The organism is Oceanobacter sp. 4_MG-2023 (assembly GCF_030689165.1).
GTDB lineage: Bacteria > Pseudomonadota > Gammaproteobacteria > Pseudomonadales > Oceanobacteraceae > Oceanobacter.
Genome location: NZ_JAUYVV010000002.1, coordinates 230686 through 326479 on the forward strand (window position 1 = coordinate 230686; position 95794 = coordinate 326479).

The following is a 95794-nucleotide window of genomic DNA, read 5'->3' on the forward strand; positions in this document are numbered from 1 at the left end:
GGATGGCGCCTTTGATGTGGGTTTCTGTGGCCAAAATACATTTTGGAATGGCAGAGATGAAGCATCGTCACACAATGGCAATTATTGGTGATTCTGAATGGCCAGAGGGTTGTGGTTTTATGGTTGGATCTCTCTTATATTTCCGATAATTGATATTATCGGAAGTTTAGGAATAACCCGATCCGGTACCCGAAAACCCCGACATCCGGCTGCTTTCTCTGGTTACCTTGCTTGTATTCCGGCTAACTGGGCCTCCAGTTGGCGAATCTGACCAAGGCTGATCGCTTTGGCTTCTGCCAGTTGGCGGTTTTCCTCGGCCAGTCTGTCGCACTCCGTCCGGTTGTCAGTCGCTGCCTGTGTTGCATTGTCGAGTAACAGGCTCAAGCGTTGTTGTTCATGCTGGCTTGTGGTCAGCTGCTGATTATTGGCGGTGAGTGATGCTTGCAGCGTGTCGTTCTGTTGCTGCAAGTCCGCGATGGCTGTGCGGCTGTGCTCAAGGTGAATGTCAGCTTCCCGCTGCGCTCGGCTGGCTTCTGCCAGTGCTTGTTTTAATCGGCTCATTGCCAGGGATTGCTGCTCCAGCTGCTGAGCCTGGCTGATATTGAGCGTGTCCAGCTGGTTGTTTTTGGTGCTGGCAGCGTTCAGCTGTTGCTGCAAATCCTGCTGTCGGTCTTCCAGCTGCTGTAATGAAAACCGGAATTGCTCGCGCTCTTGCTGGCGATCGCTGGCCATTTGCTGCTGGTAGTGTTCAAAATGGTCGCGAATATCGCGATTTTCCTGGCGTAATTCGGCGATGGTTGCCCGGCATTCGACCAGCTGCTGGCGAGTTTCATCCAGTGTCGCATCGCTTTTCACCAGCTTCAGGGTTTGCTGCTCCAGGGTTTGCGAGAGCTGTTTGCGCTCAGCCTTGAGTCTTTCTATCTGTTCCTGCTGCTGGGTGTTTTCAAGGCTGGTCTGTTGTTGTAGCGCAACAGCCTGGGCCAGTTCTTCCTGCATGGTTTGCAGCTGCTGCTGGGTGTCGGCTTCAATCTGTTCAATCTTTTGCCCTGCCAGCGCCTGAGCCTGGGCATACACCAGCTTGAGTGCCTGGAGTAATTCGGCTGGCAATCCGTCGCTGTTGCTGTGTTCGTCACGCTGCTGACGCCAACGCTTGAGTAATGGCGCGATAGTGCTCTTGCTACCGGTGCCCAGATGCTCCCGCACCCGATCCACTGTCGGCTCGGTGCCTGCCTGGGTAATGGCGGCCGCGGCCTGGTCAACATCCTGATATGTCACCCCTGTTCTGCCCACTGTTTTTTATCCCCGATATGTTGGTGCGATTGATTTCGTTGGCTACCGCCTTTGCTGCTGGACGGCCTGCCGATCCTTTGCGTGGCTGGATCTCTGACTTTTTCGGCAGCTGGCTGAAGTACTTGCTTCAGGCGGCGTATTCCAGCTTCTGTCGTGTTATTTTAAAGTGTATTACGTAACACGTAATATTACATAATTTATCTGGAAATATAAAAATAAAAATTCAAAAATATAACCAGCGATAATAAATGTTATCGTTGGTTATAGTAGTATAGGTACCCTGTCAGCCCTGTACCGGCGGTACAACCCCCAACAGGCCAGTTACATCACGGGAGAAACCATATGAGCAAAACCCCCATCAGCCATCCTCTCCCCACAACCGGGGATGCCAACAAAACGCCGCCTCTGGTCCCAACACCTCCGCTTCCAGCGTCTCAAGCCGCGGCACAGCATTATTTGTCCCAGGCAACTTCCGACAACACCCGGCAAGCGTATCGATCGGCCATCCGGCAATTCGAAAAATGGGGCGGTCGGCTGCCTTGCGATCACGACACCCTGGTGCGCTACCTCCTGGCAAAAGCGGTGGTACTTAACCCCAGAACCCTGGATTTACACCTGACGGCTATCAGTCAGTGGCACCACTATCAGGGCATGACCGACCCGGTACGAGATCCACTGGTGCGGAAAATCATGGAGGGGATTCGCCGCACCCACGGTCGCCCCAAACAGAAGGCCAAGGCATTACGGCTGGAGCACCTTGCACAGATGGTGTCCTATTTGAGAGGCTTACCGGATAGTCCGAGGCAGCGGCGGGATATCGCCATTGTCCTGACCGGCTTCTTTGGTGCTTTCCGGCGCAGCGAACTGGTTGCCATCCAGGCTGAAGATCTGACCTGGGAGCCAGAGGGGTTACTGATTCACTTGCCGCGTTCAAAAACCGACCAGCAAGCAACCGGACTGGTACGGGCCTTGCCGTTTGGAGATGCCAGCTGCTGCCCGGCCAGCGCCATCAAAATATGGATGGACGTGGCCGGTATTACCAGCGGGCCGCTGTTTCGTCCAATCAACCGCTGGGATCAGATTCAACCCCGGCAGCTGAATCCGGGGGCAATCAATACGCTGTTGAAGTCACTGGCGCAGGCGTGCCAGTTTGATTTTGCTCCCGACCTCAGTAGTCATAGCTTTCGCCGTGGCCTGTCGACATCCGCGGCACGGGAACGGATAGACTTCGAACTGATCAAGAAACAGGGCGGCTGGCGGAACGATGCCACCGTGTGGGAGTACATAGAGGAAGGCCAGCAATTCAGTGATAATGCGTCACAGATTCTGATGGATAAAGTCACCAGCCTGATGAATCAAGCAGGCTCAAACCGTTCATAACACCAGACGGATATCAGCTCAGGGAAATATATGACCATAGAAGTGATTTACCAATACATATTCGGGGCAGCTGCCCTTGCCTTGCTGTGCGTTGTCGCCAGTGTGTTTACCCGACGTATTGGTGCTCCGGTGTTATTGGTGTTTCTTGGTCTGGGCATGCTGGCCGGCGAAGATGGCCCCGGAGGCATCAAGTTTGATGACTTCAGCCTGGCTTTTCTGTTTGGTAACGTCGCTCTGGCAATTATTATTTTTGATGGCGGCCTTGGCACCCGCAAGGACACCTTCCGTGTCAGCCTGAAACCCGCACTGTCACTCGCCACCATTGGCGTTATCGCGACCGCATCCATAACGGGCTTTGCCGCTCATATGATTCTTGGCCTGCCATGGCAAGAAGGTTTGCTGATTGGAGCCATTGTGGGCTCTACCGATGCTGCGGCCGTATTTGGCTTGCTGCGCGGTGCTGGTCTGGAGCTCAAGGAACGTACCGGCGCCACGCTTGAAATAGAGTCCGGGTCAAATGACCCGATGGCCATCTTCCTGACCATCACTCTGGTACACCTCATACAACTCAGCGGCAGTGGCAATCAGATCTGGACCATTCTCAGTGAGTTATTCCGCCAGATGGGGCTGGGGCTGGCCATCGGTTTTGCTGGCGGTTATTTACTGGTACAAATGCTGCGGCGCTTGCCGCTCTCTTCGTCCTTGTATCCCCTGCTGGCACTGGCGGGCGGCATTAGTCTGTTCGGCCTTACAACCCACTGGGGAGGCAGCGGTTTTCTGGCTATCTTTATCGCCGGAGCCATGATTGGCAATACCCCTCTTCCCTACAGCAATGACATTCATCGCTTTCACGATGGTATTGCCTGGCTCAGTCAGATCGGCATGTTTTTAATGCTCGGGTTGCTGATCACGCCCAGCAACCTGGTACCGATTATTTTCCCGGCCGTGGCCATTGCCTTTGTCCTGATCTTTATTGCAAGGCCGCTGGCCGTCGCGGCGTCATTACTGCCCTTTCATTTTCCATGGCGGGAACAGGTTTTTATTGGCTGGTGTGGCTTGCGCGGCGCGGTACCGATTATTCTGGCACTGTTCCCCTCGCTCGCAGGCCTGGAACACACCCAGACCTACTTTGAACTGGTCTTTTTTGTTGTGTTGATTTCTTTGGTTCTGCAAGGATGGACCATTGCGCCGATGGCCAGATGGCTACAGATAGAACTGCCTCCAACCGCAAAAGATCCGGAGCATTTACACCTGACCATCAAGCACGAACAGGACAAGGAATTGCTGATTTATCCGGTGTTGGCTGGCAGTCGTGCCGTCGGCCTGAACGTTCGGCGTTTGCCAGCAACAGAAGGCAGCCAGGTCGCAGGCGTGATTCGTCAGGGCATACTGATAAAGGATACCGACCAGCAAAAGCTGCTATGTGATGATCAGGTAATGATCCTGGCGACCAGCAGCGCCAAATCAGAACTAGGCCGTGTTTTTGCACCGGCCGCACAGTCTTCACTGCTTGAATCGGCTCGTTTCTTTGGTGAGTTTGTCTTGCATTCCGAGGCCCGGTTGTCCGATGTTGCCCTGGCTTACGGCTTTGAGGTTGATCCTCTTGATGCTGCCCTGACCGTCGAGCAATATATTGTCCATCAGTTTCATGGTAAACCCGTTGTTGGAGACCATGTGGTACTGGGACGCGTCAAACTGATCGTCAAGGAAATTGAGGGCGACCATATTGTATCGGTTGGTTTGAAGTTGGGAATACCGCAGAAGTAGCCGCCAGAAAAACATTCACACAGCGCCAAAGCAGGCGCAGACAACAAACAAGACACAGGAGTCAGAAATATGGATGTTTTTGCGATCATCGCTCGATCATCTTTTACAGAGATTGCAGCGCTGCTTGTACTGGCTGCGCTGATGGGGTTCGTTGGCCTGTTAATGAGGCAACCGCTGATTGTCAGTTTTATTGCCGTTGGCCTGGTGGCCGGGCCATCCGTACTGGATATTGTTCACTCCACCGCTCATATCACTCTGTTGTCCGAGCTTGGCATCGCGATCCTGTTGTTTCTCGTTGGCATCAAGCTGGATGTAAAACTGATCCGCTCCATTGGTGGTGTGTCGGTTATGACAGGGCTGGGCCAGGTCGCCTTTACCTCGATCATTGGGTATCTCATTGGTTTGGCCATCGGGCTGGATCAAATCACCAGCCTCTATGTCGCCGTTGCCCTGACCTTCTCGTCCACAATCATTATTGTGAAATTGCTGTCAGATAAACGGGAAATCGACTCGCTACACGGCAAAATTGCACTGGGCTTCCTGATTGTTCAGGATCTGGTCGTGGTCCTCGCCATGATTGTACTGGCGACCATTGGCATCGGCGCCAATCATGATGGTGCCAGCACAACGTCCATCTGGAATGTCGCTATTTCAGGCACCGGACTGGTGTTACTGGTGGTGATATTTGTTCGCTATATCGCTAACCCCTTGACTGAGAAACTGGCCCAGGCTCCCGAATTGCTGGTGATCTATGCCATTGCTCAAGCAGCGTTATTCGCAGCGATTGGCGATCTGATCGGGCTGGGCATGGAGGTGGGCGGCCTCTTGGCCGGGGTCGCTCTGGCCTCAACACCGTATCGGGAAAGCATTGCCGCGCGGCTTGCGCCATTACGTGATTTCTTACTGCTGTTTTTCTTTATTGCTCTGGGCTCCACTCTGGACCTGTCACTGCTCGGCTCTCATATTACCGGCGCCATTATATTCTCGCTGTTCGTCTTGATTGGTAATCCGCTGATTGTTCTGGTGATCATGGGAGCCATGGGCTATCGCAAAAGAACCGGGTTTCTGGCTGGCCTGACCGTTGCTCAGATCAGTGAGTTTTCTCTTATCTTTATTACCATGGGAATCAGCCTGGGACATGTGCAAGCGGATATCCTCGGGCTGGTCACACTTGTGGGGATCGTCACCATTGCAACCTCAACCTATATGATCACCTATTCTCACCAGCTTTACGCATTGTTCGAGCCAGTGATCGGGCTGTTTGAGCGCGCCGGTGCTCCCCGCGAGCAGCTGATAGAGCAACACACCAATGCCAAGCATGCGGTGATTATTTTTGGCCTGGGCCGGTTGGGAACAGCCATTGCGGTACGACTGCAGAATCAGGGAATCAAGGTGCTTGGGCTAGACTTCAACCCGACAGCCATCAAGCGCTGGAATCATTTAGGGCTGGATACCGAATACGGCGATGTGACCGATGCAGAATTTATAACCGAGCTGCCGCTCGGGCAAGCCCACTGGGTGGTGTCAACGATTCCGCATCACCATGTCGGGGTTTCCTCCGAAGATACCCGTAAAACCATTATTCAATTAACCCGCGCCGCAGGGTTTGCAGGCAAGCTGGCTACGGTATCGCAAAGCAAGGCAGAAACAGAAGAGCTGAATATGCTGGGTGTTGATCTTGTTCTGGAGCCTTTCCAGGATGCCGCCGACCGCGCCTCTGAATTGTTACTCGAAGGGCTTGACCAAGCACATCCCGGTTAATCCGGGCTTCAAACGGTTGGCATATACGGTGTTGCATATGCCAACCACTAACCGTCAGTAACGGTAATCTTCCCTGCCTGCCTTCCCCGCCTATCAGCAATCAGCAATCAGCAATCGCCCCGGCTCGACGACAATACGCTGATGCCGCTGCCGGGGTGATTCACAGCCGTCAGGACTCAGCGGCCGTTCTCATACGCCGAAGCGCAAGTCGAATCTGCTTTTCAACTTCAATAATAGTAAACAGCGCCACGCCGACTCCGAAGATCAGCACACATTCCAGTAGCGGAATCGCTTCGGTTTCAAAGATAGCTTGCAGTGGTGACCAGTACGTCATACTGAGTTGCGCCACCATAATAACCAGCACCACAGCCCAGACCACCCTGGTTCCTCGAACGGCCTTCCAGGTCAACGACGTGCTGTAGATGTTGCGAATAAAGAACAAATGGAAGATTTCCATCACCACCAGGGTATTCAGGGAAATGGTCCGGGCGAGTTCGACCGAATGACCCTGCCCGATGGCATAGTGATGGATACCAAAAACGCCGCATAGAAACAGAAAGGAAACCAGCAAGACATGCCAGACCAGCTCGCCACCCAGCAACGGCTCATTGCGAGCACGTGGCGGTCGACGCATGGTATTGTCTTCTGTTGGCTCAAAGGCCAAGGCAATACCAAGCGTAATCGCGGTAATCAAGTTAACCCATAATAATTGAATGGGGGTAACCGGCAGTGTCATTCCCCAGAGCAAGGCCACCACAATGGTCATCGCCTCCCCGGCGTTGGTGGGCAAGGTCCAGCTGATGACTTTTTTGAAGTTATCATAAACCGTACGCCCTTCGCGCACGGCCGAGACAATGGAGGCAAAGTTATCGTCCGCCAACACCAGCTCCGCAGCTTCCTTGGCCGCTTCGCTACCTTTTTGCCCCATCGCGATACCGGCGTCTGCACGTTTCAGTGCAGGCGCATCGTTTACTCCGTCACCCGTCATGGCCACGCGCATACCGATGGTTTGTAATGCCATTACCAAACGTAATTTATGTTCCGGGCTTGTTCGGGCAAAAATATCGCAGTCCAGCACCTCCTGACTCAGAGCGGCATCATTCAAATCATCCAGATCTGCCCCTGTCAGTACCTTGTCTGCATTGTGCAAACCGATCTGTTTGGCGATGGCGGCGGCGGTTTTGGTGTGATCCCCGGTAATCATTTTTACCCGAATCCCCGCGCTGTGGCATTCCGCAATGGCGGTTATTGCTTCCGCGCGAGGCGGATCCATCATCCCGACCATACCCAACAAGGTCAGGGAGTCCGCCACATCATCATATTCCAGCACGGTGTGCTCCGCGGTAACCGGCCTGACCGCCAAAGCCAGCACCCGCTGGCCAAGGGCCGCAATGGATTCGGCTTGTGCATTCCAGTAGCCCAGGTCCAGAGGTTCTGTTGCACCTTCGGTACAGCGTTGATTGGTGCACATCGACAAGATTTGTTCGGGCGCACCTTTAACAAAAATAAACGCCTGATGCTCATGATCGTGATTCAGCGTCGCCATAAAGCGGTGGCGGGCATCAAAAGGGATAGCATCGGTACGCGTCCAGAGTGCCTGCTCCTGGGGAGGGTTCAGCTGCATCTTGCCAGCAAACGCCAGCAAGGCCCCTTCCATCGGGTCGCCTTCCACAATCCAGGCGGCATCATGCTCACGCAGGGCAGCATCGTTACAAAGCACAGAGGCCCGGGCGAGCTCTTCAAGCATGGTGTGCCTGGCAGGATGCACCTCATCAGCCCCCGACTTGAGCACGCCGCTTGGCTCATAACCGTTGCCATCAAGAGAAAACAGGTGCTGATGCGTCAGTACCGAGGCCACCATCATCTCATTACGCGTCAGCGTGCCGGTCTTGTCGGTACAGATAACAGAAACAGATCCCAGTGTTTCGATGGCGGGCAAGCGCCGCACAATCGCATTACGCCGGGCCATGGCTTGAACCCCAATCGCCAGGGTAATGGTCAACACTGCGGGCAGCCCTGCCGGAATCGCCGCCACCGACAGCCCCACTACAGCCATAAACATATCGGTAAAATTGTAATGCGCTACAAAATGGCCAAATACAAGCAAGACAGTAGCCACCACCAGAATAAAAATAGTCAGCCATTTGGCAAAGACATCCATCTGGGCAACCAGTGGTGTGGTCAGAGTCTGAACCCCGGACAACAACCGACTGATGCGGCCTATTTCGGTGTCCGGGCCAGTGGCAACCACTACCCCTCTGCACTGGCCACTGGCGACCAGGGTGCCGGAAAACGCCATGCAAGCCCGGTCGCCCAATGATGCCTCTTCAGCCACCGCCTGGGTGTCTTTTTCCACCGGCACCGATTCACCGGTTAAAATGGCTTCCTGTATCGAGGCACCATGGGCGGTCAACAGGCGCAAATCCGCAGGTACTTTATCGCCGGCTTCCAGCAACACAATATCGCCCGGTACCAACTGCTCACCATCAACCGTGATACGCTCACCATTACGAATCACATTGGCACGAGGGGCCAGCATATGCCGAATGGCATCCATGGCCTGCTCGGCCTTGCCTTCCTGAATAAATTCAATAATGGCATTAACCACGACCACTGCCAGAATAACGCCAGTGTCGACCCAGTGGCCCAGCAGCGCAGTAATCACTGCAGAAGCAATCAGTACATAAATCAGAACATTGTGGAAATGCTGCAGAAAACGCAGCAACACATGACGCCGTGGTGCTTGCGGCAAGCGGTTAGGGCCATGAGCCGCCAAACGCGTAGTGGCATCTGTCGGGTTTAAACCGCTGGCAGAGGTTTCGAACGCCTCAAGCGCTGCCTCTGTTGTGGTGTTGTGCCATCGACTCGTAGGGGGGGTGTCTTCGGAATGCTGCATGCCTGCCTCCTTGCTACATAAAATTCGGTCTTACTCTATCCAACCACCCAATAGCGACACCAACCTATATCAATAAATAGTTGGAAAATCTGGGTTTTTGGTCATCGTATAATCAGTCCGTTTGTTGTAAAGGCTGCTGCCCGGTACAGCGGCATGCTGACTACCCTGCGCCTTCAAGGGCTGCTATAAATACTCCCTGTATTTCCGATAATCCCAAAGGTGTTCATTTTCCATGTCCACGGCCCCTCCCATTGCTTTTATCGACAATCTGAATTACCTCAGCAGCCCATTAACAGATGCCCGCCAAGTCCTGTTACGCCAGCCATCCCTGAGAGAGATCGAAGGCAGCTTTGACGATCTGGTGCATTCTTTTGAATTCCTGGTCAGCTTTAATGGTTCAACCGCTACCTTTAACAGCTACCGCCGTGAGATCGAACGTCTGTTGCAATGGACGTTTACTGTACGTCAATGCGCTCTTGGTGAGCTGCGGCGCGTCGACCTGGAAGACTACATCGGTTTTTGCCAGTCCCCGCCTGATTGCTGGATTGGCACCAGCCAGGTTGCACGTTTCAGCAAAACGCCTGAAGGGCGAATCCCCAACAGCAAATGGCGGCCGTTTGTGATTCAACCCGACAAGTCATCTTTGGCGGGAGCGCGCCCCGACGTCTTTGCACTATCGCAAAAAAGCCTGCAGTCGGTATTTGCGGTTTTATCCAGCTACTTTAATTATCTTATTCAGGAAGATTATCTCCAGACCAACCCCGTCGCTCTGATTCGGCAAAAAAGCAAATACCTGCAGCGTCACGCCTATGCCGAACCGATTCGCCGCATCTCCAACTTGCAGTGGGATTATATTCGGGAAACGGTCACCCAATTGGCAGACGACAACCCCCGGGAGCATGAACGCTCACTGTTTATCATGTTGTGCCTGTTTGGCATGTATCTGCGGATTTCCGAGCTGGTCGCCGATGAACGATCCACCCCGGTGATGGGTGATTTTCAATGTGATCAGGATGGTAACTGGTGGCTGCGGGTGGTCGGCAAAGGGAACAAGGCCCGTATGGTGACGGTATCCGATGATATGCTGGCGGCGCTGGTGCGTTATCGGGAATATCTCGGTTTGACGCGTTTGCCGCTACCTGGTGAGCAAACCGCCCTGATTCCCAAACTGAAAGGTCGGGGTCCGGTAACCAGCACTCGGCAAATTCGTTATCTGGTGCAATTCTGTTTTGATACGGCGCTGGAGCGAATGACTCAGGAAGGATTGGCTGATGAAGCCCAGGAGTTACGTGTTGCCACCGTACACTGGTTAAGGCATACCGGCATATCGGAAGATGTTCGCACTCGACCGAAAGAACACGTCAAGGAAGACGCAGGCCACGCCAGCATGGCAACTACCGACCGTTATATTAATACACAAATGCGCGAGCGCCATGCCAGCGCCCGCAACAAAAAACTGAAGCCCGGGTATTAACCCGGGCACTGCCCATCAGGACATATGCTGACCACCGTTGGCGGAGATATTACTGCCCGTTACAAACGCGGACGCATCTCCGGCAAGGAAGCTGATAACGTTGGCGATTTCTTCTGGCTGACCAAAACGACCAACCGGAATACCTTTCAGAATCTGGTTACGGATTTCTTCCGGTACATCCATGATCATGCTGGTGGCAATATAACCAGGAGATACCGTATTCACGGTAATACCCTTGGAAGCCACTTCCTGGGCAACGGCTTTGGTAAAACCATGCATACCGGCTTTTGCTGCTGAATAGTTGGCCTGCCCGAACTGGCCTTTCTCTGCATTAACAGAAGAAATATTAATAATCCGGCCCCATTTCTTTTCCAGCATCTCGTTGATCACCAGACGCGTCATATAAAAAACAGATGACAGGTTGGTGTTGATCACGTCATGCCACATTTCCGGGGTCATTTTTTTCAATGTGGCATCACGAGTAATTCCGCCGTTGTTGACCAGAACATCAACTGAGCCAAATTCTTCGCGAATCTTGTTGATACAGGCTTCGCAAGATTCCCAGCTGGTAATGTTGCCAAAACCAAGGGCAATATCATAACCCTCGCTTTTCAGCTTTTCTTGCCAGGCCTGGGCTTTCTCATGCGACCCTCCCGAATAGTATCCAGCGACCACCTGATAGCCATCATCATGCAGTCGCTTACAGATGGCAGTTCCTATTCCGCCAGTTCCACCGGTAACCAATGCAATACGTTTTGTCATCCTTCCACTCCTTTTGCGTTTCGGTTTACTGTTTTTCCAGCTGCTGTTGTCAGCGGCATTCCATCTTACAACTCGTCAGTGACCAGACTATTGCATCTCATCAATACTGTCTTCTAGCACCGATTCAAACGTTAACTCTGACACGTTTAGATACACCTTACATGCGTTCGGATGAATGAGACATTGAGCTGAGTTATACTTCCTGCCCTTTTTCTGCCAGTCATCGTCTTCCATGAAGTTTGTCGTCAAGTTCTTCCCTGAGATTACTATTAAATCCAAGTCAGTGCGCAAGCAAATGACAAAAATTTTGCGCGCCAACCTACGCACTCTGACGCGCAAACAAAACATTTCGGCCGATGTCCAGGACCGCTGGGATAGCCTGGTCATCGAGGTCAATCTGTCAGCCACAGAAGACATCGCCATGACGCACCGCCATATGGTGCAGATCCTGTCTCACACTCCCGGCATCGGTTATGCGCTGGAAATTGACGAACACCCGTTCGAATCACTGGACCAGGCCTATCAGCTGGTACGTGAAGCCAATCGTGATGTATTGGAAGGAAAAACCTTTTGCGTCCGCGTCAAACGGGCCGGTAATCACGACTTCACATCCCATGACGCTGAGATTTATATGGGCGGCGGTTTACTGAAGGAAACCGGTGCCATTGGTGTTTCGCTGAAAAACCCGGATGTTGTCGTACATGCCGAGCTGCGCAATGACAAGGTACAGGTCGTCAAGCGCCGTATCCCTGGCCTGGGGGGCTTTCCTCTCGGTAGCCAGGGGGATGTACTGTCATTGATCTCTGGTGGCTTTGACTCCACCGTCGCCAGCTATCTGCTCACCCGGCGCGGCCTGAAAACCCACTTCTGTTTTTTTAATCTTGGTGGCAGCGCCCACGAGATCGGCGTCAAGCAAGTGGCCCATTACCTCTGGTCTTGTTATGGCGAAAGCCACCGGGTGAAATTTGTCACTATTCCTTTTGAAGAGGTAGTCGCTGAAATTCTGACCAAGGTCGATAACGGTCATATGGGGGTAGTGCTCAAGCGTATGATGATGCGGGCCGCCTCACAGGTGGCAGACAATCTGAAACTGCACGCCCTGGCTACCGGAGAAGCCGTCGCCCAGGTATCCAGCCAGACCATCTCCAATCTGGCCATTATTGACCGTGCTGCCGAGCATATGGTTTTAAGGCCGCTGGCGGCGATGGACAAGCAGGATATTATTACCATTGCCCGTCGTATCGGAACGGAAACCTTTGCAGCCAATATGCCGGAATATTGTGGCGTCATCTCGGTCAATCCACTGACCCATGGCGAGCGCAGTAAAACGGAAGCGGCCGAACAGGCCTTTGACTTTACGGTACTGGAGCGTGCCTTGCAGCGTTCAAGCTATCAACGTATCGATCGGGTGTTAGAGGAAACGGGCAGTGGTCTGGAGGATGTTGCCTTGCTGACAACTCCCGCCCTGAGTGATGAAATTATTGATATTCGCCATCCTGACGAAGCGGCGGACGCGCCTCTGGAACTCGCCAACAACCCGGTCAGACATATTCCATTCTATGAACTGGAAAGCCGCTTGCGAGAGCTCGACACCAGTGGCCAGCAACGTTACCTGCTGTACTGCCACAAAGGCACCATGAGTAAAGTCCACGCTCACCACGTCAATCAGACACACCCGGGACTGTTCGGGGTGTTTATGGAAAAACGCTGAGTGCGCCGACCTGATGATCAGGCAGCAGAGACAAATACACCGCCAGGAGGCGGTGTATTTACAAGCAAGGCCATCTTGTATTTACAGGCGATTCAGGCCATTTAATGCCGCAACACGATAGGCTTCTGCCATGGTTGGGTAGTTAAAGGTGGTGTTGATAAAATAGTTCATGGTATTGCCTTCACCTTTCTGGTTCATGATGGCCTGACCGATATGAACAATTTCCGCTGCCTGGTCACCAAAACAGTGAATACCCAGGATTTCCAGCGTTTGGCGATGGAACAGCAATTTCAGCATACCCACCCCTTCGGCCGTAATCTGCGCCCGGGCGATGTTTTTGAAGAACGCCTGCCCCACTTCGTAAGGGATTTTTTCCTCGGTCAGCTGACGCTCGGTTTTACCGACCGAGCTGATCTCCGGAATGGTGTAGATACCGGTAGGCACAGAATCCACGTAGTGGAAGTCAGACGGGCAGGCAATAACCGATGCCGCTGCACGACCCTGGTCGTACGCTGCTGAGGCCAGCGCCGGCCAGCCAATCACATCACCAATGGCGTAGACGTTCTGTACCGCAGTGCGGTATTCCTTGTCGACTTCAATCTGCCCGCGGGAATTGGCTTCCAGTCCCAGATTCTCCAGCCCCAGGTTTTTGGTGTTGCCACTTCGACCAGCAGCCCACAAGAAAGCATCAGCTTTGACCTTTTTACCAGACGCCATGATCATGGTGACAAAACGATCATTACTCTCAACGGAGTCAAACTGCTCGTTGTGCCGGATCAATGCCCCCTTGTCACGCAAGTGATAGCTCAATGCGTCGGAGATTTCATCATCAAGGAAATTCAATAACCGGTCACCGGGGTGAATCAGATCCACCTTGACGCCAAGCCCGGAAAAGATCGAAGCATATTCACAACCAATCACACCGGCACCATAAATAATAATGGTCCGCGGCGTATGGCTCAGTGTCAGAATGGTGTCGGAGTCATAAATGCGCGGGTGATTAAAATCAATACTGCTTGGACGCCATGGGCTGGAACCGGTTGCTACCACAATCTGGTCGGCGTGCAGGCGTGTATTGCTGGTATCACCTTGATATACATCTACCGTATTGGCATCTGCAAAACGGGCTTTGCCTGTGTATACGTTAATACGGTTGCGACCGTAAAACTCGGTACGCAACTTGACCTGCTTGCCAATGACTTTTTCGGCACTTTTTAATACCTGTGGAAATGAGAACCAGCGTGGCTCACCAATCTCCCGGAACATGTTATTGGTATTAAACTGAATAATCTGTTTGACGGCGTGACGTAATGCCTTGGAGGGAATGGTCCCCCAATGAGTACAGTTACCGCCGACCATCTTCTTGTCTTCAATGACGGCCACTTTCTTGCCGTGTTTGGCAGCATTCATTGCTGCCCCTTCTCCCGCAGGGCCGGCGCCAATAATGACTACATCATAGCGGTAATCTGCCATCTAACAGTGCTCCCATATCCAGTGAGTATTCAATTCCGATCTTGGCCATATTCTAGAGCAAATGGCCAGGTAAGGTTGTTAGCGCTTGGTCGCGTCGTAAAACTCGGCGCCGACTGATTTGGCGGCTGCAATCTTGCTTTCTTTCTCGCATTTTTTCTTGTCACCGCCACACACATCGCAGGCAGATTCCATGCCGATCGCTGCCATACCACCACATGAACCGGAAATAGGTTTGCGTCCCATCAGCACACCAACAGCCATGGCAGCCACAATCAATAACATGACCGCAAAGGCCACAAGCATCATAGTCATAAGATTATCCTCGTTATTCGTTTCCCTGCATCAGACCAGGAAAACGACGTAAAAATTCATCAGAAGCCAACTCGGTAAAGCCGTCTCCAGTACGTACAATGGCATACATCGTCAACTGATAACGGTTGGCCAGTAAAACAGCCTGTTCAGGGCCAGCAACGGTCAAGGCCGTTGCCCAGGCATCTGCCAGGGCGCAGCTGGGATTCAGAATGGTCACTGACGCCAGCTGGTGAGTAATCGGATAGCCGGTGTGCGGGTCAATAGTATGAGAATAACGCACCCCCTGCTCTTCAAAATAATTGCGGTAGTCACCGGAGGTTGCCAACGCCGAGTCACCTGGCTCCAGAACCAGCTGTACCTGATGCGCCATACTATCCAGTGCAGGCCGTTCTATGGCAACCCGCCAACCACTGCCATCCGGCTTGCTACCACGCGCTCTCAGCTCACCGCCAATTTCCACCAGATAAGAGACCACCCCCTGCTGCTCCAACAAATAGCCAATCTGGTCAACTGCCCATCCCTTGGCAATGGCAGACAAATCGATATACAGCGGTTTGTCGGTTGACAGGGTCCGGTCATCAAGATGAATAGCGTCAGAACCGATACCGGCAAGCAGGCCGTTGACCTCTTCTTTCGACAACTTCTGGTCGCGGTGTTTGCCCGGCCCAAAACCCCAGGCATTAACCAAAGGGCCAACGGTAACGTCAAACCGGCCTTCACTCTGGTTATAAATCATCAGTGCTTGTGCCAATACATCGGCCAACTCTTCAGACAAGGTGACATTATCCAGCGCCAGGGTTTGCCGGTTTAATTGCGACAACTCCGAGTCAGGATCATAGGTAGACATAATGCGATTGATATCCGCCAGGCGCTGATCGATCAGATGCTGGATCAGTTCGGCGCTGTCGTTCTGGCCGATCCAGCTGACGTGATATTGCGTGCCCATGGTCGGCCCTGCGACCTTGACGACTGAATCCGGCTGGCTACACCCGGCGGCGGTGAAAATTACCAAGAGAACAACAAACAAATGTTTTAACATGACACCCCCTGAAATGGCGGCGTCAGTATACAGTGAGTTAGCCCTGGATGCCCACCGCTGGCCTGCATTCTGACACGGAGTCCGGATCGATGAAAAAAACAATCTATAGCCTGGCAGGATTTGCTGCCCTTCTGGCACTGGGATTTGCTGCCTGGGTGTACAGCAGCACCTATCATCCTGCCGCACAAGAAACCGCAGAACTGTCTTGCCCCACCACTACCCCTGAGTACGATGCCCGCCAGGGACCTTTATCGGTCATGAGCTACAACGTGCAGTTTTTTGCGGGCAAACAGTATGTTTTCTATTTCGATATGCCAGACAACCAGGGGCCAGATACCCGACCATCAAGCCAGGACATAGCTACCACCATCAGCGGCATTGCTGCCTTACTGAAAGAAACTGCACCGGATATTGTTTTTTTGCAGGAAGTTCACGATGGTGCAGCCGCCACCGACCATGGCGATCAACTGGCCGAGTTGCTGAAGCAGTTACCAGCAAACCGTTATCCCTGTATTGCCAGCACCTATTACTGGAAAGCGGATTACATTCCACACCCCCAGATCATGGGCAGTGTTGGCATGAAACTGGTGACATTGTCGCGCTATAAACTCAGTGATGCTCTGCGCCACCGTCTGCCACAACCTCCGATGGATATCGTCTCCGCACAGTTTTACCTCAAGCGGGCCATCCTGGAAGCTCGACTGCCCACCGTGGGCGGTCCGGATTGGCAACTGTTTAACACCCACTTTGACGCTTTTGCCCAAGGCAGCGATACCATGGAGCAGCAGGTGGATATCGCCGCCAGCCTGATGCAAAAGCAAGACCGCCAGGACCGGCCGTTTATTCTGGGTGGCGATCTTAACTTGCTGATGCCAGGACAACTGGCTCAGCTGCAACCCAGCCAGCGTTATCTGTACCAGGAAAATACCGAGTTACGCCGACTGCTCCAGTGGCCATCCGTTCCTTCCGTAGAGAACATCCAGAGCGAAGCCGCCACATGGTTTACCCACTACCCGAATGACCCGGATGTCTCCGGCCCGGACAGAACGCTGGATTATCTGTTCTACAGCCAACAGTTATCCGCACACAATCCAGAGGTCATTAACACCCGGACGACACAAAATCTGTCAGACCATCTGCCAGTTTGGGCTGGTTTTTCTTACCCTAATAACAAAAAAGAATAAGCTGAAATGAAAAAATTCCATCATTCATATCTTTATGCCTATATTTGAATGCTGGAACATGACGTACACTCTCCACCAAGAAGGAGAGAATCACTATGCAAGAAATTTTATCTGAAGAAATGCTGGAACTGATCGCACAGCGATTTCGTTTATTATCCGACCCCATGCGCCTGAGAATTCTGCATCAGCTGCAACCGGGAGAAAAATCCGTAGGTCAACTGGTGACCGCAACAGGAGCCTCCCAGCCCAATGTGTCGAAGCACTTGTCGACACTAAGAACCCATGGCTTGGTCCGCCGTCGCCAGGAAGGCAATATGGCGTATTTCAGTATCGGCGCACCTTTCATTTTTGATTTGTGCGGCACTGTTTGCGACAGCATGAAAGAAGAGTGGGAGCAGCGTCAGTCGTTGCTGGATAATTCGTCCAGCACTCGCAGCTAGCCAGGAATCAACAAGGGACAGGGATAAAGAACCAATGCGCCAGACTGTTCTGGCGTTCAGGGAGCGCCAACAGTACGTACCGGCGTTTCTTCGCTGGCCACCCAATAATAACGACCGGACTTTTCCGTGCGACTTGCCTGACCAAGCCGTTCCCAGGTTTCCATAATGGAGCGGAATTGGGACTTGCTTACCCGAATATCATCAACTGCATGGGCATTGGGTCGACGTCCCAACAACTGTTTTCGAACGGTCTCGGCAATAAATGCTTCCAGACAGGCACGCAGCCGATCTTCGCTGATATTACCGACAAAAGAACTGCGCAGTGCCCGGTACAGCTGATCCAGACGGGCAGGCAACACCATTTCTTCACGTGATAGATTACCCCCCTGATAGACCTTGGCCGACACCATCAGATTGATGGACTTGCGGCTCATTTCCAGCCGCTCCCGTACCGAGAGTGCCGTGCTGGCCAGATCGGAAATGGAGGCATTACTGGCCGTCGCCAGGTCGGAACTTACCGGATCGGATACCTGGTCACCCATTACATCAGCCCAGCGAACCCAACCGGAATCGGCATTCAGTTCAAGACTGCCAATGGCTGCCCGAACAAACGACAATAATTCATCCCGCAGATGCCACAATTTATAACTGACCTGCTGAGTCACCAACTGATAAAAACCCTTCAATCGCCCCTGCTCGACTGACAGTGAGCCGGCGACCGGAAGTTTTTTAAGGAATGCCAATACCGGTTTGCCTACCGTCCTGGCATGGACAAACTCTCTATGCAGATAACTGATACCGGTTGGTGCCATTGGGCCATAGTCATCCCCAACCAGAAGAATAAAAAAATCAGCCAGTTCAATCTGTCGACGCGCCAGATCCCAATCGTAACCCTCACCGTCTTCCCGACAGGAAAAACTGACATTGGTCATATCCATTCGGGCAAGCAAGCGCTCAATCTCGTAACGTTCCAGCTCAAGTCCCTGCTGATTAGATGCCAAGTAAACTAACTGGCGCTTCCCCTCTGGCATTTACACCACCGATCCCAAAATTGTCAAAAACAGCCTAAGAGCGTCACTATAGCAGCGACATTATCCGTAAAACATAGAAAATTCCGCCCATCGTCAACATAGAGCCCAAAGTGCTAACTGCAACCGCATTGGCGGTCAGCACATGATTTGCCCCCATTGCCTTGGCCATCACAAAAGCGGCTGCGGCTGTTGGGCACGCCATCATCAGGGCAACCACTCCAAGCTCGACACCACGAAAACCCATGGCAATCGCGGCGGACACAATCAAAATTGGCAAAATCACCAGCTTTAGCAAGGCCATTTGCAGCGTGGTAGAGTTGGCTTTTCTCAGCGCGCCGAAGTCCAGCGTACCACCAACGCTGATCAAGGCCAGCGGCAACGTCATCTGGCCGAGACTACTGGCCGCACTGTGCAGCGGTTTCGGCAGCTGCCAGCCAAACAGACTGAAAGGCAAAGCCAGTACAATGGCAATGATCAACGGATTTCTGGCGATCATCAACAACTGCCCAGACCAGTTAACACCTTGTCCCCGGGCCAACACCACAACGGACAACAGATTATACGCTGGCACACCGACCGCAAGCACCAGAGCGCCAATCTGCGTACCCTGGTCGCCAAAAGCATAAACCACCATCGAGATACCGATAATACCCAAGTTACCCCGAAATGCCCCTTGCACAAAGGCACTGACGTCATCTTCGTCGATACCCGCAAACCTGGCCCATACAAAACTGAACAGGCAGCTGCTCAAAATTGCCAGCGCCACAAACACTATCAGTTCAATATGAACACCGGAATCAAATCGTACTTTGGCAATGGCCAGAAACACCAATACCGGCAAGGTCAGGGTAAATACCAGCCGGGAGCTGACCGTCACAAAATGATCGTCGATCACCCGCCGCTGCCGCAGGAAAATACCGAGAACCACAAGAAGAAATACAGGAAGTATGATTTCTCCTGTAAAAACAAAGGATTGCCAATACATTTAAAAGGTAGTTCCCTATTTATGAACATGTGTTAAAGCCAACTGGCCGGACACAATAACGCGCCAGCACCAGATGTAAATACTGCGGCTCTTTGTTATTATTGGCTAATCGTTCACCACTCTTGTTGATGTAGCCAAACATGACCCGTCTGAAAAAAAACCGATCTCTCAAACGCATCCACAAGGTAAAAACCGGCAACACTGCCAAGCTCAAACGCGAAGCGGGTAATGACCGTCAAACCGGCAAACGAGTCAAAAACCGCGTTCCGTCGGTATTTGAAAAGTTTCTGGCCGACAACCCTGATGTCAAAGCGGCGCAGAACAAAGAACAACAAACAGACAAAGCAGCGGCCACCCCGAAAAAAACCGAGCGCAAGGTTGAAGCCAAAGAAGCACCACTCGCCGCCAGTCAACCCAAAACTGACGCCCCGGAACGCTCTTTGCTCGACCAACTGGAAGACAAAGATTTCAAAGATATTTATTGATGGCCTGGTGGCAAGCAACATCCTTGCAACTGGCGTGTTTTCCCGCCGTTCCGGAACAAATCGCCCGTCCTTGGGACAGCGCCGATGAATACCTGCTCGATCATCTGGATCGTGATGCTCCCACCCTGCTGTTTAATGATCGCTACGGTGCTTTGTCCTGCGCCCTGACTCAACCGGTCAGCTGGCTCGACAGCGCCTGCGCCCAACGAGCCAGCCGCGACAACCGCCAGCGTAACAGTCTTGAGCTGGCAGACGAGCACTGGATTCACGAGGCTTCACACCTGCAAAACAGCCAGGTACAACAAGTCGTTATCCGGCTACCCAAAAATTTTGAACAATTACGTTACTGGCTGCAGCTGTGTCATCAACACCTGGATCACAAAACACCCTTGTACCTGGCAGGCATGGCCAAACATATCCCGGTGCGCTGGTTAAACTGGCTGGAACAACACAGTGCCGAGTATCGGCAGATGCCGATCCAACGCAAAGCCCGGCTACTGCAAATCCGCCTCCCGGTCAGTGATCCCGGATTACGGACATGGCAAGGCTATACTGTCGGGCAGTTAAACATTCAAGCGTTGCCCGGCGTGTTTTCCCGCAGCAACCTGGATCCCGGCACCGCCTTTTTGTTACACACACTGGAAGATACAAGGCTTGCCCTGCCGACCTTTAGCGGCCGCCTTTGTGACCTCGGTTGTGGCAATGGAGTCCTGGGTTTGTGGCTCAAGCAGCGTCAGCCAGAACTGCAGCTGATCCAGACGGATGATTACCTGCCAGCCGTTATATCCTCTCAACATAACGCTGCCAACGCCGGGCTTGAGGTGTCGTGTTATCACGGCCATAGTCTCAATACCATTCGCGAGCCTCTGGACTGGGTCGTCTGTAATCCCCCTTTCCACGATGGCCACAAGCAGCTGAACAACATCGCCAACGACATGTTCCGTGATGCCGCCCGCCAATTACAGCCCGATGGCAATTTGCTGGTCGTTGCCAACCGGCATTTGAATTACCCGCCCTTGCTCAAACGCCTGTTTAGCCAGGTACAGCGCATCAGCGCGGATCAACGCTTTGTTATCTTCTGGTGCCAGACACCCAAATGCTGACACCCACTACAGGATCTCCTATGAAACCTGCACACGCCGCTGGCCGTAGCGCCTATTGCCTGATGCTGGCACGTATCAATTTGCCCCATTTGCAGATGTGGCAAGACGATCAACAACTGAATATAACTCCATTCACCAAGTTGCTCAGCAAACAAACCGCCTTCCTCAAGGGAGAACTGACTTCCCGAGCCAATCTGGAACGGTTTTTTGCCCAGTTCAGTGAATGGCGCTCCGGACTGACTGAATCCGACACCCTGGGATGGCAAATTGTCGACCTGTGCAATGCTGCCCTGTACGCCTCCAGCGAGTGCGTCTTTGACGACGCCTGCGACGACACCATATTGCTGAATCAATACGTTGCCGATATCTACCAGCAGATGACGGAACTGGGCGCTGAAACATCGGAACTGAAGCATTATTTTGCGTCGATCCAGCAGGAATTCCAGAGTCAATTCAATGAGGTGAAGCATATCCCTTTGCCAAAAGACTTTTTTGTCTGGCTATCCGATATGGATGTCAGTCTGTTCGGTGTGGCGGAATAACAGGAATACGGGCTGGATCAATGCGGCAATTTGAAACGGCGCTAGAATGACGCGTTTATTCCCATTATCCAACCCGGCACTCAGAACCAATATCATGATCATCCCCGAACTGCTTTCTCCCGCTGGCACACTCAAAAACATGGATTACGCCTTTGCCTATGGTGCCGATGCGGTTTACGCCGGCCAGCCTCGTTACAGTTTGCGTGTTCGTAATAACGATTTCACCCTGGATAACCTGAACCAAGGTATCAGCCGGGCGCACCAGCTGGGCAAGAAATTCTACGTCGCCAGCAATATTGCCCCTCACAACAGCAAGGTTGATAGCTACATGAGGGACATTGAGCCCGTCATCGCGATGCAACCCGATGCACTGATCATGTCCGATCCGGGCCTGATCATGCTGGTCAAGGATCGCTGGCCAGATACCGTCATCCACTTGTCGGTACAAGCCAACGTGGTGAACTACGCCGCGGTGGAGTTCTGGCGACGCCAAGGCGTCAGTCGCATTATCCTGTCCCGCGAGCTGTCATTAACCGAGATTGCCGAAATTCGCCAGCGCTGCCCGGAAATGGAAATTGAGGTGTTTGTCCATGGTGCGTTATGTATTGCCTACTCTGGCCGCTGCCTGCTATCCGGTTACATGAACCATCGCGACCCGAATCAGGGTACCTGTACCAACGCCTGCCGCTGGAAATATGACGCCCACGAAGCCAGGGAAACCGACTCCGGTGACGTTATTCCCGCAGGTGTGGAAGAATTTGATCCCGCCGGGCCAGTTTTTAACCCCGGGCAGCAACCCGAACCACCAACACTCGGTAGTGGCAGCACCACCGATCAGATTTTCCTGCTACAGGAAGCCGGCCGCAGCAACGAATACATGCCTGCCTTCGAAGATGAGCACGGCACCTACATCATGAACTCACGGGATTTGCGCGCCATCCAGCACATCGAAAAGCTGGTTGAGCTGGGAGTGCACTCGCTCAAGATCGAGGGCCGAACCAAATCCCACTATTACGTTGCCCGTACGGCCCAGACCTACCGTCAGGCCATTGATGACGCCGTGAGCGGCAAAACATTCAACCCAGCCCTGATGGATACCCTCGAAAACATGTCCAACCGCGGATATACCGAAGGGTTCTTCCGCCGCCATGTACATGATGAATACCAGAACTATGAACGCGGCACCTCGACCAGTACCCGCCAGCAGTTTGTCGGGGAAAGCATGGGGACAACCGCCGACGGCCTGCTGCGTATAGACGTGCGTAATCGCTTCGAGGTCGGTGACCAGCTGGAATTGATGACCCCGCAAGGAAATATTTCGTTTATGCTCGAACATATCCAGGATCGCAAGGGCATCATCCGCAACGATGCACCAGGCTCCGGCTTTGTTGTTGACATTCGTATTCCGGCTAACGTCGTCACACCCGCTGCAAAAAACGTTATGCTGGTGCGGAACTTGCCAGATATTTGCTGATAAACCAGACTGAACCTTCCAACCTACAGGATTTTCCATGTTGATTCGTTGCTATCTGACTCCGCTTATCTTGCTGATATCCCTTTCTTTTTTCACCACCAGGGCAACTGCTGATACGGACAACACCCCGGAGAGCATGGTCAAATCTGCCGTTGGCCTTGTCACCGAACATCTGATGGCCGACAAAACCTGGATAAACAACCACCCCGGCTATCTGAACCGGTTGTTATCGACCAATATCATGCCTTTGATCGATACCCGGCAAATGGGCAAAAAGGTTCTTGGCAAATACTGGCGACGAGCTTCGAGCGATCAACAGATCCTGTTTCTGGAAGCCTTCCAGCGTAAATTACTGACCACCTACGCCGGCGCCTTCCGGGCATATGACGGCCAGCCTGTCCATTTTCTCGACACGCGTTACCGAGGCAACAATCAGGCGCTGGTTGCCAGCCAGATCGAACTGGCCGGACAACCGCCACTGGCGGTCGACTACCGTCTTTATCACAGCGGCCAATGGCGAGTTGATGATGTCATTATTGCCGGCATGAGCCTGGTCAAAAGCTTCCGCGACCAGGTCCAGGCGATGATTCAGAAGCATGGATTCAGTCAGGCCATGGTTAAACTGAGCAGAGAGTACCCAGACAATCGTCCGGTCATCAAACTGGGCTCCGACAGCTGGGCACCCTACGCCGGCAAACAACTGCCAGCGGATGGAATCGCGACGGATCTGGTCACTACCGCCCTGAGTAACCTCGGGTATCTTGTCAATGTTGAATTCATGCCCTGGATGCGTGTTATGGAATCCATCAAAAGCGGTGAGATCCAAGGCGTCTTATCCACCTGGGAAGGCCAGCACGACGACCAGTGGTTATTGTCAGAGGCTTATCTGCACGGCCGGTTACGCTTCGTCAAACCCAAAGACAGTGATTTTCAGTATGTCGACCAAGCCCAGCTCAAGGCCACAGATCTCAAGCTGGGGGTCTATTCAGAAATCAACTACGGCCCATGGCTGAACAATCTCGATAGTTATTTCCAGGTCGAGGGCCGGGATTACTGCTCGCAATTATTTCGTGATGTGGCCAATAACAACCTCGACCTGGCGCTGGTGGATGAATGGGTTGCCACCTCCGAACTGAGCAATAGCCCCACCATTGCCGAACACCTGGTACTGGCTCCTGGTGATGTCGCCAAAACCAGCATTCATCTGGCCATTAACCGTCAACTCAGCAACGCTCCCGTTCTTGTGCAAGGCTTCAATCAGATGCTGCAACAGATGAAACAAGACGGCAGTTATCAGCAGATACTGGAAAATCACCAATACCCCTATCATGATTAAACAACGAATCCTTTACCAAGACAGCGAAATTGTCATTCTCAACAAACCCGGTGGATTGCTCAGTGTTCCCGGGCTATACGACAAAGACTCTGCCTTTGGTCGACTGCAAGACCTGCTGGGTGAATTACACATTGTGCATCGACTGGATCGCGACACCTCCGGCATTATTGTTTACGCCCGTAACAAACCGGCACTGACCTGCATTCAGCAACAGTTTGAAAAGCAGACAACCCGCAAGGTATACGAAGCCCTGGTAACAGGAGAGCCCAAAGGTAATGGCGGCTGTATTAATCTGCCGATCATTGTTGACTGGCCCAACCGCCCACTGCAGAAAATCAGCCATACCGACGGTCGTTATGCCCTGACCCGCTGGCGCAAGCTGGAGGTCGACACCGATGCCACAGGCCAGCGGATGACTCGGGTGGAAATGTACCCCAAAACAGGGCGATCACATCAGTTACGCCTGCATATGCAGCAGATTGGCCACCCTATCATTGGTGACCCGTTCTACAGCGCAGACTATTCAGAACAAAAAACACCTACCATGCATCTGCATGCCAGAGAATTATCCTTCCGCCATCCGACTACGGATGAGCGTATGGATATTCTCTCGCCAGCACCGTTCTGATCAGCCCTTGTCCCCTGTCTGGTGTTGCTGCCAACGAATCAGCAGCACCAGATAAAAACCGAACAGCAGCAAGCCCCCGGCGGTAATTGTGACGGCAATACCGCCAAACAAATCGGGCGCCTTCATTAACGTCGCCATCAGTGAATCCTGATAATAGAAAAACCAGGCATGATCCGGTGGGAAAATCATTTTGTGCAAATGGTAAAACACCTGTTTGGGACCAATCAGGAGCACCGACACCAGCGTCAACCCCAATAACCCACCCAGTAAAGCACCTTGTACTCCCCAGCGTGGGCGCTGCCGCCGCAACCACCAGGTGCCACCAATTGCCACCAGAGCAAACACCCCGCTAGCCAGGCGCAAGACATCAATCAGATTGGCAACATCCTGCAGGTGAACCACCTCAGGCTTTCTCAATAACACCCGGGTCTTGCCACGATAAGCAAAGGTGATGGCTTGCAGCCCCTCGCCATGGTCATGTACCGCCTCACTGATGGCATTAAACAGGCGTACATGTTCTGCTTTATCCAGACTGTCCAGACCACGGATATAGCGGTTTTGCGGGCCATATCGTTCAATATGGTTATCAATATCATAAAACTCATACCAATAATCAAAACCATAATAGGCCGCCGCCTGTCCGAACCACGACAACGACAATGCCAATAACAACGCCGACACAAGCACAAAAAACCAGCCGACCTGTTGAATATATTTCACTTGGTACGCTCCCAGAAAGCATTTAGATATCGGGCCAGAATTACCGCCCCGGCGGATTCCAGATGTAAATGATGATGGCCATCCAGATCCAGGCGCTCAGCCATTGGCAAACACTCGAACCGCGCACAGAACATGGCCTCCGGGATCATGCCGTTACTAGCCCGAACTGCCAGTGCTGGCACAGACATGGCCCGCAAGAAATCCTCGACCATGGGTTCCGTCAAACGAAAAGCAGAAGGACGCCGTAAAGCCGGGTCAGTACGCCACCACCAACGTTGATCACGCTGCTCAAGATTACGCAAAATAACAGGGGCTATCGCTGTGGGAGTGACCGCTGGCGTCGCTTTTAACCGGGCAGCAATCGCTTGTTCCGGAGTTGAATAACCTGAAAAGAGAGAACGTACAGAGGTACTGGCATAACGGCGAAAGGTACTGACTGCCTGATCAGGAGACTGGACCAACGGACCAATAGCATCCAGCAAAACGATACTGGCGAAACGCTCCGGAAACGCGCCCGCAGCCAGCGTCAGCGCAGCCGCCCCCATGGAATGACCGAGCCAATGAACGGATTGGGGGAGTTGATCAGCAACCCAGAGAATTGCTTCTGCTGGTGTCCAGATTGGATAGCCGGACGGCGACCAGGAAGACAGGCCATGGCCAGGCAAATCCAGAGCAATCAGATGGATCTCCGGCAGCTGATTCGCCAAAGCAGCAAAACTGAGCGCATTGTCCAGCCAGCCATGTACAGCGATAACCGTTAACTCACCCGGCTCACCCCATTCCAGGCCATCAATATGACCACCAGGATAATCAAACTGTATCGGTTTCAAACTTGAGCACCACTCACCTGTTGCGAGTGGGCATTATGACAACAGACTCAGACGAGTACAGCCCGTGCCACGACTCAGAGGCCGGAAAGTACCGGATACCAGACTGATTCAACGGACAAACAGCCGGGGCCAGCCACGTCACCAGACAGTAACCAGCACTCTGCCGGAGACCAGGGCTGATCAAAGACCTGCCCTTCCACCAGATAAGCCGCAAGGCGTCCAACCAGTGGCAAATGAGATACCAGAATGATATCCCGTTCTTGTGATAGCAACTCATCAACAACCGTATTGACGTCGGAGGAAGGCACCAAAAAAGCGTGCTCTTCCATATCCAGCGGCAGGGATTCAGCAATCAGTGAGGCGGTTTGTTGTGTTCGATAATAGGGGCTGACCCATAATACCGGGTCATTCCATTCCTGTTCTGCCATCCACTCTCCGGCAGCCTGAGCCTGGAACCGACCTTTTTCAGTCAATTCCCTGTGCTGGTCATCCATACTGCCGATCACTGCAGAACCATGGCGAACTATACAGATTTTCACAAAACATCAGCCTTTCTGGTCAAGGCGTCTCTTTATTGCTGGCATCAGAACTGGCCGGTTCGACGACGGCATCTGGCTCGTCTTCGGGTACAACAACGACAGGCCACTCCCGGAAAGGAAAAGGTTTGTCGTCATTGCAGCCGGTCAGGTAATACACAACCTGCTGGTAGTAAATTCCCAGCGACTGGCAGAATTTGCCCAATTCTTTTTGAGGGCGGCCTGTCAGCAGGCGTGACACCCATTGCACCAATGTTGACAACAGCAACACCAGATCAAGCATTCTGATTACAAAAATAAAGATAACGGTATAAATTGTTCGAAGCCAAAAAGCATCTGAGGTGACATTGGTTTTAAAGTTGACGTCTGACATGTAGCTAACTCCTGTTATATTTCGTGCCTGGGTAAGGCAAATTCTACATCGGACGCATGCTCACCGGTCATCAACTCTCGAGCGACCATTCCGGGATCGGCGCCATTAAACAAACATTCATAAGCACCCATCACCAGTGGCATATAGATACCTGAATCCTCCGCTTTAGCCCTGACATAGCGCAAGGTATTAACACCTTCGGCTACTTCCCCCAGCTCTTCTGTCGCCTGATCGAGGGTTTTCCCCTGCCCAATGGCATAACCAACCCGAAAGTTGCGACTGAGTGGCGACATGCAAGTAACAACCAGATCACCCACACCGGCCAGGCCGAGAAAAGTCAGTGGATTGGCCCCCATGGCGTCGGCAAAACGGCTCATTTCCGCCAGGGAGCGGGTAATGATCATGCTTTTGGTATTTTCCCCCATCCCCAAGGCTGCGACAAAACCCGACACGATAGCGTAAATATTTTTTAACGCCCCGCCCAGCTCGACGCCATACACATCATTGGATGCATAAACGCGAAAATAATTGCAGCTTAATGCCTCTTGGATATCACGACGAAGATCACTGTTTTCACTGGCAATCACGGTACCGGCCAGCTCTTTGCGGGCAATTTCCTTGGCGAGATTGGGGCCACTCAGCACCCCGACCGGGTTATCAGGAAAGACATCACGAATCACCTGGCTCATTAACAAAAAGCCATCGGGTTCAATCCCCTTGGTGGTGCTGACCAATCCCTGCTCAGGTTTGATCAGGTGCGCAAAGCCGGAAATAACCTCTCGAACCGACTTGCTGGGGACAGAGACAAAAATAACATCAGCCCCTACTACCGCTTCCTCGATGGTGGTGGTTGCCCGTAGTGATGAATTCAAGGCAATGCCGGGCAAATACTGCTCATTGACGTGTAACTGATTGATGCTTTCGGCTATTTCCGGGTTACGGAGCCACTGAATAGCCTGAATATTATTATCTGCAAGAATATTGGCTGTGACGGTGCCAAAACTGCCGCCACCAATGATGGCTGCTGTGCGGATGCCCACAAAAAATCTCCTGACGGGTGTTTATTGGGTTTGATGACATTCCAGGGTTTCAACCAACTGGCTAAAGGTATCGCGATTACTGTCGTTCAGGTCCATCAACGCCTTGTGCGCAGAAATAATCTGTACCCGAGCCGCTTCTTCATCAACAGTATCATCGACCCAGTCGCGAAACTCTGCCTCATTGGCAAACGGCTCTTCCAGAATATGGAACACATGGTCAAAACCCATGCTCATCAATATGCGTGTAATGCTGGGGTCAGGAGAAAATACTGTCGGGGTGATTTTGAACCGGTCCCGACTCACAATCGCTATTTTCGCCAGCTGACCCAGTGTTGTACTGTCGACCCCCTCTGCCGAGGATAAATCCACCAGCACGTTGGCAAACATACCATCGGAGAGCACCTGACGGATATATCGGTCAAATGCAGTACAAAGATTAAGTCGAACATCCCCGATCAAACGTACAATCTGAACCCCATGGTGCTGGGCAACCTGAATTTGACCCGATGTCATAGCTTACCTCGACCAATAGAGACCATTGCAATATCATCCGGAACTTCCAGTTCTTTCCCCAGACCCAGTACGGATGTCAGCCCGTCCAGGTCACCGTTCTGATCCTCAACCATACCGAGCAGAGCCTTTTCTTTCGCTGCCAGATTGGCTTCCGTAATAATTTCCAGCACGCCATCAGAAAACAGTAACAACCGGAAAGCAGACGGCAGCTCCAGGTGGCGAGTGGTGTACTCCGCCTCACGAAACAGGCCAACCGGCATCCCCTGGCCTTCAAGATAACGACACCCGGAAGCATCCAGCAATGCGGGCATGGGCAAATGGCCACCGACGCTGTATTCCAGCACCGACTCCCGAGTATCCAGGATGCCGTAAAAAATGGTCAGATGCTTGTCCAGCCCGGTAGCCAGCATTTCGTCATTCATGCGACTGAGCACCTGCGATGGATGCAATAAATCATCACTGGAGCCCCGGCGATAATTGCGCCGCAAACGATAGGTAAGGTTTTTCAGCAACACGGTGACAAATGCCGACGAAGAACCATGGCCGGAAACATCAGCGATATAGAACACCAGCCGATGCTCGCCCAGCTCAAAATAGTCGAGAAAATCACCACTTAACATCAGCGACGGGAAAATCCGGTGATCGCAGCACAAGCCGTTATAGTTCAGCGAATCGGGCAGCATGCGCATCTGGATTTGCCGCCCTGCCATCTGGTCGGTACGCAACTCTTCCAGACCGTGCCTTAACTCGGCATTGGTCTTTTCCAGATATTCCCGATAAGCGGTATTTTCTGTTTCCAGTTCAACCCGCTCCAGCGCCCGCTTGATGGCGTGGTGCAGCATTTCCAGATCAAGAATCGGCTTGACCAGAAAATCATCCGCCCCCATACGCAAGGCCTGGACAACATCGTCCATAACCCCGCCTCCGGACACAACAATCACAGGTAATGACGGCCAGTGCTGTTTCAGCTGCTCCAGCCATTCAATACCGCTAGTGTCGGGCATTCGCAAGTCACAGACCACAATATCTATATGATGACGATCGAGTTCTTTCCAGGCAGCCACTGCGGACGGTGCCGCTACCACCTGATAGTCGTATTCCACCAAAAATGTGGCAATACTCTCGAGCACCGAGGGGTCGTCATCAATGACCAGCACATTCGCGGCCATTCGCATCTCCTAACACCAGAAAGCATTTCGAACAAGAGGTCACGCCTCGACAGCCAGTCCAGCGACCGGGCTTAATACCAGTATAGCGGACCAGCCTGTCTTTCCTCTGACATCAGGGGCAGGCAATATGGATGCGAACACTAACGCCAAGCGAATCGCCATGCAATCCCTCTCAGCTGCTATGACCGGTGAATATCGAACTATACGGATTGGCACAGAAGAAACTGTCGACATATCACCAGCTAATGAGTGGTATAAGCGCTATTAGAGGCGTTTTTCAGTCCTATTGCCTATTATTTGGTTATATAAAAGACATTTAACCGTATTATTTGACACAACCAATAAATATCCACCCAAAAGTGACAGCAAACCGCTGATTTTTTCACCAGGATTTTTGACAATACCGACAAGATGCCTTGCGCCATACCCTGGTATTCATCGGGGCATCCGCAAAGGTTAAAGAAAAAAGAGGAATCAACCCGGTAGCGCAGCAGCACAATTCTGCCCGCCAACGGGTCAATCTTATCGAGAACAGCAGAACAGAATGCCTGCTGCGATACCACGTAGTACTGCTATTTGCTATTTAAAGTACGCCTTATCCGTCACGCTGTGATCCGTTACATCGCGCACACCCTGAACCTCAGGAATCTTGGCGATCAGACTGGCTTCAACACCGTCTTTTAATGTCATATCCACGGCGCTGCAACCCTGGCAACCACCACCAAACTTGAGAATCGCCAGCCCGTCATCAGTGAGTTCCACCAGACTGACCTCACCACCATGGGATGCCAGGCCCGGATTGATCTCGGTATAGAGCAAATAATTGATACGCTCTTCCACCGGGCTATCCTCAGTGACTTTGGGCATTTTGGCATTGGGAGCCTTGATCGTCAGCTGTCCCCCCATACGATCCTTGGCAAAGTCGATAATGGACTCTTCCAGATACGGCACACTCATCGCCTCAACGTAAACCCGGAGCAGCTCCATCTGTTGCAGCTTATCGTTTTCATTCACCTCTTCCGGGCGACAGTAAGCCAGACAGGTTTCAGCGTAACGGGTGCCCGGCTGGGTGATAAATACCCGCACAGACATATCTGGTGTTGGTTGTTTACTCAACAACTCAGCCAGGTAAGCTTCGGCATCCGGTGTAATCTTTACGTATTCGGTCATAAACACATCCTCAAAACTGATCGCCATTGTAGCGAAACCCGCCAGCCAGCGAAATACCCCACTAATATAGTTGGATAAGACAAGCTGGTGCACCTCTGATATAATCCCGGCCCTTTTTTTGTCGATCCGCAGTTCATTCGAGTGAGTCCAAGCACCATGCCCAACGCCAGCCGCCAACGTCGTATTCAGCAGTTGAAAGAGAATCTCACCCAACGCATCCATATTCTGGATGGTGGCATGGGGACCCTGATTCAGTCGCATCAACTGGAAGAAAAGGATTATCGCGGTGAGCGTTTTGCTGACCTGAACCAGGAAATCAAGGGCAACAACGACCTGCTGGTGCTGACCCAACCCGAGATTATTGCTGGCATTCATCGCCAGTACCTGGAAGCCGGGGCCGACATACTCGAAACCAACACCTTCAACAGTACCCGGGTCTCCCAGGCTGACTACCAGCTCGAAGACCTGGTGCCGGAGTTAAACCGCGAAGCAGCGGCCATTGCCCGCCGTGTCTGCGACGAAGTCGAGGCAGAGACAGGGATTCCCCGTTATGTCGCGGGCGTACTTGGCCCCACCAGCAAGACCTGCTCCATCTCTCCGGATGTCAACGACCCCGGCTACCGGGCTATCACCTTCGACCAGCTGGTCGAAGAGTACACCGAAGCCACTGCAGCCCTGATGGATGGCGGCGCCGACCTGATTCTGATTGAAACCATTTTTGACACCCTCAACGCCAAGGCCGCTGTTTTTGCCGTACAAGGCGTTTTTGAAGCCCGCGACGAAGCACTGCCCATCATGATTTCCGGCACCATCACTGATGCCTCGGGCCGTACCCTGTCCGGACAAACGGCAGAAGCCTTTTACAACTCGCTTACCCATGCCCGGCCATTAACCATCGGTCTGAACTGTGCCCTCGGTGCCGAAGAGCTGCGTCCCCATATCGAGGAATTAAGCAACAAGGCCAACTGCTTTGTTTCAGCCCACCCCAATGCTGGCCTGCCCAACGAATTTGGCGAATACGACCAGACTCCCGCAGAAATGGCCGCCATCGTTGAAGAATTTGCCGCCAGCGGTTTTCTGAATATTCTCGGTGGTTGCTGTGGTTCTACCCCGGAGCACATCCGTGCCATCGCCGACGCGGTGGCCAAACATGCCCCCCGGGTTATCCCGGAGATCAAACCGGCCTGCCGACTGGCGGGTCTGGAACCATTCAACTTTGACGAGACCAGCCTGTTCGTCAACGTTGGCGAACGTGCCAACGTCACCGGCTCGGCAGTCTTCAAGCGCCTGATTGTGGATGAAAACTACGATCAGGCCCTGACCGTCGCCCGTGAGCAGGTCGAAAACGGCGCCCAGATCATCGATATCAACATGGATGAAGGCATGCTGGATTCCAAGGCCGCGATGGTACGCTTCCTGAATCTGATTGCCGCCGAGCCGGATATTGCCCGCGTCCCCATCATGGTCGACTCGTCCAAGTGGGATATCATCGAAGCTGGCCTGAAATGTATCCAGGGCAAAGCAGTGGTGAACTCCATCTCGCTCAAGGAAGGCAAGCAGGAGTTTGTCGACAAGGCCAGACGTTGCTTGCGTTACGGTGCCGCCGTAGTGGTCATGGCGTTTGATGAACAGGGCCAGGCCGACACCGAAGCCCGCAAGAACGAAATCTGTGAAAAATCCTACCGTATTCTGGTCGATGAGGTCGGCTTTGATCCGTCTGATATTATTTTCGACCCGAACATCTTTGCCGTCGCCACCGGTATCGAAGAGCACAACAACTACGCCGTTGATTTTATCAACAGCTGCAAATTCATTACCGACAACCTGCCCCACGCCAAAATATCCGGCGGGGTCTCCAACGTATCGTTCTCGTTCCGGGGCAACAACCCGGTGCGGGAAGCCATTCACTCGGTCTTCCTCTACTACGCCATCAAAAACGGCCTTAGCATGGGGATTGTCAACGCCGGTCAGCTGGCGGTCTACGATGACCTGCCAGCAGAACTGAAAGACCTGGTAGAAGACGTGATTCTCAACCGCCGTGACGATGCCACCGACCGCCTGTTAGCCGTCGCCGAAAATTATCGTGGCGATGGTTCAGTGGCCGAAAAAGAAACCGAAGAATGGCGCACCCTGCCGATTACCGAGCGGCTGACCCACGCCCTCGTCAAGGGCATCAATACCTATGTCGAGGAAGATACCGAAGCGGCCCGCCAGCAATTTGCCCGGCCGATTGAAGTGATCGAAGGGCCATTGATGGACGGCATGAACGTCGTCGGCGACCTGTTTGGTTCCGGTAAAATGTTCCTGCCCCAGGTGGTCAAAAGCGCCCGGGTGATGAAACAGGCCGTAGCTTATCTGCTGCCTTATATCGAAGAAGAAAAAGACGGCAAGTCCGAAACCCAGGGAAAAATCCTGATGGCCACGGTCAAGGGGGATGTCCACGATATCGGTAAAAACATCGTTGGCGTGGTATTGCAGTGCAACAACTTTGAGGTGATTGACCTCGGCGTGATGGTGCCGGCGGAAAAAATTCTCAAAACCGCCAAAGAAGAAAACGTCGATATCATTGGCCTGTCCGGTCTGATTACCCCCTCACTGGATGAAATGGTTCACGTTGCCCGTGAAATGCAACGACTCAATTACCACATTCCACTGATGATTGGCGGCGCCACTACCTCCAAGGCGCACACGGCGGTCAAGATTGAACCTCAATTCAAAAACGACATTGCCATTTACGTCGCCGATGCCTCCCGTGCCGTCGGGGTCGCTCAAAAACTGGTGACACCAGCGGCCAAGCCCGCCTTTATTGAAGCCACTCGCGACGAATACATCCACGTCCGTGAACGTAATGCCAACCGCAAAGCCAAGGCCTTGCTGCCATACCCCAAAGCCGTTGCCAATGGTTTTACCTGCGACTGGGCCAACTATCAGCCCACGACACCCAAAAAACTGGGCATCCAGGTGTTTGACCATTTTGATGTCGCTCAACTGGTGGATTACATCGACTGGACGCCGTTTTTCATGTCCTGGGAACTGGCTGGAAAATACCCCCGTATTCTCACCGATGACGTTGTCGGCGAAGCGGCCACCAATCTGTTCAAGGACGCCCAGGCGATGCTGAAACGCATTGTCGATGAAAAGCTGTTCCGCGCCCGTGCTGTAATTGGCCTCTGGCCTGCGGCCAAACGGGGCAACGACGACACCGTGATCTTCAACCCGGACAACCCATCCGAAGAACTGGCCATTCTGCATCACCTGCGCCAGCAGACCGACAAACCCAACGACCAGCCCAATTACTCGCTGGCGGATTTTGTCACACCAGAAGATCAGCTCACCCATGGCAAACAGGATTACATGGGAGCGTTTGTTGTCACCGCCGGGATCGAAGCCGAGCAGCTGGCGCAGAATTACAATGCCAACCATGACGATTACAACAGCATCATGATCAAGGCACTGGCCGACCGTCTGGCCGAAGCCTTTGCAGAGCATATGCACCAAATCGTGCGCAAGGATATCTGGGGCTACGCAGCGGACGAACAACTGGATAACGAACAACTGATCAAGGAAAAGTATCAGGGGATTCGACCAGCCCCGGGCTACCCGGCCTGTCCGGATCACACCGAAAAAGCCACCTTGTTCAAACTGCTGGACGCCGAGGCCAATACCGATGTATTCCTCACCGAAAGCTTTGCCATGAGTCCGGCGGCTTCAGTCAGCGGCTGGTATTTTGGACACCCGGACGCCAAATATTTTGGCCTGGGAAAAATCGCCAAGGATCAGGTGGAAGACATCGCTGACCGCAAGGGGATGACTGTTGACACCATGGAGCGCTGGCTGGCACCCAACCTCAACTACGACCGCTGAGCCATGTCAGTTGAGCACTGGCTTGGCAAACTGCTGCGGATTGAACCGCAGCGCCTGACCCGGATTTTTGGTATTGGCCTGCCAATCATCGGTGCCATGCTGTCACAAAGCCTGATCAATCTGATTGATGCCGCCATGGTAGGCCGCCTCGGTGATGCCGCCCTGGCGGCTATTGGTATTGGTGGCTACGCCTCCTTTATGATGGTTTCCATTGTCATGGGGCTGGCCGCGGCCGTACAGGCACTGGTAGCCCGCCGTATCGGCGCGGGCAAAACCGCCACCCTGCACGAGCCGCTGATGGCTGGTTTGCTTTCTGCCATCTTGCTGGCGGTGCCGTTATCCCTGCTGTTTATTTTTCTTGCGCCATCGTTGATTCCGTCCCTGACCAACAACAGCGACGTCGCTGCCATTGCCACGCCGTATTTCCAATGGCGCACCGCTGCCCTGATCGCCGTCGCGATGAACTTCGTCTACCGTGGATTCTGGAGTGGTATTGGCGAAACCCGCTTTTATCTACAAGTCCTGCTGCTGATGCATGTGGTTAATATCTCACTCAGCTATCTGCTGGTATTCGGTATCGGTGACTGGCAAGGACTGGGCGCTGTTGGCTCTGGTATTGGTACCGCCATGGCACTGGTGTTTGGAAGTGCCCTGCTGTCCTGGCTGACATTCACCCATAAACGCCAGCGTCTGGGCCAAATCAAATTCCCTACCCGGGCAACCCTGCTGCAGCTGATCCGACTGGCCTGGCCCAATTCCGCCCAACAAACACTGTTTGCCCTCGGTATCAGCATTCTGTTCTGGATTATCGGCCAGATTGGCACCCGGGAGCAGGCCATTGGTCATATCCTGATCAGCCTGCAACTGATCCTGATTCTGCCCGCAGTCGGTATGGGTATTGCCGCCACCAGCCTGGTCAGCCATGCGCTCGGAGCAGGCCACCCCCAGGATGCTCACCGCTGGGGCTGGGATGTCGTCAGGGTCGCGACCCTGACTCTTGCGCTACTGGGCTTGCCGTTGTGTCTGTTCCCGGAATGGATTCTGGGTATATTCACCACCGAGACGAAACTGATTCAGGCCGGTATTCTCCCTCTGCAGATCACCGGTATCTTTATAGCCCTCGAAGTCACCGCCATGGTGCTGACCCAGGCACTGCTGGGGGCTGGTGCCAGTCGCCAGATCATGAAGATCAATCTGACCATGCAATGGTGTGTCTTCTTGCCGCTGGCCTATTTTATTGGCCCGGTACTGGGGTTTGGTCTGGTGGGAGTCTGGATCCTGCAGGGCGTCCAACGTACCGGACTGTCGCTGATCTATAGCCTGATCTGGCAACGACGCCAATGGGTTCATTTATCTGTCTAGCCACCGGAGGCCAGACCATGCGCACCAGCACAGTGATTGCCCATCGCGGCGCCAGTCGTCTGGCACCGGAAAACACCCTGGCCGCCTTCCGGCTCGCCCAGCAGGCTGGTGCCAGCTGGATAGAAGTGGACGTTGCCCTGAGTGCTGACGGCCAGGCCGTTATTTTCCACGACGAACAGCTCGACCGCTGCACCAATGGCCATGGCTGGCTCTTGCGCCATACCCTGATCGAATTACAGCAGCTGGATGCTGGCAGCTGGTTTGCCGATCACTTCTGCCACGAACGAATTCCCACCCTGCAGGCCTTGCTGCACTGGGCCTGCCAGCACAGCATCGGCCTTAATCTGGAAATCAAGGCGGTGGTTGGCCGTGAGGCTGAAACCGTCCAGGCGTTGGTCATGGCATATCAGGCAACACTGGCTGAAACCGGCATGGTGCCGATTTTGCTCAGCTCGTTTAACCCGTTATCGCTGCAGTACGCCCGCTCCGCCCTCCCTGAGGTGCCACGCGCCTTGCTGACGGAAGCCATTCCGGCAGATGCCGCGTTACGCCTGACCAGGCTGGGCTGCGAAGGGTTGCATTTTTGTGCCGATCTGGCCGCCCCGGAAGTGATTCGGACACTGGCCAATGCCGGCTTTAACCTGCGTGCCTATACAGTCAACAACCCGACACAGGCGGATTCATTGTTAGCCATGGGCGTCAATGCGGTATTCAGTGACATAGCCGATTTACCTGTCACAAAGGACAATCCCGCCACAACGCCTTGAAAAACAACCTGTTCGGTTTTATCGAACGATCTAAGGCACAAAAGTAATTACGATATAGATAAATAGTCGTTTTAAGAATAAAGCGGCTTTGGTAATGTTCGCCCAACTAAAAAACCACCATTGGCCATGAGCCGATGAAGAAGCAACCGAGAGATTATGTACCAATACGACGAGTACGATCAGCAGATCCTGAACGAGCGCGTTGCCCAATTCAAAAGCCAGACGGAACGCTATCTGGCCGGGGAAATCGCTGAAGATGAGTTCTTGCCACTGCGCCTGCAGAATGGCATCTACGTGCAACGCTACGCCCCCATGTTACGGGTCGCGATTCCTTATGGCGCCTTTACTGCTGAGCAAATGCGCGCTCTGGCCAAGGTCGCCCGCGACTACGATAAAGGCTATGCCCACTTCAGTACTCGCCAGAACCTGCAGTTCAACTGGCCCAAGCTGGAAGACTGCCCTCAGATTCTGGCTGATTTGGCAAAAGTGCAAATGCACGCGGTACAAACCAGTGGTAACTGTATCCGTAACACCACCACAGACGAATACGCTGGTGTGGTTGCAGAAGAACTGGTAGATCCTCGTCCGTATTGTGAAATCATCCGTCAGTGGTCAACCTTCCACCCGGAATTTGCTTTCCTGCCCCGTAAATTCAAGATTGCGGTCAACTCGGTTCCCGGTGAAGACCGGGCAGCCACCAAGGTTCACGATATTGGCGTTCATATTATCCGTAACGACGCCGGCGAACTGGGCTACCGTATTCTGGTCGGTGGTGGCCTCGGCCGCACACCGATCATTGGTGAAACCATTCGGGAATTTTTGCCAGAGCAAGACCTGCTCACTTATCTCGAAGCCGTGATTCGGGTCTATAACCAGTTTGGCCGTCGTGACAACAAGTACAAGGCCCGCATCAAGATTCTGACCAAGGCATTGGGCGTTCAGCGTCTGGGTGAACTGGTCGAGGCGGAATGGAACCGTATCAAGGATTCTGCCGCCAGGCTGACCAGCGCAGAGCTGGAGCGAGTCAAAAAACACTTTGTTGACCCCGCTTACGCCACACTGGATAACAACCCGGCCGAACTGGAAACTGCCAAAGCGGAAAACCCGGCCTTTGTTCGTTGGCTTGGCCGTAACGTCCGGGCACACAAACAGTCTGGTTACGCAGTAGTCACCCTGACCCTGAAGCAGAAAGGCACGCCACCCGGCGATGTTACCGCCGAGCAGATGGAGCAGATTGCCACCCTGGCCGATGAATTCAGCTTTGGTGAATTACGATCGACCCACCAGCAGAACCTGGTATTGGCCAACGTTGAACAGCGCCAGCTGTTTACCCTGTGGCAACAGGCCAAAGCATTGGGTTTGGCAACACCCACCCTGGGCTTGCTGACCGACATGATTTGCTGCCCGGGAGGCGACTTCTGCGCCCTGGCGAACGCCAAGTCGATCCCGATTGCCGACGATTTGCAAGTCCGCTTCGACGATCTGGATTACCTGCATGATCTGGGTGAAATCGACCTGAATATCTCCGGTTGCATGAACGCCTGCGGTCACCACCATGTCGGTAACATTGGCATCCTGGGGGTCGATAAAAAAGGTCAGGAATTTTATCAGGTGTCACTCGGCGGCAACTCCGGTGAACGTGGTACGGCCTCTCTGGGCAAGATTCTGGGGCCATCGTTCTCCCGCGAACAGCTGACCGATGTGGTCGCCAAGGTACTCGATCTGTACGTGGCCTCTCGCCATGTGGGTGAATCCTTTCTCGAAACCTACCAACGTATTGGTCATAACACATTCAAGGAGGCGGTATATGGCAAAGCTGATTAAAGACGGGGCCTTTGTTGCCGACGATGCCTGGACCCGTATCGACGACGATGCCATCGCCACGGAATACAGCCTGATTTCGCTGGACCGCTGGACACATCAACAAGCAGAATTACAACCCTTGGCATCACGGGGCAAGCTGGGGCTGTATCTGAACAGCGACCAGCTGGCTGAGATGGTGGCCGAACAGTGTCGCAATTTTGCTGTAATTGCCGTGGACTTCCCCAAGTTCAGCGATGGTCGTGGTTATTCCACCGCACGTCTGCTGCGTGACCAGTACCACTACGCCGGTGATTTACGCGCTGTGGGTGATGTCTTGATTGACCAGCTGTTTTTTATGAAACGGGTTGGCTTCAGCTCCTACGCCCTGCGTGACGACCAGAATGAAGCGCATGCACTGGCAGCCTTTTCATCTTTCAGCCAGCCATACCAGGCGGCGATGGATGACCAGCGGCCATTGTTCGCCCGGGTTTCACGCTAGCATTGCGTAACCATTGTTCTGTGTGCTGACCCTTGTGGCCAGTACCGACGCACCAGCAACAGGCTCCTTCGGGAGCCTGTTGCGTTTCTCCCGGCCAGAACCTCCCGGCCAGAAAATACCGCTCTGCCCTTGTGGACCTCAACGCAATAAATCGCTATAGGCAACAATCTGCGCCATAACAGACTGGCAGGCTCGGCGGCGCTATCGTAATCTGAAACCGGCAACAAAGGAGCAAGGCATGCAGCAAGACATTGTTTTTTCGACTTTTTTGATTTTTGCGGGTGCTTCGATACTGGCTACCTTTGCCCTTTATACCCGCCAGCCTGTCTTGATTGCCTATATTGCCCTCGGCACTCTGATCGGCCCTTTTGGGGTTGGCTGGATTGATCACCCGGAGCAATTGGAAAACATGTCGCACATCGGCATTATTTTCCTGCTATTCCTGCTCGGCCTCGATATGCAGCCCAGTTCTCTGATCGCCGTAATAAAACAGGCATCGACCATTGGCCTGGCCAGCTCGCTGGTGTTTTTCCTTGCCGGTTTCTCCATTACCTGGCTCTTTGGTTTCAGCCAGATGGACAGCATTATTATTGGCCTGGCACTGATGTTCTCCAGTACCATTATTGGCCTGAAACTCTTGCCTACCACGGTGTTGCACCATAAACATATGGGCAACCTGATGATCGGTCTGTTACTGCTGCAAGACATGCTGGCCATTTTTACACTGATTTTTCTGGGTGTAATGAAAGGCGACAGCGAGATGCCCGTCTGGCAGCCGTTTATTGCCCTGCCCCTGCTGATTGGTGTTGCCTACCTGGCAGTCAGGTTTGTCTTGCTGCCTCTGATCACCCGCTTTGACCGCTACCGTGAGTACCTGTTTATTCTTGCCATCGGCTGGTGTCTGTCACTGGCTGAAGCAGCACAGCTGGCAGGCCTGACCTATGAAATCGGTGCCTTTATTGCGGGTATTACTCTGGCCACCAGCCCCATTGCCCAGTTTATCGCCATTAGTCTCAAACCCTTGCGAGACTTTTTTCTGGTTATGTTTTTCTTTGCCCTGGGCGCGGGGCTTGACCTGACGATGCTACCGTCGGTCGCGGTCAGTGCGATCACCTTGGCGGTCGTCGTCCTGGCACTCAAACCCATTACCTTCCGGGTATTGCTGCGGGGCTTTAGCGAGCGCACCAGTCTGGCCTGGGATGTCGGCTTTCGGTTGGGGCAAATCAGTGAATTTTCGTTACTGGTCGCTTTTGTTGCCGTTGAAAGCTCCCTGCTGTCGGAGCGTGGTTCATTGCTGATACAGGCAACCGCCATTATCACTTTCGTGATATCCAGTTACATCGTGGTATTTAACTACCCCAACCCAATTGCGGTCAGTGACAAGTTAAGACGAGATTAGGCAAGAAGCTGAAAAAGGAGGCCAGGCAACAAAAGCCGACCGAGAGACACTAACCGAGAGAGGACAGTAACAGGCCGGGCCAGAAAAACTGGCCCGGCCGGTGATATCGGGCTACCGCAAAAACAATCAGGGCAGCCTGATCATTTTCAGCTTTTACTGACAGACTGCTGCTGCACCCGATTCAGCACGGTTGTTACTGCTTTACTGATGCCACCCTGAACGGCAAAACCGATTTTTTCCTGCAAGGTCTTTTTGTATTCATAACGAACACTGAATACGTCAGCATCAGCACAGGCCTTGGTTATATAGTCATCACTGGTGCCCAGCTCATCGATCAGGTCCAGCTCAACCGCTTGCTGCCCATACCAGACATCGCCATTCGCCACGGCAGCGACATCCAGCCTGGGGCGATAACGCTGGATATGCTGCTTGAACAGCACATGCGTCTCCTCAAGATCCGATTGGAACTTATCCCGGGCCTTGTCGGTGTTTTGCCCAAACATGGTGACAGTGCGCTTGTACTCTCCTGCCGTAAACAACTCATAGTCAACATCGTGTTTTGTCAGCAGTTTGTTGAAGTTGGGCAGTTGCGCCATGACCCCAATAGAACCCACCAGCGCAAAAGGGGCGGCAATAATGCGATCAGCCAGGCAGGCCATCATATAACCACCACTCGCGGCTACTTCATCCACGCAGATTGTCAGCTTGACCCCTTGATTACGAATACGCTCCAACTGCGATGCTGCCAGACCATAGGTGTGCACCATGCCCCCCGGACTTTCGAGCCGCAGTACAATTTCGTCTTCGGCCCGTGCAGAGGTCAGGATGGCGGTGATTTCATGACGTAACAAGTCCACCTCACTGGCCCGTACATCACCATTAAAATCGATAACGTACACTCTTTTTTGGGCAGGTTCTTCTTCCACTCCGCTTTTGAGCCGTTTGCGCTCTGCTTTCTCCTCGGCCTTTTCTTCCTTGTCGCGCTGTTTGTGCAGGGCTTTCAGCTCATGCTTGCCCAACACCGCCTCTTCGATCACTTCTTTATATTCATCGATATCATCATTCAGGCGTTTGATCACCAACTCACCTTCAGAACGTGGTTTGTGGCGCATCCCCATGCTGGCTACAGCCCCAAGCAACAAGATAATAGCGCCAGCGATGGTGACTGTTTTCAGTAAAAACAATCCATACTCAGCAACAAATTCCACTCACACTTCCTTAAATGTAAAACCGCTAGTCTACCTGAACCCGGTGGCGCAACAAGTTGCCAGTCAGGAATAATCCACCATATTCATACAGTCGTTTGAATCCAGGTTGACACCTGTTCATGTGCCACATAGAGTGTGGCTATGGTTAAATACCTCCTGCCATTCGTTTTAGATACGCCAATCCAGATCATCTAAAGTCAGTGCATGACACTAACAATAAAGGAACAAGCCCATGACTTCCGTCGCAGAGATTATCAATACACTGAACAAGCGCTTTGATTCAGATGCAGCCAACGACCTGAACGCCACGTTCCAATTCAGTATCGAAGATGGTGATGACTACTATATCGCTATCGCAGATGGCACCTGCACCGTTGGCGAAGGCGAAAATGATGATGCAGACGTCACTCTGGTTATGAACACTGAAACACTGGCCGGTATTGCCAGCGGTGAAACAGACGGCATGCAAGCCTTTATGTCGGGCCAATTACGAGTAGAAGGCGATATGATGTTGGCCACCAAGATTGGCGAACTGTTTCCAGCCTGAACGACAAGCATAAAAAAACGGGCAAGGTGCCCGTTTTTTTATGCTTTATCTTCTGCCCGGCTAACGGGCGTAATCACCAGTCGCCACCCAATGCTTTTTCGGCGACATCATTAACCGGTCGAGCGACCACCCCGGTGGGGGTAATATAAACGGCATACACCGCACCATTAACCAATGGCATAAATACCGCACTTCCCATCTCCGCCTGCAGCCAGAAGCCGATATCCTTGACCAGATTCCACGAATCAATCATGCCTGAACTCGATAACTCAAACAGTGTACGTTCTGCTGTACGCTCCTGTTCCAGCGATAAAAAACGCCCCGACAACCGATCCAGGCGATAAACCGGTGCGGCACTCAATGCCTGAAACGGGCCGTCCCAGGTCAGCAGCCGAACATCCAGCTGCCACTGGTCACCATTCAGGATATAGCGTTTTTCAATATCGGTTTCATCCACCAGGCTGATATCAAATACCTGGTCGCCGGTTTCATAGACACTGACCGTCAACTCCGGTACATCCGGCTGCGCTTGTTTGTAGCTCCACAAGTCCAGGGCGATATACACCAGCAGAAACCCGCCAAACAGCATCAGCATCCCGGCCGTGCCCTTTAGCCATTGGATAAACCAGGATTGCCCAAGCCACATCACGGCAACCACAACCAGAATCAGGACAATAATCGAGCCGAGCAATCCCAGCAGCGCATCATGCAGCATCATGGTCAGCTCTGCAGATGCACAAGACTCTCTTGTGCCAGTCGAATCGCTTCATCAGCACCGGCAGTCTGGCCATTAAGGGTATCGAGAAAATACTCAATAGCCGTAATAGCGTCAGCAAATGCTTCCATTTTATGTTCTTCTATCGGTTCACGGGCAGCCAACACCTGATACGTAATAAAGTTATTCAGCGCCAGCAGCACATCATGAGCCGGGCGTTTATCGAGAAACAACAGCGCACCGGCCACGTCGAGCAAGCTTTTACCGACATTTTTGATATGCAGGTGGTCGCCGTCTGATTCCAAATAACTGCCAATTGCCCGTTTGATCATCGCCAGGGCTGTCATGGATTCTGAGACCACAGCAATACGGGCTTCTCTCAGGCTGATTGGATCGACCAGGGTTTTGGTGTCCAGGCCACTGTGCGATATCGCGCGCAAGTCCTGCTCCAAACGTATGATACTGTCCGCCACACTGGCGACATTATCTTTCAGGGCATGGGTTCCACCTGCCCGCAACTGCTCAACCAGCGCCAGGGTACGACTTGCCGGTAACGCCTGATTGGTAATCATCAGGGTGTCACCGATACGCGCCAACGACGCCAGCAAGTCCTCGAAGTCTTCAGCACTGATGTCGATACGCTCAATCAGGTCGACCTGGTCCTTGATCATTTGCAGCTCTTCCTGCAACGCGGTCGCCAGTGATTCCATGGCGGCGGTATCCGGGCCTCGTAACTGGTTACGGAATTCCACCAGCTGGGCTTCTTTTACACCACGGCCAATCTGGAACTCTTCCTGTAGAGTACGAATCAGGTCGGAATCCGGCTGTGCCAGCGATATGATATGAACAAATTCCTTCAGCAACCAGTCTGGCTGCTTCTCCGCAAATGCCTTGCCTTCGGTGTCCTGAACATGTCGCACTTGCTTGTCCAGCTGCCCCATCAGAGTCAGCCGCGACGGCGTCATTTCGAAGTTTTCCTGCGCCAGCGCGTCCAGGGCACCCATCACCGTATGCCAGAACAACCAGGAAGCACCACCCCGGCTCGCCTTTTCAAAACGGCTGATGGCACGGGACATCACCATCACAGGCCCCTTCCGGCCTTGCCGACGCATCAGGCCCAGCAAGCCCAGCTGGTACATCTGGCGCGCTCGCCGATACGGGAAGCGCATCATGCCGGACTCAACCTTGGGGATCGTCACACGAGGCCGCAGGTTCACCAGAAAGAAATAGGCTTCCGGCAGGGGCGCATCGTTACGTTCTTTACGGATCTGGTTAATAGAGGGGATCAGCAAGCTGGGGGACAATGGATAACCGGCACCCAGCAAATCGACAAACCGTTTCAGGAATACAATGGCCTGGGTAAACACCGTTAATGTCTGATCCGCCAGCCGCTCACCCCGAGCAGACCGGCCAGTTTCTGCAAACTCCTCACAAATACGCTCGCCAGCACGGAAATCGAGCATCTTGAATGTGCCCCGTACTTGCTGAACCTCGGCCAAAAAGGCGCGAAACTGCTCCGGGCTGCCCGTTTCTGAATACATATCCAACTGTGCAGCGGCTTGATCCAGTGCGTTGGCCACCTCGGCTTTTACCAGGTTCAACGATACTGCAAACGTTGACTCTTCACTTCCGATCATTAGTTCTGCCATGAGTGTTTGTCGTATTTTGTGAACATTTGTTATTGCCATTCTATCGACTTCATCTACCAATCGCGAAAGTTTTGCGACGCGGAAGTCAAATGGCGATGCACTTGCCAAATAAAACCATATACAAGGCTTTTTATCTGCATTAGCACGATCTACCGCAGATAGTACACGGATAACCAACCAAGTATTGGACACAAGTTGCAAATAATTGAAAACCCATTACATTGCCCGTCTCCCAAAAGGGAGGCAACCAAGGAATAACGCATGACCGTCAACTTACTCGCTGCATTCAGGCATAACTTCTTGGGCAACGCACCCCAGTGGTACAAGCAAACCATTGTTGCCTTTCTGGTATTCAATATCATCAGCGTTTATACGCTGGGTACCTATATAACTGGCTGGATCCTGATTGTGGAGTTTATCTTCACACTGGCCATGGCATTGAAGTGTTACCCCCTTCAACCCGGTGGATTACTGGCCATAGAAGCTATCTTGCTCAATATGGCACCGGCTGACACGGTTTACGAAGAAGCGCTCCATAACTTCCCCGTCATTCTGTTACTGATGTTTATGGTCGCAGGGATCTACTTCATGAAGGACCTGCTGCTGTATGCCTTCACCAAGATTCTGCTGGGTGTAAAATCAAAAACAACCCTGTCTTTACTGTTTTGTATTGTAGCGGCCATTCTGTCGGCATTTCTGGATGCCCTGACTGTTACCGCGGTACTGATCAGTGTGGCTGTCGGCTTTTATAGTGTGTATCACCGGGTCGCCAGCGGCAATTTGTCTCAGAACCACGATCACGGTTCGGACGCACAATTAAAAGACCAGCATCGCCAGGACCTTGATACCTTCCGCGCATTTCTGCGTAGTTTATTGATGCATGGCGCCGTCGGCACCGCCCTGGGGGGTGTTTGCACCCTGGTTGGTGAGCCGCAAAACCTGTTGATTGCCAAGGTCGCTGGCTGGGAGTTTTTTGATTTTTTCACCACCATGGCCCCAGTGACCATGCCGGTACTGGCCGCAGGACTGTTAACCTGCTTCCTGCTCGAAAAAACCGCCATATTCGGTTACGGCACCCAGCTGCCTGATGATGTACGCCGTATCCTTCAGGATTACGACAACAAACAATCCTCTCGCATGACATCAAAACAAGCCGCACGACTGGTGATACAAGGCATTGTTGCCATATTACTGGTGTTTGGCCTGGCGTTTCACCTGGCTGAAGTAGGTCTTATTGGCTTGATGGTCATTATTCTGCTGACCACCTTTAACGGTATTATCGAAGAACATCAAATCGGCAAGGCATTTGAAGAAGCACTGCCATTTACCGCGTTGCTGGTGGTATTTTTCAGTATCGTGGCTGTCATTCACAGCCAGCATTTGTTTACCCCGATCATTAGCTGGATTCTCGACACCAACAATGTGTCGCCATCCGCCCAGCCTGGCATTTTCTTTCTCGCCAACGGTGTGCTGTCGATGATCAGCGATAATGTCTTTGTTGCCACTGTCTATATCACCGAGGTCAAGGAGGCACTGGATGCCGGTCATATCGACCGTGATCACTTCAACCTGCTGGCAACAGCGATCAATACCGGAACCAACCTGCCCAGCGTGGCAACGCCTAACGGCCAGGCTGCATTTCTGTTCTTGCTGACATCCAATCTGGCACCGCTGATCCGGTTGTCTTACGGCAAGATGGTCTTGATGGCGCTTCCTTATACCATCGTGATGACCGGCATCGGTTTTATTGCGGTCACCTACTGGCTCTAGCTGACAGGCCGTCTACCTGCCCAGCGACAATTACGACTTGCAATAGCTTCAGTTGGTTATTGGATTGGTCGTTTTTATCGCCTGGACGGGCAGCCAGGCCTTGAGCAACCATCACTGCCGCCAGAGTGCTCCCTCGCTTTTTTTATCGATCATATCCAGCATGCGTTCGTGCGCGGACACTTCATCGGCTGTCGCCAGGATAACAGGCAACTCCGCTTTGGCTGCCAGAGCCTGTAACATTTCCAGATCCAGTCCATCCCCTTCACCAGACCGATTGTCATCCTCTACCGATAACATCAGATCTGTCTGACCACCGGTCATCATCAGATAAACGTCGGCCAGAATCTCCGCATCCAGCAAAGCCCCGTGCAGGTCCCGGTGGCTGTTATCGATATCAAATCGCTTGCACAGTGCATCCAGTGACGCCCGGGCTCCTGGAAACATCTCCCGGGCCAGCTTGAGAGTGTCCAGTGTGGTACAGAAATCCAGTGTCGGTGACACGCCCAACAAGCGGAATTCGTAATCCATCATGCCAATATCAAACGCCGAGTTGTGAATCACCAGTTCCGCACCGGCAATAAACTCCCGGAATTCATCCACGATATCAGCAAATACCGGGCAACCCTGTTCAACCAGCCATTCCATACTGATGCCATGGACGGCTTGCGCTTCCGGGTCGATTTCCCGTTGTGGGTTGATGTAGCGATGATAATGACGACCGGTCAATTTCCGTTCGATCACCTCCACGCAACCAATTTCCAGAATCCGGTGTCCTTCACCGATACCGGTGGTTTCTGTATCCAGTACTACTTGTCTCATAACATCACCTGCTCAACACCACGATTGGCTAACTGATCGGCTTTTTCATTCCCTTCATGGCCGGCATGGCCCTTGACCCACTGCCATTCGACCTGATGCTGCTGGCAGGCCTGATCCAGTGCTTGCCACAAATCCTTGTTTTTAACCGGCTGCCGGGCGGCCGTCTTCCAGCCATTTTTTTTCCAGCCCGCCATCCATTGATTGATGCCTTGTTTCACATATTGTGAATCCGTGGTCAGCACCACATCACATGGCCGGGTTAACGCTTCAAGACCCCGAATCGCGGCCATTAACTCCATACGATTGTTGGTGGTATTTCGCTCGCCACCACACAGTTCTTTTTCTTTGTCACCAAAACGCAGCAACGCTCCCCAACCGCCGGCTCCCGGATTACCCTTGCAAGCGCCGTCCGTGAAGATTTCAACTTTCATATATGTATTCCAAATTAATCTGTTGGTAGCTGATTATTAACTGTCGGCAGTGTATCACCTGCCACCCTGGCCGCCGGTACAGCCATGCCAAACCCAGGATTCATCAACCAGCGCCGTGGTTGAATCGGCGTAACACCGGCGACGGTCTTGCGCGCCACCATGATATAGGCGTTGGCAGGCACCCAGGAATGACCGGCCAGCACCCGGTCGAAACGACGACTGGCCCCTTCAGACAGCAACCGCAATGGCCACAGATGCGCCACCGGCGTAACCGACTCCACCCGGAAGTCCAGCAACGTTAGCCAGTCACTCAACCGCGGTGCACTGACGCAGTTCACGACCCAGGGCAAACGGGACGACAGGGTAAACCCTCGTCGCAGCAGACCAAACACACTCATTGGCGAAAACCCCACCACCACCACATAACCGCTTGGCACCAGCACTCTGGCTGCCTCGCGCATCATCTGATGTGGCCGGGCCGACAAATCCAGACCATGCTGCAAAACCACCACATCAACCGATTCATCCGCCAATGGCCAGGCATCGTCTTGCATCCGCGCATCGCAGCCCGAATCCCTGGCCCAGCCCGGTGCCATACGAAAACAATGGCGTAATCGTGTTCGCTTCAAAAACCGGGGGGTATTATCGATCCCGGCGTACAATAAATGATGGCCATGAAAATCGGCCAGAGCCTCTCTTAACCAACCAGCCTCAAGGGACAACAAGCGCCTGGCGGAGCCTGACTCTATCCACTGCTGATACACTTCGGACTTGATCCGGATACCCATAACACTCCCGCTGGAATAAACCTGTCTGCAAGACATAAACCATGTCTTTGGCTGTAACCACTGCGATCCGGTTGCCAGCGTATACGGCAATCTCTAGACTGTGCCGCGACTCTATCGACATTGTATTCACATGCGCCCTCTCTCTCTACCTGCTCTACCCGTTCTGCTGGCTTCCTTTTTTCTCAGTGCTTGTGTCAGCCAGCCTGTTATTCCGGAAGATACCCGCTACCAGGCCACCGCCACCGCGGTCCCTGTTGATGACCATTGGCAGCCGCAAGCGGTCGATGACGGCGTCGACAATGTTTGGGATAGGCTGCTGGACAATTTCAGCCTGCAGCTGGACATAGACAATCCACGCCTGAAGCTGCAACGTGACTGGTTTATCAAGCACCCGACCTATATCAACCGGGTGTCCCAGCGTGCCGAGCCGTATATTTATTACATCGCCGAACAAATCGAAGTCCGCAATATGCCCGGTGAAGTAGCCTTGCTGCCAATCGTCGAAAGTGCATTTGACCCTTTCGCCTACAGCCATGGGCGAGCTTCCGGGGTGTGGCAGTTTATTCCGTCAACCGGCACCTATTTTGGTTTAAAACAAGACTGGTGGTACGACGGTCGCCGCGACATCCGCGCAGCCACCAATGCCGCCCTGGACTACCTCAGCAACCTGGCCAATCGTTTTGATGGCGACTGGCATCTGGCACTGGCGGCCTATAACTCTGGTGGTGGCACGGTAAGCCGGGCAATCCGCCGCAACAAGGAAGCCGGCAAACCCACCGATTTCTGGTCACTGGATCTGCCCAAGGAAACCAAGGCCTACGTCCCCAAGCTGCTGGCATTGGCGCAACTGCTCAAGTACCCGGAAAAATACAACATCCCGTTCACCCCCATTGACAACACTCCATTCTTTGCCGTGGTAGAAACCGGAGGTCAGATCGACCTTGCCCAGATCGCCGATATGTCGGACACCGACCTGGAGCAAATCTATCGCCTGAACCCGGGTTTCAACCGCTGGGCCACTCACCCAGACGGCCCCCACCAGATACTGGTACCGGTCGACAAGCGTCATCAACTGCAACAGGCCCTGGTCGATTTACCGCCCGCCAAACGCCTGCAATGGCATCGCTACACCGTCAAGTCCGGTGACAACCTGCAATCGATCGGCCGCACGTACCGCACCACGATCGAGGTTATCAAACAAGCCAACAACCTGACCGGTAGCACCATACGGGTTGGTCAGACGTTGCTCATTCCTGGCGCCCTGAAAAATCAGGAGGCCTATTCGCAAAGTCTCTCGCAGCGACTCGACCGTACTCGCAACCAGCGCCAACCCGGCAATACCCGCAAAATTGCCTACACCGTGCGTGCCGGTGATTCTTTCTGGAAAATTGGCCGCCAATACAATGTTACCTCTCGCGATATCGCCCACTGGAACGGTATGGCACCGGGCGACCCACTCCGGGTCGGCCAACAACTCACCGTTTGGGTGCCACAAGACAGCAAGGCCCCTTCCCGCTCCGCCCGGGAAGAGATTCGCAAGGTTACCTATCGGGTTCGCAGTGGTGACTCCCTGGCCAGCATCGCCAGTCGCTTCCGGGTCACGATTGCCGACATTCGCAAGTGGAACCCCAATGACACCCGCAACAAGTATTTGTATCCGGGGCAAAAACTGCTACTCCATGTTAACGTGGTGCACTAGGTCACCATCGAGGGAGATGCCATGTCAGACCATCTGCACAACGCCCTCAGACAACCAGTCCAGCGCCATCCCGAAGGCTACTGGCGCAACGGACTGACGCACCGCCGGGCACTGTCGGCTCTGGGCTGGCAATACTGGCGCTGCTTGCTTATTCCAGCCGTGATGGCACTGCTGAGCCTTCAGGCCAACGCCATCATTCCCGTTACCTACACTGCCGCGCCCGAACAACTGACCTGGCAAGCACCGGATATCACCGCCTGGGGTGACCCGGCAGCAGAGCCAGGTGGTGTTTTTCGCCTGTCGATTGCCGCCAAGCCAACCACATTACGCCGCTTTGGACCGCAGACGCCCAACCAGCTCAGCCCGTTATTGGCCGATCTGCAACTGCCGCTGTTGGCGCGCCACCCCGACAACGGTTCTCCGGTCCCCATGCTGGCGGCTCGCTGGGCAGTGGCCGATCATCGCATCACCTACCAGCTGCACGATGCCGCTCGCTGGTCGGATGGCATCCCGATCACCAGCCAGGACATTGCGTTCACTTTGCAATTTCTCTCCGATCCGGCCAACCAGACCCCCTGGCAAGCCCAGTCCCTGAGCCATTTTATCCGGGGCATTGAGGTCCATGACACCCAGCGTTTCAGTCTGATCACCACAACACCGGTCACCTCGCAATCCCTGCTACAGATATCCGCCCTGAAGGCCATGGCCCAACATTTCTACCAGCCCAACCTGCAATGGCCACGGCAGTATGACTGGCGACCAGAGCCAACCTCCGGCCCTTACCACCTCACCGAAGTCATTCCCTCAGAGCGACTGCTGGTCAGCCGCATCCGCCCCTGGTGGGGAGATAATCTGCCTGCATTTGGCCATCGCTTTAATGCCCAGCAGATCCGTATCCGCTTCAGCAAAAACCTGCAAGACAGCTACCTGCAACTACAGCGTGGCGATCAAGATATTCTCCCGCTTCACAACCAGCAAAACTGGAACAGTCCGCTGATCACTCAGCTACTGGGCCAACGTCCGGTTGCGCGTTATCGCCATTATTTCCAGGGCAATCCATCCCTCACCGCCCTCCTGATCAACCATCAACAACTGCAACCAGCCAGCCGCAAACCCGGCCTGACCTTGATTCACGCAGGCGTGACCAACAACAGTCCGTTATTGCAACAACAGCAGGAAGCCTTCAAAAACCAGGGGTACCAGATTCAGCGTCAAGCCCTGGATCACGACGCCTTACTGGAACGGCTAAAGACAGGAAATTTTGAACTCGCCTGGATTACTCTGGACGGACTGGAAAGTGCTGATGCCAGCGACTACCTCGCCTGGCTGACCCAGCATTACCCAGCCGCGCACCATATAGAAGTCAAACAGGATCAAACACAACCACAGGCCAGCCAATACCTGGCCTGGCAATGGGTAAAGCTGCCGTCATGGCTGGGCATGCGTTACAGCAACGATTTATTCAATCCGTTTGCCGCCACCACTGGCGGTATGTTCTGGATCGACCAGCGCCTGAAAACCAATGCCCTGGCACGCACAGCAAAATTCAGTACCAATCAGACCTTTATCAACGATACTTATCAAACCGATCCGGATATCGGCCTTGGGGATGATACCGTCAGCGCGATCAGGCCATTTCAGCCAGCCAGATTAAATGAATAATCGCCACTGGTTACCCAATAACCATCATCCCGCTCCTCAGCCCAGTCAACCAGCTGGTAATAGGTATTTCTACAGAAACGCGCCATCAAGCCAGAGCGGACCTCAACACAGGGCAGCCTTTGTCCGTCACGCTCCGACAACTGCACCGGATGCTCCAGCCCCAGCACCAAGGTATCACCGACATTGGTTACGGCGTTGATTACTCCCGCTTCGCGCTCCAGCAAAATCACCTGGAAAGGCAAATCATCCACCTGGATCGTCATCTTTTCGGCGGGTGTCACCAGCACATAATCATCACCATCCTTACGCAGAATGCTGGCAAACAATCGCACCAGCTCAGGACGCTTGATCAATCCACCTTCGTGGTACCAGTCACCCTGCGGATCGATCCGGATATCAATCTCACCACAATGCGCCGGATGCCATAATTCCACCGGCGGCCGACGGTCGCTCGACACCATACCGGCCAGTGCCGACAAATCTTGCAAGGACATACTCTTCACCTGTCTTGATACGTCTTTTATATATCGCGAGACCCATTGGCCTATACAGCAACAGGGCCGCCATAAAAAACAGCGATAACTGGAGATCGTTGGATAGAATGCTGACCACGACTTGTTTATGGAAATAACCATAGCCAGAGAAAGCAAAAGTCTCAACAAACGACGTTGGCTAAAAGCGGTGGATCAAGCAGAAATAAAGCAACAAGGATACGAACGGCATGTTTGCACATACGGTATATTTTAAAGCCTTGTGGCTGGATTTTTTGAAATATTTTGAAATGGAATTTTGTTAGTAAGCGCTACCGCTGGAAGGCCTGTATATAGTGGTGCCCGAGGCCGGAATCGAACCGGCACGACCGTAAGGTCGGGAGATTTTAAGTCTCCTGTGTCTACCGATTTCACCACCCGGGCTAACAGGTGACAGATGGACAAGCGATGTCCTGTATCTGTAAATCTTGGAGGCGCGAGCCGGAGTCGAACCGGCCTACGTGGATTTGCAATCCAGTGCATAACCGCTTTGCTATCGCGCCTGACAGTTATCTTCAAGAATAAAGAAACTGAAAAAACCAGACACCAACTCCCTTATATTCAGGCCAGCTGATTCTGACAATCTTTCTTTTGGCCATATTTCATAAGGAAAAATGGAGCGGGAAACGAGATTCGAACTCGCGACCCCGACCTTGGCAAGGTCGTGCTCTACCAACTGAGCTATTCCCGCAAAAGATGGGACGCATTATATGCAAAGCTAAAATACTGTCAATCTTTTTGTTAGATTTTAACTACTTAGCCAACAGGCAAGAGGTTACAAGCCCCCCGCTGGTGGCATACCGATACTTGTTACGACCCTCGTAACTGAGGCCAGGCGGCTTTCAAATAGATCAGCATCGACCACAAGGTCAAAACCGCGGCACCATAAAGCAAGACAATCCCCATCCATTCCAGCATTGGGTGTTCCCGGGAAGCCAGCAACATGATAATTGAGACCATCTGTAATGCTGTTTTGATCTTGCCCAAACCGGAGACGGCCACATTAGCGCGTTTACCCAGTTCGGCCATCCATTCTCGTAATGCTGAAATCACAATTTCTCGCCCGACAATAATCATGGCCGGTATCGTCATCCAGGAGACAGCGTAATCTTCTACCAGCACCATCAGCGCCGCTGCAACAATCAATTTGTCTGCGACCGGATCCAGAAATGCCCCCAGCGGGGTGGCCTGATTCAATTTGCGGGCAAGATATCCATCAAACCAGTCCGTTATCGCCGCTAGCGCAAACAGCCCTGCCGCCCAACTTTTTCCTCCCCAGCCCAGCCAGTAATAACTGACTACCATCAGAGGAATCATCGCAATCCTGCCAACAGTCAACATGTTGGGCACATTCATAAACACTACACCTGTTTCAACTTGGTACGCAGCCTTGCGTCTCCACCGACCTGCTTATCCTTCAGGCCACTACTCGCCGTGTAACTGCACAAAGATCTGATCTGCGAGCTTCTGGCTGACACCGGGTACCCGCGCAATTTCTTCGCGAGGAGCACCACGCATATTTTTCAAACTGCCAAAGTGCAATAACAAGGCACGTCGGCGCTTGGGGCCAACCCCTTGTAGATTGTCCAGCTCCGACTGGCTACGGGACTTGGCCCGTGCTTTACGGTGTCCGGTGATAGCAAACCGGTGCGACTCATCCCGCACCCACTGCAATAACCGGAAACCATCATCATGAGCGTCGGGGATTATAGGTTGAAGCGCGCCGGCTTCCCATAAAAATTCCCAACCGGACTTGCGTGTTTCTCCTTTGGATATCCCCCAGAGGGCTACTGTTGAGATTTCCAGATTACTCAACACCTGTTCAATACGTGCCACCTGGCCCTTGCCACCATCAACCATCAATACATCCGGCAGGTCACTTTGTTCTTTTAATCGTGTCAGGTGGCGTGTAATAGCCTGTTCCAGCGCGGCATAATCATCTCCTGGTGTCACACCCCGGATACTGAAGCGCCGATACCGCTGCTTGGCCAATCCTTCCCGATCAAATACCACGCACGATGCATAGGTAGCTTCACCTTGGGCATGACTGATATCAAAACATTCTATGCGCTCCGGCGGCTTGGGCAATCCCAGTAAGTCAGCCACACAGGCCAGTTTTTTATGGGCAAGCTGATGCCCGGATATACGGGTTTGTGCACCGGCACGGGCATTATCGTCTGCCATGGCGCGCCACTGCCGCAGCTCACCACGTACGCCCCGGCTGTGTCGAACGGTACGTTCAAAGCGTAATCGTACGGCTTCTTGCACCACCGCCATATCGGCAGGGTCCACATCCACGACCAGCTCGGTGGGCAGACCTTCCACAGCAAAACCAGACAGATAAAACTGCCCTATATACCCCAGTAGCAGATCCTGCGGTTGCTCTCCTGCAGGGTTGTCTGGGTAGTAGTTTTTACTGCTGACCAGTCGCCCCTGCCGAAAGACCAGGCGGTGCAGACAGACAATATCTTCTGTCTCCCACAACGCCCAGACATCGGCATCTTTATTGCCACTGTCAACCCGTTGTTTTTCCTGCACTCGCCGCAGCAACTCGATACGATCCCGGATATCCGCGGCCCGTTCAAAATCCAGTTCAGCCGATGCATCAAGCATTTGTTGCTGCAAGTTGCGCATCAGCTGCTGGTTTTCGCCATTCAAGAACAAGACGGCGTGTTGGATATCACGCTGATAGCTGGCTTCAGAGACCAGGCCAACACAAGGAGCCGAACAACGTTTGATTTCGTATTGCAAACAGGGGCGACTGCGGTGATTAAAGTAACTGTCCTCGCAAGACCGCAACAAAAACAGTCGCTGCAAGTAATTCAGCGCTTCTCGTACCGCCCCGGAATTGGGGTAAGGGCCAAAATATTGACCGCTGCGTCCGTCTCGACTCACCCGCTTGCCACGGCGGTAAGCCAACAGCGGGAAAGCATGGGCGGACAGGTGCAGATAGGGGTAGGACTTATCATCTTTCAGCAGGATGTTGTACGGTGGCCGATGCTGTTTGATCAGCGTTTGTTCCAACAACAAGGCTTCGGCTTCACTGGCCGTTACAGTCACTTCGATATGATGAATACCTGAGACCAAAGCCACGGTCTTACTGTTCAGCCCTCGCGAGCGAAAATAGCTGGCAACCCGGTTTTTCAGGTTTTTGGCTTTGCCGACATACAGCAGTTGCTGGTCGACACTGTACATCCGATAGACACCGGCCCGCTGGGTCAGTGTCTTCAGAAAGGCAGGGATATCAAATTCGGTCATCAGCTACCGCTGTTGGCATCGATCAGTCCATGACGAATAGCCAAACGTGTCAACTCCACATCGCCATCGATCCCCAGCTTTTCGAACACCCGATAACGGTAGCTGTTCACCGTTTTGGGGCTGAGGAATAATTTCTCGCCGATGGCTGCTGGTTTCTGGCAATTAACAATCATCAATGCGATTTGCATCTCTCGCTCAGATAAATCATCAAAAGGATTGTGGGAGTTTTCCTGGAAGGGTTTTAATGCCATTCGCTGGGCAATTTCTGTGCTGATATACATCTGCCCCCGGTGCACTTTCATGATCGCATCGATCATTTCTTCTGCATCAGCCCCCTTGGTAATATAACCAGAAGCGCCTGCTTGCAGCAGGCGCTGGGCAAAGGGGTTGTCATCACAGGCCGACACGGCAATCACCCGGATATCACTATCGCTGCGGGCAATTTTGCGGGTGGCCTCCATCCCTCCTATTCCGGGCATCTGAATATCCATCAGAATAACGTCCGGCTCGTGCTCTCTGGCAAATTTGATGGCTTGTTCGCCACTTTCAGCCTGCCCTACGACCTCAATTCCGTTTGCGTCAGCCAGCAATGCTGAGATCCCTGAGCGCACCAGCTCATGATCATCGACTACCAACACAGAAATCAAAGATTAACCTCACTTTTTATTAACTCACCAGCAATCATCATCGCAGGTGAAACATTATTATTGCCTGACTCTATCAGTGTTCAGGCTGGATACATACGCTTGCGCTGCCAGGCGTACTTGAGCGGGTTCAGATTTTTTGTCACTTCAACAACACCTTCCTCGTGATTATGGTGCAGCGTAAAACCAAGGCGCCGATTCAGGTTCAACATACCAGGATTATGAGGAAGTACAGTCCCAAACATCTGCAAGACGCCACGATTGGTCAGATAATCTATCATAATCTGCATCAACTGCTTACCCAAGCCTTCGCCACGGCATTGATCTCCAACAATAACCGAGTATTCTCCAGCGACATCATCCGGATCGATCCAGACACGTACAACACCTTTCAGCTGGCCATCCACACAGGCAACAAAGGCCATCTCTCTGTCATAATCAATCTGGGTGAATCGCGCAAGCTCACTATGGTCAAATTGTCGACGAGCGCCAAAAAACCTTAGTCGTAACGACTCGGCGCTCAAATCACCATAGAAGCTCTCCAGTAGTGGTTCGTCCTCGGCCCGAATAGGGCGTATCTGATACTGCACGCCGCTATTTCCCTGATACGACGACTCCAGCTCCTTCGGGTACGGCATAATGGCACTTTTTACCGGGTGCCCCACTTCGCCAGCAATACCAATTGCGATGTAATGCCCGACACGTTGACGAATGGCATTCACTTCCAGCGCCGCCAGCCAGGGGTGATTAAGCGCAATATGTGACAAGGCCACCAGCCAGCGCTCAAGCGTAACCAACTCCCGCTCAATGTTATCGGAACGTTCCTGCAGCACATCATAGAAGTGGCTGCGCTTGATCAGTTTTTCCGCCAGGTTGGCATTCAACGGTGGCAGCGCGACCTGCCGGTCAACCAGCGTATCTGCAGTAGTACCGCCACCACCAAAAAACAGGTAAGGGCCAATTTCGACATCCCGACCAATCCCGAACGAAAACTGCAGGTTATCCAGTGCACGATGCATGGTTTGTACCGTATACCCCAACACCGGACTTTTTGGAAAACGTTCAGCAATTTCACCTTCCAGTTTTTCAGCCCCTTCCATCAGTTCGTCCAGCGACTGAATATTCCGTACCACACTGCGCATCCGCTCACGCGGGTTACGGCCATAGGCAAACGGATACAGATAATCACGGTGATGAACCCGTAAAACCCAGGGGTCCGGTATTTCCGGAGCTGCTGCCAGCAACTCTGACAACGAGGTCCGGTAGCGATTATCTGCAAAGGCAAAGCCATAAGCCTTGAGCAACTTCCAGGCATAATTGGGCCACAAATAATCACCAGGGCGATGGTTATCGAGAATTTCCTTGTCGACATCCATGTAGGCATTGGAGATAGGAATTTCCAGACTTTCCGGGGTTTCTCGCAACAGCTCCTGGGTTAGCCGGTGGCGTACCATATACATGTACGACGTAATGGCATTATCCGGAGTATTGAAGGTCGGCAACCCTTGCTCATCAAAATAATCCCGTGATGATTCCACCGAAAACTCACCGATCCAGCTGGTAATCACGCTCTTGTTATAGTTTTTGGCTACTTTCACCAACGCCTGTGCATTCGCCAGCGCATCGGTGCCAATACCCGGAATATAAATAACCAGCAAGGCATCCACCTGGCGGTCGGCCAGCAAGGTATTGGTCACTGCCGCCAGCTGCTGTGGCTGTAATTCCGGGTTCAGCAACAAGGGGTTATCGGTTTTGACATACTCAGGCAACAAACCGCGCAAATGGGTGCGGGTCTCATCCGACAGGCTGGCCAGTGTGCCACCATCCTGCAGCAGACGATCCAGCGCCAGAATCGCCGGGCCTCGCCCATTAGCAACTACCGCCAAACGTGGCCCGAACGACTCACGCTGCCGCCGCAGTGCATCCACACAGTGGAACATTTCATCCGTATCGTTCACTCGTAACACACCCGCACGGGCGAGGGTTTCGTCAATCAGGGCATCGCGGCTGCTCAACCCTTTGGGGGTGCTGATTCGATTAAGCGGGTTTTCCTGAAAACGATTACTTTTTACCGCCAACACCAGCTTGTGCCGGGATGCCGCTCGCAACGACCGCACCAGTGCCTTGCCTGAGCCAATTTCATCCAGCTGCACCAGAATGGTTTTGACGTGTGGTTCCTGCACCACAAAATCGATCAAATCAGAAAAACTGACATCCTGATTACTACCCAGCGTCATCACATGGGAGAAACCAACATTACGACTAAAGGCCCAGTCCATCACACCAGAGGCCAATGTCCCTGACTGGCCAACATAAGCGATATTGCCAGCCCGGACTGGTACATGCAGCAAGCTGGCATTAAATTTCCGCCACGGCACCACCAGCCCGAGGCAATCCGGCCCAAGCACACGAATACGGGTTTGCTGGATAACCTGCTCAAGCCGGTCGGATGCCGGGCGATACTGCCAGGAGCGGGTTCTGGCGATCCCCCCGGTCAGCAGCAACGCAGCGCCTACTCCTTTGCCATGCAGCTGTTTCAACACTTTGGGCACGGTTTCCGCTGGAGTACAAATAATAGCCAGATCGGGAGTTTCTTTCAGTTGACTGATCCGGCTCAAGGCAGGCACTCCGTATACCTGACTGTAACCACGAGTATTGATCGGAATAATTGTGCCAGGAAATTCACCATTCAACAGGTTGCGAACAATCGCACCCCCGACACTGCCCGGACGCTCGGAAGCACCGATAACAGCAATCACTTTGGGCCGAAAGAACAACTCGAGGGAGCGAGTACCCATGTATTGTGATCCTTTAGTTGAGTTGGCCTGAGTGTAACGGCTAGATACACTGATAAAAACAGCAGAAGTATGTCTTATGAGCACAGGATACTACGCGTTCCACCAGCACTTTGGCCATGACACAGGTGAAGACCACCCCGAACATGCCTGTCGAATACTGGCACTTGAACAAATTCTCAAAAAATCCGGGGTCTGGGATCACCTGACCATCCACGAAGGTCAGGCTGCCCACCTGCCCGATATTCTGCGGGCGCACAGCAAGGCCTACGTCGATGAGCTGCACCTGATCCAGCCAGAACAGGGGCATATTATGGTCGACGAAGACACCACCATGTCCTCAGGCAGCCTGGAAGCCGCCTTGTACTCTGTTGGCACCACCACCCAGGCACTGGACGATCTTCTGAAGAACGTGCACCACAACGCCTTTGCTGCCATCAGACCACCGGGCCACCATGCCGAGCGCAGCAAGTCGATGGGATTTTGTTTTTTCAACAACACGGCCGTTGCCGCACTCCGGGCGGCTGATGTCCATCATCTGCAACGTATTGCCATTCTGGATTTTGATGCCCACCAGGGCAACGGCACCATCGATATCTTGCAGAATGACCAACGGTTTTTGCTGCTTTCCAGCTTCCAGCACCCGTTTTATCCCTACACCCATTTTGAACAGAACAAGTATACCAACCTGGTCAATGTTCATTTGTCCCAGGGAGCTACCGGGACAGAGTTCCGCCAGGGGATAGAAGAGCACTGGGCACCGGCCCTTAAACGCTTTGCACCGGAATTGATTCTGGTATCTGCCGGTTTTGATGCCCATAAAGATGACCCGATGGCTGAACTCAACCTTGAAGAGCAGGATTTTGCCTGGATCGGCCAATGGATTGCCCGCTATTGCCAAAGTCGCAATATTCCCTGGCTCGCAATACTGGAAGGCGGTTATGACCTCAACGCCCTGGCAAGGTCAGCCACGCTGTTTATTGCCGCCATGCTCGAGAAACAGGCTATCCAGCAGACATCAGCATAAAAAAGCAAAATAGCAGGCTAAGCCGTTGATTTCATACAAAAGTGTTGACGTATAAAAAACAGAAGGTATTATACGCGCCAGTTCGGAGGGATGGCTGAGTGGTTGAAAGCACCGGTCTTGAAAACCGGCGTAGGTTAATAGCCTACCTAGGGTTCAAATCCCTATCCCTCCGCCATTATTTATCTAATAAAATCAATGAGTCAGATGATTTTATTAGCCTGAAAAAGCTCTTTGGGAGCGTTTTTGGGAACAAGTCTGGGAATACCAGCAAAAAAAGGCAGCCAATTGGCTGCCTTTTTTGTTACTACTTTATCAGTCCAGCCAGCCATCTCTCGATGGCTGTGTATCTGATCAGCTCAGAATTTCTTCAATCGTAATGTAGTCACCCACTCGACCGGTCATCTGCTCTGCATCGGTATTGACAGGCAGAGTTTTCTTGCCTGGTCTCCAGCCTGCCGGACACACTTCACCAGTTGCTGATGCATGCTGCCAAGCTTGTACCTGACGCAGGAATTCATTGACATTACGACCAACCGAGTCTGCCTGGACTTCCTGCGCTACGCAGATGCCATCCGGGTTAAACAGAAAGCGTCCACGTAATGCCACACCCTCTTCTTCGATCAGCACACCAAAGTCCCGGCTCACTTGCTGGGTAGTATCTGCCCCCATGGTCAGCTGCAGGCCTGCCAGTACCGGTTCGGTTTCGGCAAACCGCTTATGTGAGAACTTGGAGTCCACAGACACGGGCAAGATTTCCACGCCCAGCGCCTGAAATTCATCATATTTGGCGTTCATGGCCGCAATTTCAGTCGGGCAAACAAAGGTAAAGTCGGCAGGGTAGAAACACACCACAACCCATTTGCCTTTGAAATCCTCACTCGACACCGTTGTGTAATGCCCGGTTTTGGCATTATAGGCATCCATTGTAAACTCTGGCATCTCACGACGAACCATGGTTGAACTCATAGCCTTTTTCTCCTCGGTGATAGATATTGTTTCAGCTTCCTGACCAGCCCTTGTTGGCTTGCGCGGTTTAAGCGGTGTATCACAACTCATAGTGCTCTCCTGCCTCCCCACACTCCATGGGTTATGGGATGTGGGATGTGGTATTTGTTTATCTGTTACCCATAATATAACTATATTGGAATATTTACATAAACAAATACAAATGACCTCCATACACATAATCTATCGCCCAGAAACATTGCAACCTCACCGGCGGCAAGAAAGCAATCGACAAATAACAGGTAGAGGAAAGAGAAAACGAAGAACAGCAGAAAACAGCGAGAGAGAAACAAAAACGGATGGCACCAGGCCATCCGCTTATGATTAACCGGATCGATCAGACAGTATTACTTAGCAGCTTCCAGCGCTGTTTTCACCCAGCCATCAAAGGTTTTTTGATTGGCCTCGATCCACAAGTCAGCATGACGCTCAATCGCCGCGACAGAATCATCGCCATTGGCAATCATCATGTTTTCTGCACTAACGGCATTGATGGGTAATGTCATGATAGCGAACAATTTTGCAGCAGCCGGGTTTTTCTCTGCCCAGGCTTTATTGGCAACGATACGCTCGGCGTTAATATCAAAACCATAGTCCTTGCCGTTGGCCAGCTTGGTATCAGTGCCATTCGGGTTGGCTGAGTACGGTACTTCCAGCCAGACTACGTCCTTGCCCGGAACCAGCTTGCCGGACACCCAATATGGGGTCCAGGTGTAGTACAGGACCGGCTTGCCTTCGTTGTAACGGGCGATGGTATCGGAAATGATCGCCGCGTATTGCCCTTGATTATGGCTGATGCGATCGCGCAGCTTGAACTCATCCATTTGGTACTCAATCACACCTTCGCATCCCCAACCAGCGTTACAGCCAGCCAGATCGGCTTTGCCGTCACCATTGGTATCAAACAATTTGGCGATTTTGGGGTCTTTCAAATCAGTGATTTTACTGATGCCATATTTGTCTGCTGTCTTTTTATCGATCAGATAACCCTGGGCAGCACCATTAATGTAAGTACCCTGGCGGTAGAATTTGTCGTCACCACCAGCATTTTTATACATGGTGTTGTGCAGTGGGTACCAGTTCACTGTGGTGTAGGTCAAATCACCGTTGGCAATGGCGGTATAGCCTGCACTGTAATCCACTTCCTTGATCGGTTTGATGTCATAACCCAATTTGGCCAGGGCTTTATTGACAATCACGGTCTGGAATTTTTCTTCCGAGATAGGACTATGGAATGACTGCACGCTAATGCCTTTACCCGGCAGGTCGGCAGCGCCAACAACACTGCTCAGTGTCAAAGTAACAACACCGGCAGCAATACCGGCCATCAAAGATCTGGTTTTCATAAAAGTCTCCTGATTCAGTGGTTAACTTATGGGTTCTTACTGGTCAATCGGAGCAACAGCCCGACGGGGCCGGTCTGATACCAGTGACGCACACCGCGGGCGCGGGCATCCTGCCCCAAGGCCTGGGTCAGGCGATCAAGAATAATGGCGAGAATCACAATGCCGATACCGCCGACAGCAGCCAGACCGATATCCAGTCGGCCAATGCCTCGCAGCACCATCAATCCCAACCCACCAACCGAAATCATGGAGGCAATAACCACCATCGACAGGCTCAGCATCAGGGTCTGGTTTACTCCAGCCATAATGGTAGGCATTGCCAATGGCAACTGTACCTTGAACAACATCTGACTCGGGCTGGCCCCAAAGGACTCAGACGCTTCAATCAGGTCGCCAGGAACCTGGCGAATCCCCAGATTGGTCAGCCGAATCACCGGCGGCATCGCAAAGACAATCGTCACCACGACACCAGGGACATTACCGATACCAAACAGCATCACGATCGGCACCAGATAAACAAACGCCGGCGTTGTTTGCATGGCATCCAGCGTCGGCCGCAAAATTCGATTCAGCCTGTCGTTGCGAGCCATCAGAACACCCAGCGGCAGCCCCAACAAAATGCAGAAAAAGACGGAAGTAAGCACCAGCGACAAAGTGGTCATGGCTTCACTCCAGGCACCAATGGCACCCAGCACAAACATGCCCAATGCCGTACCAATCGCCAAACGGCCACCGGCCAATTGCCAGGCCAGCAGGGCAAACAGCGCGATCATCAGCAAAGGCGGCGTACTGTTAAGCAATACATCGATGGAATTCAGCGTGGCGTCAACCGGCACCTTGACAGCCGTAAAGAAGGGGCGAAAGTTCACCACCATCCAGTCCAGCCCGTATTCTACCCAGTCTTGTAATGGCACCCAGGCTTCCGGGAAAGGGTTGGACAAGGTTGCTTCAACAGTTTCCTGAACCCTGTCGTCCTGCAACCAGCCTTCGGCCTGAAAGTTATCCTCAGACTGCTCGGCATTACCCCAGGGGTTGGTTTCTGCCATATTCTCGGTTGCAAAGGGATTATCCCCCCCCGTTTCAGCAGCTGCCGGCTCGGCAGTGGCAAACGGGTTATCCTGCAATTCGTCGTTTTGAGATATTTCCGGCTCCGTCGCGAAGGGGTTGGTATCGTTACTCATGATGGTTTATTCCCTGCGTCGTCTTCATCGTCTTCTGCTTCCCGGTCGAGGGTTTCCAGCAGGCACGTTTTGGTAATATTGCCGATATATTCGCCATCCTTGACTACCGGAACCGGGTAGTCAGACTGGGCTACCGTTGAGATCAACTCACGCACGGGAGTTTCAGCTTCAAGCGGGGTTGCCTCATCATCGGTGGAGAACACACATTGCTCCAGCATGGTGCCGGGCTTTTCTTTATCCAGCTCGCTGAGGGATGTCACACCAACCAGCTGTTGTTCACTATCCACGACATAACCATATTCCATGCCACTGTCCGTTAACTGCTGCATGGCATCCGCGACACTACCGGCGCTATCAATAGTGGATTCCGGCACGACTTCTGCCAGGTTATGTGCAGCGTAGACATTGGAAATATCCACACCCTTGAAGAATGACTTCACATATTCATTGGCCGGATTCTGCAAGATATCGTTGGGCGTACCCACCTGCACCACTTCGCCGTTTTGCATAATGGCAATACGATCACCAATACGCATGGCTTCATCGAGGTCATGGGAAATAAAGACAATGGTACGGCTATGATCAGCCTGCAGCTTGACCAGCTCGTCCTGCATCTCGGTACGAATCAGAGGGTCCAGCGCTGAAAATGCTTCGTCCATCAGCATGATGTCCGGGTCATTGGCCAGCGCCCGGGCCAAGCCGACACGCTGCTGCATACCACCCGACAATTCATCCGGATAAGAACGGCCGTGTGCTGACAAGCCGACCTGTTCCAGAGCGGCTTGCGCCTTCAGACGGCGTTCGTCAACATCAACGCCCAAAAGCTCCAGTCCGAACGCTGCGTTATCCAGCACATTGATATGGGGCATCAAGGCAAAAGACTGAAAAACCATACTGATTTTTTTACGCCGGACATCCCGTAACTGTTTCTGGTTGATTGCGGCAATATCTTCACCGTCGACCAGTACCTGTCCGCGAGTCGGTTCAATCAGCCGATTGAGCAAGCGCACCAGTGTCGATTTGCCAGAACCGGACAATCCCATAATGACGAATATTTCGCCTTCACGGATGCTCAGACTGACGTCCTTAACGCCAATCGTTTGTCCCGTGCGAGTGAATATTTCATCCTTATCGATGCCCTCATCAACCAGCGCCAACGCTTGTTGAGGACGATCGCCAAAGACTTTATAAAGGTTTTTTACTTCGAGTTTGATGGATGCCGTATCAGGTATCGCCATGATTATTTATTTATAGCTGTAAGTACTTTTACAATACAGACTTTTCCCTGCATATTCAAAACCGTCTGCCATTGTCGATATTGTTGCCATGATATAGAACAAGAAAAGTATTCCAGGCACCAATATGGCCTCAATATTAAGGATGTCGTCTATACTTCATCCCTGCTGAAGGAAAATGTCCGCCCCAAATACCTGCCAGCACAGCATTTTTCATATTTTATTTTATATATTGCTTTTAACTCTAAGCAGTCCATGCACGCTTTCTATAGCCAATGTAGCCGGAACCCGAGCCGCTAACCCCGCCGACACGACCCTTCACTTTCGTCTTTCACCCAGCCCTCAGCTGAAAATCCTCCCTCCTATTGCGTCCACGCCGGGAAAGCCGCACCATTAACGGCTACTTCATCAGCCAGAATGTCTGCTTTATGGCCAGTTTTTCTTTACTGCTTACCGCAAGCCCTTTCCTCGGTGCCAGCCACCAACAAGCCCAGGATTTTGTCCGTGCCGCCCTGGCCCAGGGCCATCAGATTCATCGGGTATTTTTCTATCAGGATGCTGTGCTCTGTGGCAGCAATCGCATTCAGTCTCCGCAAGGGCAACAGGATATCGGCGAGCAGTGGCAACAACTCGCCAACACCGGGCAATTCCCATTACAACTGTGCATCGCCAACAGTATTCGCCGCGGTCTGGTCGATCAGCAGGAAAGTGAACGGTACGATTTGCCCGGCGCAACACTCCAACCCGGCTTTGAACTGACCGGCCTGGGTGAAATGGCCGACGCCTGCGCACAATCCGACCGCATCCTGGAGTTCTGATGTCATCGACCTCATACAATCTGATTATTATCAACTCGGCACCCGTGAGCGATGCGGAACCCATCGACATGGCTTTGGCGCTGGCGGCATTTGATCAGCCCACCACCCTGCTGTTTTCAGGCCCGGGGATATACTGGCTGATCAATCATCAGGCGGCGCGCAAGGCCGGGGGCAAATCCCCTTCGCGGCTGATTGCTGCCTTGCCCATGTACGAATGCGATGCCATCTATTACTCCAGCAGTGATCGGGATGCCTTGTGTCTGGCAGCGAAGCAACTATCCAGCCTGGCAAGTGCCGCATCAGACGACACCATCAAAACCCTGATCGCCTCCAGCCACCACTGCCTGAGTTTCTGATATGACCACGCTACACACCCTGAACCAGGCCAGCCCTGCAATACTGCAACGCCTGCTGCGCTTTGCCAGCCCGCAGGATGGCCTGCTGTTAATCGGAGACGGCGTGTACTTGCTTGCACAAGACCTCGTCGCCTCAACAGCCATCCACCTTTATTATCGACACCAGGATTACGACCAGCGTGGCCTGAGCGATAACGACAGTCCGGTCAATAGTCCGGCCAATGCTACCGCCGTGGACGACAATGACTGGGTGCAACTCACCCTGACACACTCACGCACCGTGCACTGGAAATAGGAACGCGTCATGAGCAACGCTCTGTTACTGGACAAAGACGGCTTTCTGGTAAATCTGGACGATTGGAATCCGGCGGTTGCCAACCAGCTGGCGCAGACTGAAAACATCCAGCTCAACGATGCACATTGGGAGATTCTGCAGCTATTGCGGCAATTCCATAACGAGTTTGACCTGTCCCCCGCCATGCGGCCGCTGACCAAATACATCAAAACCCATCTTGGTGCCGAACAAGCCAGCAGCATTTATTTACTCAAGCTGTTTCCTGGCAGTCCCGCCAAAATAGCCGCCAAAATAGCAGGGCTACCACGCCCGGAGAATTGCCTGTGACACAGACCCCAACAACCATCAGCCACACAAACAAACACCCTCTGGCTGACCTTGTCCGTATTCTGGCCCGCGGCAAAAATGCCAGCCGCAGCATGACCTTCGATGAAGCCCGCTTTACCATGGGTGAATTGATTGCCGGGCGCTTTGAGCCAGAACAGCTCGGTGCCATTCTAATGCTGCTACGGGTCAAGGAAGAAACAGCGGAAGAACTGGCGGGGTTCGCGGCAGCCATCAACGACCAGTGGCCAGCATCCACTGCAGATTCCCCTGCCTACGATCTGGTCTGGCCCAGTTACGCAGGCAAACGCCGCCAGCCATTCTGGTGTCTGCTATCAGCACTGCTGCTGGAGCAGATGGGCTACCGTATCCTGTTCCACGGCAGTACCGCCCATACCGAAGGCCGGGTATATCTGCACGAAGTATTTGAACAGCTGGACCTGGCAACACTGGCGCATACTGACCAGATCAATCATGGCCCCAGCCTGGCCTACCTGCCTTGCGAAGCGATCAACCCATTATTCCAGCGCTGGCTGTCACTCAAGGCCATTCTTGGGGTTCGCTCCCCCATCAATACCCTGCTAAAAACCATTGCCCCCCATGGCACCGCCAGCGTGCAAGGCATATTCCACCCCAGTTACGCCGTCACTCACGCCGGTGCCGCAGCAATTAATGGCAACGACATGCTGGTGATCAAGGGCGAAGGTGGGGAGTTTGAAGTCAACCCGGAACGTAGCTGCCGGGCGTATTACCATTTGAATGGCCAATCCGGTGAACTGGTAATACCCAACCAGCACAGTCATTTTGCCGACAAACCCGCAGGTATCGACAGCAACCTGCTCGTGCAGATGTGGCAAGGTGGCCTGAACAGTGAATACGCCCACCAGGCCGTGATTCATACTGCAGCACTGGCGCTGGTGGCGATCCGCAAACAGCCGGAGCAGCTGGAGGCGATTACCGCAGAATGCCAGGCGGCCTGGCAGGCACGGGACACTGGCCGTCTCAGCAAGTAAGGCAGGTATCATCCTTATAACTGGATAGCTGGGGCAGAATCAGCCAGGCCAGAGCCTCACTGTCACATGCAGCCACACCAGCAAGCGGTCTGATGCAGCGATTTATTCGCTGCGCCAGGCCAGTTTGCCGTGCAAACCAACAACACTACCAATGATCGTCAATGTTGGCGCATGCACTTCATTTGCTGCAATAAAATCCGGCATATCCGCCAATGTACTCACATGCACCTTTTGATCGGGCAAAGTACCTTTTTCAACCAGTGCAATCGGGGTTGACGCTGCCATGCCATGTTTAACCAGCTGACGACAGATCTCGGCAATACCACTCAGTCCCATATAAACCACCAATGTCTGATGCGGATGAATCAGCTCAGACCAAGGCAGATTGCAGCTACCATCACGCAAATGCCCGGTCACAAAGCGAACACTCTGGGCATGATCCCGGTGCGTCAGCGGAATACCGGCATACGCTGCGCAACCACTGGCAGCGGTAATACCCGGCACCACCTGAAATGGCACGCCGTATTGCGCCAGCAGCTCGATTTCCTCGCCACCACGACCAAAAATAAACGGATCGCCGCCTTTCAGACGCAAAACCCGCCGCCCCTTACGCGCTTCATCTGCCAAACGCTGGCTGATTTCTTCCTGTGGTACGGCATGATTGCTTTTGGCCTTGCCAACGTACACCCGTTCGGCGTCACTGGCGATCAATGCCATGACACCTGGCCCAACCAGTCGATCATAAAAAACCACATCCGCCGACTGAATCAGCCGTAAAGCCCGAAATGTCAGCAAGTCAGGGTCTCCTGGCCCAGCACCCACCAGATACACTTCCCCCATCGTCACAGTCTGGCCAGCGAGCAGCTGGTTCGCCAGCAACTGCGCCCGCTCCGGTTGTCGGGCCAACACCAGCTCAGGCACATTACTACGCATCACCTGACGCCAGAAAGCGGCTCGCAACGGCGCAGCCAGACGTTCCTTGACCTGATCACGCATCCGTTCGAGCATCTCACCCAACTGACGGTATTCTTGCGGCAAAAAAGCGTCCAGACGCTGGCGCATATGACGCGTCAAGGCAGGAGAGGCACCACGACTGGAAATCGCCACCAACAGCGGTGACCGATCAATCACCGCCGGGAAGATAAAGTCGTTATCGTCCTGGCAATCCACCCGACAAACAAAACAACCCTGCTGACGTGCCGTTACCGCCAGCGTTGCATTCAGTGAATGGTTATCCGTTGCCAGCACGACAAAAGCACCGGCAACAAACACCTCTTGCTCCGTGGCTTCACGCGCTTCCAGCTGAATCGAACCTTGCTGTGCCAGGCGGGCGATATCCACCCCTGCCGATGGCGTAATAACCGTCACTGCCGCCCCAGCCTGAACCAGAGTGTGAACCTTGCGACCAGCGACCGCTCCGCCACCAACCACATAAAATGGCCGTATATCTCCCTTCAGTACCAGCGGCAGTGTCATCATGGCTTCAATACCTCAAGACCACCCATATAAGAACGCAACACCTCTGGCACTACCACGCTGCCATCGGCTTGTTGGTAATTTTCCAGAACCGCCACCAATGCCCGCCCCACAGCCAGACCGGAACCATTCAGGGTATGCAGCAGTTCCGGCTTGCCGGTTTCCGGGTTACGCCAGCGCGCTTGCATACGACGCGCCTGATAATCCATAAAATTACTGCAAGAAGATATTTCCCGGTACTTGTCCTGCCCTGGCAGCCAGACTTCCAGGTCGTAGGTTTTGGCTGCAGAAAAACCGAGATCACCACCACACAAAATAACTTTGCGGTACGGCAATGCCAGTTTCTGCAGAATCGCTTCGGCGTGACCAGTAAGCTCTTCCAGGGCAGCCTCAGATTGTCCGGCCTGAACAAACTGCACCAATTCCACCTTGTCGAACTGATGCTGACGGATCATACCGCGGGTATCCCGGCCATAGCTGCCGGCCTCACTGCGGAAACACGGCGTATGCGCTACTTTCTTGAGGGGTAATTCACCGTCAAAAACAGTGTCGCGCAACAGGTTGGTCACGGGTACTTCGGCGGTCGGAATCAGATAGAAGTCCTTATCCCCCTGAGCATCCGGGATGCGGAACAGATCCTCGGCAAACTTCGGCAGCTGGCCAGTCCCCTCAAGGGCACTCTTGTTCACCAGATACGGTACATAGGTTTCTTCATATCCATGCTCATCGGCGTGGGTATCAATCATAAACTGCGCCAACGCCCGGTGCAGGCGAGCGATCTTGCCACTCATGGCCACAAAACGGGAGCCGGCAAGAGCGGTACCGGCTTCAAAGTTCATGCCCAGCGGTTCACCCAGATCCACATGATCGCGGGCAGCAAAATCCAGCTTGACCGGCTGGCCCCAAGTCATGACCTCGACGTTGTCTTCTTCATCCTTGCCTGCTGGCACATCGGCATGCGGCACGTTGGGAATCGCCATCAGCCACTGATGCAATGCCTGTTCGGCTTCCTTGGCTTCGGTTTCAGCCAGCGAAATATCGGAATCGATGCCGCCCATTACCTGCTTTTTGGCTTCGTCCGGGGATACACCCTGCTTGATCAAGATACCAATTTCCCGGGATGCTTTTTTCTTCTCAGCCTGCAAGGATTGGGCGCGAGTCAGTGCGGATTTTCGACGCTCGTCCATGGATGAAAAGCTGGCCGCGTCAAATTGAACGCCTTTAATAGCCAGTGCTGCCGTTACAGATTCCAGGTTGTCGCGAATAAACTTGATGTCGAGCATGAGAATAAAGTCCGGATAATAAGAAGCGTATAAAGTGAATTCGGGGTACAGCTTTGATGTTGTCAATGTTTACGGCAAACAACGTTCACCATGCCTGATCAGCATGCGTGAGGTGATCCTTGCCATTTTGCCATTGTCAACTCATGCCACGCCGGTTCGAGAACAGGCCCGCCTGATGCACCCTTGGTAGTGAATTGTGATATTGACTACTGGTATGGCCCATACATTGCCATCATAAAGGCGCTTGCAAGCAGCCCTCAGGTCTCAGCCCTGGTTTTTCAACAAGGTACTGGCTAATGCCATGCCACTACCGGTTGCCAGCAAACAGCCAATAACAGAGATGCCTATGTAAGCCGCCGCAGCGCTATAGCGCTGCTGCTGCAACAACGACACACTTTCAAGCGAAAACGTTGAAAATGTGGTGAAGGCACCCAAAAACCCGACCATGGCCAGTTGCTTGTGGTGCTCTGCGCCCCACTGCTGCTGAACCAGAAAGACAAAGGCCATACCAATGACAAAGGAGCCTATCAGGTTCACTGACAGCGTGCCATACGGGAACGCCTTACCCATCCAACGGAATACGGAACTGGCCACCCAGTAGCGGAATAGTGCCCCAAAAGCACCACCCAGTCCGATCCACAACAGCGCCATAATCATTTTCCTTCGGGTTGCTTAGTCAGTCTGATCCGACTCATGATAAGGATACCGCGGAGTCGGCGACTGACGATTCAGTGCTTGCAAGTGTTCCAGCTTCTGACTGATCTTGCTCTCCAGCCCCCGCGCTACCGGATGATAGAAACGAGCATCCTTTAATTCTACCGGAAAATAGTTTTCACCGGCCGCAAATGCCCCCGGCTCATCATGGGCGTAACGATATTCGGCGCCATAATCGAGCTCTTTCATTAATTGGGTAGGTGCATTCCGCAAGTGTATCGGCACTTCATATCCCGGCTGGGAAGCAACCAGTGCCCGAACTTCGTTATACGCTTTGTACACTGCATTGCTTTTGGGAGCACAGGCCAGGTACACCACCGCCTGGGCCAGCGCCAGCTCTCCCTCCGGGCTGCCCAGTCGCTCCTGAGTATCCCAGGCACTCAGACACAACCCCAGCGCCCGCGGATCTGCATTACCCACATCTTCGCTGGCCATACGCACAATACGCCGGGCCAGATACAGAGGATCACAACCGCCGTCCAGCATACGCACCAACCAGTACAGCGCGGCATCCGGGTCGGAGCCACGCATCGATTTGTGCATCGCAGAAATCTGGTCATAAAAGGCTTCGCCACCTTTGTCAAAACGACGACCAGGCTGCGTCAACAATGCCTCGACCACCTCGGTAGTCAGCACCTGACCGGCCGCCAGCTGCAGAGCAAATTCATAATTATTCAGTGCCCGACGAGCATCACCGTCCGCCACCAGAGCGATACGCGCCAGCGCTTCAGGTTCGGCCTCACCAGGCAACTCTCCGGCAGCCAGCAAGCGTTGCTCTGCCTGTTGTAAAACCGTCAGGATATCGTCCTGACCCAGGCTCCGCAGCACGTAGACCTGGGCTCGGGACAGCAAGGCGTTATTCAACTCAAACGATGGATTTTCAGTGGTCGCGCCGATAAACAACAAGGTGCCGTCTTCGACATGGGGCAAAAACGCATCTTGCTGCGATTTGTTAAACCGATGCACCTCATCGATAAACAAAACGGTCTTCAGACCCCGGGCACGATACATACTGGCCTGTTCCACTGCCGCACGAATATCCTTGACCCCCGACATCACCGCACTTAAAGAAATAAAGCGGGCATCGACATACTGGGCCACCAGCCGCGCCAGGGTGGTTTTGCCCACCCCCGGCGGCCCCCAGAAAATCAGTGAGTGCAACTGCCCGGCATCCAGAGAGCGGCGCAAGGGAGCACCTGGCCCCACAACATGGGTCTGGCCAATATATTCTTGCAGACTGGTAGGGCGCATGCGGGATGCCAGCGGTTCATAACCCTCGGGCTGGCCGAACAGATCGTCTGAATCCTGCCCCATCAGAAATGGGTTCGGGCATCAATTACATCAACCCCGTCCGGCACATCAAACACAAAAGCCATCGGATCCAGGGTTTGATTACGGGCAATATCACTGAGCTGGATATCGGTCACTTGCCCGGTGGCATCCGCAATCGTCATCGACATCAGTTGATCCCCCTGATAAGCGAAATCCAGAAATTCAAACAGCTGGCTTTTATCGTGGGGAATCAGATGAAAAACACGCTGGCCATTTTTCTGAAACTGGCTCACCTCAAAATTACTGGCCACATCCTCCTGTCGCCCACCCAATAACAAGGCGGGCATGTCCTGCACTCGCAGTTCCAGATTACGAATGGTGACCTGATCCAGGTCCTGATCAAAAATCCAGACCAGTTCACCATCAGACACGACCAGCTGCTCATATGGTGGCCGGGTTTGCCAACGCAACTTGCCGGGGTTGGCAATCGCCAGGCGCCCTTCTGTCTGTTGCAGCGCCTGCCCTTGCTGGTCGCGGATAGTCTGGACAAAATCAGCTTCCAGGGTGGTGGTACCACCCAAGCGCTCAACAAAAGACGCCAGCGCAGCGTCATCTGCCATGGCCAGCAGAGGATGGAACAGGGTCGCAGCCAGTACGACAGACACCCCGACCAGCGGGCGAAAAAAATATTCAAGATACAAAAAAGACATCCTCATAATATGTTACGAATAAGCCATACGTGCCGCTCGGAGAGCATTGTATTTAAAACGGTCGCTCCGGTGCTGCCGCAGCCAACACTTCCCGACTGCCATTATGGGCTGGTGGACTCACTACCCCGGCGGCTTCCATGGCTTCGACCAGACGGGCAGCGCGGTTGTAGCCAATCCGCAATTTGCGCTGCACCCCTGAGGTGGAACATTTGCCTGACTCTGTTACAAAGGCAACGGCCTGATCAAACAGTTCATCCTGTTCGTCACCGCTTTCCCCTGTCGTCGCGGCCGTCAAGGATTCTTCCGACATCTGCGTAATCTCTTCCAGATAGTCCGGCTCACCACGCAGTTTCCATTCCGCCACAACCCGATGCACTTCGTCGTCATCCACAAAGGCCCCATGCACCCGATCCGGCAACGCCTGACCCGGTGGCATGTACAGCATATCACCGTGCCCGAGCAGCTGCTCTGCCCCGCCCTGATCAAGAATCGTACGAGAGTCGATGCGGGACGACACCTGAAATGCCATTCGGGTTGGCACGTTGGCCTTGATCAAGCCGGTAATCACGTCGACCGATGGCCGCTGTGTGGCCAGAATCATATGAATCCCTGCCGCCCGGGCTTTCTGGGCGATACGGGCAATCAGCTCTTCGACTTTTTTGCCTACCATCATCATCATGTCGGCAAATTCGTCGATCACAATCACAATATATGGCAAAGGCTCCATGATTCTGGGAGTGGTATCGTACGACTGGGATATATCCCAGAGCGGATCCAGCAACGGCTCGCCAGCCTCGATCGCTTCCCGCGCTTTCTTGTTGTAGCTCGCCAGGTTACGAACCCCCATCGAGGCCATCAACTGATAACGACGTTCCATTTCTGCCACCGACCAACGCAAACCATTAGCGGCTTCTTTCATATCGGTAATTACGGGGGTCAACAGGTGCGGAATCCCTTCATAAACCGACAGTTCGAGCATTTTCGGATCGACCATGATCAGCCGCAGCTCTTCGGGCGTCGACTTGAACAACAAACTGAGGATCATGGCATTAATACCAACGGATTTACCTGAGCCTGTGGTACCCGCTACCAGCAAATGCGGCATTTTGGCCAGATCTGTCACCATCGCGTTACCGCCAATATCATGACCCAGGGCCAGTGTCAGAGGCGATGATGCATCATCAAAATCTTTCGATGACAGCACATCAGACAAGGCAACAATCGCCCGATTCTCATTCGGCACCTCAATACCCATAACGGACTTGCCTGGAATGACTTCCACCACCCGTACACTGATCATCGCCATGGAGCGGGCCAGATCCTTGGCCAGGTTGGTAATCTTGCTGGCTTTGACGCCAGGTGCCGGCTGGATCTCAAAACGGGTAATCACCGGGCCGGGAGCTACTCCGGTTACTGTGATCTTGACGCCAAAATCAGCCAGCTTTTGTACCAGCAATCGGGACATATCCTGCAAGCGTTCATCCGAGAAGCCAAATGCCTGGTCCTTGCGGGGCGGGTCCAGCACCGCAATCGAAGGTAACGGTGACAGCTCTGGTTGAGGTTCGTTACCCGCCTGCAAATCACGCAAAGCGCGCTCGCTTACACCAGTGTCTTTCTTTTCCAGTGGCTGAATCGGAATGGCTTTTTCTGCTGCAACAGCGGCAGGGCGACCAGGGTTTTGTCTGGCTGGGCGAGCAGATGGCCGTTTTGCTGCCGAAGAACCTGACGATGCATCAGGAACAGCCCCGGACACATCAGGCACACCACCATCAGGCACACCACCATCAGGCATACCACTACCAGCCAACCTTTCAGGCTCTTGTCTTTCAGGTTTTTGTACAGGAGATATCAACGGCTTGGCAGATCGAGGGTCAGATGGCTCGGATAATACCGGAGGTGGTATGGCATCGGCGGCAGAGTCGAGCACGGGCGCATCTTCTTCTGTGGCCAGGCGATCATCATCAGTCAGCCAGGGAATATCAGCGTCATCAGCAGACAAGTCTGTTTTGTTTTGTGTCTCTTGTACTACGGTCAAAGTCGGCGCTTCCGGGTTGACGGAAAACCCTGGCTCATCCAATTCATCTTCGTGGGGCGCTGGGAACACCCCCAGCAATGATTCATCTCCCAACACAGGTTCTGATCGCTGCCGAATACTGGCTCCTGCAGTAAATTCAGCCACATCCACAATGTCGGACTGATCATCGCCATCTGTTATTCCGCTCTCGATACGAGGGTTGGACTGGCTGCCAGCCGTTGCCAGCCAGGACAAAGGTGACTCTGACTGGTTATTTTCCAGGCTTGCTTCAGAAGCCCTGAAGTTATCAAAGGCAATATCAGATGTTTCATTACCGGGTTGTTCGGCACTATTGCTGATAGCCCTTCCAGCACTGGTCTGGCCAGGCAACCACGACAAAATGATTTCACCAATACGGTCAAACAATGCCAACCATGAAAACTCCAGGAACAGCATCAACCCCAGCGCCAGCATCCCGATCAGGATCACCACCGATCCAGCAAACCCAAACAGCGGCGACAGATAGTTGAATACGCCCACACCCAGCATGCCACCAGAGCCGACTGGCAAGGACTGGCCCGGCCAGATACTCAAATGTGCCAGAGCACACAAGGCCGACAGGGTCAGCAACATGCCCACACCTCGTAACAACCAGGTAAGCCCACTGGCCCGGTGAGGTTGACGGAACAACAAGCCGAGCTTCACCAGCAGGAAAGCCGGTAAGCCATAGGCCAGATAACCAAAACCGTGCAGCAGGATATCCGCCACTACAGCCCCTACTCTGCCCACCGCGTTATGTGCAGGCCCGGAACCGCTGGCAGACCAGCCCTGATCGGCAGGAGAATAGCTCGACAAGGCCATCAACAGCAGCAAGCAGATCAGTGTCAACGACAAAAACAGGGCGTCCTGGCGTCGACTCCAGCCCGCGGTAACCTGCGCTCCGGAATTGACATCAACGGCATCGGCCATTTCCGGTGTATCCTTAGACAATTCAATATCCTGTGACATCAACAAAGACCTGAGTTTACCACGGCTAAAACATGATTGATTGGTTGGATGAATGCGCTGATCCGCAATTTCCGGATACAACAAACGCGCTCAAATACCCGGATGGACTACTGGCAGCAGGTGGAAATATAACCCCACCCTGGCTGTACTACGCCTACACCCGAGGCATCTTTCCCTGGCACGGAGAGGATGAACCTCGTCTCTGGTGGACACCCTCTCCCCGAGCAGTGATTTTGCCAGACACTTTCCGCATATCACGCACTATCCGCAAAGAGCTGAAACGCAGCCCACTGAGTTTTACCAGCAACCTGGCATTCAAACAGGTTATGACTGCCTGCGCGGAAGTCCATGCTGAGCAATCCGGCACCTGGATTCAACCAGAGATGATCGATGAGTACCATCGCCTGGCCAGTGCCGGGTTTGCTCTCAGTGTTGAATGCTGGAACGACCAGGGTGAGCTGGTGGGTGGTTTCTATGGCATTCGCATTGGCCAGGCTTTTTTTGGTGAGTCGATGTTTTCCCGTCAGTCCAACACCGCCAAGCTGGCGTTTGCCTGTGCCGCACCCCAGCTATTTGATAACGGTATAAAAATAATCGATTGCCAAATGCATACCGAGCACCTGGCCCGATTCGGTATCGTCAACCTGGATCGTCGATCATTCGAAAACCATCTGCTTCAAGCAACCAGCCACCAACCTACCCGACCATTGCTGCCAACCTGGCTTGACCATTCAGCCGCCACCAGCTCCGCCATGCCATCGGAGGTGCCACGATGACCCGCGTCATGCTACTCAAGCCACAGACCACTCACTCTTGTGGCTATTTGCCTCAACAGGAATCCGTCAGTCTGTATGTTGACCCCAACACACCGATGGACGACTTCCTGCTCAGCCAGCTGAACCTCAACGGTTTTCGGCGCAGCGGCCGCAGCCTTTATCGGCCCGATTGCCCAACCTGTAATGCCTGCACCTCGTTGCGTATTCCTGTTGACCGTTTCACCCCCAAGCGCCGCTTTCGCAAGGTGTTAAAACGCCTCCAACACTGGCAACTCCATGTCGAAAAGCCATCCATGCGCTGGTATGCGGATTACGCCCACTACATCCATCAACGCCACGCTGATGGCAGCATGTATCCACCGTCGGAAGAGCAGTTTCAGGATTTCCTGATCCAGGGTTTTGACAATCATCGTTTTTTGGTAGCGACTGAGCAGGGACAATTCAGGGCATGCCTGGTATTTGATGTGCTGATGGATGGCTTATCGTCGGTTTATTGTTTTTACGATCCGGCACTCACACGGGAGTCACCAGGAACCTTTATGATTTTGCAGCTCACGCGCCTGACAGCGGCCTTGCAACAACCTCACCATTACCTTGGTTATTGGGTGCCCGGTTGCTCCAAAATGGAATACAAAACGGACTTTCAACCATTGGAACAGTTTGTTAATGGCAATTGGTGCAGTTATTCGCCCGGATAACTTTGATTATTGGCAGGAATTAGGGCAGAATGCGCCCGCTCTGTATATTCTCTAAACAGGTGATGAATGGCGAAAGACGATCATATAGAAATGGAAGGTGAGGTGATAGACACTCTGCCTAATACCATGTTCCGCGTAAAACTTGAAAATGGTCACGTGGTTACGGCTCATATCTCTGGAAAGATGCGCAAGAACTATATCCGCATTCTGACTGGTGACAAGGTCAAGGTTGAGCTGACTCCCTACGACCTCAGTAAAGGCCGAATTACCTATCGCGCCCGCTAACCGGCTGTGATATCTGTGACCCCTACCTGACAGGTGGGGCCACAGACTACCAACTCACAGTCTGGTTACTGCCTTTTCAGGCAGAAACCTCTTCAGGTACCACAACGACCAGTTCGCCGTCCTCAACCTGAACCATCACATCCCCCCCACGTGCCAACTCCCCAAACAGAATTTTCTCTGCCAGCGGTTTTTTGACCTTTTCCTGCACCAGACGAGCCATCGGGCGAGCACCCATTTTTTCGTCATAGCCATGCTCAGCCAACCATTGACGGGCATCGTCATCGATATGCAGCATCACACGTTTGTCGTCCAGTTGTCCCTGCAACTCAACCAGGAACTTGTCGACGACATTCAGAATGGTATCTCGACCCAGGGCTGCAAACTGTACCGTAGCATCCAGGCGGTTGCGGAATTCCGGAGTAAAGAATTTTTTCAATTCCTCAGCACCGTCAACCGTATGGTCCTGATGTGTAAAGCCGATACTGGCTCGACTCATCCGCTCGGCACCGGCATTGGTAGTCATGATCAGAATCACGTTGCGGAAATCGGTCTTGCGACCGTTGTTATCCGTCAGCGTACCGTGATCCATAACCTGCAACAGAATGTTGAAGACTTCCGGATGTGCCTTTTCGATCTCATCCAGCAACAACACACAATGCGGCGTTTTATTAACGGTTTCGGTCAACAAGCCACCCTGGTCGTAACCCACATAGCCAGGAGGTGCACCAATCAAGCGGGACACGGTATGACGCTCCATGTACTCCGACATATCAAAACGAATCAGTTCCATCCCCATGACATTGGCCAACTGGCGCGACACTTCCGTTTTACCAACCCCCGTAGGGCCAGCAAACAGGAATGAACCAATGGGTTTTTGTGGTGCACTGAGTCCGGCACGAGACATCTTGATGGCCGTCGACAGAGTCTGAATGGCTTCATTTTGCCCGAACACCACCATTTCCAGCTTGTCTTCCAGCTTGAACAGCAACTCTTTGTCATCGGCAGAGACGGTTTTTGGCGGAATACGGGCAATCGCGGCAATCACCTGCTCAATTTCGGCCACATTGATCTGTTTCTTGCGCCGACTGACGGGCATCAATTGCTGTAACGCTCCCACCTCGTCGATAACATCGATGGCCTTGTCCGGCATATTACGATCGGTAATATAGCGGTCTGACAGCTCTGCCGCAGCACGCAGTGCCTTGTCGGTGTATTTGACGTTGTGATGATCTTCAAACTTGGACTTCAGCCCCTTAAGAATCTTGTAGGTATCATCAACAGACGGTGCCGCCACGTCGATTTTCTGGAAACGACGGGTTAATGCACTGTCTTTTTCAAAGATTCCACGGAATTCAGTAAAGGTGGTTGAGCCAACACAGCGAATTTCACCAGAACTCAACATCGGTTTCAGCAGGTTACTGGCATCCATAACACCACCAGAAGCCGCTCCTGCACCGATGATCGTGTGAATTTCATCGATAAACAAAATGCCATGAGGCTGGCGCTTCAGCTCGGCCAACAAAGCCTTGAGACGTTTCTCGAAGTCACCCCGATACTTGGTACCGGCCAACAATGCGCCCATATCCAGACTGTATACAACGGCATTGGCGATCACATCCGGCACTTCGCCGTCAACAATCCGCTTCGCCAGACCTTCTACAATCGCCGTTTTACCGACACCGGAATCCCCTACCAGCAATGGGTTGTTCTTGCGTCGACGCGACAGGATCTGGATCAGGCGACTGACTTCCTGATCACGGCCGATCAGTGGATCAATCTTGCCATCCCGGGCAACCTTGTTGAGATTGGTGGCGTAGCCTTCCAATGCATTACTGGCTGTTGGTTCGCCATCTTCATCGGTGACACCCGACGTACCGGTAGTACCGGATTCATCTTCCTGGCCCGACACTTTGGAAATGCCATGGGAAATGTAATTCACCACGTCAATACGGGCAATATTCTGTTGTTTGAGAAAATAAACGGCCTGGCTTTCCTGCTCGCTGAAGATGGCAACCAGTACGTTGGCACCGGTCACTTCCGCCTTGCCAGACGATTGCACATGAAATACAGCACGCTGCAGTACTCGTTGGAAGCCCAGGGTTGGCTGGGTCTCACGCTCGTCATCCGTGTCTGGAATCAGTGGTGTTGTCGCGTCCACAAAATCCGTCAACTCCTTGCGAATCCGTGGCACATCAGCACCACAGGCTCCCAATACGGCTGACGCAGCATCATTGTCGAGCAATGCCAACAACAAATGCTCTACGGTCATAAACTCATGCCGTTTTGAGCGAGCATCTTTAAAAGCCTCATTCAGAGTAAGCTCTAACTCTTTGTTCAGCATTGAATAGTCCCCCTAATCGTCAGCTGGTGCTACCTCGCACAGCAATGGATGCTGGCAATCTCTAGCGTATTGATTCACCAACTCAGCTTTAGTTTCAGCAACATCCCGAGTGTAGATGGCACATACTGCACTGCCTTTGGTATGAACTGTCAACATGATTTGTGTGGCCTGCTCCGGACTTCTGTTAAAAAACCGTTGCAGCACTTCGACCACAAATTCCATGGGCGTGTAATCGTCGTTCATCATAATCACACTGTACATAGAAGGTTTCTTGAGGGCAGGTTTGGTATTTTCAACCGCTACACCGCCTTCACGCTCATCCCCTGGCTGGTTGCTCATGTTTGATTCTAGTTGAGTTTTGGAAGTAAGGTACATAGCACTGATGATCTTGGAATTTGATTTCATGATACCTGTGCAAGCAAGGATGCTCTAGCGGCTTGACGCCCGACACGACCACCAGTACTGTATTGGCCCGCGTCGTAATAATTGTCACAGCAACATACTGACAACAAAACAAGGAGGTATTGCGATGAAGACCGGAACTGTCAAATGGTTCAACAACGCCAAGGGCTATGGATTTATCCTCACCGATGAAGACAACGAGGAGTTGTTCGCCCACTACTCCACCATCGTGATGGATGGTTATCGCACGCTCAAGGCCGGTCAGGCCGTACAATTCGACACCAAACCAAGCGATAAAGGCACTCACGCCATCAATATTCGCACTCTGGATGCCACAGCATCTCAAGCTGCCACCACAACGCCAGACACCACTCCAGGCACAATCTCTGAATCGGTTGCCACAGCGGTCTGCAGCAACGAGATGCCGGTGTCAGCCTGAGACGGCCTGGCATCAAAACAGAGACATACAGGCAAAGAGGACCATCTTCAATTTGTAATATTTAGCAAACTGAGTGTTCCATTTCAGGACAGAATAATTTCAAAACGCAGCAACCAGACATAAAAAAACCGCCTTTCGGCGGTTTTTTTATGCTCTGATCAATTACTTGGCCAGACCATCCACTATTTCGTTCAGTGTTGCACTAGGACGCATAATGGTTTTAACCAGCTCTTTGTCGACCTTGTAGTAACCACCAAGATCTACCGGTTTGCCCTGAACTGCCGCCAACTCAGCAACAATTTTGTCTTCGTTTTCAGCCATGGCGGCGTAAACCGGGGCAAAGATTTCTTTCAGCTCAGCGTCTTCATCCTGAGTGGATAACGCCTCAGCCCAGTACATGGCCAGGTAGAAATGACTACCACGGTTATCCAGACCGCCAACCTTACGAGCAGGCGACTTGTTTTCAACCAGGAATTTACCGGTTGCAGAATCCAGCGCCTTGGCCAATACATTGGCTTTAGGCAGATCAGCAAATTCAGACAGATGCTCCAGAGAGGCTGCCAGTGCCATAAATTCGCCCAGCGAATCCCAGCGCAGATAGTTCTCGTTGATCAGCTGCTCAACGTGCTTTGGTGCGGAACCACCAGCACCGGTTTCAAACAAGCCACCACCGCTCATCAGCGGCACAATGGACAACATTTTGGCAGACGTACCCAGTTCCAGAATCGGGAACAGGTCAGTCAGGTAATCACGCAGAACATTACCGGTAACAGAAATGGTGTTTTCACCTTTCTTCATGCGTTCCAGCGAGAAGTGAGTCGCTTCCACTGGAGTCATGATACGAATATCCAAACCCTCGGTGTCGTGCTGCGGCAGGTAGGCATTTACCTTCTTGATCAGCTCAGCATCGTGGGCACGCTCAGGATCCAGCCAGAAGATGGTTGGCCAGCCAGTAGCGCGAGCACGGCTAACCGCCAGCTTCACCCAATCCTGAATCGGTGCATCCTTGGCCTGACACATACGCCAGATATCACCAGACTCAACCGCATGTTCCATCAACACAGTACCCGCGGCATCAGTGACGCGTACGGTACCAGCAGCAGGGATTTCAAAGGTTTTATCGTGTGAACCGTATTCTTCTGCTTTCTGGGCCATCAGCCCCACATTCGGTACGGTACCCATGGTGCGCGGATCAAAAGCACCGTTTTCACGACAGAAATCAATCGCTTCCTGATAGACACCGGCATAACAACGGTCTGGAATCATGGCCAGGGAATCATGCAGTTTGCCATCAGCGCCCCACATTTTACCGGAAGAACGGATCATCGCCGGCATGGATGCATCCACGATCACATCGTTTGGTACGTGCAGGTTGGTGATGCCCTTGTCCGAGTTCACCATAGCCAGGTCAGCACGGGATTCATAAACAGCAGCGATATCCGCTTCAATCGCTTCACGCTCTGCATCTGGCAGGGATTTGATCTTGGCATACACATCGCCCAGACCATTTTTCACATCCACACCCAGTTTTTCGAAGGTGTCAGCGTATTTGGCAAATACGTCTTTGTAATACACTTCTACCGCGTGGCCAAACATGATCGGGTCAGATACCTTCATCATGGTGGCTTTCAGGTGCAAGGACAGCAGTACATCCTCTGCTTTCGCCTTTTCGGCTGCTTGCTCGTAGAATTCACGCAGCTTGGCAACGCTCATACTGGACCCGTCGATGACTTCATCAGCCAACAACGACAGCTTTTCTTTCAAGACAACGGTTTCGCCCGCTTCATTCACCAGCTCAATACGAACGTCGGTAGCAGCCGGCAAGGTAACGGATTTTTCACTGCCGTAAAAATCACCGTCTTCCATGAAAGCAACATTGGATTTGGATTCTTTGCTCCACTCACCCATGGAGTGTGGGTTGGCACGAGCATAAGCCTTGACAGATTCTGGAGCACGACGGTCAGAGTTACCTTCACGCAGCACCGGGTTAACTGCACTGCCTTTGACGCGGTCGTAACGGCTACGGATGTCTTTTTCTTCATCAGTCACCGGGTTAGCCGGATAGTCAGGCAGCTTGTAACCTTTGGATTGCAGTTCCTTAACGGTAGCTTCCAATTGAGGGATCGAAGCACTGATGTTCGGCAGCTTGATGATGTTGGCTTCTGGTTGTTTCGCCAACTTACCCAAAAAGGCCAATTCATCCGCCTGGCGTTGCTCTTCGGTCAGGTATTCTGGAAACTGACAAATAATACGAGCTGCGAGAGAAATATCCCGAGTCTCTACATTGATACCAGTCTGCCCTGCAAAGGCTTTAACGATTGGGAGTAAGGAATAGGTCGCGAGAGCCGGAGCCTCGTCAGTGTCGGTGTAGATGATCGTAGGATTATTAATAGACATTCTTACTCCTGTTGTGTGAGCTGAAATTGCTATAGCGCTCGGATTTCCTGATAACCACTTGTGGTAGTTATGCTGAGGTAGAAACCCGCAGACAAATGATAAAACAAGTCAAGGGATTGCCTGGACTCGCTGAAACACCACCTACTCCGGTAGCATTTCGATCGTGAAAACGGCGCATAATTTGTAGTTTTTCTACAAAAAATGCAAGCTAGACTATTTAGTTAAGTAGTTTTCCTACAGAACAATGAGCTCATATGGCCCTGCTTATCCTTGTCAACAAACCTTTTAACGTCCTCTCCCAGTTTACCGATACTGAAGGACGAAAAACCCTAGCTACTTTAGTCGACATCCCAAAAGTCTACCCCGCGGGCCGTTTGGATTATGACTCCGAAGGCCTGCTTTTGCTTACTGACAACGGTCAACTCCAGGCCAGAATTGCTCATCCGGCACAAAAAATGGAGAAGACTTATTGGGTCCAGGTTGAAGGTATTCCTGATCAAAAAGCACTCGAACAACTACGCCAGGGCGTCACATTGAAAGACGGCCCGACACGCCCTGCCCAAGTGGCCAGGATTGCCGAACCCCGGCTCTGGCCAAGGCATCCGCCCATTCGCCAGCGCGCCAACGACGTCACCAGCTGGCTCGAAATACGCATCAAGGAAGGCCGCAACCGCCAGGTGCGACGCATGACAGCCCACATTGGCCACCCAACCTTGCGACTGGTCCGAACCGCCATCGGTAACTGGACTCTGAACAACCTGGCGCCCGGAGAGTTCCGGGTTGAAACCGTGCATATGCCACAACCCCCTGAACGGCCCAAAAATAATCGCCGTACCGCTTCTGGCCGGACTTCCAGGGCGGGAAAATCCGCAGGAACACGCCGCCGATAACGATCAACCAGGAATAACTGTTTTTCCCGGACAATATTGGAAAAACAGCTACTTCCCTCCCTTCATTGGTCAGCTCAACGTCATTTTTGGGTTTTGCTGTCACTATCGTTTATTATTCTCTCTCGTTGTTATCTGGAGCCATCATGCCTAATCGCTGGACACCCCACGCTACCGTTGCCACCATTGTTGAGCAAGATCAACGTTTTCTGATGGTTGAAGAAATCAGCGCCGGAAAAACCGTGATCAACCAGCCCGCCGGGCATATTGAACAGCATGAAACCATTATCGATGCCGCCATCCGGGAAACCCTTGAAGAAAGCGGCTGGCAAGTCACCCCGACCGCACTGATTGGCCTTTACACCTACACAGCTCCGGCCAATGGCGTGACCTACCATCGCTACTGCTTCAGTGCCAAAGCCGACCGCTTTTTGCCAGACAGCCCGCTTGACGATGGCATCATTGGCCCCCGCTGGATGACCATTGAAGAATTACGCCACTGCCCCAATCTCCGTAGTGCCATGGTTCTGAGCTGCGTCGAAGACTACCTCAGTGGCAAACAATTCCCGTTAAACGCAATCGTTGAGCACCCGTAAGATGCCAAACCAGAACACCAAAGTCATCGTTGGCATGTCCGGCGGTGTTGACTCGTCCGTTTCCGCCTGGCTGTTACAGCAACAGGGGTATCAGGTCGAAGGCCTGTTTATGAAAAACTGGGACGAAGACGACGGCACCGAATACTGCACCGCCAAAGACGATCTCGCTGATGCCCAACAAGTCTGCGATGCGCTGGACATTCCCTTGCACCAGGCCAACTTTGCCGCCGAATACTGGGACAATGTCTTCGAATACTTCCTCGCGGAATACAAGGCTGGCCGCACCCCGAATCCAGACATCCTCTGCAACCGCGAAATCAAGTTCAAAGCCTTTCTGGAATACGCCAAAGTGCTGGGGGCTGACCTGATCGCCACCGGGCATTATGTTCGCCGACGCGACACTTCATCCGGCCAGACCGAGCTGCTCAAGGGGCTCGATCCCAACAAAGACCAGAGCTATTTTCTGCACGCGGTCGGCGGTGAAGAAATCGCCCAGACATTATTTCCCGTTGGCGAGCTGGAGAAACCTGAAGTCCGCAAGATTGCCGAAGCCAACGGACTGGTCACCGCCAACAAAAAAGACTCGACCGGCATCTGCTTTATCGGTGAACGGCGTTTTCGTGATTTTCTCAAACAATACCTGCCAGCCCAACCCGGCCGTATCAAAACCCCGGAAGGCGAAGACATTGGTGAGCACCAGGGGTTGATGTACCACACCCTGGGTCAACGCCAGGGACTGGGTATTGGCGGGCTGGCCAACCATCCGGACCAACCCTGGTTTGTCGCCGGCAAAGACCTGGAACATAACGTTCTGATTGCCGTACAGGGTAAAAACCACCCGCTGCTGTTTACCGACACTCTCACCACCGGTGCTATTTTCTGGGTAAATCAGGAACCGGCCAAGTTGCCCTTACACTGCACCGCCAAAGTCCGTTATCGCCAGAGTGACCAGCACTGCGTGATTGAACGACAAGACACCGTCGATGGTCAGACGGGCTACCGGGTGATTTTCGAACAGCCACAACGCGCCATCACACCGGGGCAATCGGTGGTTTTTTATCTGGATGACGTTTGCCTCGGCGGCGGCGTTATTGAAACCACCAGCAATCAACCATCCACTAATGACTCATCCGTCACAGCAGGGAACCAATATGACTGACCGCCGTCAGCAAGCCATTGCCATTGCCGCCGTCGTTCAGGCCGCCACTCTGGTAGAGCAGCTGGCTCGTACCGGAGATACCTCCATCAGCGATGCTACGCCACTCCTGGCCAGTCTGTTTGAACAGAATCCGGAGTCATTTGATGACATCTACGGCGACCCCAGCCACAGCCTGCACCTCGGCATCAACACCCTGCAAACGCTGGCATCCGGCAAGGGAGACAGCCTCAGCCCCGATATCACCCGCTACACCGTCGCCATATTGCATCTGGAAAGCAAACTGCGCCGCAACCACGATATGATCTCAGCGCTCGGCAACGGCATCCAGCAAGCATCTCGCCAGGTGGATCACTTTTCCATCAGCCACGAAAACACCATTTCCGCTCTGGCCGAGCTCTACAAGCAAACCCTCAGCAACCTCAGCTTCCGCATTCATGTCACCGGTGACCCGATGCACCTGCAAAACGAACACACCGCCAACAAGGTACGGGCGCTGCTGTTATCTGGTATCCGGGCAGCCATCCTTTGGCGCCAGGTAGGCGGACGCCGCTGGCATCTGCTACTGCGCCGTAAACAATACCTCAACGCCCTGGCGCAATTATCACGACCGGGCAACAGCGAATGAGGACACTGAATCGCCGCTTCAGCACCGCCCCGATGATGGACTGGTCCGATCGTCATTGCCGTTATTTCTGGCGCCACCTGTCCAGACAAGCACTGTTGTACACCGAGATGGTTACTACCGGCGCCCTGATTCATGGCAACCGTGAACGCTTTTTACAGTACAACGACATCGAGCACCCGATTGCCTTGCAATTGGGCGGCAGCAATCCGGACGAGCTGGCCCAATGCGCTCGTTTTGCTGAAGACTGGGGTTACGATGAAGTGAACCTGAATGTCGGCTGCCCCAGCGACCGGGTACAGAACAACATGATTGGCGCTTGCCTGATGGGTCATCCGCAACTGGTCGCCGACTGCGTCAAGGCCATGCAAGACCACTGCTCCATTCCGGTCACAGTCAAACACCGAATCGGTATCGACGATCAGGACAGCTATGACCATATGCGCGACTTTGTCGCCACCGTCGCCGAAGCAGGCTGTGAGGTGTTTATTGTGCACGCCCGCAAAGCGGTTTTGCAGGGGCTTTCCCCCAAGGAAAACCGCGAAGTGCCGCCACTGAAATACGACTATGTTTATCGCCTGAAGCAGGAATTTCCGCATCTGGATATTCTGTTAAACGGCGGTTTGAAAACCCACGATGAGTCGTTACAGAGCCTGCAACATATCGATGGTGTCATGATTGGCCGGGAGGCTTACCAGAACCCTGGCATTTTGCTGGACGTTGACCGCTTGTATTTCGACACAACACCCGACAGCATCGGCCCGATGTCAAAAGCGGACATTATTCGCAGCCTCTACCCGTATATTGAAGAGCAACTCAGCCTCGGCGCCACATTAAGCCATATCAGCCGCCACACACTGGGGCTGTTCAATGCCCAGAAAGGTGCTCGTTTATATCGCCGACATCTTAGTGAAAATGCCTACAAAAAAGGCTCTGGACCGGAAGTCATGGAGCAAGCTCTCGCCTTTGTCGAGCAGACATAAACAGGCAACCACAAAAGCCACCAACAGCTGCAGTGCAGCATTCGTCGGTGGCTTGGCAGGTCGCTTGGCAGTCGAAGGTGAATTCATTGTAAAAGACTACATGCAGCTGCCAGCCATCGACTCAAGGCTTGTCAAGCAATTCGCTCCGGTATGCCCGGGCACTGCTCAATGTCTTGATATTCTTGATATTAGTAAATCCCATACCATCCAGGGTATCGGCAGCAATACTGGCGCGACGCCCGGAACGACAGTACAGCACGACCTGATCATCTTTCTGCAGCTGCAACTGGCCTATTTTTTCGGCTATTTGCTGAAAAGGAATATGGGCAGCACCGGTGAGATGATCCTGCTGATATTCTTCATCAGTACGCACATCCACAAAAATGGTGTCCGCCATCGTCAATGTTGATCCTAATACCAACAGCACCGCCAACCAGAGTTTTTCCATGATAATTTCTGTCCCGAACAGGTCATATTTGGCTTTCGACCATAACGACAAAGCCAGAAAAAATAAAGATTGACAGGCATTTAATACCCTCTAATACCTTCAACCCAGTCACAAATAGCGTTTATGCAACACCATCAGGCGACATCGCACACGGTGATTCCTGGCAGTCATCTGGCAGAGACCACGCTGAAATCCATGCAGTCAATGGCGATTGATTCACCGGCAGAAAGCCGTTATCAGGCAAGCTGTCGCGGCAAACCCTAATTATAGAGTGCTCAACTATGATAGACTGGGGCGCTGACAGGATGCCCAACGGCCCACGGATGAGGCAAAGCAGACCGGAAAAACAACCACATCAGTAACAGCAGACATCGCAATGTTCGCATTGGTTATCCGGTGTTTAACAACCGAACCAAGGTTCATTGACAGAGCCTGGCCCCATCCAGACTGAACAGGAATCGACATGACCAAACCCAATTCTCGACTTCAGGCGCATCGTGCTCTTCGAACCCCTAGCCTGCCTGCCCCTCGTTTTGGCCCTCGCCAGCCGACCAACAAAGCAAGCTCCGTGATTCCAGCTACAACGCAGGATCAACCCAATTCCAGACCTCCTGTCACCCCTATCGATCCCCAACGCTAAGCTCTTACACAAGGCCACTCCGGATTCATCGGCAAACCGGTCAGCTTCGGCGTCATCGACAGAGCTGGTTCAGCGGACAGAACCAGCTCTCAGGGTACGAATGAGTCAACTCAAAGGACATCAGGGCAGAACCAGCTCAGGATACGGACGGAGCCGGTCGCGACACCCGGTTCAGTAACTCAATAGCCGCTTCTACTTCGACCTTGCGTACAGCAACACTTTCGATATTGCATCCCACCGGCACCCCCAGAGTATCCGCAAAAGCCTTGAGCTCGCGCCAGTTAGCTTCAGAATAATTGACTGATTGCTCAAGAATATCATGAGCGTGCAGCAGCTCATTCTCCAGCCAGCGTGGAATACTGATCCCCAGCCATTTCATGAAATTCAGCGTCTGCACAGACCCACAGGGCGTCAAGGTAAAGATTACCGGCACCAGATCGATTCCCTGGGCTTTACCAGCGTAATAATAGTCAGACAAAAAATCCTTCGATGCCTGCAAGTCGTAAACCCCCTGGGAGATAAAAAACGAACAGCCCTGGCGAATCTTTTCAAAAACACGCAGATGCTCATCACCCTTGGCCCGATGGCGCTCAGGAATCATCACACCTCCCAGCAGGACATCCGGCCGAACCTGCTGCTTTAACTGGTAAGCTTCAGACATGGTCATGGTGACCGACTGGTCTTTTGAGGCAGCACCAACAAAGACAGTCAGATTATCTGTCGCAGAGACCTGCTGGAGAAACGCACTCAATTGCTCGCCTGGATACTTGCCAGCGGCGCGATAAATGATTTTGGGTACGGTCAGCGCTGCCAGCTGTTGGCGGCTGTAGTCAAAACAATCCAGGGTTTCGATAAACGGAAAAGGCCGCTTCTCGGCGGTTCGTGATTCTTCGTCCTGAATGTCGTACAGCACCAGACCATCGATAGGCAATGACTGCATGCGCTGGATTTGCAGCTCAGCGATCTCTGCAATCCGGGCTGGCTCCGTACCTTTTTTCGGTGGCACGATGCCGTACAACACGATGCCACTTTCCCTGTTGCGGATTTTTTCGGTAAGCATAATGACAATTCCAAAATCTGTAATATTCCAACCCGCCAACACCTTCGGTGGATCGTACAAAGATGACATATTAACCCAGCTTGACTTAATCCGCTAAACCCCTGAATTAACAGTTGATTATTCAAATTTACAAGAAATCAAATCCAACGTAAAAACTCCTTCCAGATCGAATATTTATATCCGATCATGCTGGCCCGACAGACAAGCAAAATGATAATGTAGACACCTCTGAACGACAGGAAGCCTATTCATTACCTATGAACATATCCTCACTCTTGCCGAAATCACTGAACAGCTTGAACAGTTTTTTCAAGATGGAATCCGCCAGCGGTCTGTTGCTGATGTTTGCCGCACTGATGGCGATCATCTTTGCCAATACTCCACTGGAACCGTTTTACAATCTGCTACTGGACACTCCAGTAGAAGTCCATATTGGCGCGCTGCATATTGCCAAACCCCTGCTGCTTTGGATTAACGATGGCCTGATGGCTATCTTCTTCTTTATGGTAGGTCTGGAGCTGAAATACGAATGGCTCGAAGGTGAGTTACGCGACAAACGCAACGTTGTCTTGCCAGGCATCGGTGCCTTGGGCGGCATGCTCGTACCTGCGGTGATTTACATCGCGTTCAATCACAAAAATGAGTTGGATATTCAGGGTTGGGCTATCCCGGCAGCCACGGATATTGCTTTTGCTCTCGGTATTTTGATGTTATTGGGCTCTCGCGTCCCGACCAGCATCAAGATATTCCTGACATCTCTGGCCATCTTTGACGATATTGGCGCCATTATCATTATCGCCGTGTTTTATACCGACAACATTTCCCTGACGGCACTCAGCGTCATCGCCTTGTGCTTGCCGATACTATTCATGGTGAACCGGCTTCAAGTAGCCTCCAAAAGTGTCTACATGCTCTTGGGAGCCATTATGTGGGTTTCGATGCTGAAATCCGGTGTACACGCCACCCTGTCGGGCATCATGTTGGCGATGTTCGTACCAATGAAACTTGATCGCCAGCCTGGTTACTCACCGGCCCACCAACTGGAAAAAGACTTGCACCCGGTCGTTGCGTTCTTCATCTTACCCGTTTTTGCCTTTGCCAACGCGGGCCTCAACCTCACCGGCATCGGCATGGATCAACTGCTACACCCAATCCCGGTCGGGATTGCCGCAGGCCTGTTCATCGGTAAGCAACTAGGGATCTTTGCGTTCTGCTGGCTGGCCATCAAGATCGGTTGGACCAAACTGCCTAGCAACGTCTCCTGGACAACACTCTACGGCACCGCCGCATTATGTGGCGTCGGCTTTACCATGAGTTTGTTTATCGGCTCGTTGGCCTTTGAGGACGGTGGCGGTATCGAAAACACTTTCGATGAGCGCTTGGGGATTCTGATTGGCTCGATTGCTTCCGGCATCCTTGGTTATATGGTTCTGAACAAAAGCCTGGGCAAACCGGCTGAGTCAGAAGCACAAAACAAAGCCTGATAGCCTGATAGATGGTCAAAACCGGCTCGCCCATACAGGCGAGCCGGTTTTGCTTTAGATGGAGCTGACAAGAACAGGACAAAAACACCGACAGAACCAATCCCTACTCTATGCCGAGCAATTCCACTTCGAAGATCAGCAGGCTGCCCGGTTCGATCCGGCCAGCACGGCGTTTGCCATAGCCCAGCTCTGACGGGATATAAAAGATATTCTTCTGGCCAACGGTCATCAACTGCACACCTTCTGTCCAACCAGGAATCACCTGATTCAAACGAAAACTGATGGTTTCTCCACGCTCAACCGAGCTATCAAAGACAGTACCATTCAGTAAGGTACCATGATAATGCACTGTTACCTTGCTACTGGCGGCTGGGTGCTTACCACCATTACCCGGTTTTAACACCTTGTATTGCAAACCCGAGGCGGTCGAAACAACGCCGTCTTCCGCTCCGTTCTTTGCCAGAAAGGCATCTCCCAGCGCGATATTTTCATCCGCCCCTTTACTGCCAACCCCCGCACGACGCAAGGCATAACCCAGCAAACCGGCAATCACTGCAACCAGAAGTATATCCAGCATTATTCCATCCGTTTATCAATAGTGGACCCGAATCATAAGCGACTCATCAGCCACTCGGCCACAGGAATCAATAGTTCGACAATTCCTTGTCATCCCGAGTCAGTTTTTCACCAACATTTTCAACCATCTTTAATGCTTTTAATGAACTGGATAAAAACTCCCGTTCATACAGAATAAATACCACCGTTGCGGCACTGGCCAAAAACAACCAGACATTGACAAACCACAACAACAACGCCAGCGAAAAATAAAAAGCTCGCAAGCCGTTGTTATAACTGTGGCCAGCCTGATCGATCACCTTGGCAGCATAAATAGCAAAACTGCGCCGTTCGGCCGCCGTTACGGTTTTGTCATTAGGGAACGGTGCTGCCCCAATCAAGACCGAAGCAAAACCAAACTGCCGCATCGACCAGGTAAAGGTAAAGAAAGCATAAATAAATACGCCAATCATGACCCCGACCTTCAATTCCATGGCCAACAGACTGTCAGGGGTAACAAAAGAAATTTCCAGCAAGACATCCTGAATTTCGTTAACCGCCGACATAGCCGTCAACAAACCCGCCAACACCAACACACAGGAAGACGCAAAAAAGTTAACGTTCCGTTCGACGTTGGCCAGCAAGGCCGCATCCCCGACCCTTACCTCTCGCATCAGCAGCCGTCGCATCCAATTGATCCGGTGTACATGCATCACCGATGACAGAGAAGCGGTACGCTTGGCCATGTACTTGGCAAAGCGCCCATAAACAATCCAGCAGAACAAAAACCAGGCCAGCGCGGCCCAATTCAACCAACTGATGGCATCTTCAGGGATGTTATGCACAATATTTCTCGTTATTACCTGTGAGTGATACAAACAGAATATAGCGGCTGCCACCATCTTGATGTCCGACAACCACAACATTCACGCTGGCCGCGCATTCAAACAAAGTCCAGCCAAGCCATCCAGTCGGATCGGTCACGACACCGTTGCATCAGAACAAGATAACGCCTATTGGTCCTCCCTCATTACCTCACTGTACGCCAACCATCCGACTGCAAAAGTGGACACCCTGTCTCAATAACAGCAACAGAATCCATGCCAGGGCTGACAATCTGGCCACAACCTCGTATCATTCCTGCCCGATTTACACAACAAAAAATTGTAGGATTGCCCTACATAAAGGAAATTCCTTGATGCATATCATTATGGCAATTCCAGGCAGAATCAAAATCAAACAACTACGTGAAAACCGAACGGCGACAACCCCACCAATAACTAAAAAGGGCTAGTTCGTCTTTCCCACAAACGTACCCGGTAATGGAATACCCAGGTCGTGCCAAGCGCGACCAGGTCTTGGTAACCCAGGCCAATGCAACGCCAACATAACATGGCCGATTTCACCTTCCAGACTGGATACCCGTATGTCGCTTAAAACCCTGGATGCCTCCACTCAACGCAACCTAGGCAAACTGTTTTCAGCCCAAGCACTGGGCGGCTCTTCAGCACCGATCATAATTTCCATTGGTGGCCTAGTTGGCCAACGGCTGACCCCGGATCCCGCACTGGCCACACTCCCGGTCAGCCTGTATGGCATCGGCGTCGCCCTCGCCATGATTCCCGTCGCCATATTAATGAAAAATGCCGGACGCAAAGCCACCTACCTGATCGGGACCTTGGTGTGTGTAGTGGCCGCCGCACTAGCCGCCAGCGCCATTGCCAACACCTCATTCTGGCTTTTTTGTGCAGCACTTGGACTGACCGGGTTTTATGGTGCCTGCGTCCAAAACTACCGCTTTGCCGCCGCCGACCTGGTACCTGACAGCCATAAAGCCAACGCGATCTCACTGATTATGCTGGGCGGGTTAGCGGCTGCCATTATTGGCCCACAAACCGTTTATTGGACCCAAAACCTTTGGGAGTCCGCCCCTTTCGCTGCCAGCTTTATTGCCCAGGGCGTATTGGCACTCTTCGCCATTCCCATTTTGCTATCACTCCGATTACCGCCACCCCGCCGCCGCCACATCAGTGAGCACACCCGGTCCTTATGGCAAATAGCCAAAACCCCGGGATTTATCGTTGCTGCCCTGGCAGGTACAGTATCCTACTCTCTGATGTCCTTTATCATGACTGCCGCCCCGATCGCCATGGTGCACGAAGGTCATAGTAGCGGCACAGCCACCCTCGGCATTCAATGGCACATCCTCGCCATGTTTGCTCCCAGCTTTTTTACCGGCCGATTGATCAGCCGCTTCGGTGCCCGCTGGATCACCGCGCTGGGACTGATGCTGCTGTTCACCTCCGCCGCTACCGCCATGTCCGGAATGGAAGTGATGCACTTCTGGGGATCGTTAATCCTGCTTGGCTTAGGCTGGAACTTCGGCTTTATTGGCGCAACCAACCTGTTGACCAAGACCTACCGACCAGAAGAAAAATCCAAGGTGCAAGCCCTCAACGACCTGCTGGTATTTGGCACCGTCGCCCTCGCGTCCCTTGGTGCTGGCAGACAATTCAACCTCTACGGCTGGTACGAACTCAACCTGATCACCTTCCCCGTGATCGCCATTACCCTGCTGCTGCTTGTCGCCCTGCCATGGCTGCAAACCAATGAACCAAAATCTTTATCATAAAGCCATCGGTAGCCACGGCATGGGTGCCTTTGTCATCTGACGAGCAAACTGGGAGCAGAACGCAACTGCCAATACAAATTATTTGGGGTGAAGACAGAGAGATCCCGCGGAATCGCAGTCGATCCCCGGCTACGCGGGGAACGCATTCAGCAAACCCAAGAGCAAACATTGTCGAGCGGTTGATCCCCGGCTACGCGGGGAACGCTCACATTCAACAGCCGGTTTAGCCTGGCTAATCGGTTGATCCCCGGCTACGCGGGGAACGCACATTTCCCGGTGGCTGGGGTTGTTGCGCCCTCGGTTGATCCCCGGCTACGCGGGGAACGCCATGTAGCGCGCTCCTATTTTTTGGCAAATGCCGGTTGATCCCCGGCTACGCGGGGAACGCAATCGTGTGGGCGTTACAGCGATGCACAACCCCGGTTGATCCCCGGCTACGCGGGGAACGCGCAGATGCTGACGTACTGGCCGCCAATTTTGACGGTTGATCCCCGGCTACGCGGGGAACGCGATTTTATGAATAGTCTGCTCAGTCCGCCACGCGGTTGATCCCCGGCTACGCGGGGAACGCAATGTCCAAGTATAGGAATATATTTTTATCATCGGTTGATCCCCGGCTACGCGGGGAACGCCACCGAAAAATGATGATGTTTTTCAGGTTCGCCGGTTGATCCCCGGCT

The 95794-nt window shown here is 52.9% G+C and carries 85 protein-coding genes, 4 tRNA genes and 1 CRISPR repeat array; of the genes, 42 read left to right on the plus strand and 47 right to left on the minus strand.

Annotated features, from left to right (window positions below; translation table 11 throughout):
- Positions 1-222 precede the first annotated feature (222 nt).
- Positions 223-1275 carry a DNA-binding protein gene (locus Q8W24_RS02720; protein ID WP_305474318.1) on the minus strand — a complete coding sequence of 351 codons (1053 nt, stop codon included), beginning with the start codon at positions 1273-1275 and terminating at the stop codon, positions 223-225.
- Positions 1276-1632: 357 nt separating this feature from the next.
- Here Q8W24_RS02720 and Q8W24_RS02725 point away from each other — a divergent pair, with 357 nt between their 5' ends.
- From Q8W24_RS02725 to Q8W24_RS02735, 3 genes are all read left to right on the plus strand, one after another.
- Complete coding sequence (locus tag Q8W24_RS02725; protein WP_305474320.1) at positions 1633-2670, plus strand: site-specific integrase; 1038 nt, start codon at positions 1633-1635, stop codon at positions 2668-2670.
- A 30-nt stretch (positions 2671-2700) separates the two neighbouring features.
- Positions 2701-4437, plus strand: coding sequence for a potassium/proton antiporter (locus Q8W24_RS02730; RefSeq protein ID WP_305413293.1), 1737 nt, complete (start codon positions 2701-2703; stop codon positions 4435-4437).
- Positions 4438-4506: 69 nt separating this feature from the next.
- The gene (locus Q8W24_RS02735) at positions 4507-6198 is read left to right on the plus strand and encodes a cation:proton antiporter (protein WP_305474322.1); all 1692 of its coding nucleotides are present in this window, start codon (positions 4507-4509) and stop codon (positions 6196-6198) included.
- Between the two features lie 169 nt (positions 6199-6367).
- Here the strand turns inward: Q8W24_RS02735 and Q8W24_RS02740 are convergent, their stop codons facing one another.
- Complete coding sequence (locus Q8W24_RS02740) at positions 6368-9094, minus strand: cation-transporting P-type ATPase (protein WP_305474324.1); 2727 nt, start codon at positions 9092-9094, stop codon at positions 6368-6370.
- A 232-nt stretch (positions 9095-9326) separates the two neighbouring features.
- Between Q8W24_RS02740 and Q8W24_RS02745 the strand changes: the two genes are divergently transcribed.
- Positions 9327-10568 (plus strand): site-specific integrase, encoded by a 1242-nt coding sequence (locus Q8W24_RS02745; protein WP_305474325.1) that lies wholly within the window; start codon positions 9327-9329, stop codon positions 10566-10568.
- Between the two features lie 15 nt (positions 10569-10583).
- Here Q8W24_RS02745 and phbB read toward each other — a convergent pair whose 3' ends face one another.
- On the minus strand, positions 10584-11330 hold the full coding sequence (gene phbB, locus Q8W24_RS02750; RefSeq protein WP_303431592.1) for an acetoacetyl-CoA reductase: 747 nt from the start codon (positions 11328-11330) through the stop codon (positions 10584-10586).
- Positions 11331-11562: 232 nt separating this feature from the next.
- On the opposite strand from phbB, the gene thiI reads away from it, so the two are divergent.
- Positions 11563-13041 carry a tRNA uracil 4-sulfurtransferase ThiI gene (thiI, locus tag Q8W24_RS02755; protein ID WP_305474327.1) on the plus strand — a complete coding sequence of 493 codons (1479 nt, stop codon included), beginning with the start codon at positions 11563-11565 and terminating at the stop codon, positions 13039-13041.
- 81 nt (positions 13042-13122) lie between these two features.
- On the opposite strand, the gene sthA is transcribed toward thiI, so the two are convergent.
- From sthA to Q8W24_RS02770, 3 genes are all read right to left on the minus strand, one after another.
- Positions 13123-14514, minus strand: coding sequence for a Si-specific NAD(P)(+) transhydrogenase (gene sthA, locus Q8W24_RS02760; protein ID WP_303431590.1), 1392 nt, complete (start codon positions 14512-14514; stop codon positions 13123-13125).
- A gap of 78 nt (positions 14515-14592) precedes the next feature.
- A complete protein-coding gene (gene nqrM, locus Q8W24_RS02765) occupies positions 14593-14826 on the minus strand; it encodes a (Na+)-NQR maturation NqrM (protein WP_303431589.1) in 234 nt (77 codons plus the stop codon).
- Between the two features lie 13 nt (positions 14827-14839).
- Positions 14840-15865 (minus strand): FAD:protein FMN transferase, encoded by a 1026-nt coding sequence (locus Q8W24_RS02770; RefSeq protein ID WP_305474328.1) that lies wholly within the window; start codon positions 15863-15865, stop codon positions 14840-14842.
- An 89-nt stretch (positions 15866-15954) separates the two neighbouring features.
- Here Q8W24_RS02770 and Q8W24_RS02775 point away from each other — a divergent pair, with 89 nt between their 5' ends.
- Positions 15955-17049, plus strand: a complete 1095-nt coding sequence (locus Q8W24_RS02775; RefSeq protein WP_305474329.1) for an endonuclease/exonuclease/phosphatase family protein — start codon at positions 15955-15957, stop codon at positions 17047-17049.
- 95 nt (positions 17050-17144) lie between these two features.
- On the plus strand, positions 17145-17489 hold the full coding sequence (locus tag Q8W24_RS02780) for a metalloregulator ArsR/SmtB family transcription factor (RefSeq protein ID WP_303431586.1): 345 nt from the start codon (positions 17145-17147) through the stop codon (positions 17487-17489).
- Between the two features lie 56 nt (positions 17490-17545).
- Here the strand turns inward: Q8W24_RS02780 and Q8W24_RS02785 are convergent, their stop codons facing one another.
- Together Q8W24_RS02785 and Q8W24_RS02790 are read right to left on the minus strand one after the other, a co-directional pair.
- Positions 17546-18490, minus strand: a complete 945-nt coding sequence (locus Q8W24_RS02785) for a DUF4062 domain-containing protein (protein ID WP_305474331.1) — start codon at positions 18488-18490, stop codon at positions 17546-17548.
- Positions 18491-18566: 76 nt separating this feature from the next.
- The gene (locus Q8W24_RS02790) at positions 18567-19505 is read right to left on the minus strand and encodes an AEC family transporter (protein WP_303431584.1); all 939 of its coding nucleotides are present in this window, start codon (positions 19503-19505) and stop codon (positions 18567-18569) included.
- A gap of 140 nt (positions 19506-19645) precedes the next feature.
- On the opposite strand from Q8W24_RS02790, the gene Q8W24_RS02795 reads away from it, so the two are divergent.
- The 6 genes from Q8W24_RS02795 (at position 19646) to Q8W24_RS02820 (ending at position 25073) form a co-directional block, all read left to right on the plus strand.
- Positions 19646-19990 (plus strand): hypothetical protein, encoded by a 345-nt coding sequence (locus Q8W24_RS02795; protein WP_305451796.1) that lies wholly within the window; start codon positions 19646-19648, stop codon positions 19988-19990.
- A complete protein-coding gene (locus tag Q8W24_RS02800; RefSeq protein WP_305474333.1) occupies positions 19990-21093 on the plus strand; it encodes a methyltransferase in 1104 nt (367 codons plus the stop codon). The genes Q8W24_RS02795 and Q8W24_RS02800 overlap by 1 nt, the downstream gene beginning before the upstream one ends.
- 20 nt (positions 21094-21113) lie before the next feature.
- Positions 21114-21635 (plus strand): hypothetical protein, encoded by a 522-nt coding sequence (locus Q8W24_RS02805; protein WP_305474334.1) that lies wholly within the window; start codon positions 21114-21116, stop codon positions 21633-21635.
- Between the two features lie 94 nt (positions 21636-21729).
- A complete protein-coding gene (gene yegQ, locus Q8W24_RS02810; RefSeq protein WP_305413429.1) occupies positions 21730-23109 on the plus strand; it encodes a tRNA 5-hydroxyuridine modification protein YegQ in 1380 nt (459 codons plus the stop codon).
- A gap of 136 nt (positions 23110-23245) precedes the next feature.
- A complete protein-coding gene (locus Q8W24_RS02815; protein ID WP_305413312.1) occupies positions 23246-24445 on the plus strand; it encodes an ABC transporter substrate-binding protein in 1200 nt (399 codons plus the stop codon).
- Positions 24438-25073 (plus strand): RluA family pseudouridine synthase, encoded by a 636-nt coding sequence (locus Q8W24_RS02820; RefSeq protein ID WP_305474336.1) that lies wholly within the window; start codon positions 24438-24440, stop codon positions 25071-25073. Before Q8W24_RS02815 ends, Q8W24_RS02820 begins: the two co-directional genes overlap by 8 nt.
- On the opposite strand, the gene Q8W24_RS02825 is transcribed toward Q8W24_RS02820, so the two are convergent.
- The 8 genes from Q8W24_RS02825 to nfuA form a co-directional block, all read right to left on the minus strand.
- Positions 25074-25793: a DUF1461 domain-containing protein gene (locus Q8W24_RS02825; RefSeq protein ID WP_305474338.1), complete on the minus strand. Its 720-nt coding sequence runs from the start codon at positions 25791-25793 to the stop codon at positions 25074-25076.
- The gene (locus Q8W24_RS02830) at positions 25790-26623 is read right to left on the minus strand and encodes an alpha/beta fold hydrolase (protein ID WP_305474340.1); all 834 of its coding nucleotides are present in this window, start codon (positions 26621-26623) and stop codon (positions 25790-25792) included. Before Q8W24_RS02830 ends, Q8W24_RS02825 begins: the two co-directional genes overlap by 4 nt.
- Before the next feature lie 74 nt (positions 26624-26697).
- Positions 26698-27162, minus strand: a complete 465-nt coding sequence (gene sixA, locus Q8W24_RS02835; protein ID WP_305474341.1) for a phosphohistidine phosphatase SixA — start codon at positions 27160-27162, stop codon at positions 26698-26700.
- A 19-nt stretch (positions 27163-27181) separates the two neighbouring features.
- Positions 27182-27532 (minus strand): DUF4389 domain-containing protein, encoded by a 351-nt coding sequence (locus tag Q8W24_RS02840; protein ID WP_303431574.1) that lies wholly within the window; start codon positions 27530-27532, stop codon positions 27182-27184.
- A 14-nt stretch (positions 27533-27546) separates the two neighbouring features.
- The gene (locus Q8W24_RS02845) at positions 27547-28572 is read right to left on the minus strand and encodes an NAD(P)H-dependent glycerol-3-phosphate dehydrogenase (protein WP_303431572.1); all 1026 of its coding nucleotides are present in this window, start codon (positions 28570-28572) and stop codon (positions 27547-27549) included.
- Between the two features lie 21 nt (positions 28573-28593).
- Positions 28594-29085, minus strand: a complete 492-nt coding sequence (locus Q8W24_RS02850) for an STAS domain-containing protein (RefSeq protein WP_303431571.1) — start codon at positions 29083-29085, stop codon at positions 28594-28596.
- The gene (locus Q8W24_RS02855) at positions 29082-30254 is read right to left on the minus strand and encodes a response regulator (RefSeq protein ID WP_305474342.1); all 1173 of its coding nucleotides are present in this window, start codon (positions 30252-30254) and stop codon (positions 29082-29084) included. The genes Q8W24_RS02850 and Q8W24_RS02855 overlap by 4 nt, the downstream gene beginning before the upstream one ends.
- Before the next feature lie 579 nt (positions 30255-30833).
- Positions 30834-31424: a Fe-S biogenesis protein NfuA gene (nfuA, locus tag Q8W24_RS02860; RefSeq protein WP_303431568.1), complete on the minus strand. Its 591-nt coding sequence runs from the start codon at positions 31422-31424 to the stop codon at positions 30834-30836.
- A 156-nt stretch (positions 31425-31580) separates the two neighbouring features.
- Between nfuA and metH the strand changes: the two genes are divergently transcribed.
- The 6 genes from metH (at position 31581) to Q8W24_RS02890 (ending at position 41118) form a co-directional block, all read left to right on the plus strand.
- A complete protein-coding gene (gene metH, locus Q8W24_RS02865) occupies positions 31581-35288 on the plus strand; it encodes a methionine synthase (RefSeq protein ID WP_305474374.1) in 3708 nt (1235 codons plus the stop codon).
- Between the two features lie 3 nt (positions 35289-35291).
- Complete coding sequence (locus Q8W24_RS02870; RefSeq protein WP_305451793.1) at positions 35292-36650, plus strand: MATE family efflux transporter; 1359 nt, start codon at positions 35292-35294, stop codon at positions 36648-36650.
- Between the two features lie 17 nt (positions 36651-36667).
- Positions 36668-37417, plus strand: coding sequence for a glycerophosphodiester phosphodiesterase family protein (locus tag Q8W24_RS02875; RefSeq protein WP_305451792.1), 750 nt, complete (start codon positions 36668-36670; stop codon positions 37415-37417).
- A gap of 156 nt (positions 37418-37573) precedes the next feature.
- On the plus strand, positions 37574-39241 hold the full coding sequence (locus tag Q8W24_RS02880; RefSeq protein WP_305474343.1) for a nitrite/sulfite reductase: 1668 nt from the start codon (positions 37574-37576) through the stop codon (positions 39239-39241).
- Positions 39225-39719, plus strand: coding sequence for a DUF934 domain-containing protein (locus Q8W24_RS02885; RefSeq protein WP_303431564.1), 495 nt, complete (start codon positions 39225-39227; stop codon positions 39717-39719). Before Q8W24_RS02880 ends, Q8W24_RS02885 begins: the two co-directional genes overlap by 17 nt.
- A 238-nt stretch (positions 39720-39957) precedes the next feature.
- The gene (locus tag Q8W24_RS02890) at positions 39958-41118 is read left to right on the plus strand and encodes a cation:proton antiporter (protein ID WP_303431563.1); all 1161 of its coding nucleotides are present in this window, start codon (positions 39958-39960) and stop codon (positions 41116-41118) included.
- 146 nt (positions 41119-41264) lie between these two features.
- Here Q8W24_RS02890 and sohB read toward each other — a convergent pair whose 3' ends face one another.
- The gene (gene sohB / locus Q8W24_RS02895) at positions 41265-42326 is read right to left on the minus strand and encodes a protease SohB (RefSeq protein ID WP_303431562.1); all 1062 of its coding nucleotides are present in this window, start codon (positions 42324-42326) and stop codon (positions 41265-41267) included.
- 232 nt (positions 42327-42558) lie between these two features.
- Between sohB and Q8W24_RS02900 the strand changes: the two genes are divergently transcribed.
- On the plus strand, positions 42559-42873 hold the full coding sequence (locus Q8W24_RS02900; RefSeq protein WP_303431561.1) for an SCP2 sterol-binding domain-containing protein: 315 nt from the start codon (positions 42559-42561) through the stop codon (positions 42871-42873).
- 73 nt (positions 42874-42946) lie between these two features.
- Here the strand turns inward: Q8W24_RS02900 and Q8W24_RS02905 are convergent, their stop codons facing one another.
- Both Q8W24_RS02905 and Q8W24_RS02910 read right to left on the minus strand, forming a co-directional pair.
- Complete coding sequence (locus Q8W24_RS02905) at positions 42947-43591, minus strand: hypothetical protein (RefSeq protein ID WP_305474345.1); 645 nt, start codon at positions 43589-43591, stop codon at positions 42947-42949.
- A gap of 2 nt (positions 43592-43593) precedes the next feature.
- On the minus strand, positions 43594-45237 hold the full coding sequence (locus tag Q8W24_RS02910; RefSeq protein ID WP_303431559.1) for a hypothetical protein: 1644 nt from the start codon (positions 45235-45237) through the stop codon (positions 43594-43596).
- A 261-nt stretch (positions 45238-45498) separates the two neighbouring features.
- Between Q8W24_RS02910 and nhaB the strand changes: the two genes are divergently transcribed.
- Positions 45499-47007: a sodium/proton antiporter NhaB gene (nhaB, locus tag Q8W24_RS02915; RefSeq protein ID WP_303431558.1), complete on the plus strand. Its 1509-nt coding sequence runs from the start codon at positions 45499-45501 to the stop codon at positions 47005-47007.
- Positions 47008-47118: 111 nt separating this feature from the next.
- Here the strand turns inward: nhaB and dnaQ are convergent, their stop codons facing one another.
- From dnaQ to Q8W24_RS02930, 3 genes are read right to left on the minus strand one after another with little or no spacing between them, the layout of a single operon-like run.
- Positions 47119-47826: a DNA polymerase III subunit epsilon gene (dnaQ, locus tag Q8W24_RS02920; RefSeq protein ID WP_305413329.1), complete on the minus strand. Its 708-nt coding sequence runs from the start codon at positions 47824-47826 to the stop codon at positions 47119-47121.
- The gene (rnhA, locus tag Q8W24_RS02925; protein ID WP_303431556.1) at positions 47823-48257 is read right to left on the minus strand and encodes a ribonuclease HI; all 435 of its coding nucleotides are present in this window, start codon (positions 48255-48257) and stop codon (positions 47823-47825) included. The genes dnaQ and rnhA overlap by 4 nt, the downstream gene beginning before the upstream one ends.
- 14 nt (positions 48258-48271) lie before the next feature.
- Positions 48272-49045, minus strand: a complete 774-nt coding sequence (locus tag Q8W24_RS02930; RefSeq protein ID WP_303431554.1) for a class I SAM-dependent methyltransferase — start codon at positions 49043-49045, stop codon at positions 48272-48274.
- Between the two features lie 130 nt (positions 49046-49175).
- Between Q8W24_RS02930 and Q8W24_RS02935 the strand changes: the two genes are divergently transcribed.
- Positions 49176-50744: a LysM peptidoglycan-binding domain-containing protein gene (locus Q8W24_RS02935; RefSeq protein WP_305474347.1), complete on the plus strand. Its 1569-nt coding sequence runs from the start codon at positions 49176-49178 to the stop codon at positions 50742-50744.
- 21 nt (positions 50745-50765) lie between these two features.
- A complete protein-coding gene (locus Q8W24_RS02940) occupies positions 50766-52406 on the plus strand; it encodes an ABC transporter substrate-binding protein (RefSeq protein ID WP_305474349.1) in 1641 nt (546 codons plus the stop codon).
- Here the strand turns inward: Q8W24_RS02940 and Q8W24_RS02945 are convergent.
- The 8 genes from Q8W24_RS02945 to Q8W24_RS02980 all read right to left on the minus strand — a co-directional run bounded on the left by Q8W24_RS02945 (position 52382) and on the right by Q8W24_RS02980 (position 59636).
- Positions 52382-52900, minus strand: a complete 519-nt coding sequence (locus Q8W24_RS02945; protein WP_303431551.1) for a DUF1285 domain-containing protein — start codon at positions 52898-52900, stop codon at positions 52382-52384. The genes Q8W24_RS02940 and Q8W24_RS02945 overlap by 25 nt on opposite strands.
- Positions 52901-53233: 333 nt before the next feature.
- A tRNA-Leu gene (locus Q8W24_RS02950) sits at positions 53234-53320 on the minus strand.
- Positions 53321-53365: 45 nt separating this feature from the next.
- A tRNA-Cys gene (locus Q8W24_RS02955) sits at positions 53366-53439 on the minus strand.
- Positions 53440-53551: 112 nt separating this feature from the next.
- A tRNA-Gly gene (locus Q8W24_RS02960) sits at positions 53552-53627 on the minus strand.
- Between the two features lie 119 nt (positions 53628-53746).
- A complete protein-coding gene (pgsA, locus tag Q8W24_RS02965; protein ID WP_303431550.1) occupies positions 53747-54292 on the minus strand; it encodes a CDP-diacylglycerol--glycerol-3-phosphate 3-phosphatidyltransferase in 546 nt (181 codons plus the stop codon).
- 69 nt (positions 54293-54361) lie between these two features.
- Positions 54362-56194: an excinuclease ABC subunit UvrC gene (uvrC, locus tag Q8W24_RS02970; protein ID WP_305474350.1), complete on the minus strand. Its 1833-nt coding sequence runs from the start codon at positions 56192-56194 to the stop codon at positions 54362-54364.
- Positions 56194-56841, minus strand: a complete 648-nt coding sequence (uvrY, locus tag Q8W24_RS02975; protein WP_303431548.1) for a UvrY/SirA/GacA family response regulator transcription factor — start codon at positions 56839-56841, stop codon at positions 56194-56196. Before uvrY ends, uvrC begins: the two co-directional genes overlap by 1 nt.
- 80 nt (positions 56842-56921) lie before the next feature.
- A complete protein-coding gene (locus Q8W24_RS02980) occupies positions 56922-59636 on the minus strand; it encodes a bifunctional acetate--CoA ligase family protein/GNAT family N-acetyltransferase (protein ID WP_303431547.1) in 2715 nt (904 codons plus the stop codon).
- 76 nt (positions 59637-59712) lie between these two features.
- On the opposite strand from Q8W24_RS02980, the gene Q8W24_RS02985 reads away from it, so the two are divergent.
- Positions 59713-60660, plus strand: coding sequence for a histone deacetylase family protein (locus Q8W24_RS02985; protein ID WP_305413334.1), 948 nt, complete (start codon positions 59713-59715; stop codon positions 60658-60660).
- Positions 60661-60744: 84 nt separating this feature from the next.
- Positions 60745-60835, plus strand: a tRNA-Ser gene (locus Q8W24_RS02990).
- 176 nt (positions 60836-61011) lie between these two features.
- Here Q8W24_RS02990 and Q8W24_RS02995 read toward each other — a convergent pair.
- The 4 genes from Q8W24_RS02995 to proV all read right to left on the minus strand — a co-directional run bounded on the left by Q8W24_RS02995 (position 61012) and on the right by proV (position 65430).
- A complete protein-coding gene (locus tag Q8W24_RS02995) occupies positions 61012-61626 on the minus strand; it encodes a peroxiredoxin (protein ID WP_303431544.1) in 615 nt (204 codons plus the stop codon).
- A gap of 386 nt (positions 61627-62012) precedes the next feature.
- Positions 62013-63011, minus strand: a complete 999-nt coding sequence (proX, locus tag Q8W24_RS03000) for a glycine betaine/L-proline ABC transporter substrate-binding protein ProX (RefSeq protein WP_303431543.1) — start codon at positions 63009-63011, stop codon at positions 62013-62015.
- 26 nt (positions 63012-63037) lie between these two features.
- Positions 63038-64192: a glycine betaine/L-proline ABC transporter permease ProW gene (proW, locus tag Q8W24_RS03005; protein WP_305474351.1), complete on the minus strand. Its 1155-nt coding sequence runs from the start codon at positions 64190-64192 to the stop codon at positions 63038-63040.
- Positions 64189-65430 (minus strand): glycine betaine/L-proline ABC transporter ATP-binding protein ProV, encoded by a 1242-nt coding sequence (gene proV, locus Q8W24_RS03010; protein WP_305474352.1) that lies wholly within the window; start codon positions 65428-65430, stop codon positions 64189-64191. Before proV ends, proW begins: the two co-directional genes overlap by 4 nt.
- A 425-nt stretch (positions 65431-65855) precedes the next feature.
- On the opposite strand from proV, the gene tusD reads away from it, so the two are divergent.
- The 5 genes from tusD to Q8W24_RS03035 are packed head-to-tail and all read left to right on the plus strand — an operon-like array spanning position 65856 to position 68233.
- Positions 65856-66245 (plus strand): sulfurtransferase complex subunit TusD, encoded by a 390-nt coding sequence (gene tusD / locus Q8W24_RS03015; protein WP_303431540.1) that lies wholly within the window; start codon positions 65856-65858, stop codon positions 66243-66245.
- The gene (locus Q8W24_RS03020; protein WP_303431539.1) at positions 66245-66601 is read left to right on the plus strand and encodes a DsrE family protein; all 357 of its coding nucleotides are present in this window, start codon (positions 66245-66247) and stop codon (positions 66599-66601) included. Before tusD ends, Q8W24_RS03020 begins: the two co-directional genes overlap by 1 nt.
- 1 nt (position 66602) lies before the next feature.
- Entirely contained in the window at positions 66603-66896 is a 294-nt protein-coding gene (locus tag Q8W24_RS03025) for a DsrH/TusB family sulfur relay protein (protein WP_305474353.1), read from the plus strand.
- A 9-nt stretch (positions 66897-66905) separates the two neighbouring features.
- Positions 66906-67223: a TusE/DsrC/DsvC family sulfur relay protein gene (locus tag Q8W24_RS03030; RefSeq protein ID WP_305474355.1), complete on the plus strand. Its 318-nt coding sequence runs from the start codon at positions 66906-66908 to the stop codon at positions 67221-67223.
- A complete protein-coding gene (locus tag Q8W24_RS03035) occupies positions 67220-68233 on the plus strand; it encodes a glycosyl transferase family protein (RefSeq protein WP_303431536.1) in 1014 nt (337 codons plus the stop codon). The genes Q8W24_RS03030 and Q8W24_RS03035 overlap by 4 nt, the downstream gene beginning before the upstream one ends.
- 102 nt (positions 68234-68335) lie before the next feature.
- Here the strand turns inward: Q8W24_RS03035 and cysG are convergent, their stop codons facing one another.
- The 6 genes from cysG to Q8W24_RS03065 all read right to left on the minus strand — a co-directional run bounded on the left by cysG (position 68336) and on the right by Q8W24_RS03065 (position 76692).
- Positions 68336-69712 carry a siroheme synthase CysG gene (cysG, locus tag Q8W24_RS03040; RefSeq protein WP_303431535.1) on the minus strand — a complete coding sequence of 459 codons (1377 nt, stop codon included), beginning with the start codon at positions 69710-69712 and terminating at the stop codon, positions 68336-68338.
- The gene (gene serS, locus Q8W24_RS03045) at positions 69709-70992 is read right to left on the minus strand and encodes a serine--tRNA ligase (RefSeq protein ID WP_303431534.1); all 1284 of its coding nucleotides are present in this window, start codon (positions 70990-70992) and stop codon (positions 69709-69711) included. The genes cysG and serS overlap by 4 nt, the downstream gene beginning before the upstream one ends.
- Positions 70993-71256: 264 nt before the next feature.
- Complete coding sequence (gene crcB, locus Q8W24_RS03050; RefSeq protein WP_303431533.1) at positions 71257-71643, minus strand: fluoride efflux transporter CrcB; 387 nt, start codon at positions 71641-71643, stop codon at positions 71257-71259.
- Positions 71644-71664: 21 nt separating this feature from the next.
- Positions 71665-72957: a replication-associated recombination protein A gene (locus Q8W24_RS03055; RefSeq protein WP_370693296.1), complete on the minus strand. Its 1293-nt coding sequence runs from the start codon at positions 72955-72957 to the stop codon at positions 71665-71667.
- Between the two features lie 62 nt (positions 72958-73019).
- A complete protein-coding gene (lolA, locus tag Q8W24_RS03060) occupies positions 73020-73679 on the minus strand; it encodes an outer membrane lipoprotein chaperone LolA (RefSeq protein WP_303431530.1) in 660 nt (219 codons plus the stop codon).
- 61 nt (positions 73680-73740) lie between these two features.
- Complete coding sequence (locus tag Q8W24_RS03065; protein ID WP_305474358.1) at positions 73741-76692, minus strand: DNA translocase FtsK; 2952 nt, start codon at positions 76690-76692, stop codon at positions 73741-73743.
- A 50-nt stretch (positions 76693-76742) separates the two neighbouring features.
- Here Q8W24_RS03065 and aat point away from each other — a divergent pair, with 50 nt between their 5' ends.
- The 3 genes from aat to infA all read left to right on the plus strand — a co-directional run bounded on the left by aat (position 76743) and on the right by infA (position 78469).
- Entirely contained in the window at positions 76743-77486 is a 744-nt protein-coding gene (gene aat, locus Q8W24_RS03070) for a leucyl/phenylalanyl-tRNA--protein transferase (protein WP_305413349.1), read from the plus strand.
- Positions 77483-78184 carry an arginyltransferase gene (locus Q8W24_RS03075; RefSeq protein ID WP_305413351.1) on the plus strand — a complete coding sequence of 234 codons (702 nt, stop codon included), beginning with the start codon at positions 77483-77485 and terminating at the stop codon, positions 78182-78184. Before aat ends, Q8W24_RS03075 begins: the two co-directional genes overlap by 4 nt.
- A 66-nt stretch (positions 78185-78250) precedes the next feature.
- Positions 78251-78469, plus strand: a complete 219-nt coding sequence (gene infA, locus Q8W24_RS03080; protein ID WP_028292799.1) for a translation initiation factor IF-1 — start codon at positions 78251-78253, stop codon at positions 78467-78469.
- 76 nt (positions 78470-78545) lie between these two features.
- Here the strand turns inward: infA and clpA are convergent, their stop codons facing one another.
- Both clpA and clpS read right to left on the minus strand, forming a co-directional pair.
- Positions 78546-80810 carry an ATP-dependent Clp protease ATP-binding subunit ClpA gene (clpA, locus tag Q8W24_RS03085; RefSeq protein WP_303431520.1) on the minus strand — a complete coding sequence of 755 codons (2265 nt, stop codon included), beginning with the start codon at positions 80808-80810 and terminating at the stop codon, positions 78546-78548.
- A gap of 12 nt (positions 80811-80822) precedes the next feature.
- A complete protein-coding gene (clpS, locus tag Q8W24_RS03090) occupies positions 80823-81149 on the minus strand; it encodes an ATP-dependent Clp protease adapter ClpS (protein ID WP_370693297.1) in 327 nt (108 codons plus the stop codon).
- A gap of 190 nt (positions 81150-81339) precedes the next feature.
- On the opposite strand from clpS, the gene Q8W24_RS03095 reads away from it, so the two are divergent.
- Positions 81340-81651, plus strand: a complete 312-nt coding sequence (locus Q8W24_RS03095) for a cold shock domain-containing protein (RefSeq protein WP_303431518.1) — start codon at positions 81340-81342, stop codon at positions 81649-81651.
- A gap of 162 nt (positions 81652-81813) precedes the next feature.
- Here the strand turns inward: Q8W24_RS03095 and Q8W24_RS03100 are convergent, their stop codons facing one another.
- Complete coding sequence (locus Q8W24_RS03100) at positions 81814-84048, minus strand: NADP-dependent isocitrate dehydrogenase (protein WP_305413356.1); 2235 nt, start codon at positions 84046-84048, stop codon at positions 81814-81816.
- A gap of 254 nt (positions 84049-84302) precedes the next feature.
- Between Q8W24_RS03100 and Q8W24_RS03105 the strand changes: the two genes are divergently transcribed.
- The 5 genes from Q8W24_RS03105 (at position 84303) to dusA (ending at position 88295) form a co-directional block, all read left to right on the plus strand.
- Positions 84303-84938 carry a pseudouridine synthase gene (locus tag Q8W24_RS03105; RefSeq protein ID WP_303431516.1) on the plus strand — a complete coding sequence of 212 codons (636 nt, stop codon included), beginning with the start codon at positions 84303-84305 and terminating at the stop codon, positions 84936-84938.
- Positions 84939-85081: 143 nt separating this feature from the next.
- Positions 85082-85531, plus strand: a complete 450-nt coding sequence (locus Q8W24_RS03110) for an NUDIX hydrolase (RefSeq protein WP_303431515.1) — start codon at positions 85082-85084, stop codon at positions 85529-85531.
- A 1-nt stretch (position 85532) separates the two neighbouring features.
- A complete protein-coding gene (mnmA, locus tag Q8W24_RS03115) occupies positions 85533-86690 on the plus strand; it encodes a tRNA 2-thiouridine(34) synthase MnmA (protein ID WP_305474360.1) in 1158 nt (385 codons plus the stop codon).
- Positions 86683-87315, plus strand: coding sequence for a high frequency lysogenization protein HflD (gene hflD, locus Q8W24_RS03120; RefSeq protein WP_305474362.1), 633 nt, complete (start codon positions 86683-86685; stop codon positions 87313-87315). The genes mnmA and hflD overlap by 8 nt, the downstream gene beginning before the upstream one ends.
- Complete coding sequence (gene dusA, locus Q8W24_RS03125; protein ID WP_305474363.1) at positions 87312-88295, plus strand: tRNA dihydrouridine(20/20a) synthase DusA; 984 nt, start codon at positions 87312-87314, stop codon at positions 88293-88295. The genes hflD and dusA overlap by 4 nt, the downstream gene beginning before the upstream one ends.
- 121 nt (positions 88296-88416) lie before the next feature.
- Here dusA and Q8W24_RS03130 read toward each other — a convergent pair whose 3' ends face one another.
- Positions 88417-88743 (minus strand): rhodanese-like domain-containing protein, encoded by a 327-nt coding sequence (locus Q8W24_RS03130; protein WP_303431511.1) that lies wholly within the window; start codon positions 88741-88743, stop codon positions 88417-88419.
- 123 nt (positions 88744-88866) lie between these two features.
- Here Q8W24_RS03130 and Q8W24_RS03135 point away from each other — a divergent pair, with 123 nt between their 5' ends.
- The gene (locus tag Q8W24_RS03135) at positions 88867-89007 is read left to right on the plus strand and encodes a hypothetical protein (RefSeq protein ID WP_305474364.1); all 141 of its coding nucleotides are present in this window, start codon (positions 88867-88869) and stop codon (positions 89005-89007) included.
- Positions 89008-89519: 512 nt separating this feature from the next.
- Here the strand turns inward: Q8W24_RS03135 and Q8W24_RS03140 are convergent.
- The gene (locus tag Q8W24_RS03140) at positions 89520-90443 is read right to left on the minus strand and encodes a methylenetetrahydrofolate reductase (protein ID WP_305451899.1); all 924 of its coding nucleotides are present in this window, start codon (positions 90441-90443) and stop codon (positions 89520-89522) included.
- A 257-nt stretch (positions 90444-90700) separates the two neighbouring features.
- Between Q8W24_RS03140 and nhaA the strand changes: the two genes are divergently transcribed.
- Positions 90701-91927 carry a Na+/H+ antiporter NhaA gene (nhaA, locus tag Q8W24_RS03145; protein WP_305474365.1) on the plus strand — a complete coding sequence of 409 codons (1227 nt, stop codon included), beginning with the start codon at positions 90701-90703 and terminating at the stop codon, positions 91925-91927.
- A 103-nt stretch (positions 91928-92030) separates the two neighbouring features.
- Here nhaA and Q8W24_RS03150 read toward each other — a convergent pair whose 3' ends face one another.
- Entirely contained in the window at positions 92031-92504 is a 474-nt protein-coding gene (locus tag Q8W24_RS03150; RefSeq protein ID WP_305474366.1) for an FKBP-type peptidyl-prolyl cis-trans isomerase, read from the minus strand.
- A gap of 67 nt (positions 92505-92571) precedes the next feature.
- Positions 92572-93327 carry a DUF599 domain-containing protein gene (locus Q8W24_RS03155; protein ID WP_305451897.1) on the minus strand — a complete coding sequence of 252 codons (756 nt, stop codon included), beginning with the start codon at positions 93325-93327 and terminating at the stop codon, positions 92572-92574.
- Positions 93328-93908: 581 nt separating this feature from the next.
- Between Q8W24_RS03155 and Q8W24_RS03160 the strand changes: the two genes are divergently transcribed.
- Positions 93909-95114, plus strand: coding sequence for an MFS transporter (locus tag Q8W24_RS03160; protein WP_305474367.1), 1206 nt, complete (start codon positions 93909-93911; stop codon positions 95112-95114).
- A 115-nt stretch (positions 95115-95229) separates the two neighbouring features.
- Positions 95230-95746: direct repeats of the CRISPR family, unit length 29 nt; unit sequence CGGTTGATCCCCGGCTACGCGGGGAACGC.
- Positions 95747-95794: the final 48 nt, after the last annotated feature.

Excerpts from the sequence above, each read along its gene's own strand:
- thiI (WP_305474327.1), top strand. The coding sequence starts at position 11,563 with ATGAAGTTTGTCGTCAAGTTCTTCCCTGAGATTACTATTAAATCCAAG.
- metH (WP_305474374.1), top strand. The coding sequence starts at position 31,581 with ATGCCCAACGCCAGCCGCCAACGTCGTATTCAGCAGTTGAAAGAGAAT.
- Q8W24_RS02800 (WP_305474333.1), top strand. The coding sequence starts at position 19,990 with ATGGCCTGGTGGCAAGCAACATCCTTGCAACTGGCGTGTTTTCCCGCC.
- clpA (WP_303431520.1), bottom strand. The coding sequence starts at position 80,810 with ATGCTGAACAAAGAGTTAGAGCTTACTCTGAATGAGGCTTTTAAAGAT.
- Q8W24_RS02745 (WP_305474325.1), top strand. The coding sequence starts at position 9,327 with ATGTCCACGGCCCCTCCCATTGCTTTTATCGACAATCTGAATTACCTC.
- Q8W24_RS03100 (WP_305413356.1), bottom strand. The coding sequence starts at position 84,048 with ATGTCTATTAATAATCCTACGATCATCTACACCGACACTGACGAGGCT.
- yegQ (WP_305413429.1), top strand. The coding sequence starts at position 21,730 with ATGATCATCCCCGAACTGCTTTCTCCCGCTGGCACACTCAAAAACATG.
- proX (WP_303431543.1), bottom strand. The coding sequence starts at position 63,011 with ATGAAAACCAGATCTTTGATGGCCGGTATTGCTGCCGGTGTTGTTACT.
- nfuA (WP_303431568.1), bottom strand. The coding sequence starts at position 31,424 with ATGACCGAATACGTAAAGATTACACCGGATGCCGAAGCTTACCTGGCT.
- Q8W24_RS02735 (WP_305474322.1), top strand. The coding sequence starts at position 4,507 with ATGGATGTTTTTGCGATCATCGCTCGATCATCTTTTACAGAGATTGCA.
- proV (WP_305474352.1), bottom strand. The coding sequence starts at position 65,430 with ATGGCGATACCTGATACGGCATCCATCAAACTCGAAGTAAAAAACCTT.
- Q8W24_RS02815 (WP_305413312.1), top strand. The coding sequence starts at position 23,246 with ATGGTCAAATCTGCCGTTGGCCTTGTCACCGAACATCTGATGGCCGAC.
- Q8W24_RS02985 (WP_305413334.1), top strand. The coding sequence starts at position 59,713 with ATGAGCACAGGATACTACGCGTTCCACCAGCACTTTGGCCATGACACA.
- Q8W24_RS02850 (WP_303431571.1), bottom strand. The coding sequence starts at position 29,085 with ATGACATCGGGTCAAATTCAGGTTGCCCAGCACCATGGGGTTCAGATT.
- Q8W24_RS03105 (WP_303431516.1), top strand. The coding sequence starts at position 84,303 with ATGGCCCTGCTTATCCTTGTCAACAAACCTTTTAACGTCCTCTCCCAG.
- uvrC (WP_305474350.1), bottom strand. The coding sequence starts at position 56,194 with ATGACCGAATTTGATATCCCTGCCTTTCTGAAGACACTGACCCAGCGG.
- mnmA (WP_305474360.1), top strand. The coding sequence starts at position 85,533 with ATGCCAAACCAGAACACCAAAGTCATCGTTGGCATGTCCGGCGGTGTT.
- Q8W24_RS02910 (WP_303431559.1), bottom strand. The coding sequence starts at position 45,237 with ATGGCAGAACTAATGATCGGAAGTGAAGAGTCAACGTTTGCAGTATCG.
- proW (WP_305474351.1), bottom strand. The coding sequence starts at position 64,192 with ATGAGTAACGATACCAACCCCTTCGCGACGGAGCCGGAAATATCTCAA.
- Q8W24_RS02780 (WP_303431586.1), top strand. The coding sequence starts at position 17,145 with ATGCAAGAAATTTTATCTGAAGAAATGCTGGAACTGATCGCACAGCGA.
- Q8W24_RS03075 (WP_305413351.1), top strand. The coding sequence starts at position 77,483 with ATGACCCGCGTCATGCTACTCAAGCCACAGACCACTCACTCTTGTGGC.
- nhaB (WP_303431558.1), top strand. The coding sequence starts at position 45,499 with ATGACCGTCAACTTACTCGCTGCATTCAGGCATAACTTCTTGGGCAAC.
- dnaQ (WP_305413329.1), bottom strand. The coding sequence starts at position 47,826 with ATGAGACAAGTAGTACTGGATACAGAAACCACCGGTATCGGTGAAGGA.
- sthA (WP_303431590.1), bottom strand. The coding sequence starts at position 14,514 with ATGGCAGATTACCGCTATGATGTAGTCATTATTGGCGCCGGCCCTGCG.
- Q8W24_RS02820 (WP_305474336.1), top strand. The coding sequence starts at position 24,438 with ATGATTAAACAACGAATCCTTTACCAAGACAGCGAAATTGTCATTCTC.
- Q8W24_RS03095 (WP_303431518.1), top strand. The coding sequence starts at position 81,340 with ATGAAGACCGGAACTGTCAAATGGTTCAACAACGCCAAGGGCTATGGA.
- Q8W24_RS02795 (WP_305451796.1), top strand. The coding sequence starts at position 19,646 with ATGACCCGTCTGAAAAAAAACCGATCTCTCAAACGCATCCACAAGGTA.
- Q8W24_RS02930 (WP_303431554.1), bottom strand. The coding sequence starts at position 49,045 with ATGGGTATCCGGATCAAGTCCGAAGTGTATCAGCAGTGGATAGAGTCA.
- Q8W24_RS02805 (WP_305474334.1), top strand. The coding sequence starts at position 21,114 with ATGAAACCTGCACACGCCGCTGGCCGTAGCGCCTATTGCCTGATGCTG.
- Q8W24_RS02775 (WP_305474329.1), top strand. The coding sequence starts at position 15,955 with ATGAAAAAAACAATCTATAGCCTGGCAGGATTTGCTGCCCTTCTGGCA.
- infA (WP_028292799.1), top strand. The coding sequence starts at position 78,251 with ATGGCGAAAGACGATCATATAGAAATGGAAGGTGAGGTGATAGACACT.
- Q8W24_RS03150 (WP_305474366.1), bottom strand. The coding sequence starts at position 92,504 with ATGCTGGATATACTTCTGGTTGCAGTGATTGCCGGTTTGCTGGGTTAT.
- Q8W24_RS03030 (WP_305474355.1), top strand. The coding sequence starts at position 66,906 with ATGAGCAACGCTCTGTTACTGGACAAAGACGGCTTTCTGGTAAATCTG.
- Q8W24_RS02880 (WP_305474343.1), top strand. The coding sequence starts at position 37,574 with ATGTACCAATACGACGAGTACGATCAGCAGATCCTGAACGAGCGCGTT.
- Q8W24_RS02945 (WP_303431551.1), bottom strand. The coding sequence starts at position 52,900 with ATGTCCTTGCAAGATTTGTCGGCACTGGCCGGTATGGTGTCGAGCGAC.
- Q8W24_RS02900 (WP_303431561.1), top strand. The coding sequence starts at position 42,559 with ATGACTTCCGTCGCAGAGATTATCAATACACTGAACAAGCGCTTTGAT.
- Q8W24_RS02940 (WP_305474349.1), top strand. The coding sequence starts at position 50,766 with ATGTCAGACCATCTGCACAACGCCCTCAGACAACCAGTCCAGCGCCAT.
- Q8W24_RS02875 (WP_305451792.1), top strand. The coding sequence starts at position 36,668 with ATGCGCACCAGCACAGTGATTGCCCATCGCGGCGCCAGTCGTCTGGCA.
- Q8W24_RS02740 (WP_305474324.1), bottom strand. The coding sequence starts at position 9,094 with ATGCAGCATTCCGAAGACACCCCCCCTACGAGTCGATGGCACAACACC.
- serS (WP_303431534.1), bottom strand. The coding sequence starts at position 70,992 with ATGCTCGACATCAAGTTTATTCGCGACAACCTGGAATCTGTAACGGCA.
- Q8W24_RS03130 (WP_303431511.1), bottom strand. The coding sequence starts at position 88,743 with ATGGAAAAACTCTGGTTGGCGGTGCTGTTGGTATTAGGATCAACATTG.
- phbB (WP_303431592.1), bottom strand. The coding sequence starts at position 11,330 with ATGACAAAACGTATTGCATTGGTTACCGGTGGAACTGGCGGAATAGGA.
- Q8W24_RS03110 (WP_303431515.1), top strand. The coding sequence starts at position 85,082 with ATGCCTAATCGCTGGACACCCCACGCTACCGTTGCCACCATTGTTGAG.
- Q8W24_RS02790 (WP_303431584.1), bottom strand. The coding sequence starts at position 19,505 with ATGTATTGGCAATCCTTTGTTTTTACAGGAGAAATCATACTTCCTGTA.
- Q8W24_RS02980 (WP_303431547.1), bottom strand. The coding sequence starts at position 59,636 with ATGGGTACTCGCTCCCTCGAGTTGTTCTTTCGGCCCAAAGTGATTGCT.
- Q8W24_RS03020 (WP_303431539.1), top strand. The coding sequence starts at position 66,245 with ATGTCATCGACCTCATACAATCTGATTATTATCAACTCGGCACCCGTG.
- Q8W24_RS02855 (WP_305474342.1), bottom strand. The coding sequence starts at position 30,254 with ATGGCCGCGAATGTGCTGGTCATTGATGACGACCCCTCGGTGCTCGAG.
- clpS (WP_370693297.1), bottom strand. The coding sequence starts at position 81,149 with ATGAGCAACCAGCCAGGGGATGAGCGTGAAGGCGGTGTAGCGGTTGAA.
- tusD (WP_303431540.1), top strand. The coding sequence starts at position 65,856 with ATGGCCAGTTTTTCTTTACTGCTTACCGCAAGCCCTTTCCTCGGTGCC.
- Q8W24_RS02995 (WP_303431544.1), bottom strand. The coding sequence starts at position 61,626 with ATGAGTTCAACCATGGTTCGTCGTGAGATGCCAGAGTTTACAATGGAT.
- Q8W24_RS02905 (WP_305474345.1), bottom strand. The coding sequence starts at position 43,591 with ATGATGCTGCATGATGCGCTGCTGGGATTGCTCGGCTCGATTATTGTC.
- Q8W24_RS03140 (WP_305451899.1), bottom strand. The coding sequence starts at position 90,443 with ATGCTTACCGAAAAAATCCGCAACAGGGAAAGTGGCATCGTGTTGTAC.
- hflD (WP_305474362.1), top strand. The coding sequence starts at position 86,683 with ATGACTGACCGCCGTCAGCAAGCCATTGCCATTGCCGCCGTCGTTCAG.
- crcB (WP_303431533.1), bottom strand. The coding sequence starts at position 71,643 with ATGGCGCTGTTGTGGATCGGACTGGGTGGTGCTTTTGGGGCACTATTC.
- pgsA (WP_303431550.1), bottom strand. The coding sequence starts at position 54,292 with ATGAATGTGCCCAACATGTTGACTGTTGGCAGGATTGCGATGATTCCT.
- Q8W24_RS02770 (WP_305474328.1), bottom strand. The coding sequence starts at position 15,865 with ATGTTAAAACATTTGTTTGTTGTTCTCTTGGTAATTTTCACCGCCGCC.
- Q8W24_RS02840 (WP_303431574.1), bottom strand. The coding sequence starts at position 27,532 with ATGTCAGACGTCAACTTTAAAACCAATGTCACCTCAGATGCTTTTTGG.
- Q8W24_RS03025 (WP_305474353.1), top strand. The coding sequence starts at position 66,603 with ATGACCACGCTACACACCCTGAACCAGGCCAGCCCTGCAATACTGCAA.
- Q8W24_RS03055 (WP_370693296.1), bottom strand. The coding sequence starts at position 72,957 with ATGCGCCCTACCAGTCTGCAAGAATATATTGGCCAGACCCATGTTGTG.
- Q8W24_RS02885 (WP_303431564.1), top strand. The coding sequence starts at position 39,225 with ATGGCAAAGCTGATTAAAGACGGGGCCTTTGTTGCCGACGATGCCTGG.
- aat (WP_305413349.1), top strand. The coding sequence starts at position 76,743 with ATGATTGATTGGTTGGATGAATGCGCTGATCCGCAATTTCCGGATACA.
- Q8W24_RS02725 (WP_305474320.1), top strand. The coding sequence starts at position 1,633 with ATGAGCAAAACCCCCATCAGCCATCCTCTCCCCACAACCGGGGATGCC.
- Q8W24_RS02870 (WP_305451793.1), top strand. The coding sequence starts at position 35,292 with ATGTCAGTTGAGCACTGGCTTGGCAAACTGCTGCGGATTGAACCGCAG.
- Q8W24_RS03160 (WP_305474367.1), top strand. The coding sequence starts at position 93,909 with ATGTCGCTTAAAACCCTGGATGCCTCCACTCAACGCAACCTAGGCAAA.
- cysG (WP_303431535.1), bottom strand. The coding sequence starts at position 69,712 with ATGATGACACTGCCGCTGGTACTGAAGGGAGATATACGGCCATTTTAT.
- nhaA (WP_305474365.1), top strand. The coding sequence starts at position 90,701 with ATGAACATATCCTCACTCTTGCCGAAATCACTGAACAGCTTGAACAGT.
- Q8W24_RS03135 (WP_305474364.1), top strand. The coding sequence starts at position 88,867 with ATGCAACACCATCAGGCGACATCGCACACGGTGATTCCTGGCAGTCAT.
- Q8W24_RS02935 (WP_305474347.1), top strand. The coding sequence starts at position 49,176 with ATGCGCCCTCTCTCTCTACCTGCTCTACCCGTTCTGCTGGCTTCCTTT.
- nqrM (WP_303431589.1), bottom strand. The coding sequence starts at position 14,826 with ATGACTATGATGCTTGTGGCCTTTGCGGTCATGTTATTGATTGTGGCT.
- rnhA (WP_303431556.1), bottom strand. The coding sequence starts at position 48,257 with ATGAAAGTTGAAATCTTCACGGACGGCGCTTGCAAGGGTAATCCGGGA.
- Q8W24_RS02890 (WP_303431563.1), top strand. The coding sequence starts at position 39,958 with ATGCAGCAAGACATTGTTTTTTCGACTTTTTTGATTTTTGCGGGTGCT.
- dusA (WP_305474363.1), top strand. The coding sequence starts at position 87,312 with ATGAGGACACTGAATCGCCGCTTCAGCACCGCCCCGATGATGGACTGG.
- Q8W24_RS02730 (WP_305413293.1), top strand. The coding sequence starts at position 2,701 with ATGACCATAGAAGTGATTTACCAATACATATTCGGGGCAGCTGCCCTT.